Annotated in this window: 97 protein-coding genes, 2 tRNA genes and 1 pseudogene (2 of these 100 cut by a window edge); 53 read left to right on the top strand and 47 right to left on the bottom strand. The window is 71.7% G+C overall.

The genetic code is table 11. The features are described 5' to 3' along the window. The 11 genes from QMO56_RS02350 to QMO56_RS02300 form a co-directional block, all read left to right on the top strand. Positions 1–180: the final stretch of a thiamine pyrophosphate-dependent enzyme gene (locus QMO56_RS02350; RefSeq protein ID WP_283523415.1), read on the top strand. It extends 1,995 nt beyond the left edge of the window; 180 of the gene's 2,175 nt are visible here — the last part of the coding sequence; its start codon lies beyond the left edge, outside the window; the stop codon is at positions 178–180. A gap of 153 nt (positions 181–333) precedes the next feature. Continuing rightward, positions 334–1,365 (top strand): FUSC family protein, encoded by a 1,032-nt coding sequence (locus QMO56_RS02345; protein ID WP_283523414.1) that lies wholly within the window; start codon positions 334–336, stop codon positions 1,363–1,365. A gap of 124 nt (positions 1,366–1,489) precedes the next feature. After that, positions 1,490–2,446: a hypothetical protein gene (locus tag QMO56_RS02340; protein WP_283523413.1), complete on the top strand. Its 957-nt coding sequence runs from the start codon at positions 1,490–1,492 to the stop codon at positions 2,444–2,446. A 36-nt stretch (positions 2,447–2,482) separates the two neighbouring features. After that, positions 2,483–3,811: a hypothetical protein gene (locus QMO56_RS02335; protein ID WP_283523412.1), complete on the top strand. Its 1,329-nt coding sequence runs from the start codon at positions 2,483–2,485 to the stop codon at positions 3,809–3,811. 8 nt (positions 3,812–3,819) lie between these two features. After that, positions 3,820–5,643: a hypothetical protein gene (locus QMO56_RS02330; protein ID WP_283523411.1), complete on the top strand. Its 1,824-nt coding sequence runs from the start codon at positions 3,820–3,822 to the stop codon at positions 5,641–5,643. Between the two features lie 56 nt (positions 5,644–5,699). After that, the gene (locus tag QMO56_RS02325) at positions 5,700–6,983 is read left to right on the top strand and encodes a hypothetical protein (protein ID WP_283523410.1); all 1,284 of its coding nucleotides are present in this window, start codon (positions 5,700–5,702) and stop codon (positions 6,981–6,983) included. A gap of 70 nt (positions 6,984–7,053) precedes the next feature. Beyond that, complete coding sequence (locus QMO56_RS02320; RefSeq protein WP_283523409.1) at positions 7,054–8,157, top strand: hypothetical protein; 1,104 nt, start codon at positions 7,054–7,056, stop codon at positions 8,155–8,157. Positions 8,158–8,184: 27 nt separating this feature from the next. Further along, positions 8,185–9,114, top strand: coding sequence for a hypothetical protein (locus QMO56_RS02315; RefSeq protein ID WP_283523408.1), 930 nt, complete (start codon positions 8,185–8,187; stop codon positions 9,112–9,114). Then, the gene (locus QMO56_RS02310) at positions 9,111–9,905 is read left to right on the top strand and encodes a hypothetical protein (protein ID WP_283523407.1); all 795 of its coding nucleotides are present in this window, start codon (positions 9,111–9,113) and stop codon (positions 9,903–9,905) included. Before QMO56_RS02315 ends, QMO56_RS02310 begins: the two co-directional genes overlap by 4 nt. Positions 9,906–10,169: 264 nt before the next feature. Further along, entirely contained in the window at positions 10,170–11,192 is a 1,023-nt protein-coding gene (locus QMO56_RS02305; protein WP_283523406.1) for a serine protease, read from the top strand. A 258-nt stretch (positions 11,193–11,450) separates the two neighbouring features. Further along, on the top strand, positions 11,451–11,945 hold the full coding sequence (locus tag QMO56_RS02300) for a helix-turn-helix transcriptional regulator (protein WP_283523405.1): 495 nt from the start codon (positions 11,451–11,453) through the stop codon (positions 11,943–11,945). 34 nt (positions 11,946–11,979) lie between these two features. On the opposite strand, the gene QMO56_RS02295 is transcribed toward QMO56_RS02300, so the two are convergent. From QMO56_RS02295 to QMO56_RS02265, 7 genes are all read right to left on the bottom strand, one after another. After that, positions 11,980–13,623, bottom strand: coding sequence for a GMC family oxidoreductase (locus QMO56_RS02295; RefSeq protein WP_283523404.1), 1,644 nt, complete (start codon positions 13,621–13,623; stop codon positions 11,980–11,982). Beyond that, positions 13,613–14,260, bottom strand: coding sequence for a gluconate 2-dehydrogenase subunit 3 family protein (locus QMO56_RS02290; RefSeq protein ID WP_283523403.1), 648 nt, complete (start codon positions 14,258–14,260; stop codon positions 13,613–13,615). The genes QMO56_RS02295 and QMO56_RS02290 overlap by 11 nt, the downstream gene beginning before the upstream one ends. Then, entirely contained in the window at positions 14,253–15,317 is a 1,065-nt protein-coding gene (locus QMO56_RS02285; RefSeq protein ID WP_283523402.1) for a hypothetical protein, read from the bottom strand. Before QMO56_RS02285 ends, QMO56_RS02290 begins: the two co-directional genes overlap by 8 nt. Before the next feature lie 12 nt (positions 15,318–15,329). Continuing rightward, positions 15,330–16,436 carry an enolase C-terminal domain-like protein gene (locus QMO56_RS02280; RefSeq protein WP_283523401.1) on the bottom strand — a complete coding sequence of 369 codons (1,107 nt, stop codon included), beginning with the start codon at positions 16,434–16,436 and terminating at the stop codon, positions 15,330–15,332. 2 nt (positions 16,437–16,438) lie between these two features. Next, complete coding sequence (locus QMO56_RS02275; protein WP_283523400.1) at positions 16,439–18,232, bottom strand: thiamine pyrophosphate-requiring protein; 1,794 nt, start codon at positions 18,230–18,232, stop codon at positions 16,439–16,441. Between the two features lie 228 nt (positions 18,233–18,460). Continuing rightward, positions 18,461–20,095, bottom strand: coding sequence for a hydantoinase B/oxoprolinase family protein (locus tag QMO56_RS02270; RefSeq protein WP_283523399.1), 1,635 nt, complete (start codon positions 20,093–20,095; stop codon positions 18,461–18,463). After that, positions 20,092–22,158 carry a hydantoinase/oxoprolinase family protein gene (locus QMO56_RS02265; protein ID WP_283523398.1) on the bottom strand — a complete coding sequence of 689 codons (2,067 nt, stop codon included), beginning with the start codon at positions 22,156–22,158 and terminating at the stop codon, positions 20,092–20,094. The genes QMO56_RS02270 and QMO56_RS02265 overlap by 4 nt, the downstream gene beginning before the upstream one ends. A 425-nt stretch (positions 22,159–22,583) precedes the next feature. Here QMO56_RS02265 and QMO56_RS02260 point away from each other — a divergent pair. Then, a pseudogene (locus tag QMO56_RS02260) lies at positions 22,584–22,760 on the top strand (carboxymuconolactone decarboxylase family protein); the annotation flags it as partial. 261 nt (positions 22,761–23,021) lie between these two features. Continuing rightward, positions 23,022–23,942, top strand: coding sequence for a nitronate monooxygenase family protein (locus QMO56_RS02255; RefSeq protein ID WP_283523397.1), 921 nt, complete (start codon positions 23,022–23,024; stop codon positions 23,940–23,942). A 13-nt stretch (positions 23,943–23,955) separates the two neighbouring features. On the opposite strand, the gene QMO56_RS02250 is transcribed toward QMO56_RS02255, so the two are convergent. Beyond that, a complete protein-coding gene (locus QMO56_RS02250; protein WP_283523396.1) occupies positions 23,956–24,396 on the bottom strand; it encodes a MarR family winged helix-turn-helix transcriptional regulator in 441 nt (146 codons plus the stop codon). A 181-nt stretch (positions 24,397–24,577) separates the two neighbouring features. On the opposite strand from QMO56_RS02250, the gene QMO56_RS02245 reads away from it, so the two are divergent. Next, on the top strand, positions 24,578–24,892 hold the full coding sequence (locus tag QMO56_RS02245) for a hypothetical protein (RefSeq protein ID WP_283523395.1): 315 nt from the start codon (positions 24,578–24,580) through the stop codon (positions 24,890–24,892). Between the two features lie 121 nt (positions 24,893–25,013). Here the strand turns inward: QMO56_RS02245 and QMO56_RS02240 are convergent, their stop codons facing one another. Continuing rightward, a complete protein-coding gene (locus QMO56_RS02240; RefSeq protein WP_283523394.1) occupies positions 25,014–25,940 on the bottom strand; it encodes a LysR family transcriptional regulator in 927 nt (308 codons plus the stop codon). Between the two features lie 137 nt (positions 25,941–26,077). Between QMO56_RS02240 and QMO56_RS02235 the strand changes: the two genes are divergently transcribed. The 6 genes from QMO56_RS02235 (at position 26,078) to QMO56_RS02210 (ending at position 32,936) form a co-directional block, all read left to right on the top strand. Beyond that, on the top strand, positions 26,078–27,193 hold the full coding sequence (locus tag QMO56_RS02235; RefSeq protein WP_283523393.1) for a mandelate racemase/muconate lactonizing enzyme family protein: 1,116 nt from the start codon (positions 26,078–26,080) through the stop codon (positions 27,191–27,193). Beyond that, positions 27,190–28,269, top strand: a complete 1,080-nt coding sequence (locus QMO56_RS02230) for a mandelate racemase/muconate lactonizing enzyme family protein (protein ID WP_283523392.1) — start codon at positions 27,190–27,192, stop codon at positions 28,267–28,269. Before QMO56_RS02235 ends, QMO56_RS02230 begins: the two co-directional genes overlap by 4 nt. Before the next feature lie 66 nt (positions 28,270–28,335). Next, positions 28,336–29,529: an ABC transporter substrate-binding protein gene (locus QMO56_RS02225; protein ID WP_283523391.1), complete on the top strand. Its 1,194-nt coding sequence runs from the start codon at positions 28,336–28,338 to the stop codon at positions 29,527–29,529. Between the two features lie 15 nt (positions 29,530–29,544). After that, positions 29,545–30,402 (top strand): branched-chain amino acid ABC transporter permease, encoded by an 858-nt coding sequence (locus QMO56_RS02220; RefSeq protein WP_283523390.1) that lies wholly within the window; start codon positions 29,545–29,547, stop codon positions 30,400–30,402. Between the two features lies 1 nt (position 30,403). Beyond that, positions 30,404–32,218 carry a branched-chain amino acid ABC transporter ATP-binding protein/permease gene (locus QMO56_RS02215; RefSeq protein ID WP_283523389.1) on the top strand — a complete coding sequence of 605 codons (1,815 nt, stop codon included), beginning with the start codon at positions 30,404–30,406 and terminating at the stop codon, positions 32,216–32,218. Then, entirely contained in the window at positions 32,199–32,936 is a 738-nt protein-coding gene (locus tag QMO56_RS02210) for an ABC transporter ATP-binding protein (RefSeq protein ID WP_283523388.1), read from the top strand. Before QMO56_RS02215 ends, QMO56_RS02210 begins: the two co-directional genes overlap by 20 nt. A 114-nt stretch (positions 32,937–33,050) precedes the next feature. Here QMO56_RS02210 and QMO56_RS02205 read toward each other — a convergent pair whose 3' ends face one another. After that, positions 33,051–34,226 carry a serine hydrolase gene (locus QMO56_RS02205; RefSeq protein WP_283523387.1) on the bottom strand — a complete coding sequence of 392 codons (1,176 nt, stop codon included), beginning with the start codon at positions 34,224–34,226 and terminating at the stop codon, positions 33,051–33,053. A 231-nt stretch (positions 34,227–34,457) separates the two neighbouring features. Between QMO56_RS02205 and QMO56_RS02200 the strand changes: the two genes are divergently transcribed. Together QMO56_RS02200 and QMO56_RS02195 are read left to right on the top strand one after the other, a co-directional pair. Further along, complete coding sequence (locus QMO56_RS02200) at positions 34,458–35,204, top strand: aspartate/glutamate racemase family protein (RefSeq protein ID WP_283523386.1); 747 nt, start codon at positions 34,458–34,460, stop codon at positions 35,202–35,204. A gap of 25 nt (positions 35,205–35,229) precedes the next feature. After that, entirely contained in the window at positions 35,230–36,567 is a 1,338-nt protein-coding gene (locus QMO56_RS02195; RefSeq protein ID WP_283523385.1) for an LLM class flavin-dependent oxidoreductase, read from the top strand. Positions 36,568–36,618: 51 nt separating this feature from the next. On the opposite strand, the gene QMO56_RS02190 is transcribed toward QMO56_RS02195, so the two are convergent. From QMO56_RS02190 to glgA, 4 genes are all read right to left on the bottom strand, one after another. Next, a complete protein-coding gene (locus tag QMO56_RS02190) occupies positions 36,619–37,944 on the bottom strand; it encodes an aspartate aminotransferase family protein (protein WP_283523384.1) in 1,326 nt (441 codons plus the stop codon). Positions 37,945–38,126: 182 nt separating this feature from the next. After that, positions 38,127–39,821, bottom strand: coding sequence for an alpha-glucan family phosphorylase (gene glgP / locus QMO56_RS02185; protein ID WP_283523383.1), 1,695 nt, complete (start codon positions 39,819–39,821; stop codon positions 38,127–38,129). A 12-nt stretch (positions 39,822–39,833) separates the two neighbouring features. Next, complete coding sequence (locus tag QMO56_RS02180) at positions 39,834–41,891, bottom strand: glycogen-debranching protein (RefSeq protein ID WP_283523382.1); 2,058 nt, start codon at positions 41,889–41,891, stop codon at positions 39,834–39,836. A 119-nt stretch (positions 41,892–42,010) separates the two neighbouring features. After that, a complete protein-coding gene (gene glgA, locus QMO56_RS02175; protein WP_408906493.1) occupies positions 42,011–43,540 on the bottom strand; it encodes a glycogen synthase GlgA in 1,530 nt (509 codons plus the stop codon). A gap of 388 nt (positions 43,541–43,928) precedes the next feature. Here glgA and QMO56_RS02170 point away from each other — a divergent pair, with 388 nt between their 5' ends. Further along, entirely contained in the window at positions 43,929–45,527 is a 1,599-nt protein-coding gene (locus QMO56_RS02170) for an ABC transporter substrate-binding protein (RefSeq protein WP_283523380.1), read from the top strand. Next, complete coding sequence (locus QMO56_RS02165; protein ID WP_283523379.1) at positions 45,527–47,227, top strand: gamma-glutamyltransferase family protein; 1,701 nt, start codon at positions 45,527–45,529, stop codon at positions 47,225–47,227. The genes QMO56_RS02170 and QMO56_RS02165 overlap by 1 nt, the downstream gene beginning before the upstream one ends. Positions 47,228–47,374: 147 nt before the next feature. Here the strand turns inward: QMO56_RS02165 and QMO56_RS02160 are convergent, their stop codons facing one another. From QMO56_RS02160 to QMO56_RS02150, 3 genes are read right to left on the bottom strand one after another with little or no spacing between them, the layout of a single operon-like run. Further along, positions 47,375–49,642 carry a xanthine dehydrogenase family protein molybdopterin-binding subunit gene (locus tag QMO56_RS02160; RefSeq protein ID WP_283523378.1) on the bottom strand — a complete coding sequence of 756 codons (2,268 nt, stop codon included), beginning with the start codon at positions 49,640–49,642 and terminating at the stop codon, positions 47,375–47,377. A gap of 1 nt (position 49,643) precedes the next feature. Beyond that, positions 49,644–50,660 carry a xanthine dehydrogenase family protein subunit M gene (locus tag QMO56_RS02155; RefSeq protein ID WP_283523377.1) on the bottom strand — a complete coding sequence of 339 codons (1,017 nt, stop codon included), beginning with the start codon at positions 50,658–50,660 and terminating at the stop codon, positions 49,644–49,646. Positions 50,661–50,663: 3 nt separating this feature from the next. Next, entirely contained in the window at positions 50,664–51,209 is a 546-nt protein-coding gene (locus tag QMO56_RS02150) for a (2Fe-2S)-binding protein (protein ID WP_349362334.1), read from the bottom strand. 328 nt (positions 51,210–51,537) lie between these two features. Between QMO56_RS02150 and QMO56_RS02145 the strand changes: the two genes are divergently transcribed. Next, positions 51,538–53,148 (top strand): ABC transporter substrate-binding protein, encoded by a 1,611-nt coding sequence (locus QMO56_RS02145; RefSeq protein ID WP_283523376.1) that lies wholly within the window; start codon positions 51,538–51,540, stop codon positions 53,146–53,148. Positions 53,149–53,173: 25 nt separating this feature from the next. Next, positions 53,174–53,926, top strand: coding sequence for a glycerophosphodiester phosphodiesterase family protein (locus QMO56_RS02140; RefSeq protein ID WP_283523375.1), 753 nt, complete (start codon positions 53,174–53,176; stop codon positions 53,924–53,926). Positions 53,927–53,998: 72 nt separating this feature from the next. Here QMO56_RS02140 and QMO56_RS02135 read toward each other — a convergent pair whose 3' ends face one another. The 7 genes from QMO56_RS02135 to selD form a co-directional block, all read right to left on the bottom strand. Then, positions 53,999–54,925: a hypothetical protein gene (locus QMO56_RS02135; protein WP_283523374.1), complete on the bottom strand. Its 927-nt coding sequence runs from the start codon at positions 54,923–54,925 to the stop codon at positions 53,999–54,001. 327 nt (positions 54,926–55,252) lie between these two features. Continuing rightward, positions 55,253–55,816 carry a hypothetical protein gene (locus QMO56_RS02130; protein ID WP_283523373.1) on the bottom strand — a complete coding sequence of 188 codons (564 nt, stop codon included), beginning with the start codon at positions 55,814–55,816 and terminating at the stop codon, positions 55,253–55,255. Between the two features lie 140 nt (positions 55,817–55,956). After that, positions 55,957–56,976, bottom strand: coding sequence for a hypothetical protein (locus QMO56_RS02125; protein WP_283523372.1), 1,020 nt, complete (start codon positions 56,974–56,976; stop codon positions 55,957–55,959). Positions 56,977–57,003: 27 nt separating this feature from the next. Next, positions 57,004–57,333 (bottom strand): hypothetical protein, encoded by a 330-nt coding sequence (locus QMO56_RS02120; RefSeq protein WP_283523371.1) that lies wholly within the window; start codon positions 57,331–57,333, stop codon positions 57,004–57,006. Positions 57,334–57,519: 186 nt separating this feature from the next. After that, complete coding sequence (locus QMO56_RS02115; RefSeq protein WP_283523370.1) at positions 57,520–57,894, bottom strand: hypothetical protein; 375 nt, start codon at positions 57,892–57,894, stop codon at positions 57,520–57,522. An 843-nt stretch (positions 57,895–58,737) separates the two neighbouring features. Further along, entirely contained in the window at positions 58,738–59,490 is a 753-nt protein-coding gene (locus tag QMO56_RS02110; protein WP_283523369.1) for a hypothetical protein, read from the bottom strand. Between the two features lie 257 nt (positions 59,491–59,747). After that, positions 59,748–60,794 (bottom strand): selenide, water dikinase SelD, encoded by a 1,047-nt coding sequence (gene selD, locus QMO56_RS02105; protein WP_283523368.1) that lies wholly within the window; start codon positions 60,792–60,794, stop codon positions 59,748–59,750. Between the two features lie 159 nt (positions 60,795–60,953). Between selD and selA the strand changes: the two genes are divergently transcribed. The 3 genes from selA to QMO56_RS02090 all read left to right on the top strand — a co-directional run bounded on the left by selA (position 60,954) and on the right by QMO56_RS02090 (position 64,374). After that, positions 60,954–62,360: an L-seryl-tRNA(Sec) selenium transferase gene (gene selA / locus QMO56_RS02100; protein WP_283523367.1), complete on the top strand. Its 1,407-nt coding sequence runs from the start codon at positions 60,954–60,956 to the stop codon at positions 62,358–62,360. Further along, positions 62,357–64,240 (top strand): selenocysteine-specific translation elongation factor, encoded by a 1,884-nt coding sequence (selB, locus tag QMO56_RS02095; RefSeq protein ID WP_283523366.1) that lies wholly within the window; start codon positions 62,357–62,359, stop codon positions 64,238–64,240. Before selA ends, selB begins: the two co-directional genes overlap by 4 nt. Positions 64,241–64,281: 41 nt before the next feature. Next, a tRNA-Sec gene (locus tag QMO56_RS02090) sits at positions 64,282–64,374 on the top strand. Between the two features lie 152 nt (positions 64,375–64,526). Here the strand turns inward: QMO56_RS02090 and nrfD are convergent. From nrfD to QMO56_RS02075, 3 genes are read right to left on the bottom strand one after another with little or no spacing between them, the layout of a single operon-like run. Then, positions 64,527–65,573: an NrfD/PsrC family molybdoenzyme membrane anchor subunit gene (nrfD, locus tag QMO56_RS02085; RefSeq protein ID WP_283523365.1), complete on the bottom strand. Its 1,047-nt coding sequence runs from the start codon at positions 65,571–65,573 to the stop codon at positions 64,527–64,529. Positions 65,574–65,584: 11 nt separating this feature from the next. Then, on the bottom strand, positions 65,585–66,481 hold the full coding sequence (locus tag QMO56_RS02080; protein WP_283523364.1) for a 4Fe-4S dicluster domain-containing protein: 897 nt from the start codon (positions 66,479–66,481) through the stop codon (positions 65,585–65,587). An 11-nt stretch (positions 66,482–66,492) separates the two neighbouring features. After that, positions 66,493–66,855 carry a hypothetical protein gene (locus QMO56_RS02075; protein WP_283523363.1) on the bottom strand — a complete coding sequence of 121 codons (363 nt, stop codon included), beginning with the start codon at positions 66,853–66,855 and terminating at the stop codon, positions 66,493–66,495. 174 nt (positions 66,856–67,029) lie between these two features. On the opposite strand from QMO56_RS02075, the gene QMO56_RS02070 reads away from it, so the two are divergent. Together QMO56_RS02070 and QMO56_RS02065 are read left to right on the top strand one after the other, a co-directional pair. After that, on the top strand, positions 67,030–67,950 hold the full coding sequence (locus tag QMO56_RS02070) for an NAD(P)-dependent oxidoreductase (protein WP_283523362.1): 921 nt from the start codon (positions 67,030–67,032) through the stop codon (positions 67,948–67,950). A 43-nt stretch (positions 67,951–67,993) separates the two neighbouring features. After that, positions 67,994–68,079 (top strand) — tRNA-Leu (locus tag QMO56_RS02065). Between the two features lie 355 nt (positions 68,080–68,434). Here the strand turns inward: QMO56_RS02065 and QMO56_RS02060 are convergent. The 11 genes from QMO56_RS02060 to ddpX form a co-directional block, all read right to left on the bottom strand. Beyond that, on the bottom strand, positions 68,435–69,721 hold the full coding sequence (locus QMO56_RS02060) for an aldehyde dehydrogenase family protein (protein ID WP_283523361.1): 1,287 nt from the start codon (positions 69,719–69,721) through the stop codon (positions 68,435–68,437). Positions 69,722–69,878: 157 nt separating this feature from the next. Continuing rightward, on the bottom strand, positions 69,879–71,534 hold the full coding sequence (locus tag QMO56_RS02055; RefSeq protein WP_283523360.1) for a squalene/phytoene synthase family protein: 1,656 nt from the start codon (positions 71,532–71,534) through the stop codon (positions 69,879–69,881). Next, a complete protein-coding gene (locus QMO56_RS02050; RefSeq protein WP_283523359.1) occupies positions 71,531–72,649 on the bottom strand; it encodes a glycosyltransferase family 2 protein in 1,119 nt (372 codons plus the stop codon). Before QMO56_RS02050 ends, QMO56_RS02055 begins: the two co-directional genes overlap by 4 nt. Positions 72,650–72,680: 31 nt before the next feature. Continuing rightward, positions 72,681–73,463 (bottom strand): lysophospholipid acyltransferase family protein, encoded by a 783-nt coding sequence (locus tag QMO56_RS02045; protein ID WP_283523358.1) that lies wholly within the window; start codon positions 73,461–73,463, stop codon positions 72,681–72,683. A gap of 133 nt (positions 73,464–73,596) precedes the next feature. Further along, positions 73,597–75,195 carry an NAD(P)/FAD-dependent oxidoreductase gene (locus QMO56_RS02040; protein WP_283523357.1) on the bottom strand — a complete coding sequence of 533 codons (1,599 nt, stop codon included), beginning with the start codon at positions 75,193–75,195 and terminating at the stop codon, positions 73,597–73,599. Next, positions 75,192–76,787 (bottom strand): phytoene desaturase family protein, encoded by a 1,596-nt coding sequence (gene crtI, locus QMO56_RS02035; protein ID WP_283523356.1) that lies wholly within the window; start codon positions 76,785–76,787, stop codon positions 75,192–75,194. Before crtI ends, QMO56_RS02040 begins: the two co-directional genes overlap by 4 nt. Positions 76,788–76,894: 107 nt before the next feature. After that, on the bottom strand, positions 76,895–77,914 hold the full coding sequence (gene galE, locus QMO56_RS02030) for a UDP-glucose 4-epimerase GalE (RefSeq protein ID WP_283523446.1): 1,020 nt from the start codon (positions 77,912–77,914) through the stop codon (positions 76,895–76,897). Positions 77,915–78,145: 231 nt separating this feature from the next. Further along, a complete protein-coding gene (locus QMO56_RS02025; protein ID WP_283523355.1) occupies positions 78,146–78,952 on the bottom strand; it encodes an exodeoxyribonuclease III in 807 nt (268 codons plus the stop codon). Between the two features lie 238 nt (positions 78,953–79,190). Then, complete coding sequence (locus tag QMO56_RS02020) at positions 79,191–79,994, bottom strand: gamma-glutamyl-gamma-aminobutyrate hydrolase family protein (RefSeq protein ID WP_283523354.1); 804 nt, start codon at positions 79,992–79,994, stop codon at positions 79,191–79,193. Positions 79,995–80,066: 72 nt separating this feature from the next. Next, positions 80,067–80,687 carry an outer membrane lipoprotein carrier protein LolA gene (locus QMO56_RS02015; RefSeq protein ID WP_283523353.1) on the bottom strand — a complete coding sequence of 207 codons (621 nt, stop codon included), beginning with the start codon at positions 80,685–80,687 and terminating at the stop codon, positions 80,067–80,069. Positions 80,688–80,861: 174 nt separating this feature from the next. Continuing rightward, positions 80,862–81,410, bottom strand: a complete 549-nt coding sequence (gene ddpX / locus QMO56_RS02010; RefSeq protein ID WP_283523352.1) for a D-alanyl-D-alanine dipeptidase — start codon at positions 81,408–81,410, stop codon at positions 80,862–80,864. A 63-nt stretch (positions 81,411–81,473) separates the two neighbouring features. On the opposite strand from ddpX, the gene tsaB reads away from it, so the two are divergent. Together tsaB and QMO56_RS02000 are read left to right on the top strand one after the other, a co-directional pair. Further along, a complete protein-coding gene (gene tsaB / locus QMO56_RS02005) occupies positions 81,474–82,139 on the top strand; it encodes a tRNA (adenosine(37)-N6)-threonylcarbamoyltransferase complex dimerization subunit type 1 TsaB (protein WP_283523351.1) in 666 nt (221 codons plus the stop codon). Then, positions 82,132–82,569, top strand: coding sequence for a GNAT family N-acetyltransferase (locus tag QMO56_RS02000; RefSeq protein ID WP_283523350.1), 438 nt, complete (start codon positions 82,132–82,134; stop codon positions 82,567–82,569). The genes tsaB and QMO56_RS02000 overlap by 8 nt, the downstream gene beginning before the upstream one ends. Here QMO56_RS02000 and QMO56_RS01995 read toward each other — a convergent pair. Further along, positions 82,544–82,735, bottom strand: a complete 192-nt coding sequence (locus tag QMO56_RS01995; protein WP_349362333.1) for a sulfurtransferase TusA family protein — start codon at positions 82,733–82,735, stop codon at positions 82,544–82,546. The two genes, QMO56_RS02000 and QMO56_RS01995, sit on opposite strands and share 26 nt — an antisense overlap. Before the next feature lie 199 nt (positions 82,736–82,934). On the opposite strand from QMO56_RS01995, the gene QMO56_RS01990 reads away from it, so the two are divergent. The 4 genes from QMO56_RS01990 to QMO56_RS01975 all read left to right on the top strand — a co-directional run bounded on the left by QMO56_RS01990 (position 82,935) and on the right by QMO56_RS01975 (position 85,901). Next, positions 82,935–83,381 carry a MucR family transcriptional regulator gene (locus QMO56_RS01990; RefSeq protein ID WP_283523348.1) on the top strand — a complete coding sequence of 149 codons (447 nt, stop codon included), beginning with the start codon at positions 82,935–82,937 and terminating at the stop codon, positions 83,379–83,381. 214 nt (positions 83,382–83,595) lie between these two features. Further along, positions 83,596–84,114 carry a Fur family transcriptional regulator gene (locus tag QMO56_RS01985; protein WP_283523347.1) on the top strand — a complete coding sequence of 173 codons (519 nt, stop codon included), beginning with the start codon at positions 83,596–83,598 and terminating at the stop codon, positions 84,112–84,114. After that, a complete protein-coding gene (locus QMO56_RS01980; RefSeq protein ID WP_283523346.1) occupies positions 84,111–84,920 on the top strand; it encodes a GNAT family N-acetyltransferase in 810 nt (269 codons plus the stop codon). Before QMO56_RS01985 ends, QMO56_RS01980 begins: the two co-directional genes overlap by 4 nt. A gap of 75 nt (positions 84,921–84,995) precedes the next feature. Next, entirely contained in the window at positions 84,996–85,901 is a 906-nt protein-coding gene (locus QMO56_RS01975) for a 1-acyl-sn-glycerol-3-phosphate acyltransferase (protein ID WP_283523345.1), read from the top strand. 79 nt (positions 85,902–85,980) lie between these two features. Here the strand turns inward: QMO56_RS01975 and QMO56_RS01970 are convergent, their stop codons facing one another. The 6 genes from QMO56_RS01970 to miaB all read right to left on the bottom strand — a co-directional run bounded on the left by QMO56_RS01970 (position 85,981) and on the right by miaB (position 92,332). Beyond that, positions 85,981–86,430 carry a helix-turn-helix domain-containing protein gene (locus tag QMO56_RS01970; protein ID WP_283523344.1) on the bottom strand — a complete coding sequence of 150 codons (450 nt, stop codon included), beginning with the start codon at positions 86,428–86,430 and terminating at the stop codon, positions 85,981–85,983. 156 nt (positions 86,431–86,586) lie between these two features. Then, complete coding sequence (gene lnt / locus QMO56_RS01965) at positions 86,587–88,122, bottom strand: apolipoprotein N-acyltransferase (protein ID WP_283523343.1); 1,536 nt, start codon at positions 88,120–88,122, stop codon at positions 86,587–86,589. Between the two features lie 235 nt (positions 88,123–88,357). Further along, positions 88,358–89,272 (bottom strand): hemolysin family protein, encoded by a 915-nt coding sequence (locus tag QMO56_RS01960; RefSeq protein ID WP_283523342.1) that lies wholly within the window; start codon positions 89,270–89,272, stop codon positions 88,358–88,360. Continuing rightward, positions 89,269–89,808 (bottom strand): rRNA maturation RNase YbeY, encoded by a 540-nt coding sequence (gene ybeY, locus QMO56_RS01955; protein WP_283523341.1) that lies wholly within the window; start codon positions 89,806–89,808, stop codon positions 89,269–89,271. The genes QMO56_RS01960 and ybeY overlap by 4 nt, the downstream gene beginning before the upstream one ends. Then, positions 89,808–90,875, bottom strand: a complete 1,068-nt coding sequence (locus QMO56_RS01950) for a PhoH family protein (protein WP_283523445.1) — start codon at positions 90,873–90,875, stop codon at positions 89,808–89,810. The genes ybeY and QMO56_RS01950 overlap by 1 nt, the downstream gene beginning before the upstream one ends. Positions 90,876–90,931: 56 nt before the next feature. After that, positions 90,932–92,332, bottom strand: coding sequence for a tRNA (N6-isopentenyl adenosine(37)-C2)-methylthiotransferase MiaB (miaB, locus tag QMO56_RS01945; protein WP_283523340.1), 1,401 nt, complete (start codon positions 92,330–92,332; stop codon positions 90,932–90,934). Between the two features lie 429 nt (positions 92,333–92,761). Between miaB and hemW the strand changes: the two genes are divergently transcribed. From hemW to QMO56_RS01925, 4 genes are all read left to right on the top strand, one after another. Then, the gene (gene hemW / locus QMO56_RS01940; protein WP_283523339.1) at positions 92,762–93,931 is read left to right on the top strand and encodes a radical SAM family heme chaperone HemW; all 1,170 of its coding nucleotides are present in this window, start codon (positions 92,762–92,764) and stop codon (positions 93,929–93,931) included. A 183-nt stretch (positions 93,932–94,114) separates the two neighbouring features. Then, positions 94,115–95,374, top strand: coding sequence for a putative DNA modification/repair radical SAM protein (locus QMO56_RS01935; protein ID WP_283523338.1), 1,260 nt, complete (start codon positions 94,115–94,117; stop codon positions 95,372–95,374). Continuing rightward, positions 95,367–96,191 carry a TIGR03915 family putative DNA repair protein gene (locus tag QMO56_RS01930; RefSeq protein WP_283523337.1) on the top strand — a complete coding sequence of 275 codons (825 nt, stop codon included), beginning with the start codon at positions 95,367–95,369 and terminating at the stop codon, positions 96,189–96,191. Before QMO56_RS01935 ends, QMO56_RS01930 begins: the two co-directional genes overlap by 8 nt. Before the next feature lie 22 nt (positions 96,192–96,213). Continuing rightward, positions 96,214–96,774, top strand: a complete 561-nt coding sequence (locus QMO56_RS01925; RefSeq protein ID WP_283523336.1) for a DinB family protein — start codon at positions 96,214–96,216, stop codon at positions 96,772–96,774. Between the two features lie 149 nt (positions 96,775–96,923). Here the strand turns inward: QMO56_RS01925 and QMO56_RS01920 are convergent, their stop codons facing one another. Continuing rightward, on the bottom strand, positions 96,924–98,309 hold the full coding sequence (locus tag QMO56_RS01920) for an ATP-binding protein (RefSeq protein WP_283523335.1): 1,386 nt from the start codon (positions 98,307–98,309) through the stop codon (positions 96,924–96,926). 40 nt (positions 98,310–98,349) lie between these two features. After that, the gene (locus tag QMO56_RS01915) at positions 98,350–99,528 is read right to left on the bottom strand and encodes a penicillin-binding protein activator (RefSeq protein ID WP_283523334.1); all 1,179 of its coding nucleotides are present in this window, start codon (positions 99,526–99,528) and stop codon (positions 98,350–98,352) included. A 29-nt stretch (positions 99,529–99,557) separates the two neighbouring features. Between QMO56_RS01915 and rsmI the strand changes: the two genes are divergently transcribed. From rsmI to QMO56_RS01855, 12 genes are all read left to right on the top strand, one after another. Further along, the gene (rsmI, locus tag QMO56_RS01910; RefSeq protein ID WP_283523333.1) at positions 99,558–100,478 is read left to right on the top strand and encodes a 16S rRNA (cytidine(1402)-2'-O)-methyltransferase; all 921 of its coding nucleotides are present in this window, start codon (positions 99,558–99,560) and stop codon (positions 100,476–100,478) included. 89 nt (positions 100,479–100,567) lie between these two features. After that, on the top strand, positions 100,568–101,686 hold the full coding sequence (locus tag QMO56_RS01905; protein ID WP_283523332.1) for a hypothetical protein: 1,119 nt from the start codon (positions 100,568–100,570) through the stop codon (positions 101,684–101,686). Between the two features lie 85 nt (positions 101,687–101,771). Then, positions 101,772–102,563 carry a 3'(2'),5'-bisphosphate nucleotidase CysQ gene (gene cysQ / locus QMO56_RS01900; protein WP_283523331.1) on the top strand — a complete coding sequence of 264 codons (792 nt, stop codon included), beginning with the start codon at positions 101,772–101,774 and terminating at the stop codon, positions 102,561–102,563. Continuing rightward, positions 102,560–103,534: an L-threonylcarbamoyladenylate synthase gene (locus tag QMO56_RS01895; protein ID WP_283523330.1), complete on the top strand. Its 975-nt coding sequence runs from the start codon at positions 102,560–102,562 to the stop codon at positions 103,532–103,534. The genes cysQ and QMO56_RS01895 overlap by 4 nt, the downstream gene beginning before the upstream one ends. Positions 103,535–103,597: 63 nt before the next feature. Further along, positions 103,598–104,731 (top strand): hypothetical protein, encoded by a 1,134-nt coding sequence (locus QMO56_RS01890; RefSeq protein WP_283523329.1) that lies wholly within the window; start codon positions 103,598–103,600, stop codon positions 104,729–104,731. 78 nt (positions 104,732–104,809) lie between these two features. Beyond that, positions 104,810–105,493 carry a serine protease gene (locus tag QMO56_RS01885; RefSeq protein ID WP_283523328.1) on the top strand — a complete coding sequence of 228 codons (684 nt, stop codon included), beginning with the start codon at positions 104,810–104,812 and terminating at the stop codon, positions 105,491–105,493. A gap of 246 nt (positions 105,494–105,739) precedes the next feature. Continuing rightward, a complete protein-coding gene (gene lptF / locus QMO56_RS01880; protein WP_283523327.1) occupies positions 105,740–106,876 on the top strand; it encodes an LPS export ABC transporter permease LptF in 1,137 nt (378 codons plus the stop codon). Between the two features lie 4 nt (positions 106,877–106,880). Next, positions 106,881–107,993 (top strand): LPS export ABC transporter permease LptG, encoded by a 1,113-nt coding sequence (lptG, locus tag QMO56_RS01875; protein WP_283523326.1) that lies wholly within the window; start codon positions 106,881–106,883, stop codon positions 107,991–107,993. Positions 107,994–108,053: 60 nt separating this feature from the next. Beyond that, positions 108,054–110,399 (top strand): LPS-assembly protein LptD, encoded by a 2,346-nt coding sequence (locus tag QMO56_RS01870; protein WP_283523325.1) that lies wholly within the window; start codon positions 108,054–108,056, stop codon positions 110,397–110,399. 68 nt (positions 110,400–110,467) lie between these two features. Then, positions 110,468–111,808, top strand: a complete 1,341-nt coding sequence (locus tag QMO56_RS01865) for a peptidylprolyl isomerase (RefSeq protein ID WP_283523324.1) — start codon at positions 110,468–110,470, stop codon at positions 111,806–111,808. Positions 111,809–111,815: 7 nt separating this feature from the next. Then, positions 111,816–112,643, top strand: a complete 828-nt coding sequence (gene rsmA / locus QMO56_RS01860) for a 16S rRNA (adenine(1518)-N(6)/adenine(1519)-N(6))-dimethyltransferase RsmA (protein WP_283523444.1) — start codon at positions 111,816–111,818, stop codon at positions 112,641–112,643. Between the two features lie 237 nt (positions 112,644–112,880). Beyond that, positions 112,881–113,147, top strand: partial view of a leucyl aminopeptidase gene (locus tag QMO56_RS01855; protein WP_283523323.1) — the beginning only. Its footprint extends 1,236 nt past the window's final position; only the first 267 of its 1,503 coding nucleotides appear in the window; the start codon lies at positions 112,881–112,883; the stop codon falls past the right edge of the window.

The following is a 113,147-nucleotide window of genomic DNA, read 5'->3' as shown; positions in this document are numbered from 1 at the left end:
GGCGCCTGGCTGGCCGACGAGATCCAGCGCCGCCTGTTCGACTGGCTCGATCAGCCCGTGCAGCGCGTCACCGGCGGCGAGGCCTCGCCCAGCATTTCCAAGGTGCTGGAGCGTGCGGCCTTCGCAGGCACCGAGGAGGTCGCCGAGGCACTCGACCGGCTGCTGCTGCACGCAGCCTGAGGGCTGGCGAGGTCTGGGGGATTCCTTCCCCAGACCTCCATCTTCCCTCTGCGAGTCCTGCGCGGCCCGCAGGGCTCCCGCGCAGCCCCGCAACGTCGGATGGCCGGGGCGGTTGAGCCTGCCATGGTGCTGCCCGGACTGAAATCCCTCCGCATGCCTGCCGGCTCCGGCCTTTGGCAGGCCATTCGCTTCGCCGTCCAGACCGTGGCGGCGGTTCTGGTCTCCTATGGTCTCGCCACCGTGCTGGCCCTGCCCGATGTCTCCTGGGCGATCTTTTCGGCGCTGTTCGTCATCCAGAGCAGCATCGGCGGAACCGTGAGCGCGGCGGCGGACCGCATGGCCGGTGCCCTGCTGGGCGCGGTGATGGCGCTGGCCTGCATCTTTGTGATCGGCATCGGGGAGTGGCGGACGGTGCTCGCCCTGGTGGCGGGCGTCGGCGCCATGGCGCTGGTCGCGGGCGCCCGGCCGCAGTTCAGCTATGGGCTGGTGACGGTGGCTATCCTGATCCTGGCGCCGGGTACGCAGGTGGTGGAGGATGCACTCCTCAAGGTCGCGGCCATCGCCCTGGGCTCGGCCGCCGGCGCCCTGGCCAGCGTGCTGGTGCTGCCCCGGCGGGCGCATCTGGCCGCCGAGCAGCATCTGGCGCGCGCGGTGGCGGGCTGCGGGGCGCTGCTCTCCGCCTGCATGGCGAAGATGCTGGCCCGCGACGCGCCCGACCTGCGGGCGGTGCACGCCAGCATCTCGGACGAGCTGACCCTCGCGGGCAAGATGTCGCGGCAGAGCCGGCTGCGGCTGCGGCTGGGCTCGGAGCAGCGCCGGCCTTCCGAGCTTCTCCGGCAGGTCGAGCGGCTCTGGTACACGCTGGCGCTGGTGGACCGCCTCAGCGGCGAGCCCCTGCCGGAGCAGGCGCGCCGCCTCCTGGCGGAACCGGTCCGTGACGCCGCGCGGGAGGCCGAGGACTTCCTGCGCAAGACGGGCGACGCATTGGCGCGGATGCAGCCGCCACCGCCAGCCGATCGTTTTCACGACCGCATCTGCGCGATCGCCGCGGCCATGGACCGGCTGCACAGGGAGGGCGGGCTGACGCGGCAGGAGGCGGAGCGCACCTTCGGGCTCTCCTTCGCCTGGGAGCAGGTCAGCCATAGCGTGAACGAGCTGCTGGCGCTGCTGCCGGAGCAGCCATAAGGCATTTGCCTTACGATGTTTGGCTGACTCCCGCGCCGCGCAGCCTGCGGCCTACCGTCGCCCTGCCGAGCCGTCGTCCGTGCTGCGAACGCCGGCGGCGATGACCATCGACGGGAGTGTGAAGATGGCGACCCCCGAGCAAGACGCCCTGCAGGACCTCGCCTACATCGAATCCGAGGGCGCCGCCGACATGGCGGGCGACTTCGCCGATGAGATGGGCGAGGGCGAGGAGGATTACGAATCCTTCGGCGCCGAGGACGAGTTCGACCCCTTCGGCGAGAGCGAGGACGGCGCGGACGGCTACATGGCCGATGCCTTCGGCGAAAGCGAGGACCAGCCGCTCGGCTACGAGGACGGGCTGGAGGCGGAGGAGGCCGAGGAGGTCATCACCCGCATGCTGGGCCAGACGCTGGGCGCCGAGAGCGAGGATGAGTTCTTCAAGGGCCTCGGCAAGTTCCTCAACAAGGCGAAGAGCGTGGTCGGCAAGGTGGCGCGCGGCGCGGCGCCGATCCTGCGGCTGATCCCGCACCCCGCGGCGCAGGGCGCGGCGGCGGTGGCCAATGTGCTGGGCAAGCTGCGGGCCGAGGGTGCCTCCACGGGCGAGGCGCTGGAGGCCGTTGCCGAGCTGGCGGCGCGCGGCGCGCCGGGCGCGGTGCCGATCGTCGCCGGCCTGGCGGCGCGCGAGGTGCTCAAGGGCGCCGCACCGCGGCTGCCGCTGGCGCAGCGGCAGCAGGCCGCCAGGACGCTCACCCGCGCCGCCACCACGCTGATGCGCGCGGGCGGTCCTTCCGCCACCCGCGCCCTGCCCAAGCTGGTTGCCAGCGTCAAGCGTACGGCTCCGGCCAATGGCACGCCGCCGGCGGCGCGGCCCAAGGTGGTCGCCCGCGCGGCAGCACGGCTGGCGCAGAACCCGCAGGCGCTGCAGCGGCTCTCCGCCCCTTCGCCGCGCGCGCGGGAACTGCTCGGCGGTGTCCGCATGCTGGCCGGCGGCCTCGGCGGCGGCTGGGGCGGGATGGGCGGCCGGCGGCGGCGCCGGATCCGCATTCCCGGTCCGGCAACCATCACCATCAGCATGGGCTAGGCAGGACGGCCGGGCGCCGCCGAGCGGAGACGGGCGATGGACGGAGTGATTCCCTCCGGCGGACGGGGCGGCGATGCGGCCGGACCGGTCGCGCGCTTCTTCGCCGCCAAGCGGCGCGGCCTGACCAGCCGCGCCCGGCGTCTCGTGTCGCTGACCCCGCTCTCGGTCGGGCTGCGCGCCGACGAGATGGCCTACGCGCCCTCCGCCGCGCATTTCGAGGCCGCCAACAAGCGGTTGCGTGCGATCGACCGCACCGTGCTCGCCCGCCTGCGCAGCCTGGCCGCCCTGCCGCCTGCGGCGCCGGACGAGGACCGGCTGCTGGCCATGGCCATGGTGGAGCGCGAGGTGGACCGGGCACGACGCGCCTTCGGCCTGTTCTTCGAGGTCTTTGCCCAGCGCGGCACCGCCTTCGCACGTCCGCTGGCGGCGCATGACGCCATCGCGCGCGACTGCTACGCCGCCGTCACCGCCGCCGCGCCGCGCATCTTCCACGGTACGCTTCTGCCGCCGCTCACCTATCTGGAGCACGGCTACTCGCCGGCGACCATGCGGCGCGGCGTCACCCTCAGCCGGCTGCTCGGCGAGACCAACCCGTTCCCGCTGATCCGCATTCCCTTCGACCGCGACCGGCCCTGGCAGGCCGTGTTCCTGCACGAGGTCGCGCACAACCTGCAGGCCGATCTCGGCCTGTGGGTGGAGAACCAGAACGCCGTTGTCGCGCGGCTGACCGAGATGCGAATGCCGCCGCAGGTGATCACCGTCTATGGGCGCTGGCAGAAGGAGATCTTCGCCGATCTCGCGGCGCTGCTGCTGGCCGGGCCCGCCGCCGCCGCCGGGATGGCCGAGTTCCTCGCCCACCCTTCGGACCGGGTGATGACCTACCGCCCCGGCGGGGCGCACCCGACCAACTACTTTCGCGTCCCCATCATGACGGAGATGCTCCGCCGCATGGGTTTCGGCGCGGAGGCAGCCGAGCTGAAGGGGGTGTGGCAGCGCCTCTACGACACGCGGCGCGGCCAGCGCATCCCGGCGGAGCTGCTGGCGGCGGCGCGGCGGGCCATCCCGGCCGTGGTGGACGAGATCGCCTTCCAGCCGCGCCGCGCCCTGGCCGAGCGCGCGCTCGCTTCCATCATGCCCTTCCGCGCGGCCGACCAGGCGGCGATCCGCCGTGGCGGGATGCTGCTGGCGCGCGGGCGGATGCCGCGCGACCTGCCGCCGCGCTTCCTGGTCGGGGCCTGCCGCTACGCGCTTGAGGCCGGGATGGCACCCAACGAGCTGGGGCGCGCCATGCTCGAGCGCCTGACGCCGCCGCCGGGCGCCGCCACGCCGGCCGCCGCCCCACCCCTCCAGTCTGACGCCGCATGAGGCCCCGCATGTCCGACGCTCCGTTCCTGCGCTCCGCGCCCCGTTCCAGCACCGCCATGCGCGCCGATGCCGCCCTGCGCGGCCGCAGCGACGTCGCGGTGCTCGCCGACAACATCATCCGCCAGCGCCTGCGCATCGGCGATCCGCGCGATCCCGCCGAGGTGGCGCGCGGGCTGCGGCGGCTCTTCCCCGAGGATGCCCGGCGGCTGGACGCCGAGGCCGCCGGCCTGCCCGGCCTGCCGCTCGGCGGCCCGCTGCCGGCGCTGCGCCCGGCCGAGGCGCTGGCGACCAGCGCCGAGATGGAGCGCGCCACCGTCGCGGTCGAGCGCGACCTCCAGGCGCTCGGCGCGGACCACCGCCTGCAGAGCATCGCGGAGGAACTGCGCGGCTGGACGCAGGCCATCCTCGGCATCATCGCCGATGGCCGCGCCGCCGCCGCCCTGGCGCTCGACCCGCGTGCGCGGGACCGTGTCTTCGGCGCCCGCCGCCAGCTCGGCGACTATGCGCGCATGGCGCGGCTCATCGGCGCGCTGTCGCTTTCCACCGGCTCCTCCTACCGGCGCCTGGCGCTGAACCTCGACGCCGTGGCGGCGCTGCTGCTGGTGCTGGCGGGCGAGACGCTGGCCGGGCAGAATCTGGGTGGCGCCCGTTTCCTTCCCTCGGTGCCGGCGAGCGAGCTGCAGGCGCGGCGGGATGCCGTGCTGGCCGGGCTGCGCGGGCTCACGGGCGTGACGGAGGAAGCGGCCTCCGGCGACAACTGGCCCTGGGGCCTGCATGCGCTGCGCGAGCTGCTGCGGCTGCTGGAAGGCAGCGGCCATCTCGATCTGCGCGCGCTGCTGGACGAGGCCACGCTGGGTCGCGCGATGGACGAGCTGGTCGAGCGCGCCGCGCGCACCGACGGCGCCGGGCTGCGCGCGCTGGGCGCGACGGCCGACCTCGCGGTGCACCGGCTGCACCGGCTGCTGAACCTGGTGGGCGACCGGGTGCAGCCGCCTTCGCCGGCGCTGACCTTCTTCCTGAAGGCGCTGCAGCTCTTCCTGGATGCCTTCGCGGCCAGCCGCAGCGGCTATCGCCTGCTCTTCATCGGCCGGCCGCCGATCGCGCTCTACGGCATGAACGGCATTGGCGGCCCGGATGACGGGACGCGGCGGCTGATGGCGCTGGTCCCGCTGCGCGGGCAGCTCGCCGAGCTGGCGGACTGCTTCCTGGGTTGCGACGGCTGCGCCGACGACGCGCTGTGCCAGATCCTGCTGGACAAGGTGCTCTACGACACCGACCGCGCCATCGATCTCTACACCCTGGGTTCCGACACGGACGGCGCCGGCGAGCCGGAATGGCGCGCCGCGGCCTATGGCGCGGTGGCGCAGGCCTTCCTCTCGCCGTTCATCCGGCCCAACGCCACGCCGCCCGATCCGCGGCCGGCCGACTGCGCGACCCGCAGCTGCTTCCCCCGCTCGCCCAGCCTGACCACGACGCTGGCGGGCATCCGGGACACGCTGTGGGAGGGCAAGCTGACGACCGGCGCCGTCCAGAACCAGGCTCCCCCTGCTCCCACGCAAAAGGACGTGGCGATCATGTCGCAGGAGCTTTGCCTGCAGAGCCTGTCGGAGGGCCGCATCGAATCGCTGGTGACGACGCTGGCGCCGGGCTGCCTGCCCGCCGGCCGGGTGGCCGAGGCGCTGCAGGCGCTGGTGCAGGACGCCATCAGCCGCATCGATCCGCTCGCCCTGCGCCGGGCGCCGGATTGCGGGGAGGCCGACATCGTCCCGCCGCCGCCGCCGGCGAGTTCGCTGGAGCCGTTCTTCCGTCTCGGGAAGTACCTCCCGCCCTGAGCGGCCTGCGGCCGGTGTCTCCCTCTCACGCAGCGTGAAACCCAAGGAGCGCAGCGATGCAAAAGTTCACTCCCCAGGCCGAGCAGATCGCCGCCCGCATCGAGCCTTTCGTCGCCGGCCTGCTCGCCGCGCTGATGCGCGGCTTCGGGAACGCCGCCTTCATGGCGCAGCAATCCTCCGGCACGCCGGCGATGCGGCACTACCTCCATGTGCCGCCCGGGAAGCGGGAGGAGTTCAGGCGCGCATGGCAGGCCATGGAGGTGGCGGAAAAGGACATCCGGGGCGGCTATGGCGTGACGAAGCAGCATGTCACGCAGTTCCTCGCGCCGCTCCGCAGCGAGGACGCCGGCAACCTTGCCGGCCCACTGGCGAATGCCGGGGCGCGGGACTGGAACTGCCAAAGCCTGGCCCTGGAAAGGGGCCGCCTGCGGGCCTGCGTGGCGAAGCTGCATCTCCAGGCCAATGCCTATGCGGTGGCGGTGGAGAGCGCCCTGGCCTGCGTGGCCATCGCCACGGAATGCGAGGCGGAGGACGCCTTCTGCGAGGAGGAGACATGGCCCGCGCCGGGTTCTGTCACCGCCGACCGGCCAGGGGGCGTGGGAAATGCCGTGCTCTGGAGCCCGGCGCCACGCGAGAGGCGCCTCCCGCGCGAAGCGATGGCGCGGGCCTGCGGCCAGCTTGCGGCGGGCCTGCGCGAGCCGGTCGCCGGGAACGTGGAGCGTGCCGCGCGGGACGCTGTCGGCGAGCGGAGTGAAAGTCTGTGGCTGGCCTATCAGGCGAGCGCCTCCGCGGCGAGGGGCCGGCAGGGTGAGAAGGGCGCACAGGCCGACAAGGCCGCGCCGCCGGCCGACCGCGCCACCATTGCCACCGTGATTGATACCTTTGCGGAGCATCTCGGGCAAAGGATGGCCGGACTGGCCCGCGAGGCGGTGGAGCGGGCCTATGGCGATGCCGCCTGCCAGCGGATGCTGCAGGAGGCGCTGCGGGCCGATGCCGGCGGCGGGGCCGCGCAGGATGCCATCGCGCGAGCCCTGGAAGCCTTCGTGCTCCACGCCGCCCTGCCCATGGCGGAGGAGATCGCCGGCGCGGCGGCCGATGCCGTGGCGACGCTGCCGCACGGCATCGGGCCAGGCGCCACCGCCAATCTCGGCCCGGAGACGATCAGCCAGGTCTTCCAGGGCGCGGCGGCGGAGGAACTGGCGCGCGGCCTGCGCACCTCGCTGCACGCCGCGGCGGTCGTCGCCGTCGCGGAGCGGGCGCCGGAACTCTGCGCCGGACTCGGCGCGCAGCTGGCGGCGGCGCTGGATGGGCAGGCAGGCGGAGCGGCCGTGGCACGGTGAGCCGGCACGGCGTGGGCGAAGGTCGCCGGAAGCGGCCCGCCGCAGGCGCGAGAAGCGGAGATTGCGAGAGATGGCCTACGACACACGGGATACGATCCGGAGCTTCTGGCAGCGCTTCGCGGCGGAGGAGCTCGAAGGCCTGGACCCGGCGCAGCGGGAGCGCGTCGCGCGCGAGTTCGAGGCCCGGCTGAGCGGGCTGACGGGCGCCGCGGCCGGCAACGCGCAGGGCGCCTTCTCCGACCTGGTCGGCCTCAGCCCGAACGGCCCGCCCGGCTTCGGCGCCATCGACTGGCCAGAGGTGGAGGCGGATTTCGATGCCTCCATCGTGCAGGGCCAGCTGCATGCGGTGGCGGAGCTCTACTTCGTCTGCCAGTACGACCGCATGGGCGCCTTCCGCGTCATCGACATCCTGCGCAGGATGTTCCACGAGGGGCGGATGAAGGTGCATCGCGGCCCTGGCGCGCGCGGGCTCTACCTGCTCGACAAGTGGCGCCCGCTCCGCTACGGGCCGGCCGAGCGCATGGCCGCCTACCGGCGCGTCTTCAACTACGGGCGTGGGCCGCGGCCGCCAGGCGCCATCGTCAACCTCAACTTCCATTTCCAGCTTGTCGCGCTGATGACCGCGCTGGCGCAGTATTTCCGCGATCTGACGATCAGCGAGGTGATCAAGACCGGCGCAACCCTCGACCAGCGGCCCTTCGGCACGCTGGCCGTCGTGCAGCGCATCGGCACCGACCTGCGCTACGCGCTCGACCGATCGAGCTACGGCAACGTGGTGGCGCTGGCGCTGGAGGCCAGCGCGCATCTGAAGCAGCTGCTGGAGATCCTCGACGCGCCCGACATCAAGAAGGCCTTCGACGCCAACAACAAGTGGCAGGTCTGGGAGGAGGTGCTGAACCGGCATTTCGGCGGCGCGCGCGAGCTGTCGCAGCGCGCCAAGATGGCCGAGGCCGGGCGCTACGTCCTGTACTGGATCGCCGACACGCCGCTCGACACCGCCACCAGCCCGGCCGAATTCCAGGCCTCGGCGCAGCGTGCGGCGGCCGAGGCGGAGGCCTGGCTGGCCGCCTACCGCATGACGGAGGAGGGCCGCCGCTTCCCCGGCGTCAGCGAGACGCTGCGCTGGGCCGTCGGCCTGCCGCGGCGCGACGCCCGCATGGCGCCCTCGCTCTGAGGCCGGGGCAGGAGGAGGGCCGGCGTCATGCGTGGGACAGCCTGGCGGGCGCGGGACCTGCTGGCGGCCGAGGAAGCCTCCTGGGCAATGCCGCCCGGGCTTGCCTGCGTGGTGGATGTCAGCCTCTCGCTCGCGCCGGGCGGCCTGCACTGGGCCATGGCACTGGCCGAGAACGTGCCCACCTGGCTGCCGCAGGGGCACTGGACGCTGGTGGAAGGCGTGGACACCTACCGCGCCCATCCACGCGTGCGGCGGCGGCTCGGCGGCGCGACGGGGCAGGCGGGCGCCGCCGCCTTCACCCGCGCCGCCAATGAGTGGCGGCACGCCCGCGACACGCTGAACCTGGAAGGCGCCTGCAACTTCTACTGGATTCTCGGCAGCTGGTCCGGCTCGGTGACGCCGAAGGAGAACGACCCGCTGTTGATCGCCCGGCATGACGCCCTGGCCTCCGGCCTCGACGCGCTGGCGGGGCTGGAACCGGGGGCGGAGGCGCTGAGTGGACGGCGCAACCTGCTCGACCTCGCCGCCATCGCCGCGCGCGGCGGCCCCGGCGGCCGGCCGCCACGCCCCGACATCCTGGCCGACTGCGCGCGCGATGCGCTGGCCCTGGCGGCGGCGCTCAACGGCCCGCGGCCAATGCTGCTGGTGGCGATGCGGAAGGAGGAGGCGCAGCCCTGGCTCGTCGATCGCCTTGAGCGCGCGCATGTGCCCTGCGCCCGGCTGGAGGATGGGCCCTGGCGCGAGGCGATGCGGCGGCGGCTGCACCCGCTGCTGCTCGCCTCGGGCCTGGCGGTGCCGATCGCCGGCGGCCTGCTGCGGCTGGCCGCCATGGCGGTGGCGGCGCCGCGCGCCCGCTGCACCCGGGCCGAGGGCATGCTGGACTGGAATGCCGGCACGGCAGCGACGGCCAAGGCCAGTTGGGAGAATGCCTGCGCCATCTGGTGGGAGGTCCCATGAGCGAGATCCGTGAAGCCTGGCCCGCTGCCAACCCTCGGCGCTGCGGCTGCGGCGGCACCTGCCTGCGCTGCGCCTCCGGCCGGACGCCCCCCGACCGGGCGGCGATCGACCGGCTGGCGCGGCGCAGCCTCAGTGCCGCGCTGGCCCATGCGCAGCACGGCCGCTTCGAGGGGGAGGCGGCCGCGCCCGAGGCGGGCACGCCGGCGGGGACGCTCCGCTTTCCCGCGGCGCACTGGGGCGGCTGGAAGGGCGCCATGCGGCTGGAGGAGGTGCTGCGCCTGCCGCGCGCCGGCGCCAGCACCTTCACGCGCGCCGGGGCGCGCGGCACCTTCGCGGCGCCACGCCTGCTCTACCGTGTCTGGAAGGAGCATTCCCGGGAGCCGCTCTATATCGGCATGGCCTTCCAGAGCACCATCGCCGAGCGCCTCGCCGACCATCTGCGCGATGCCATCCCGAAGCTGGCCGGCGCCACCCGCGCACATGTCCCGCACCGTGGCGGCCATGCGCTGGATGCCGCCGCGCGCCGGCGCGTCGAAGCGTGGCGGAAGGGCTTCTCGCCCGCGGTGTTCAAGGCCAGCCGCAGCGAATCCGAGCGGCTGCGGCTGCTGCTGGTGCGCGAGGAGGCGAATGGCGAGCTGGGGAAGGTGAAGGTCGCCTGGGGGGTGGTGACGCCTGCCGGGGGCACGCAGCTCGACGTGAAGACGCTCCACATCTTCGAACTGGCGCTCTGGGTGCAGGAGCGCCCACGCAGCTACCGCGCCGACCAGCGCGCCTTCGAGGATGCGCCATGAGACGGCGCCGGCCCCCAGAGCACGCTCCCGCCGCTTCCCGGCGGGGGCCGCAGCGGAGGTGACCCCATGAGACGGTTCCGCGGCTTTCCCCTCCGGCGCCCTGGCCTGGCGCGGCCGCACTGGGGCGTGCCAAGGGGGGGCGTCTGGCCCCTTCCGCCGCGGCCCGCCCCATCGCGCTGGCGCTCCTGGCGCGGGCCGCGCTTCCTTCCCGGGGGAGGCTGGGGTGTGGCGGCCCTTTGGCCACCAGGGTGGTGGGATCCTGACATGCCGGACGACGAATGGTTTCCGGCGCCTTCCGGCTGCACCACGCCGCCGGGCAACGCGCCGGCCGGCCCGGGCTGGGGCGGGGTGCCGCCCGGCCACCTCGACATCCCCCTCTGGGATGACGGCCTGCGCGAGGCGGAGGCCGGAAATGCGGGCGGGTTCGCCGAGGGACCCTTTGCCGGGCTGGAGGATGGCGGGGAGGCCGGCCCCTGGGCGGAGGCGCCGGACTGGGGCGGCGAGCCGGAGGATGAGGAGGCGGATCTCTCGGTCATCGGTCCGGCCGATGCGCGGGTGCAGGAGATCGAGACCACGCGTTTCCCGTGGAACACGATGGTGCATCTCTGCCGCGATTTCGGCGACGGCAACTGCGCCGGCTGCAGTGGCGTGCTGATCGGGCCGCGCCGCGTGCTCACCGCCGCGCACTGCGTCTGGAGCCTGAAGCGGCGCACCGCGCCAAGGCGCATCCTGGTGCTGCCGGGCCGCCGCGACCGCGACACGCTGCCCTATGGCAGCATCGAGGCGCGCCGCTACTGGGTGCCGCGCGGCTTCATCGCGGGGCCGGAGCGCAGCGGCTGGGACTGGGCGATCATCGACCTGCCGCACCCTTTCCCCGGCCTCCACCGCTTCCTGCCGGTGCGGCCCCTCTCCGATGCGGCGCTGCGGCGTCTGGCTGTCCAGGGGCGCGTGACGGTGGCGGGCTATCCTTCCGACCGGCCGGTCGGCACCCTCTGGCGGCATTCCGAGCGCCTGGTGCGCTTCACGCCGCGCCGGCTGTTCCATACCATCGACACCTGCGCCGGGCACAGCGGCAGCCCGATCATCGCGCGGCTGGGCGATGCGGCGGCGATCATCGGTGTGCACACCGCCGGTGTGCTGGACGCCGAAGGGCGCTCGCATGGCTGCGAGCGCGGCTCGATCCTGGCACCGCCGGGCAGCGTCAACAGCGGCGTGCGCGCCACGCCAGCCATGCTCGACGCCCTCGACGGGCGCGCGGTCCCGGCGGCGATGGTGCGGCTCCCGTGAGCGTGTTTCAACGGGCGCGCGCCTGCCGGGGGTGGAGCGCTCAAAAGGGTTGCGGCCGCCCGGCATATTGTGTCGGAATGGCAATGAAAAGGGGTTGTCCCACAGCCTTTCCGTGGGACCCCTGCGATGCGCGGCAACCGCGCCGGCCGGCTTTCCCCTTTGGCCTGCCCGGTTCCGGAATGGCTGCCGCATTTCCTCGGCCGCCCTCTCGACTTCCCCCTGGGCCGGCGCTGCGCCGGCTTTCGGAGGACATCGCCGATGACGATGCTTGAACCATCCCGCCCGGGTGAGCGCGGCGGACAGCCGCTCGGTGCTCCCGCGGCGCAGGGCAGGCCCCTCGGGCTCGGGCCGGATGGCATGGCCAGCCGGCTCGCAGCGGCCTTCTTCCTGCTGGATGGCCATCACGTCGCGATCGTGCCGCGCGGGGTGATGTCCTTGCCGGAGGCCGCGGTGCTGGGCAGCCTGGTGCTGGAGGGGCGCTCCTATGCCCTCGTCGAGCTGCGCGGCGCACCGGTGCCGGACATGCTCGACCTGCTCTCGCCTCGCGAGCTGGAAGTGGCCCTGCTGGTGGCGGAAGGGCGCGATGCCAAGGCCATCGCGCGGCGCCTGCGCATCAGCTTCTACACGGTGCGGGTGCATCTCGGGCGCATCTACGGCAAGCTCGGATTGCACAAGCAGACCGAGCTGACGGCCTGCGTGGCCGCCCGCTACGGCGCATTGTGGGGCCGGCAGGGCGGCGGTGCCGAGGAATGAGGCCGGAGAAAGAAAATTCCCGCGGACTTCCTTCCTACAATGCGCCGCTCGCCGCCATCTGCCTGATGCGGTCTCCGGTGCGGCAGGCGATTGCCTGGATGGTCAACGACGGATTCACCCCGCCCACGGTGGGAAACACGGAGCCGTCGCAGATCCACAGGTTGCGGATGTCCCAACTCCGGCAATCGGCATCCACGACGCTGCTGCGCGGGTCGTCGCCCATGCGCGCGCCGCCGTTGAGGTGGCAGGTGTCATCCTCCTGGCGCCAGATATCCTTGGCACCGGCTGCCTGCAGCGCCTTCTCCATGAAGCCGAGCGAATGGGCGATCAGCGCCTTGTCGTTGTCGCACCAGGAATAGCTGACGCGCGGGATGGGCAGGCCGTACTGGTCCTTGTCCTCTGCCAGCGTCACGCCATTGCGCTCCTGCGGCATCATCTCGCCGACGATCTTGAGGCCGACCTGGTGGTTGTAATCCTGCATCTCGCTCATCAGCGGCTCGCCCCAGAGACCATGGGCGTTGAGCTGCGTATTGGCCCAGAGCTGCGGCAGCGGGCCCTGGCTCATGTAGCAGTAGCCGCCGAAGAAGTCCTTGTCGTCGTCGTAGTTCCAGTGCTCGGTGATGGCGAGGGAGGGCGGCGCCTTGTAGGAGCGCACCTCCGCCTCCGTCTTGCCCCAGGCGGCCTGGTTCGCCTGCACCGTCAGGTACTTGCCGACCAGCCCGGAACTGTTGGCGAGGCCGTCCGGGTAGCGCGCATTGGCGGAGTTCAGCAGCAGGCGCGGTGTCTCGATCGCGTAGCCGGCGACGACGACGTTGCGCGCCTTCTGGAAGCGCCAGCGGCCTTCGCGATGGTAATGCACGCCGGTGGCGAGCCCGTCCGGCCCGGTTTCCACGCGCCCGACCATGGCAAGGTCGCGGATTTCCGCGCCGGCGGCGATGGCGCGCGGAATCCAGGTGACCAGCGCGCTCTGCTTGGCATTGGTGGAGCAGCCGGTGACGCAGAAGCCACGGTACACGCAGGGATGCGCCAGGCCACGCGGCGCGGAGAGCGTGGCGATCGGCGTTTCCGTCCAGGAGATGCCCATCGCCTCGCAGCCCCGGGCGAGCGCCATGGCGGCGGCGTTCAGCGGATGCGCGCGATAGGGATAGCGCGGCCGCGGCGGGCCCCAGGGATAGGTGATGGGACCGGCGATCTTCAGGGCGTCCTCGACCTCGCGGTAGTAGTGCCACATCTCCCGCCAGTCGAGCGGCCAGTCGAAACCGTAGCCCAGCATCGTGCGGGACTTGAACCATTCCGGCCGGAAGCGCAGCGAGACCATGGCGAAGTGCACGGTGCTGCCGCCCACCGCCTTGCCGCTGTTGTTGCTGCCGAGCTGCAGCGGGTTCTCGCCCGTGCTGATGCGGTCGTCGGTCCAGTAGAGCTTGCTCTGCTCCGCCTCGTCGGAGGCGAAATCCTCCAGCGGGCGCCAGTAGGGTCCGGCGTCCAGGGCGACGACGGAGAAGCCGTGCTCGGCCAGTTTGCAGGCGAGGGTGCCGCCGCCGGCGCCGCTGCCGACGATGACGAAATCAACCTCATCGTCGTCACTGTGCTGCCGCATCGGGACCCATGCGCCGGGGCGGAACACGTCGGGCGCGCGGCCGTCCTTCGCGCGCGGCGTGAAGCGCGGATCATCCGACATGGCGGTTCTTCCGGCGCGCGGCCTCGGCGCCACCGCCCCTGGCCTCGGCGGCTTCCCAGGGGTCGCGCTCGTCATGGCCGAGGCGCACATAGCCGCGCGGGCTGGCCGGGCCGCCGAAGCCGATCTCGCTCCAGGCGGTCGGGTGCGCGTAGTAGGCGAAGACGACATCCTTCGCCATGCGCTGCTTGAAGAAGGTCTCGCTGGGCATGCCGCCCCAGGCCGGCCCGTTCAGCGCGCCCTTCTCCATCTGCTGCAGCACTGCGTCCTGCCGCGGGCCGGCGAGGCGGAGGAACTCGGCGCCGTGGCCTGCGCGGGCTTCGGCGTCGAGCGCGGTCAGGCCGCGGCGCCAGGCCTCCCGCTCGCGCGGCATGCCATCGCCGCGGAAGCCGTCCTCATGCCCCTTGTGCAGCTTGTCGTCGATCAGCGCCGCCACCGGGATGGGGGGGCGGCCGCGGGGCTGCGGCACCAGACGGTCGGCGATGGCGGTGACGGTGGCCATCTCATGCGCGGTGAAGAAGCGCGGGTCGCGCGAGACCGCCAGGCGCGCGTCGATCACCTGGCGCGTCTTCTCGTTCCAGGAGGGCGTGTGGCGCTTGCGCAGCACGTCATAGCCGGGATAGCGGCTGGGATCAGGCATCGGGCTCATCCTCCAGCAGGTCGAGGGCGGCAAGGCCGGCGAGGGCCAAGCCGGTGAAGGAGGGCGGCGCTGGCAGGGGCGGGCCGTTCAGCAGGTTCTGGCTCCAGTTGCGCCAGCCGCCCATGTTCCGCTGCACGCCGTAGGCGTGGAAACCGACGCCGGCGAAGCCGAGCAGGGCGGTGAGGCGCAGCCACCAGCGGGTGATCCAGCGGTTGCGCCGCGCCGGGGCCAGCGCCGTGTTGAGCAGCAGCGCCGAGGCGGCGGGCGGCATGGTGACGGGCAGGAACATCGCCGGGTTGTGGTAGGCGCCGCGGAAATGCAGCAGCCCGGCCTCGCCCACCGTGCCGAGGATGCCCGCGCCGCTCATCGCCGCCAGCATGCGGCCGGCGGGCAGGCCGAAGATGCGCGGCGCCATGCCGGGGCGGTCGTCGCGGACATGCTCGGCTGCGCTGCCCATCAGCCCGGCGAGTGAGATCGCCATCGGAGCGCCGAGTGGCGCGCCGTAGAACAGGTTCTGCCAGGCGAAGCCGCCCGGGCGGCGCATGATGTTGTAGAGATGGAAGCCTGTGCCAAGGATTCCGGTGACGGCGGCGGCGGCGTAGATGGCGCTGCGGAAGGGATGCCGGCCCGAGTGCCGGTCGCCCTTGCCGTGCAGGCTGGCGGCGAGGCTGAGCGCTGAGACGCCGAGCGGCGTGTACATCGCCGGGTTGCGGAAGGAGCCGCGGTAATGCTCCAGGGCGCTGTCCAGCAGCACCGATCCCGCCAGCAGGCCGGCCGAGCGGTTCAGCCGCCGCGCCGCCCGCACCCGCGCGGCACGGCCGATGGCGGGGGAGGGGGGAATGCCGAGCCAGCGCTGCAGGGGGCCGCGCGGCGTGTCGCCCAGCCTCGGCGCGTGCAGCCGCTTTACCTGCCGGGCGACGGGCGGCGGCAGGGCGAGGATATCGAGCAGCCTTTGCCGGACCGGCGGGGCGGCGCGGCCGCGCCCGAGCAGCGCCGCGCCAAGGACTCCCACAGCGAGGGAGCCAAGCAGCCCCATCCCTGCTTGCTTCGTCGTCATCGCTGCGTCTCCTCAGGCCGCATAGCGCTCCGCATCCTGCCGCCGGAAGGCGATGCCGAGGCCAGGCCGGGACAGGTCGGGGCGGATCATGCCCTCCTGCGCGACGGGCGCGCCGTCGAACAGCATCTGCTCGATGCGGACATGGTCGTGGAACCATTCGAGATGGCGGAAATGCGGCGCCGCGCAGGCCGCGTGCAGATGGAGCGTCGGCGCGCAGTGGCCGGAGAGATCGACGTGGTGCGCGTCGCAGAGCACCGCCGCGCGCAGGAAGCCGGTGATGCCGCCGCAGCGCGAGGCATCGGCCTGCTGCACGTCCACCGCGCCGGCATTCAGCATCCGGCGGAAGTAGTCGATCTCGTAGCCATATTCCCCGGCGACGATCTCCAGCGTGGCGGGGGCGCGCTGGCGCAGCAGCCGCAGCCCCTCCAGATCGTCGGAGGAGACCGGCTCCTCGTACCACAGCACGCCGAAGTCGCGCGCCAGGATGTCGGCGGTGGCCAGCGCCTGCTTCGTGCTGAGCGCGCCGTTGCTGTCCACGAAGAGGCCATGGTCGCCGATCGCCTTTCGGGCCACGGCGAGGCGGTGCGGGTCCTGCCCGGGATGGGTGCTGATCTTCATTTTCACCCACTGGCAGCCGTCGCGCTCCACCCAGCCGGCGAGCTGGTCGCGCAGCTGCGCGTCGGAATAGGTGGTGAAGCCGCCGCTGCCATAGATCGGCACCGCTTCCCGCGCACGGCCCAGCAGCAGGGCCAGCGGCAGGCCGAGAAGCCTGGCCTTCAGGTCCCAGAGCGCCGCGTCCATCGCCGAGATGGCGGTGGCGGCGAGCCCCTGGCGGCCGACATTGCGCACCCGGCGCTGCATCGCCTGCCAGGCGGCCGGGATATCGAGCGCATCCTGGCCCTTCACCACCTCGGCCAGCATGCCGCGGATCAGCGGTGCGGCCGCGGCGTCGGTGTAGGTGTAGCCCAGCCCCATGCACCCGCCGCCATCCACCTCCACCACGATCAGCGTGGTGGAAGTCCACTGCATGGTCCCGTCCGCCTCGGGGGAGTCGGTCGGGATGACATAGGCCTGCGCACGGACCGCCTGCACCGGCGCAGTGCTTCCCGTGCCCGGCATGGTCAGTGGCTCTTGCCCGGCAGCACGCCGCTCAGCACCTCACGGGCCGTGTTGACCAGCACGCTGCCTTCCTCGGGATCCGGGCTGAGCAGGGTGGAGGCGAACTTCTTCATCTGCTGCAGGGTGATGTGCGGCGGCAGCGGCGGCACGTTGGGGTCGGCCTTCACCTCGAGCACCACCGGCCGGTCGGCGGCGAAGGCTTCCTCCCAGGCGCCGGCGAGGCGGTCGGGATCGTCCACATAGATGCCGCGCAGACCGATCAACTCGGCGAAGCGGTGGTAGGGCACGTCGGGGATGCTCTGCGAGCCCAGGAACTTCGGGTCGCCGGCCATCACACGCTGCTCCCAGGTCACCTGGTTCAGATCGCGGTTGTTGAGCACCAGCACGACGAGGCGCGGATCGCGCCACTTCTGCCAGTACTTCGAGACGGTGATCAGCTCGGCCATGCCGTTCATCTGCATCGCGCCATCGCCGCAGATCGCCAGCACCGGCCGGTCGGGATGGGCGAACTTGGCGCCGATCGCATAGGGCATGCCGGAGCCCATGGTGGCGAGCCCGCCGGAGAGCGAGGCCATCATGCCGCGCCGCAGCTTCACGTCCCGCGCGTACCAGTTGGTGTGCGAGCCGCTGTCACCGGTGATGATGCAGCGCTCGGGCAGGCGCGGCGAGAGCTCCCAGAAGATGCGCTGCGGGTTCACCGGCTCGGCGGCGTGCATGGCGCGCGCCTCCAGCGTCTCCCACCAGCTGGAGATGTTCTTCTCGATCCGTTCGCGCCAGGAGCGGTCCGCCTTCGGCTTCAGCAGCGGCAGCAGCGCCTCCAGCGTGGTGCGGCTGTCGCCCTCCAGCGCCACCTCCATCGGGTAGCGCAGGCTCAGCATGGCGGGCGAGAGGTCGATCTGCACGCCGCGCGCCTGGCCTTCCTTCGGCAGGAACTCGGAATAGGGGAAGCCGCTGCCGACCATCAGCAGCGTGTCGCACTCCATCATCATGTCCCAGCTCGGCTTGGTTCCGAGCAGGCCGATGGAGCCGGTGACGAAGGAGAGGTCGTCCGGCACCGCCGCCTTGCCGAGCAGCGCCTTGGCCACGCCGGCTCCGAGCCGGTCCGCCACGGCGATGACCTCATCGGTCGCCTGCAGCGCACCGGCGCCGACCAGCATGGCGACCTTCTTGCCGGCGTTGAGCACCTCCGCCGCCTGCTGCAACTGCTGCTGTGTGGGGATGACGGCAGGCCGCGAATAGCCGATGCCGGAATGAATGGTTCCGTGCTTGTGCGGCGGTGTCTCGACCGCAGAGAGCTCCTGCAGGTCGTTCGGCATGATGATGCAGGTGACCTTGCGCTCCGCCATGGCAATGCGCATCGCGCGGTCGATCAGGTGGCGCACCTGCCCGGGGACGGAGGCCTGCTGCACGAAGGCGCCGGCGACGTCCTTGAACAGGTTCTGCAGGTCCACTTCCTGCTGATAGTGGCCGCCGAGCGCGGTGCGCGCCTGCTGCCCGACGATGGCCAGCACCGGCATGTGGTCGAGCCGCGCGTCATAGAGGCCATTCAGCAGGTGGATGGCGCCGGGGCCGGAGGTGGCAAGGCAGACGCCCACCTCGCCGGTGAACTTGGCATGCGCGCCCGCCATGAACGCGGCCATTTCCTCGTGGCGGGCCTGCACGAATTCGACCTTGTCCTGGGCGCGGTCCAGCGCGCCGATCAGCCCGTTGATGCCGTCCCCCGGATACCCGAAGACGCGGCGCACCCCCCAGTCATGGAGCCGCTGCCAGAAAAAGTCGCTGACGGTCTCGGCCATTCCTCATCCTCCTGCTCAGCCGTTGCCGACGGCTGGATTCTCTCCGCTTCTGCAGACCGAACGCGAGGAGGACGCAGCTGTTTCGGGGGATTGCGGCTTTTTCAGGTCAGGATGTCGGAGCGGCGGCGCCACCATCGAGGGCGCCGTCGCGGAGGCAGGGCATGGAGGAATGAATTTCCAAAAGCCCCTTTCGTTTTCTGCAATTTTCGTGAGGCCTGGCTTTGCGCGTCACCCGGGAACGTAGCGCAGCCGGCGGTCCATGGCTTGAAGCGCCGCCGGCCTGTCCTGCGGAAGGCCATAGCCGCCACCGCCGGATGTCTCCAGCCGGATGATATCGCCGCGCTTCAGGCGGAGGTTGTTCACCTTGGAGCCCAGCGCCTGCCGCGCGCCATCACGGATCAGCCAAAGATGGCCCAGCGCGCCGGGTTCGCCGCCTTCCAGCCCATAGGGCGCGTGGCGGAAGCGCTCGCCATTGGCGGTGAAGACCGCTTCCGGGCAGTCGATGCGCCACTCGCGGAACAGGCCGAGCCCGCCACGTTGCCGCCCGGCACCGCCGGAGCCGTCCAGCAGGCCATAGCCGGTCAGCGTGAGCGGCAGTTCGCTCTCGATCATCTCCGCGGGAATGTTGGAGTTGTTGTGCATGCCGTAGGTGTAGGCGCTGAGCCCGTCGGCGTCGGCATGGGCGCCCGTGCCGCCGACCTCGATCTCCACCAGCACGCCGCGCTCACCAGCCTCGCCGATCGTCTGGAAGGAGCAGACATAGGAGACGCCGTAATAGGCCGCCGGTACGCGCCCTGGCACCGCCTGGTGCAGCGCACCGAGCAGCGTCGTGGCCAGCCGATGCCCCACCGCGATGCGGTTGGCCACCGGCGCGGGGTGCCGCGCATGCACGATGCTGCCCTCCGGCGCGATCACCGTGATCGGCCGGTAGCAGCCGGCATTCGGCGGAATCTCCTGGTCGGCAATGGCCATGATCGCGTAGGACACCGCGGAGCCGGAGGAGGCGAGGGTGGCGTTCACCGGCCCCAGCGCCTGGGGACCGCAGCCGGAGAGATCCACCTCCATCTCCTCGCCGCGCACGGTAACGGCGGCATGGACGCGGATCGGCGCATCGGTGATGCCGTCATCGTCCAGGAAGTCCTCGAAGGCGTAGCGGCCATCCGGGATGCGGCCGATCATCGCCCGCATGGCGCGCTCGGAACCGTCGAGGATGCGCGCGCAGGCCTCGACCAGCTTCTCCGCGCCCACGCGCTCCGCGAGCCGGCGGATATTGGCCTCGCCCACAGCCAGCGAGGCGAGCTGCGCCTGCAGGTCGCCCCAGAGCATGTCGGGGCGGCGGACATTCTGCTTCATCATCGCCAGCAGATCGGTGTTCAGCGCGCCGCCGCGCACCAGCTTCAGCGGCGGGATGCGCAGACCTTCCTGGAAGATCTCGGTGGCCGTCGCGGCATAGCTGCCCGCCGCCATGCCGCCCATGTCGAGATGGTGGCAGAGCGTGCCAACGATCGCCACCCGCGTGCCCGCCACGAAGACCGGGCGGAAGGCCAGGATGTCCGGGATGTGCTGGCCGCCGCAATACGGGTCGTTGGTGATGACGACATCGCCTTCCTGCCACTGGTCGAGCGGCAGGTGCTCGCGCACCACGGTCAGCAACCCGGTGCTCATCGAGTTCAGGTGCTGCGGGATGCGGGCGGATTGCGCGACATTGTAGCCGTCACGGTCGAAGATGGCGGTGGAATAGTCCAGCAGTTCGCGCACCACGGTGGAGCGGCTGGTGCGCCAGACCGTCACGTCCATCTCCGCCGCGGCGGCGCCAAGGGCGTTGCGCAGGATCTCCAGTTCGACGGGGCCGAGCGTGCTCATGCCGCGGTTCCTTCGGCGATGCGTTGCGCCACCAGCGTGCCCTCCGCGCCGGGCGCGCAGCGCCAGCCCTCGGCGAGGTAGATGGTGGTGTATTCCTCCTCGATCAGCGCCGGGCCCTGCACCGGGCCGCCAAGCTGCTCCCGCTGATATACCGGCACCTCGCGCCAGGCCCCCTTCAGCCAGACTCCGCGCGGCTCGGGCGCGCGGTCGGCCCCAGCGCCGGCCGTGCGGTGCACCATGGCGCGTGGCAGCCGGCCGGTGGCGGTGACGCGCAGCGCCACCAGCTCCACCGGCGCCTCGCGGTTGGCATAGGAGAAGCGTTGCGCGTGCAACGCATGGAAGGCTTCCAGCAGCGCCGGCAGCTCCATCCCTTCGGGCCAGGGCACCACAAGCTCGAAGGCCTGTCCGCGATAGCGCAGGTCGGCGGAGACGCCGAGATGGCGCTCGGCCTCCGGGACGCCGTCGGCGGCGAGCAGCGCGTCGCCCTGGGCGCGCAGTTCCGCCAGCGCCCCGGTGACGTGCGGCAGGCTTTCCGTGCTCGCGGGCAGGACGCGGCTGCGGGCGAGGTCGTGCACGATGTCCGAGTGAAGGATGCCGAAGGCGGAGAAGGTGCTGGCATCGGCGGGGAAGATCACTTCCGGCACGCCCAGCTCCTCCGCCACCGGAATGGCGTGCAGCCCACCCGCGCCGCCGAAGGAGAGCAGGCTGAACGCGCGCGGGTCGAGCCCCTTCTCGAACAGGCTGAGCCGCGCTGCGGCGGCGAGGCTGGTGTCGGTGACGGCGAGGATGCCCTCGGCCGCGGCGGCGCTCTCCAGCCCCAGCTTCGTCCCGATGCGCTCGCCGATGGCGGCTTCCGCGGCGGCGCGGTCCAGCGCCATGGCGCCGCCGAGGAAAAAGCGCGGATCGAGCCGGCCGAGCGCCAGGTTGGCATCGGTGACGGCGGGCTCCACGCCGCCGCGCCCGTAGCAGACCGGGCCGGGGCGCGAGCCGGCGCTGCGCGGGCCGACCCGTAGCCGCCCCGCCGCGTCCACCATGGCGATCGAGCCGCCGCCGGAGCCGATGGTGCGGATCTCGATCATCGGCAGCCGCACCGGCAGGAGGTCGATCTCGCCCTGCGTCATCTGCGTCACGGCGCCCTCGCGCACCACGCAGATGTCGAAGCTGGTGCCGCCCATATCGACGCCGAGCAGGTTCGGACGGCCGAGCGCCTGGGCCATGCGCAGCGTCGCCAGGGCACCGCCCGAGGGGCCGGAGAGCAGCAGGCGCGCCGGCTGCCGCGCCGCCATCTCGGGGCTGCACACGCCGCCATTGGACTGCACCAGCAACAGCCGCGCCGCGAGCCCCGCCTCGGCCATGCGCGCCCGCAGCCGGTCGAGATAGGCGCCCACGACCGGCATCAGGAGCGCGTTCAGAACGGTGGTGGAGCTTCGTTCGTATTCACGGATCTCCGGGCTGATCTCGGAGGAGAGGCAGACCGGAAGCGCCGGCCGCGCGGCCTGGATCGCCTCCGCCAGCGCCTGCTCGTGTGCGGCGTTGACATGCGCGTTCAGCAGGCAGATGGCCACCACCTGCGCGCCGAGCGCATCGATCCGCGCCAGCATCGGCGCCACCTGGCCAAGGTCGAGCGGCATTTCCGCGCTGCCATCGGCGCGCATCCGCTCGGCCACGCCGAGCCGGCAGTCGCGCGCGATCAGCGGAGGCTCATGGCGTGGCTTCAGGCCGTAGATGTCGCGCCGTGTGTGGCGGCCGATCTCCAGCACGTCCTCGAAACCGGCGGTGGTGAGCAGCACGCCTTGCGGCAGGCGGCGCTCCAGCACGGCATTGGTGGCGATCGTGGTGCCATGGAGCAGAAGGCGGATGTCGGAAAGCGTGAAGCGGAAGCGTGTGGCGGCGTCACGCAGCCCTGTCATCAGCCCGATGGAAGGGTCTTCCGGTGTCGTCGGTGTCTTGAGGCTGTGCAGGGCGCCGCTGCGTTCGTCCAGGATCTGCAGATCGGTAAAGGTGCCGCCGATATCGATGCCGATGCGGATATGCGGGGCAGGGGAAGCAGCTGGATCGGGCACCGGACCTCCGGAGGCATGAGGGCAAGAAGGCTGGGGGAAGGAATTCCCCCAGACCCCCATCTTTCCTCTTCGAGTTTGCCGCGCGGGCGAAGGAGGCGGCAAAAAAGAAGAGGGGGGCGGGAGAATTCCTCTCCCGAGCTTTTTCCATGCAAGCAACGGGCCGCCAAGCTGAAACAGCGCCTGGCCGCGCATCATCGTAAGTCGATTGACCGACAAGCCCGGCAAACGCATCCCTTCCGGCGCCCGGGGAAGGAGAGCAGGCCCTGGCGGAGAACGGGATGTGCGCATGCGGGCTGGAGGCGCGGCATGCGATACCGGGCGCGGAGCATGTGGATGCAAGCCTGGCGAAGGCGCACGAATTCATGATGGCGTTCCAGCGGATCACCACGGAGTGATGCTGGGACCATGGCCGGAACCGGCCAGGGCTGGGCCGCCGCACGCGAAGCCCGCTCAAGCTGGCGAGGCTGAGGGCGCTGGGGCCTGCGCCGGAGATCAAGCTGCGTGTGCGCGGCGCGCTGAACAACGGCATCAGCCTTGAGGAGATCAAGGAGGCGCTGCTGCACGCCACGGTCTGTTGCGGCATTCCGGCGAGGCTGGAGACATCCAAGGTGGCGCGCGGGGCGGAGGCGGCGATCACCATCCTGCCGGCCAAGCCAGCAGGTGGCGGCTGTCGCCGCGGATCCGCGGCGCTCTCCAGGCGCAGGGGTGATCGAGATGTCCTCCGGCCAGCCGGGGTGACGCGGGCACTGGCGGAGTGCGGCTGCATGATGGCGGACTGCCCGGTCGCGCGGGCGGCCGCGCCGTGCTTGGCTGCACCCGGAAGCGGCCGTCCTGGCCGCCCCGCCTGTGGAGGAAACGACACCATGCCACTGCCCGCCTTGCTTCAGGACCGACTGGCGCTGCCTGCCGTCGCGGCGCCGATGTTCCTGGTCTCCGGCCCCGACCTGGTGGTGGAGACCTGCCGCGCCGGGGTCGTCGGCACCTTCCCCAGCCTGAACCAGCGCAGCAGCGAGGGCTATGCGGCCTGGCTGGAGGAGATCGCCGCGCGGCTGGCCGAAAGGCCGGGCGCCGCGCCCTTCGGCGTCAACCTGATCGTCCACCGCAGCAACAAGCGGCTGGAGCCGGACCTGACGGCCACGGTGGCGCATCGCGTGCCGCTGGTCATCACCTCGCTCGGCGCGGTGAAGGAGGTGGTGCAGGCCGTGCATGGCTATGGCGGGCTGGTGTTCCACGACGTCATCAACATGCGCCATGCCGCCAAGGCCATCGAGGCGGGGGTGGACGGGCTGATCGCCGTCTGCAACGGCGCCGGCGGCCATGCCGGCACGCTGAACCCCTTCGCCTTTCTCACCGAGCTGCGCGAGGCCTTCGATGGCACGCTGCTGCTGGGCGGCGCGATCAACACCGGCCGGCAGGTCGCCGCGGCGCGGCTGATGGGAGCGGATCTCGCCTATATCGGCACGCGCTTCGTCGCCACGCGGGAGAGCCTGGCGGCCCCCGAGTACCGCCGCATGATCCTGGAGGCCCGGGCGAAGGACGTGATCTACACGGCCGCCATCAGCGGGGTGAAGGGCAACTTCCTGCGCGCCAGCATCGCCGCCGCCGGGCTCGACCCGGAGGCGCTGGACGAGGCGGCGGCACTGAACGTCTCGGACCACGAGAGCCGGCCATGGAAGAACATCTGGTCGGCCGGGCAGGGGGTGGGAGGCATCAGCGAGATTCCCGGCGCGGCCGAACTCTGCGCCCGGCTTGCCGCCGAGTACCGCGCGGTGGCGCCGGCCTGAGCGCGGGCGGCCTTCAGCGCTGGCCCTGCAGCAGCCGGTCGCGCAGCCGGATGACGCTTTCGCGCAGCGCCTTCGCCTCCTCGGTATTGCCGCCGAAGGCCTGCTCCAGCCAGCCGGGCGTGTGACGGACCTTCTCCCGCAAGGCGCGCCCCTCCTCGGTGAGGCGGACGCGCACCTGCCGCTCATCGGCAGCGTCGCGGACGCGGCGGAGATAGCCGGCGGTTTCCAGGCGCTTCAGCAGCGGCGTGAGGGTGCTGCTCTCCAGGAACAGCCGCTCACCGATGCTGCCGACCGTCTGGTCGTCCTGCATCCACAGCACGACCATGACCAGATACTGCGGATAGGTGAGCCCGAGCGCATCCAGTTGCGGCTTGTTGGCGCGCTGGATCGCGTGCGCCGTGGAGTGGATGGCGAAGCAGAGGAAGTCGTCCAGGTCGAGGCGGGGTTCGGGCATGGTGGCTCCTGCGTGTCGCATCCGGGGCGGGGCAGCATGTTGTGCCGCGCGATATAGGCGCGGGCGCCTGATCTGCATGGCTGCCATGCGGACTATAATATCGCACGCGACTTAATAGCGATCTACATGAAGGCCACACCGGACGCCCCTCAGGCGCCGAACTCCTCAAAGGACCTTCACAATGACCCGCTTCCCCACCTTCCTGGCCGCCGCCGCCCTGCTGGGCCTCTCCGGCGCCAGTGCCCTGGCCGCCCCACTGACGGTCACCAACCAGGGCGAGAACTTCGCCGTCACCTATGCCGATGACTACACCGGCAACATCCTGGGCGGTGGCCTGGTGCAGGTCGAGGGCCGCGGCCGCAACCTGCAGATCATCTATGACGATGCGCGCTTCGCCCGGCGCCCGGCCGGCTTCCCTGTGTTCCTCGGCGGCTCCGAGGGCGACGTGGCCTATCTCCCCACCCCGACCGCCAGCGGCCTGCTGGCCGCCCGTTGAGCCGGGCCGGCAGGCCCAGGCCGGCACGTCACGGCGCTTAGCGGTCCCCCCCCCCCGGCGGGTCCCCCGGGCGGTCCCCCCCCCCCCCGGGCGGTCCCTCGGGGGCAGCTCCCGGGGTGGCCTATCCCTTGCCCTCGCCCGGGCCACCCGGCGCATCCTGCCGCCCCATGGCCAGGCGCCGCATGGTGGCCAGCAGCAACTGCGCGGGCCGGGAGAGGCGCCGCTGCCGCGGCACCAGCGCCAGGGCGTTCACCGGCACGGCCGGGCGTAGCGGCAGGCATACCACGCCATGCTCGCGCGGCTCGCTGAGCAGGAAAGGGTCGATCACCGTGACGCCCGCGCCCGCGCGCACCATGGCGCAGGCAACGGAGGACTGGTTCACCTCGATGGCGATGCGGCGCTTCACCCCGGCCGCCTGGAAGCAGCCCTCGATCAGTTCGCCCAAGGGATGGATGCGGCTGAAGGAGATCAGCGGATACGCGGCGAGGTCGGCCGGGGTGACGTGCGGCCGGCCGGCCAGCGGATGGTCCGGCGCCACCACCGCCACCAGCGTCCCGCCATAGAGCGGCAGCAGCCGCGCATCGGCATGGCCGATCGGCGCCAGAACCAGGCCGAAATCCACCCGCTCCTGCGTCACCATCTCCGTCACGCCGAGGATGTCCAGGCTGTCGATGGCGATCTGGATGCCCGGCCGGCTGCGCAGCAGGCGCGCCACCGCGTGCGGCAGCAGGCTTTCGGTCAGCGCCGGCGTCACCGCCACATGCACCGAGCCGACACTGATGTCGCGCATCTCCTCGACGAGGCGATTGATGCGCTCGACGCCTTCGAAGACGCGCTCGAGGTCGGTCAGCAGGGCGCCGGTTTCGGCGGTGGGCTGCAGCCGGCCCTGCTGCCGGCGGAACAGCGGGAAGCCGGCCTGCGCCGCGCATTCGCGCAGCATCATGCTGACGGCGGGCTGCGAGATGCCGAGCGCCGTGGCGGCCATGGTGACCGAACCGTGGCGGCTGACCGCCCGGACCACCTCCAGCTGACGGAAGCTGAATGCCATAAGCTGACCTTATACTGTTTTAAGCAGCACACAATTGAAGTTATCCGACCCACAGCCTAGCCTCCCTCCGGAGAGCGGTGCCGCAAGTCCCCACAAGCCGGAAGCAACCGGAACGGGTGCCGCCGGGAGGACAGCGCTTGCAGATCACCGCCATCGAGACCGCGGTCGTGTCTTTGCCCTTCACCATGGGCGGACCGCATTCCAGCTTTGCCGGGCAGGTCTGGGACCATCTCGACATCCTGCTCGTGCGCGTCGAGACCGAGGACGGGCTGGTGGGCTGGGGCGAGGCCTTCGGCCATGTCGCCATCCCCGCCACGCGTGCCGCCATCGACACCGTGCTGGCGCCGCTGCTGCTCGGGCGCGACGCCACCGATATCGAGGGGCTGTGGCGCAAGATCCCGCATGCGGTGCACCTGCTCGGGCGCAACGGCCCCTTCGTCTATGGCTTCTCGGGCATCGAGATCGCGCTCTGGGACCTCGCCGGCAAGCGCGCCGGCCAGCCGCTTTACCGCCTGCTCGGCGGACGCGATCCCGGCCCGATGCCGGCCTATGCCAGCCTGTTGAACTATGGCGACCCGGCGCTGGTGGCGCGCAACTGCGCCGAGGCGGCGGCGCGCGGCTACCGCTCCCTCAAGCTGCACGAGACCACGGTCGAGGCGGTCCAGGCGGCCGCCCGCGCGGCACCTGGCGCCGAGATCATGCTGGACGTCAACTGCGCCTGGTCCCCGGTCGAGGCGCGGGCGATGGCGCGCGCGCTGGCGGGGGAGGGGCTGCGCTGGCTGGAGGAGCCGGTCTGGCCGCCGGAGGACACCACCGGCCTCGCCAGCCTGCGCGCGATCGGCATCCCGCTCTCGGCCGGCGAGAATGTCGCCGGGCTGCACGGCTTCCGGCGGCTGATCGAGGCCGGCGCCATCGACATCGCCCAGCCCAGCGTCACCAAGATCGGCGGCGTCAGTGAGATGGTCCGCACCATCCACCTCTGCCAGGCGGCGGGGATCGAGGTGGCGCCGCACAGCCCTTATTTCGGCCCCGGCCTGATCGCGACCATGCACATCGCCGCCGCCCTGCTGGAGAAGCCGCTGATCGAGCTGCTCTGGCTCGACATGGAGGCCAATCCCTTCGACCCCTGGGTGCGGGCCGAGGGCGGCATGGTCCGCCTGCCGCCCGGAGCCGGCCTGGGCTGCGACCCCGCCCCCGAAATCCTGGCCCGCTACGGCCGGGGTGCGCCGAACCGGCAGGAGTTCAAGGCATGAAGGTCGAAAGCCTCTCCACCCGCGTCGTCCACCTGCCGCTCGACCCGCCGATCGGCAGCGCCCTCGGCCAGATCGGCGGCTTCGGCTGCGTGCTGGTGACGCTGCGCACCACCGACGGTATCACCGGCGAGAACATCGTCTTCACCCTGAACAACCGCCGCACCGCCGTGCTGCGGCAGATGGTGGAGGAGCTGGGCGAGCTGGCCGTCGGCCAGGATGCCGGCCATATCGGCCGCTTCTGGGCGCGCGCCTGGAAGGACAACAACTTCCTCGGCCACAAGGGGGTGCCCGTCATGGGCATCTCCGCCATCGACGGCGCGCTCTGGGATGCGCTGGGCAAGGCGGCGAAGATGCCGCTCTACCGCATGCTCGGCGGCGCGCAGGACCGGGTGCCGGCCTATCACAGCGGCGGGCTCTGGCTCTCGCGCTCGACTTCCGAGCTGGTGGCGGAGGCGGAGAACTTCGCCGCCCAGGGCTTCACCGCAATGAAGATGCGCCTCGGCCTCGGCGCGGCGGAGGACCTGGCGCGCGTCGCCGCCGTGCGCCGCGCCATCGGGCCGAAGATCCGCCTGATGGCCGACGCCAACCAGGGCCTGACCGAGAACGAGGCCATCCGCCTCGGCCGCGGGCTGGAGGAGCACGATCTCACCTGGTTCGAGGAGCCGCTGCCGGCCTGGGACATCGAGGGGCTGGCGCGCGTCGCCGCCGCGCTCGACACGCCGATCGCCAGCGGCGAGACGGAATACACGCGGTACGGCTTCCGCCAGATGATCGGCCTGCGCGCCGCGGACATCCTGATGCCCGACCTGCAGCGGGTCGGCGGCGTCAGCGAGTTCATGCGCGTGGGCCATCTCGCCGAGAGCCACGACATTCCCGTCTCCAGCCATCTCTTCCCGGAGACCAGCCTCTCGCTGCTCGGCGCGCTGAGCAACGCGATCTTCCTCGAATACATGCCCTGGTTCTCGCGCCTCTATCGCGAGCGGCTGGAGTTCGTGGATGGCTGCGCCGTGCTGCCCGAGCGGCCCGGCTGGGGCTTCACCTTCGACGAGGACGCGATCGCGCATCTCGACCGCTGAGGCGGCGTCAGCCCGCGCCAAGACGGGCCACCTGCTGCACACGACGCCATAACGGAGGAACCATCCATGACCCTGACCCGCCGCCATCTCGGCCAGCTCGGCCTCGGCGCTGCCGCCGGCCTTCCGCTCGGCCTCGCCCGCCCGGCGCTGGCGCAGAACGAGCCCATCCGCATCGGCTGGCTGGCCGCCATGACCGGGCCCAGCTCGGCGCCGGCGGTCGGCTTCAACCGCGGCGTCGAGTTCGCCGCCGCCGCCCTCAATGCCGAGGGCGGGGTGAAGGGGCGCAAGATCGACATCGTCACCCGCGACACCCAGGGCGACCCGACCAAGTGCGTCAACGCGACGCAGGAGATGATCAGCCAGGTCAAGACGCACGCCGTCTGGGGGCCGACCAACTCCGGCGAATCCCTGGCGGTGACGGCGATCATGGCGCGCGCCAAGATGCCGAACATCCATCCCTGCGTGGTGGACAGCCTGATCGACGAGAAGCGCTACCCCAACGCCTTCCGCCTGGCGCCCTCGAACACGCAGTGGGACGACGCGGTGCGCGGCTACTGCCTCAACGTGCTGAAGGCGAAGAAGGTGGCCGTGATCGGCGACACCACGGGCTACGGCGTCACCGCCGCCAAGGCCTCCGCCGCCGGCTTCCGCAAGGACGGCGCCGAGGTCGTCTACGAGGCCAATATCGACTCCACCCAGCCCGACATGACGCCGGACATGCTGCGCGCGCGCAACGCCGGCGCCGAGGCCATCGTGGTCTGGAGCGTCTCCACCGGCATGGACGCGCGGCTGTTCAACACCCGCGCCAGCATGGGCTGGGACGTGCCCTTCGTCGGCCACCCCTCGATGGCCTCGGGCGAGATCGCCGGCCTGCTCACCAAGCCGGAGAACTGGAAGAAGGTCTATGCCATCGGCTATCGCAGCTGCAGCTATGACGGGCAGGGCAAGCTGCCCGCGCACAGCCAGGAACTGGTGGACCGGCTGAAGGGCAAGGTCTCCCTCGACGACACGCTGCTCTGGTGGGTGGCCGGCGGCTATGACGCGGTGCAGCTCGTTGCCGAGGCGGTGAAGGCGACCGGCTCCTCCGCCAGCGCCGACATCATCGGCCACTGGAACTCGCTGAAGCAGTATCCCGGCTATTTCGGCACCTACACCTACTCGCCGACCGAGCACAACGGCTACCCGACCGAGGATGTGGTGATGTCCGAGGCCAGCTCGGCGCGCAACGGCACCTTTGCCCTCGCGCCGGGCTACGGCTGAGGCGGGCGCGGCACCATGCTGGCCTCCATCATCGCAACGGGCCTGGCGATGGGCGCGGTCTACGCGCTCATCGGCATCACCTACAACACCATGTTCGCCACCTCGCGGGTGATGAGCTTCACCGCCGGGCAGCTCGGCATGCTCGGCGGCGTGCTCGGCTCGCTCTTCATGCTGCGATGGGGGCTGCCGCTGGTCGTCGCTCTGCCGCTGACGCTGCTGGCCGCCGCGCTGGTCGGCGTCGTCACCGAGTTCGTCGCGGTGCGGCCGGTACTGAAGAGCCTGGAGCAGCACCTGTATGTGCTGACCACCCTCGCCGTGGCGCTGATCATCCAGCAGATCACCGCCATTGAATGGGGCACCGAGCCGGCGCCCTTCCCGCGCCTGCTGGAGCTCGGGGAGGGCGTCTGGCACGAGAAGTACTGGCTGCCCGTGCTGGCCTGTGCCGTCACCATCGGCGGGCTGGAATACCTCTACCGCCGCACGCTGCTCGGCCATGCCTTCATCGCCGTGGCGGAGGACAACTACGCCGCCCGTGCGCTGGGCCTGCCGGAGCGCAACCTGCGCATCGGCAGCTACGCGCTTGCCGGGGCGATCGGCGCGCTGGCCGGCTTCTCCGGCGGACAGTTGCTGCTCGCCTTCTTCGCCAACGGGCCGCTGCTGAACTTCTACGGCTTCATCCCCGTGGCGCTGGGCGGGCTCGGCAACAACCGCGGCGCCGTCATCGGCGGGCTGGCGCTGGGACTGTTCCAGCAGGCGGCCAACTTCACCGTCGGCGGCATCTTCTCCTCGGTCGCCGTCTTCACCCTGTTCATCATCGTGCTGCTGGCAGCGCCGCAGGGCCTGTTCGGCGCCGCCGCCAGCCGGAGGGTCTGACATGGCCAGCGCAGAACACGGCGCCGCCGCCATGCCCGGCGCCGCCCCCGCCGCCCGGCGGAAGCCGGCGCTGCCGGGCGCCTTGCTGCCCTTCCTCATGCTGCTGGCGCTCGCCATCGCCCTGCCGCTGGCGGGCAACGACTACTGGGCGCTGATCGCGACGCGGGCAGCCATCTACTGGGTGCTGGTGGCCGGACTGAACCTGATCGTCGGCTTCGCCGGACAGCTCGCCATCGGCTATGTCGCGCTGCTGACGCTCGGCGCCTACACCACCAGCGTGCTCGTCTCCGGCAACGTGCTGCCGGAGATGTCGCCTTTCCTGGCGCTGGCCTGCGCCGCCGTGGTGGGGGCGGTGGCGGGGCTGGTGGTCGGCCTGCCGGCGCTCAGGCTGCGCACCTTCTACTTCGCCATGACGACGCTCGGCTTCGCCACCATCGTCACCCAGGTCGCGCTGGCCTGGCAGGACGTGACAGGCGGCGGCATCGGCATTCCCGGCCCCTATTTCCCCGCGCCCTTCGACAATGCCTGGGGCCTCTACTATCTCTGCCTCGGCTTCGCCGTGGTCGCCACCATCCTGGCCGGCAATGTCGGGCGCAGCCGCTTCGGCCGCGCGCTGATCGCCATCCGCGACGCCGAGGTGGCGGCCGAGGCGGCGGGCATCGCCAAGCCCGCGCTGCTGGCCTGCGTCTTTCTCTTCGCGGGCGCCATGGCGGCGGTGGCGGGCGGCCTCTTCGCCGGGCTGCAGACCTACATCACGCCCGAGGCCTTCACCTTCGAGCTGTCGCTGCTGTTCTTCATCGCCGTGCTGATCGGCGGCCGCGGCTCGGTGCTGGGGCCGATGCTGGGCACGCTGCTGCTGACGCTCCTGCCGGAGATCGCGGCGCCGCTCGCCGCCTGGTCCACGCTGCTCTACGCGGCGATGCTGCTGGCCATCGTGCTGGCCATTCCCGGTGGCATCGCGGCGCTGATCGACCTGGGCCGCCGGCGCCGCCTGCCGGCGGACCGCACCATCCTGCCGCGTCCCGCTGCGCTCGGTGCCCTGCTGGGCCAGCGCCCGCCGGCACCCCCCATGCAGCTGCGCGGCATCGCGCTGCAGTTCGGCGGCCTGCGCGCCATCGACGGACTCGACCTGGTGCTGCGCCCGGGCGAGGTGCACGGGCTGATCGGCCCCAACGGCAGCGGCAAGACGACGACGCTGAACGTCATCTCCGGCTACTACCGGCCGCAGCAGGGCAGCCTGGCGCTCGGCGGCGAGCCGATGGCGCTCGGCCGGCCGGAGAGCCGCGCGGGGCAGGGCATCGCCCGCACCTTCCAGACGCCGCGCATCATCGGCGAGGCGACGGTGCTGCAGAACGTCATGATCGGCGGCACCGTCTCCGGCCGCGCCAGCTTCGCCGAGGCGATGCTGTGGCTGCCACGCCAGTCGGCCGACGAGGCGCGGCTGGAGGCCGATGCGCGTCTTGCCCTGCAATCGGTCGGCCTGGAGGCGCTGGCCGACTATCGTGCCGACCGCCTGCAGCACAGCGAGTTGCGCTTCGTCGAGATCGCCCGCGCGCTGATGCTGCGTCCGGCCTATCTGCTGCTCGACGAGCCGGCGGCGGGGCTTTCCGCCGAGGAGATCCGCCGCCTTGGCCAACTCATCCGCGAGATCAGCGCGCATGGCACGGGCGTGCTGCTGGTGGAGCACCATGCCGACCTGATCTTCGAGATCTGCGGCCATGTCACCGTGCTCAATCTCGGCCGCGTGCTGGCCGAGGGCAAGCCGGCCGAGGTCCGCGCGCATAAGGAGGTGATCAGTGCCTATCTCGGAGCCTGAGGCGCTTCTTTCGATTCAGGACCTGCACGCCGGGCATGGCCGCATCCGCGTCCTGCACGGCGTGGACCTGATGGTGCGCGCCGGCGAGGTGGTGGCGCTGCTGGGGCCGAACGGCGCCGGCAAGACCACGCTGCTCTCGGCCATTTCCGGCCTGTTGCCGCGCGAATCCGGCAGCCTCCACTTCGGCGGGCGCGACCTGACCGGCGCCGGCCCGCGCGAGACGGCGGCGGCGGGGCTGGTGCATGTCATCGAGGGGCACCGCGTCTTCACGCAGGTCACGGTGCTGGACAACCTGCTGCTCGCCGGATACGGCCTGCCGCGTGCCGAGCGGCAGGCGCGCGTCGAGGAGGCGCTGGAATTCTTCCCCGAGATTGCCGCCAAGCGGCACGAGCGCGGGGGCGCGCTGAGCGGTGGCCAACAGCAGATGCTCGCGGTGGCGCAGGGGCTGGTTCGGCGCCCGAAGCTGCTGATGCTGGACGAGCCCTCGGCCGGCCTCTCGCCGGTCCTGGTGGACCGGGTGCTCTCCGTTGTCTCGGCGTTGCGTGGGCGCGGTGTCTCGGTGCTGCTGGTCGAGCAGCTGATCGAAAAGGCGCTGGCCGTCTCCGACCGCGTCTATGCGCTGGTGCAGGGCAAGGTGGCGCTGGCTGCGCCGACCGGTACGGAAGGCCTGGCGCAGAAGCTGGAAGCCGCCTATTTCGGCATGGAGCCGGCGAAGTAGAAAAGATCGGAGGAATGAATTCCCCCGAACCCCCTTCTTCTTTTTGTCAGTTTTGGCGCCCGCTGCCCGCCCGCACAGGAAACCCGAAGAAAAAAGAAGGGGGTCTGGGGGAATTCATTCCCCCAGCCTTTCGTAGAGCGCCCGTTCGAAGCCTTCCAGCACGCCCAGTGCCGCGGGATCAGCAAAGGGGTGGAACTGCATCATGACGATGGCGGCGAGCTGCCGCGTCGGGTCCACCCAGCCGTAGCAGTTCGTCAGCCCCGCCCATCCGAAGCTGCCGGCATGCCGCCGGCCCGGCACATCCGCCTCATTGACCAGGAAGGCCAGGCTCCAGCGCAGCGGCGTGCCGGGAAAGAGGTTCACGTCGCAGGTGAGGGCAGGCATGGCGCTGCGCATCGGCGTGACCGGCAGCGCGCCGATCTGGTTCCGCGCCACCAGCGCCATGCTGCCGGGCGAGAGGATGCGGGCCTCGCCGAGCGTGCCGCCGGCCAGCAGCATCCGCAGGAAGGTGAGGTAGTCCGGCGCGGTCGCATACATCGCCCCGCCGCCGCGATGGAACTCGGGCGGCGCGGCCGTCGGGTTGGGGGGCTGCGCGGCCCATCCGCCCCTCTCCTCGCGCCGATGCAGCGCCGCCAGCCGCGCCTGCCGCTCCGGCGGCAGCAGGAAGCCGCTGTCCCGCATCCCCAGCGGGCCGAGGATGTGCCGCTGGACATAGTCCTCCAGCCCCAGCCCGCTGGCGGCCTCCACCGCCAGCCCGGCCCAATCCGTGCCGATGCTGTAGTTCCAGCGCGCGCCGGGATCGAAGAGCAGCGGCGCCAGCAAGGCCGATTTGCGGGCCGTGCGGGTGGAGGGATGCCCCGTCACCTCCTGGTAGCGCAGGATCTCCGGGTTCCACATGTCGTAGCCGAAGCCGGCGGTGTGGGTCAGCAGGTGCCGCAGCGTCACCGGCCGGGCGGGCGGCCGCAGGCGGGGCGCGCCATCGGCATCGAAGCCCTCCAGCACCTGTAGCCGGCCCAGCTCGGGCAGCAGCTCCGCAAGCGGCGCCTCCAGCGAGAGGGCGCCCCGCTCGACCAGTTGCAGCGCCGCGATGGACGTCACCGCCTTGGTCAGCGAGGCGATGCGGAACACCGTATCCTCCCGCATCGGCAGCCCGGCCGGGAGGTCGCGCAGGCCCGCGGCGCCCTGGTAGAGGAGGCCCTGCGGCCTGGCCGCCATCGCCACCACGCCCGGCACCCGGCCCTCCCCGGTGGCAGCGCGCAACACCGCATCGCACCGCGCGGCAAGGCTCATGGCGTCTTCTCTCCTTCACGCATCGCCGCCAGGATGAACCCTGGGGCCGTTCCGGACATCCTATCCTGCTGCCCTGAGGCTTGGCGACGGCGACAGGCCGGTCCCTTCCCGCCGCGGCGGGGGGGGGCTGGCGTTCCGTCGCCGCGCCATGCCACGCTGCCGGAAACCCCCCGGGGAGGCCGGGCGTCCGCAGCGGTGGAGGGTCATGCCTGTCCCCGCAGGAGAGGATCGATGAGTGAACCCCGCATTCGCCTCGGCATCCTGACGCCGTCCTCCAACACCGTGCTGGAGCCGCTGACGCAGGCGATGCTCGCCGTGCTGCCCGGGACCTCCGCGCATTTCGCGCGCTTCCGCGTCACCGAGATCGCGCTCTCGCCCGCCGCGCTGGCGCAGTTCGACGACAGCGCCATCCTGCGCGCGGCGGAACTGCTGGCCGATGCGCGGGTGGATGTGATCGGCTGGAGCGGCACCTCCGGCGGCTGGCTCGGCTTCGAGGCCGATGCGCGGCTCTGCCGCCGCATCACGGAGGCCACCGGCATTCCTGCGACCACCTCGATGCTGGCGCTGAATGAAATCCTGGCCAGCACCGGCGTGACGCGCATGGGCCTGGTGACGCCCTACCGTGGCGACCTGCAGGCGAAGATCATCGCCAACTATGCAGGGATCGGCGTGGACTGCGTGGCGGAGCGGCATCTCGGGCTGCAGGAGAACTTCGCCTTCGCGGCGGTGGAGGAGGCAAGGGTGGAGCGCATGGTGCGGGAGGTGGCCGCCGCGGGGCCGCAGGCGGTCGCCGTGGTCTGCACCAACCTGCGCGGCGCCCTGCGCGTGCCGCTGCTGGAGGCGGAACTGGGCCTGCCGGTCTATGACAGCATCGCCACCGTGCTGTGGAAGGCGCTGCACCTCGCGGGCGCAGGGATGGCGCCGATGGCGCGCTGGGGCTCGATCTTCGCCCTGCCGGCGCAGGCGGCGCGCGACTGAATACCGTCGAGGAGAGGAGACCGAAATGACGGAGAAGCGGAGGATGGCGCTCGCCATCCTGGTGGGCGCCACGGGCTCGCACATCGCCTCCTGGCTCCACCCGGAGACCCGGGCGGACGCCTCCACCAGCATCGAATGGCACCGCGAGACGGCGCAACTCGCCGAGCGCGGCCTGTTCGACCTCTTCTTCATCGCCGACACGCCGGCGGCGCGGACCAGCAACCTGGCGGGCTTCAGCCGCATGCCGCTCTACATGAACGTGCTGGAGCCGCTGACGCTGCTCTCCGCCCTCGCCGGCGCAACGCGCCATATCGGCCTCGGCGGCACCGCCAGCACCAGCTTCAGCGAGCCCTACAACATCGCCCGGCAATTCGCCTCGCTCGACCACATCAGCCATGGGCGCGCCGCCTGGAACGTCGTCACCTCCGCCAACGACTTCGCCGCGCGCAACTTCGGTTTGGACCGCCTGCCGCCGCATGCCGAGCGCTACGAGCGGGCGCGCGAGTTCGTCCAGGTCGTGCAGGCACTGTGGGACAGCTGGGAGGACGGCGCCTTCCTGCGCGACCGCAGTTCCGGCCTGTTCTTCGACCCCGCCAAGCAGCACCCGGTGCAGCACGAGGGCAGGCATTTCCGCGTCCGCGGCGCGCTGAACATCGAGCGCACGCCGCAGGGGCAGCCGGTGATCATCCAGGCCGGCGCCTCCGAGGCAGGCAAGGAGCTGGCGGCGGAGACGGCGGAGGTGGTGTTCTCCTCCGAGGGCACCCTGGAAGGCAGCCGGGCCTTCTACCACGACCTCAAGGGGCGCATGGCGAAGTACGGACGCCAGCCGGAGGACCTCAGGGTGCTGGCCGGCATGCCGTTGCTGATCGCCGACAGCGCGCAGGAGGCCGAGGACCTGCACCAGACGCTGCAGCACCTCATCCACCCCGATGTCGGCCGCATGTATCTCGGCATGGACCTGGAGACCGACCTCTCCGACCTGCCGCTCGACGAGCCGATCCCGGAGGACCGCATCCCGAAATCCGCCAATTTCCACAAGGCTTTCTTCGACCATATCGTGCATCTGATCCGGGCTGAAGGGCTGACGCTGCGCCAGCTCTACCTGCGCTACGAGCGCGGCCGGCAGACGCTGCGCGGCACGCCCGTGCAGGTGGCGGACCGGCTGGAGGAATGGTTCACCGGCGGCGCCTGCGACGGCTTCATGCTGACCTTCAGCCTGTTGCCGGGCGGGCTTGCCGCCTTCGTCGGGAAGGTGGTCCCGGAATTGCAACGGCGCGGGCTGATGCGCAGGGGCTATGAGGGAAGCACCCTGAGGGAGCATCTCGGCCTCCGCCGGCCGCCCAACCGCCACGCCGCCGCTTAGGGCAAACCCCCGCCGAGGTGGCCGCGGCCACCCCGGGCCCCGTGGTCCGCCTCAGCGCAGCGCAGCCTCCACGCTGTCGCCAAGGCGTTCGACAATGCTGTCGATCTCCGCCGGCGTGACGTTGTAGGGCGGCGCCACGATCAGGTGCTCGCCGCGCTTCCCGTCAATCGTGCCGGAGCAGGGATAGGCAGCGATGCCATGCGCCAGCCCGGCATCCTTGAGGCGCGTCGCGAGGCCCCGCGCCGGGTCGAAGGGCCGCTTGCTCGCGCGGTCCTCGACAAACTCCAGCGCGCGGAACAGGCCCCGCCCGCGGATGTCGCCGACATGCGCGTGGTTGCCGAAGCGCTCGATCAGCCCCGCCTCCAGCCGCGCGCCCATGGCGCGGACATTGGCGAGCAGGTTCTCCTCGGCGATGATGCGCTGGACTTCGAGCGCGGCCGCGCAGGCGAGGGGATGTGCCTGATAGGTGTGGCCATGCACGAAGCCGCCGCTGCCGGCCTCCAGCGCCGCCATCACCCGGCGGGAGACCAGCAGCGCGCCGATCGGCTGATAGCCGCCGCCCAGTCCCTTCGCCACCGCCTGAAGGTCGGGCACGATGCCCTCCTGCTCCCAGGCATGGGTGGTGCCGCTGCGGCCCATGCCGCTCATCACCTCGTCGAGGATCAGCAATGCGCCATGCCGGTCGCAGACCTCGCGAACGGCTTTGAAATAGCCGGGCAGGGCGGTGACGCAGCCCGTGGCGGCGCCGACGATGGTCTCGGCACAGAAGGCGATCACCTTGTCCGGCCCGATGCGCTGGAACTCCGCTTCCAGCTCGGCGGCGAGCCGCGCGACATACTCCGCGTCGCTCTCACCGTCGCCCTGCTCGCGATAGGCGAAGCAGGGCGAAACGCGGCTGAAGCTCTGTGACAGCACGGGCTCGTAGATGCCGCGGCGGGCGGGATGGCCGCTGGCGGCGAGCGCGCCGAGGGTGTTGCCGTGATAGCCCTGGCGCCGGGAGATGAAATGCGTCCGCTGCGGCTGGCCCAGCTCGATGAAATACTGCCGCGCCATTTTCAGCGCGCTTTCCATCGCCTCGGAGCCGGAGGAGACGAAGAAGGCGCGGGTCAGCCCGCCTGGCTCGTGGCCCAGCAACTGGTCTGCCAGGGCCTCGGCGGGTGCCGAGGTGAAGAAGCCGGTGTGGATGTAGCTGACCTGCCGCGCCTGCGCCGCGATCGCCTCGATGACACGGCGGTTGCCGTGCCCGAGGCAGGCGACCGCGGCCCCACCGGCGGCGTCGATGATCTGCCGTCCGTCGGCCAGGGTCAGCATGATGCCTTCGCCGCGGACCGCGACCTCCGGCTCGGCGCGCACGGTGCGGTGCAGGACGTGGGACATCGGGTTTCCTCCGCACGGCAGGGGACAACAGGCCGCCATTGAACGATGGCCGCTCCGGCTTGGCCATCCCTGGCGTCGCAGAATCATTCCGCCGGTGAATTCCGGGGGAGGGGAGCGCTGAACGGACAGGAAAAAGAAGGAAGGCGGGGGAATTCCTTTCCCCGACCTCCCTCCGGGGCCGTTCAGCGCAGATAGGCTTCCGTCGCGTAGCGCCGCATCATGCGCTGGCTGTTGAAGCGCGAGCCGGAGCGGGAGATGACCTGCTTCATCAGCGCGATCCAGCCCGCGCGGTCGTGGTGCCAGAGGGGCAGGACGGTGCTCCAGAGCTTGTCGTAAAGCTCCCCGGCGTGCTGCGAGGGCGCGCCGCCGTCGCTGCCGATGGCCCAGCCATTCGCACCTTCCTCACAGGCCTCCGCCCACCAGCCATCCAGCACGCTGAGATGCGGCACGCCGTTCAGGGCCGCCTTCATGCCGCTGGTGCCGGAGGCTTCCATCGGCGGCAGCGGCGTGTTCAGCCAGATATCGGCGCCGGCCACCATCTTCTTCGCCAGCCCCATCTCATAGTTCGGCACGAAAACGACGGGCAACGTGCCGGCCAGCTCCCTGGCATGCGCGTGCACCTCGCGGATCAATGTCTTGCCGCCTTCGTCGCGCGGGTGTGCCTTGCCGGCCATCAGCACCTGGAAAGGGAATTCCCTGGCGATCCTGCGCAGCTGGGCGAGGTCGGAGAACAGCAGGTCGGCGCGCTTATAGCCCGTCATCCGCCGCGCGAAGACGATCAGCGGCAGGGCGGGGTCGAGCGCCGTGCCGCAGCGCTGCCGCACCTCCTCGAGCAATTCGCCCTTGGCCTGCATATGCGCGGTCCATACCGCCTCGTCCGGCAGGTGGTCGGCGCCGCGCAGCGTGCCGGGGTCATGCGCCCATTCCGGCGCCACCTGCTGGAACAGCGCAGCGAAGGCCGGGTGCGTCCAGGTCGGCACATGCACGCCGTTGGTCACGGCATGGATGTGGTAGCCCGGGAACATGCGCTGCGCCGTTTCGGCATGGCGCGCGGCGACGCCGTTGACCCAGCCGCTGAGGTTCAGGGCGAGGCGCGTCATGTTCAGCTCCTCCGCGCCGGCCAGCTGCCTCAGCTGCCCGATCTCGAAGAAGTCGCCCATCATCCGGTGCACCAGATCGTAGGAGAAGCGGTCATGTCCCGCCTCCACCGGCGTGTGCGTGGTGAACACGCAGCGCTCCCGCACCGGTTCCGCGTCGTAGCGCAGCGCGGTGGAGAGGGGCTCGTCCCTGCCCAGCGGATGCCGCCGCAGCAGCGAGAGGGGCAGCAGCGCCGCATGGCCCTCGTTGAGATGCCAGGTGGTGATCTCGAAGCCCAGCGCGCGCAGGATGCGCTCGCCGCCGATGCCGAGCACGATCTCCTGCTTGAGGCGCAGGTCCTCGCCATCGCCGTAGAGCCGGTCGGTGATGCTGCGGTCGGCCGGGTCGTTCACCTCCAGGTTTGTATCGAGCAGGATGACCGGCGCACAGCCGCCATGCGGGCACTCATGCCGGTAGAGCCAGGGCAGGATCCAGACCGGCCGCCCATCGATGCGCACCGCCACCGCCGCGTCCAGCGGCTCCGCGTGGTCGGCGGGATTCCAGGGGTCGGCGCTTTCCTGCTGGCTGCCATCGGGCGCGATGCTCTGCCGCAGATAGCCCTGCCGGCTGATCAGCGTGACAAAGACCATCGGCAGTTCCAGATCCGCGCAGGAGCGCACCGTGTCGCCCGCCAGCACGCCAAGGCCGCCCGAATAGGTCGGGATTCCCGGCTCCAGCGCGATTTCCATGGAGAGGTAGGCGATGCAGGTGTGCGGCAGAAAGCGGTCGAGGGACGTCACGGGCGGCCTCCGTCAGCGGGATACCAGGACGAGTAAAGACCTTGGCGGCAGGCGCAGGCTATCGCCGGCTTGCGGCTCGGCACCTGGGTCGGTCACATCATCGGGAGGCGCCGCAGCGGTGTCGATGGCGATGCGCCAGGCGCCGGCCGGCGGGGAGGGCAGGCGGAACGTCACGCTCCGACTCCGGCTGGCATTGAACAGCAGGCACAGCGCCCCTGGCGCGGCGCCGCCTTCCGCGATCCTGCAGCCCAGGAGATTCTCCGCGCCCCCCCAGTCCGGCGGACCGCCTTCCGGGCCGAACCAGGCGATTTCGTCCGCCGTGTAGAAGCGCTCGGCCGAGAGGACGGGATGTGCGCGCCGGAAGCCGGCGAGGCCGCGCACGAAGCGGATCAGGTCCGCATGGCGGCGTGCCTCGGCCCAGTCGTACCAGGAGATCGTGTTGTCCTGGCACCAGGCATTGGTGTTGCCCTGCTGCGTGCGGCGGAACTCGTCGCCGCCGAGCAGCATGGGCACGCCGCGCGAGAGCATCAGGGTGGCGAGCATGTTGCGCACCTGCCGCGCCCGCACGGCCTCGGTCCCCGGGTCCGCGGCCGGTCCCTCATGGCCGTTGTTCTCGCCCCAGGCCTCCAGCGGAGGGGCCGCCGCCTCGCCATTCGCCTCATTGTGGGGGCGTGCATAGCTGACGAGGTCGTTCAGCGTGGGGCCGTCATGGCAGGTGACGAAGTTGATGCTGCGCAGCGGCCCCGCGCCGTGGCCGCCATAGAGATCCTCGCTGCCGCAGAGCCGCGTGGCGAAGGCGCCGGTCATGCCCGGATCTCCGCGCCAGAAGCGGCGGACATCGTCGCGGTAGCGGGCGTTCCACTCCGCCCAGCGGTCGCCCGGGAAGCGCCCCAGCTCAAAGGCGCCGGCCATGTCCCAGGCCTCGGCGATTAGCTTGGTGCCACGCAGCACCGGGTCCTCGGCGATCTGCTCCAGCAGCGGCGGGTTGGCCAGCAGGCGCCCGTCCTCGCCGCGCCCGAGCACGGCGGCCAGGTCGAAACGGAAGCCGTCCACATGCATCTCCGTCACCCAGTGGCGCAGGCAGTCCACCAGCAGGGAGCGGACGACCGGGTGGTTGCAGTTCAACGTGTTGCGGCAGCCCGTGTAGTCGGCATAGCCGCCATCCGGCCGCAGCAGGTAGTAGATGGCATTGTCGAGGCCCCGGAAGGAGAAGGTCGGGCCGCTCTCGCCACCCTCGGCGGTGTGGTTGAAGACCACGTCCAGGATCACCTCGATCCCGGCGCGGTGCAGCGCCCGCACCATGGTCCTGAACTCGTTGACCGCGGCGCCCGGCCCGGCGCTCGCATAGGCAATGCGTGGCGCAAAGAGCGCGACCGGGTCATAGCCCCAGTAGTCGGGGCGCGGCGGCCCGCCCGCCGGACCGGCGGGCGTCAGTTCCGGCGCCTCCTGCACCGGCATCAGCTCCACGGCGGTGACGCCGAGCGCCTGGAGATAGGGAATCATCTCCGCCACGCCGAGGAAGCGCCCCGCATGCAGCACGCCGGAGGAGGGATGCAGGGTGAAGCCGCGCACATGCGTCTCGTAGATGACCGTGTCGCGCCAGGCATGCCGGGGCGGCGCGTCGCCCTCCCAGTCGAAGCGGCGGTCGGCGAGCAGGCAGCGCGCCTCGCCGGGGCGGGGGCGGCCGGTGAGGGCGGTGGCGTAGGGGTCGAGCAGCAGGGCGCGCGGATCGAAGCGGTGCCCTTCCTCCGGCGCCCAGGGGCCTTCGGCCCGCAGCGCATAGGCGCAGCCCTGCAGCGCGCCGGCGATCCGCAGGTGCCAGACATCCCCTGTCCGGTGCAGGACGGGATCGAGCGGAATGGTGCGCAGCACCGCGCCCTGCGGATCGAACAGGACGACCGAGAGCCGCGTCGCGTGGCGGCTGACCACGGCGATGTTGTAGCCGTCGCTGGTCTCGGAGGCGCCGAGCGGCAGCGGCGCGCCGGGCGCTATCGCGAGGTCGTCCGGCAGCGGCGCGCCCGGCCCGCGCCGCCTCCTGCGGCAAGACCCTGCCGCTGCAGTCGGCTCCATGCGACTTTCCTTCAGCCTTGCAGCGGATCGCCCGCCCCCTGGTCAGGAAGCCACGTTCCGCGCGCGGGCGACCTGATCCAGGTCAGCCGCGCGGCGGCGCGCCCGGTCGGGCCGCCCGGTCAGGCCGCCCGGACCAGGCCGGAGCGCCGCATCAGCCGCTTCGGGCGGGGCTGCGGTTTTGAGGATGGCTCTGAGCCGTCCAGCAGAAGGCTGTAGAGTTCCCGGTAATGCTCGGCCGAGCGGCCCCAGCTGAAGGCGCGGGCCATCGCCCGCCCTCGCATCCGCAGCAGCTCGGCGGGGCGGGAGAACACCTCGAAGGCACGCCGGCAGGCACCGAGCAGCCCCTCCACGCTGGCCTCCTCGAACAGCAGGCCGGTGCCGCCATCCTCGATGGTGTCCACCAGTCCGCCCGTGGCATGCGCGATCGGCAGGGTGCCGCAATGCTGCGCCTGCAACTGGGTCAGCCCGCAGGGTTCGAAGCGGGAGGGCATCAGCAGGAAGTCGCTGCCGGCGATGATCCGGTGCGCCATCGGCTCGTTGAAGCCGACCAGCAGGCCGATCTGGTCGCGGTGGGCGCGGGAGACGCGGTGCAGCAGCTGCTCGACCGCGGGCTGCCCCATGCCGAGGATGGCGATCTGCCCGCCCATGCGGACGATCTCCGGCGCCGCTTCCGCCACCAGGTCCAGCCCCTTCTGGTGAACGAGGCGCGAGACGATGGCGAAAAGCGGCCCCTCGGAATGCTCCAGGCAGAGGCTGGTGCGCACCAGCTCGGCCAGCTTCCGCTTGCCGAGCTGGTCCTCGGCCTGGAAGTGGTAGGGCAGGTAGGGGTCGCGCGCCGGATCCCAGCTCTCGTCGATGCCGTTGACGATGCCGGAGAGGCGACCCTGCTCGGCCAGCCCGGCGAGCAGTCCGTGCAGGCCGCCGCCGAATTCCGGGGTGGTGATCTCCCGCGCATAGGTCCGGCTGACGGCGCAGACATGGCTGGCATAGAACAGCCCGGCCTTCAGGAAGGCGATATTGCCGTAGAACTCCACCCCCTCCATGGCGAAGGCGCTCTCCGGGATGCCGAGCGCGGCGCGGCGGCCGGCGGGGAAGACGCCCTGATGCGCCACGTTGTGCGCCGTCAGCAGGCTCGGCACGGTGGCGCCGTCCCAGTGCAGGTAGGCGGGGGCGAGGCTGCCAGGCCAGTCGTTCACATGCAGCAGGTCGGGCACCCAGCCCAGCCCGCCGATGCCGCGCGCCATGTCCGCCGCGGCCAGCGAGAGGCGGCCGAAGCGCAGGTCCTGGTCCGGCCATTCCTCGCCACCGGGCGCGCAGTAGGGATTGCCCGGCCGGTCATAGAGCGCGGGCGCGATGAGCAGGTAGAGGATCAGCCCATCCTCCAGCCGCACCCGGCCGATGCTGCAGGGAGGGATTTCCGCCCGCCCGGGCAACTCGCCGACCACTTCCACGCCGGAGGTGCGCGCCAGCACGTCCGGATAGGCCGGCATCACCACGCGGATATCGACGCCTTGCCTGATCAGGGCGCGGGGCAGGGCTGCGGAGACATCCCCGAGCCCCCCTGCCTTGGCGAGCCCCGCGAACTCGCTGGTGACGAAGAGCACCCTCATGGATGTCCGTTTCTCCGACAGCGGCGCGGGACAAGCCACCGGCGGCCCCGGCAGGGCCGCCGATCACTCAACCCGCGCCCAAGAAGCCTGAATTCCCAAGCCTGAAGCGATGACTGTGAGCGACGCCATGATCCACATCAAGCTGAAGCGACTTCACCTCCCCGGCAGATTTCACGCGCCGGAAGCGTGAACGCTGCTGAAGCACCCGGAGAGTGGGCGGGGGAGGAAGCGCGGCGCCGAGGGCTCGCAGGGCGTGCCAGGCGCCGCCCCGCGGACTTGCGCCGTCGCCTGAATCTGCTTGGATGCCTGTGCAACATCTTCGCGGCGCACCGCCTGCTCCGCCTGGCCTCGCCGCGAAGGCCCGCAGCGATGCGCCACGGCCGTGCAGGACCGGCGGCTCCGCCCAGGCAGCAGAGGAGCACCCGCCTTGCGCAGAGCCCGGCTTTCCCGACTTCCGGCCCGCCTCGCCCTTCTCGGCCTCGCGCTCGGCCTCGCCGCCCCGGCCCAGGCGCAGCAACTCACCGTCGGCGTGCAGGCGCCCTTCGGCATCGACCCGCATTTTCTCTTCGTCGGGCCGAACATGGCGGCGGCGCGTCATCTCTATGACAGCCTGATCAACCGCGACCCGGAAAGCCGGATGGTGCCAGGCATCGTCGAGGCCTGGCGGGCGGTGGACGAGACCACCTGGGAGCTGAAACTGCGCCGTGGCGTCACCTTCCATGACGGCAGCCCCTTCACCGCCGAGGACGTCGCCTTCACCCTGGCGCGCGTGCCGAAGGTGCCGAACAACCCCGGCCCCTATACCTCCAACCTGCGCACCCTCCGGGACGTGCAGGTGGTGGACCCCTACACGGTGCGGCTGACCACCGACCGACCGAACCCGACGCTGATGGGGCAGCTCACCAACATCTTCGTCGTCTCCAGGCGGGCCGCGGAGAATGCCAGCACGGCCGACTTCACCTCCGGCAAGGCGGCGATCGGCACCGGCCCCTTCCGGCTGGAGAATTTCCGCGGCGCCGAGGGCATGTCGCTCACCCGCAACGAGGCCTTCTGGGGCGAGAAGGCGGCCTATGGGCATGTCAGCCTGCGCGTCATCGGCAATGACGCCGCGCGCATCGCGGCGCTGCTCGCCGGCGACGTGGACCTGATCGAGGACGTCGCCCCCGCCGATGCGGCGCGGCTGGAGCGCGAGGGGCAGGTGCGCGTCTTCAAGCGCAACTCCGACCGCATCATGTTCCTGATCCCGCAGGTCGGCGCGGAGACGCTGCCGCTGCTGACCGACGCCCAGGGGCAGCCGCTGAAGGAGAACCCGCTGCGCGATGTGCGGGTGCGGCGGGCGCTCTCCCTGGCGATGGACCGCCAGGCCCTGGCCGAGCGCGCCATGGACGGGCAGGCGATTCCCACCGGCCAGATGGTGCCCGAGCAGTTCGCCGGTCATGACCCGGATTTCCCGGCGCCGCGCGCCGACCCCGACGCGGCGCGGCGCCTGCTCGCCGAGGCCGGCTACCCCGACGGCTTCGGCCTGACGGTCGGCTGCACCAACAACCGCTTCGTCAACGACGCACGGGTCTGCCAGGTGGTGGGGCAGATGCTCGCCCGGCTGGGGCTGCAGGCCAAGGTGGAGACGCAGCCGAGCAGCATCTTCTTCCCGCGCACCGTCTACGGCAAGAACGACCTGCCGCTGATGCTCTATGGCCTCTCGCTCTCCTCCTCGCGCGATCCGAGCTACATCCTCTCGACCTCGGTCCACACGCGAAACGTCGCGCAGGCCTTCGGCCAGGGCAATCGCGGCGCCTTCAGCGACCCGGAGATGGACCGGATCATCGATGCCGCCATCATCCGCATGGACGATGGCCGGGAGGCGGCGCTGCGCAGCGCCATGCGCGCCGCCATCGAGCGCTTCCCCATCATCCCGCTCTACAACCAGGTGACGATCGCCGCCGGGCAGAAGAGCGTCGAGTACACCCCCCGCATGGACGAACAGATGGTCGCCTATTACGCCCACCCCGCGCAGGCCGCCCGCTGATGGCGACGCGCCCCCTCATCGCCGGTGCCCGGCACGCCGTCAGCGCCGGGCACTATCTCGCCGCCAGCGCCGGCTTCGCCATCCTGGAGGCCGGCGGCAACGCCATCGACGCCGGGGTCGCCGCCGGGCTGGTGCTCGGCGTGGTGCAGCCGGACATCGTCAATATCGGTGGCGTGGCGCCGATCCTGATCCGCCGCGCCGACGGCACGATGGAGAGCATCGCCGGCCTCGGTCACTGGCCGCGCGCCCTGCCGGCGGATCTCTTCATGCGCGAACATGGCGGGCGTATGCCGCAGGGCGTGCTGCGCACCGTGGTGCCGGCCGCGCCGGATGCCTGGATCACCGCGCTGGAGCGGCATGGCCGGCTCGGCTTCGCCCAGGTGGCGGAGCCCGCCATCCGCTGCGCCGAGGAGGGCTTCCGCGTCTACAAGCTGCTGGCCGACAGCATCGCCGAGCATGTGAAGGACTATGCGCGCTGGCCGAGCAACGCCGCCATCTTTCTGCCGGGCGGCGCGCCGCCGCCGGAGGGGGCGCTGTTCCGCCAGGCCGACCTCGCCGCCATGCTGCGCCACATGGCCGATGAGGACCGGCGCGCGGCGGCGGCGAAGGGCCGGCTCGCCGGGCTGGCCGCCGCGCACCACGCCTTCTACCGCGGCGACATCGCCCGGACGATCGTGAACTTCATCCAGTCCGAGGGCGGCTATCTCTCGGCGGAGGACATGGCCGGCTTCCACTCCCGCCTGGAGCCGGTCGTCACCCGCGGCTGGCGTGGCCATCAGGTGACCACCTGCGGCCCCTGGTGCCAGGGCCCGGCGCTGCTGGAGGCGCTGCTGCTGATGGAGCGCGCCGGCTTCCACGGCATGGCCCACAACAGCCCGGACTACCTGCACCTGATGGCCGAGTGCCTGAAGGCGGCGATGGCCGACCGCGAATACCACTTCGCCGACCCCGCCTTCGCCGAGGTGCCGATCGACGCCCTGCTGGGCGAGGCCCATCTCGCCGCCCGCCTCGCCGGCATGGACCCGGCGCGGGCGCATCCCGGCATGCCGGAGCCGCTGCTCGGGGCAGGGACCGAACTGCCCCCTCCCAGCACGCGCCCGATGCCGGCCATCGAGCCCGACACCTCCTACGTCGCCGTGGTGGATGCCGAGGGCAACGCCTTCTCCGCCACGCCCTCGGACGGCACCTACAACGGCCCGGTTATTCCCGGCCTCGGCATCATCGCCTCCGGCCGTGGCACGCAGTCGCGGCCCGACCCCGCGCATCCCTGCGGCGTCGGGCCAGGGCGGCGGCCTCGGCTGACGCCCAACCCGGCCATGGTGGTGCTGCGCGATGGCGGCGTCATGCCCCTGGGCACGCCGGGCGGCGACGTGCAGATCCAGGCCATGCTCCAGGTGCTGCTCAACCACCTGCATTTCGGCATGGACCTGCAGGAGGCGATCGAGGCGCCGCGCGTCGCCTCCTACTCCTTCCCATCCTCCTTCGCGCCCTATGACTACTTCCCGGCGCGGCTGGCGGTGGAGGGCCGCATCGATCCCGTGACGCGGGACGCCCTGCGGGCGCGCGGGCACGAGGTGAAGGACTGGCCGGACTGGACCTGGCTGGCCGGCAGCGTGGAGGCGGTGCGCAGCGACCCCGCCACCGGGCTGCGGCTGGCGGGCGCCGATCCGCGCCGGCCGGCCTACGCCGTGGCCCTCTGAGCCGCCTGTGAAAGGCTGGGGGAAGGAATTCCCCCAGACCCCCATCTTTCTTCTTCGGGTTTCCCGCTCGGCCGGAAAGCGCGGCGCCAAACTGACAAAAAGAAGATGGGGGCCCGGGGGAATTCCTTCCCCCGGACTTGTTCCTGCCTACAGCAGGTGCTCCGGCCGGATCGGCAATTGCCGCAGCCGCCGCCCGGTGGCGTGGTGCACGGCATTCGCGATCGCCGCGTTGGTGCCGACGCAGCCCAGCTCGCCGACCCCCTTGATGCCGAGCGGGTTCACCAGCCTGTCCTCCTCCGGCACCATGATGACTTCGACCGAGGGCACGTCGGCATTCACCGGGATGAGGTATTCCGCGATGTTGTCGTTGACGTAGCGCGCGTTGCGCCGGTCGATCTCGGTGGCCTCCAGCAGGGCCGAGCCGATACCCCAGATCATCCCGCCCATCAGCTGGCTGTGCGCGGTGCGCGGATTGATGATCCGCCCCGCCGCGAAGGCGCCGGTGATGCGCGGCACACGCACCTCGCCGGTGCGGGCGTTCACGCGCACCTCGACGAACTGCGCGCCGAAGCCGTACTGGATGCGGTCGGGAAGCTGCGCGCCGCCGGTGGTCTGCGGCATGCCCTGCCGCAGCTTGTCAGGCGCGTCCGGCGGGTTGCCGTGCGGGATGTGCTCGGCATAGGCCTCGACCGGGCCGGTGCGCCCGAGAAGCGCCTCCAGCGGCTCTGCCGCACCGCTTTCCCCGCATAGCGCGCCCTTCTCGAAGCGCAGCCGCGCCGGGTCCTGGCCGGCGAGCGGTCCCGCATTGGCCGTCACCGCCGCATGGGTGAGGCGGTCGCGCAGTTCGCGGCAGGCCATGGCCACGGCATTGCAGATGCTCGCGGTGTGGCTGGAGCCGGCCGCCAGGCCCGCCGCCGGCAAGGTGCTGTCGCCGAGATGCACCTCCACCTGCTCCGGCTCCAGGCCGAGCTGGTCGGCCGCGGTCATGGCCAGCACCGTCCAGGCGCCGGTGCCGATCTCGTGCGCGGCGATGTCCAGCCGCACGCTCCGCGCCGAAAGCGTGACGCGCGCGCAGGCGGCGCTGATCTTGGCGGGATAGAAGGAAGCGGCGCAGCCCCAGCCGATGCGCCAGTCGCCCTCGCGCATGCTGCCCGGACGCCTGTCGCGGCGGGACCAGCCAAAAGCCTCGGCGGCGGCATCGAAGCAGGGCATCAGGCTGCGGCTGGTATAGGGCAGGCCCCTGATGGGCTCCTTCCGCGTGTCGTTGATCCGCCGCAGCTCGACCGGGTCCATGTCGAGCGCGATGGCCAGCTCGTCCATCGCGCTTTCCAGGCCGAAGCCGTAGGGCAGGTCAGGGGGCGCGCGCATGAAGCCCGGCGTGTTGCGGTCGGCATGCACGACGTTCACCCGCGTCCAGACATTCGGGCAGGCATAGATGCGCGCGGTCGTCTCCGTGCCCTGCACGTTGTAGTTCGAGGGGCGCGAGGTGACCTCCCAGCCCTCGTGCAGCAGCGCCTGCAGCCTGCCGTCGCGCCCGGCGGCGAGGCGCAGGCGCTGCCGCGTCTCGGCGCGGTAGGTGGCGATGGTGAAGCCTTGGCTGCGGCTGGCCACCAGCTTCACCGGGCGGCCGAGCCGGCGGGCGGCGACCGCGATCCAGGCGGTGCGCGCCGTGGCGCCGCCCTTCGAGCCGAAGGCGCCACCGACCAGCGGCGAGATCACCCGCACCTTTGCGGGCTCGATGTCGAGCTGCTTTGCCACCGTGTTCGCCAGCCCCTGCACGAACTGGCTGGGTTCCAGGATGGTGAGCCGGTCGTCCTCCCAGAAGCAGGTGGTGGTGAACAGTTCGATCGGGTTGTGGTGCTGGGTCGGCGTGCCGTAGGAGGCGTCCACCCGTACCGCTCCGGCGATGAAGGCGGCCTCCGCATCGCCCACCCTGGGGTCCTCGTGCCCCTCCAGGGTTTCCTCCAGCACCTGTACCTGCGCGCCCGGGCTGCCGAAGCTGGCGGCGGGCGCCTCGCCGGCATAGTCCACGCGCACCTTGTGCGCCGCCTCGCGCGCCGCCTCGAAGCTTTCCGCCACCACCACCGCGATGATCTGGCCGCTGTGCCAGATGCGGTCCGACTGCAGCGTGGTGGTGCTGCCGCCGCCCCCTTTGGTGGGCGGGATGGGCTTGGACTCGCCGGCGGCGTTCTCGTTCGTCAGGATGTCCAGCACACCCGGCACCGCCCGCGCCGCCTCCAGATGCCAGCCCAGGATACGCCCCCGGGCGATGCCGCTGGTGACGAGGAAGGCATGCGCGGCGTCTGGCACCGGGATGTCGGAGGGGTAGCGCGCCACGCCTGTCACCTTGGCGCGCGCTTCCTGCCGCACCGTGTCACGGCCGATGACGCCGCTCGGAGTGATCACCTCGGACATGTCAGAGCTCCATCGCCGCCGCCTGCAGCAGGGCGCGCACCAGGGTGCGGCGGCCCAGCTCGGGCTTGAAGGCGTTGTCATCATGGGTCACGGCGCCGGTGAAGGCGGCCTCGGCGGCGTTGATGGCGCAGTCCTCGGTCAGCGCCTGGCCCTGCAGGATGATCTCCGCCTCATGCGCCCGCCAGGGCGCGGCGGCGACGCCACCAAGGCCGATCCGCGCCTCGCGCACCACCCCGTCCCGCAGGTCCAGTGCCACGGCGGCGGAGGCCAGGGCGAAGGCGTAGGACTCCCGGTCGCGCACCTTGAGGTAGAGCGAGCGCCGTGCCCAGGGCAGGGTGGGCAGGCGGAAGCCGGTGATCAGCTCGCCCGGCCGCAGCGTGGTCTCGGCCTCGGGCGTGTCGCCGGGCAGGCGGTGCAGCTCGGCGAAGGGGAAACGGCGCGGCCCCTCCGGGGACAGCGTCTCCACCTCGGCATCCAGCGCGATCAGCGCCTGGGCGAAGTCGCCGGGATAGCTGGCGATGCAGTGCTCGCTCACGCCGAGCACCGCGAGCAGCCGCGTCACGCCCCCGATCGCCGAGCAGCCTGAGCCGGGCTCGCGCTTGTTGCAGGGGGAGGCGGTGTCGCGGAAATAGTGGCAGCGGGTCCGCTGCAGCACGTTGCCGCCGAGCGTCGCCATATTACGGAGCTGGGCGCTGGCCGCCTGCTGCAGCGCCTCCGCGATGACGGGATAGTCCCGCCGCACCGCCGGATGCTCCGCCGCCTGCGCCATGCTGGCCACGGCGCTGAGCCAGAGCCCGCCCTCCTGCTCGCGGATCACCGGCTGCGCGCTGGCCTCCGGGCGGATGTCCAGCACGCGCTTCGGGCGCATCACGTCGATCTTCATCAGATCCAGCAGGGTGGTGCCGCCGGCGAGGTACTGCGTGTCCGGGCGCACGCACTGCCCCGCTTCCTCCGGCATCGTGCCGTCGGCCAGGGCGGCGCCGAGCTCCGCGGCGCGTTCATAGGCGAAGGAGCGCATCGCTCAGCCTCCTTCCATCTGCGGCCGCGCCTGGTTGATGGCGGCGACGATCTTCGGGTAGGCCGCGCAGCGGCAGAGATTGCCGCTCATGTATTCGCGGATCTCGGCATCACTGTTGGCATGCCCCTCCTGCACGCAGGCGACGGCGGAGACGATCTGCCCCGGCGTGCAGTAGCCGCACTGGAAGGCGTCCTGGTCGATGAAGGCCTGCTGCATCGGATGCAGCGCGCCATCGGCGCCGGCCAGCCCCTCGATGGTGGTGATCTCGCGCCCCGCGGCCGAGACGGCGAGGGTCAGGCAGGACAGTTCGCGCCGGCCGTCCACCAGCACCGTGCAGGCGCCGCACTGGCCCTGGTCGCAGCCCTTCTTGGCGCCGGTCAGCCCCAGCGCCTCGCGCAGCGCGTCAAGCAACGCGACGCGAGGGTCGAGGTCCAGGCGGTGCATGCGGCCGTTCACCCGCAGTGCGAGGGCGCGACGGGCCGGCCCGGTGGCCGCACCGGCGGGCTTCTCGGGGGGGCGGATGTCGACGGGATCAGGGGAATGCGCCATGGCGGGCTCCGCAGGGGCAGGAATGGAGGAGGAACACCGTGCCCGGCCCGTGCCGCTTCCGCAGGGACCAGCCGGCGATGCGCGATGCGTCCGGCGGGAGGGCCGGCGCATGGCGGCAGGGAGGCAGAGCGGAGGCATGGGCAGGCGAGGGATCTCCGCTGCGCCGGAAGAACGCCGCGCCGCGAAAGCCGGTTGCGCCGCGGCCGCTGCCGGCCTCCGGGAAAGCAACTGGCCCGGGGCTGCGATGAAAGCTTCGCCGAACCGTCATCGCGATGTCACGGGCGGCGGCCTAGAGCGGCGCCCTGTCCCGTCCGAGGAGCGCCCCGCGATGCGTCGCCGTCCCTTCCTGCTTGCCGCCGGTGCCGCCGCCCTCGGCCTGCCCCGCTTCGCCATCGCGCAGGCCGACCAGCGCCCCGCCATCACGGTCGCCGTGCAGAAGCTCGCCAACTCCAACACGCTGGAGCCGCTGCGCGAGTCCTCCAATGTCGGCACCCGGCTGATGGCCAGCTACGCCGAGACGCTGATGACGCAGGACTGGCTGGGCGACCTCACGCTGAAGCCCGCGCTCGCCACCGCCTGGCGCCGGCGCGATGACCGCAGCCTGGAGGTCACCCTGCGCGAGGGCGTGCGCTTCCAGGACGGCCGGACCATGACGGCCGAGGACGTCGCCTTCTCCTTCGGCCCCGCGCGCATGGGCGACGGGGCGCCGCAGGTGGCGCGCGACCTGTTCGGCAGCGTGCCCGGCCGCACCCAGGGCAAGGCGCCGCCGCCGGAGAGCGCTGCCATCGCCCGCCGCGCCTTCCCCGGCCTGGCCCGCGTCGAGGTGACGGGGCCGCACAGCCTGGTGCTGGTGCATGACCGGCCGACGCCGGCCATCGAGGGGCGTTTCGCGCAGAATGCCGGGATGGTTTCCTCTCCGGCCGCCTTCGAGGCGGCGGCGAGCTGGCTCGACTGGGCGCGCAAGCCGGTCAGCACCGGTCCCTACCGCATCGTCGAGTTCCGTCCGGACCAGTCGCTCACCCTGGCCGCGCATGACGACTACTGGGGCGGCCGGCCGCCGCTGCGCGAGATCCGCTTCGTCGAGGTGCCGGAGGTCTCGGCACGCATCAACATGCTGCTCTCCGGCGAGGCCGACTTCGCCTGCGACATCCCGCCCGACCAGATCGGCGAGGTGGAGCGCAGCCCGCGCCACGAGGTGGTGGGCGGCCTCATCATGAACCTGCGGCTCAGCGTCTTCGACAAGACCAACCCGGCGCTGGCCGATGCGCGGGTGCGCCGCGCGCTGACCCACAGCGTGGACCGGCAGGCCATCGTGGAGGCGCTCTGGGGTGGCCGCACCCGCATCCCGCGCGGCGAGCAGTTCCCTTTCTACGGCGACATGTACCAGGCCGACTGGGAAGTGCCGCGCTTCGACCCCGCCGAGGCGCGTCGCCTGCTGAAGGAGGCCGGCTACAAGGGCGAGCCGATCCCCTACCGCCTGCTCGGCAACTACTACACCGGCCAAGTGGCGACCGGGCAGATCCTGGTCGAGGGCTGGCGGCAGGTCGGGCTGAACGTGCAGATCGAGATGCGTGAGAACTTCCCGCAGGTGCTCTCGAAGCAGGGGATGCGCGGCATCTGGGACTGGTCGAACAGCGCCGGCTTCAACGACCCGATCTCCTCCATCACCCGCGCGCATGGTCCGACCGGGCAGCAATGGCAGGTGGGCGCCTGGCAGAACGAGGAGTTCGGCCGGCTCTCCGACTTCCTGGAGGGCTCGGTGGACCAGGAGGCGCGGCGCCGCGCCTTCCGCCGCATGCTGGAGATCGCCGAGCGCGAGGATCCCGCCTACACCGTGCTGCACCAGACCGTGAACTTCACCGCCAAGCGGCGTGACCTGCCCTGGCGTCCGGGCCAATCCTTCGCCATGGATTTCCGTCGCGCCAATTGGCGCGCCTGAGATGCCGCGAGAACCGGAGGACCTGATGCCGCAGCCCCGCACCCGCATCGCCGCGCATCGCGGCGGCGCCATCCTCTGGCCGGAGAACAGCCCGACGGCCTTCCGCAACGCCGCCCGGCTGGCGGTGGAGCAGGTCGAGCTGGACGCGCATCTCTCGGCCGACGGCGCCGTGGTGGTGATTCACGACGCAACGCTGGACCGTACCACGGAGGCGAGCGGCCCGGTGCGGGCGCAGAGCCTGGCGGCGCTGCGCGGCACCCGCCTCAAGGGCACCGGCGGCGAGGCGGTGCCGACGCTGGCCGAGGTCGCCGCCATCTTCCGCGAGACGCCGATCGGTCTGCGCCTGGAGCTGAAGCGCGACGCTCAGGGCAACCCCTATCCCGACCTGCTGCCGCGCGTCACCGCCGTGCTGGAGGAGGCCGGCATACGGGCGCGCACCACCATCACCAGCTTCGCCGCGCCGCTGGCAGGGGAGGCGGCGCGGCACGGCGGCTTCGCCGATGCCATCTGGCTGGTGTCGCTGGGCTGCTGGCGCGATCTCGGCGCGGCGGGTGTGCAGGCGGCAGCGCGGGCCTGGGACCTGCCAGCCGTGGGGCTGCATCAGAGCGTCTGCGAGGCCGGCGCGCTGCGGGCGCTGCGCGAGGCGGGCCTCGCGGTGGGCGCCTGGGCGGTGAACGAGGCCGAGGCCATGCGGCGGATGCTGGCGCTCGGCGTGGATGTCTTCACCACCGACGACCCGCTCACCGCCCTGGCGCTGCGCGCCGGCGAGGCCGCCTGAGCCTGCCCGAGCGGGCAGGATCGAAGGAGGGCGGCTGCCGCGCCCTCCTCCCGTCCTGCCGCCGGCTCGGCATCAGCCGATGAGGATCTGCGAGGTCGCGAGCGCGTAGTTCGCCGTGAAGGCGCCGGCATGGTCGTTGCCAGCCGCGTCGGCCGTGGCCTGGGCCTGCGCCAGGGCATCGGCATCGGCGGATGTCGAACCGTGGTCGTTGCGCGCGTAGATGGAGACGTTGGCCTCGGCGAAGGCCTCCGCGAGCGCGATTGCCGCCGCGTCGCCCTGCGGCGCGACGGCGCAGGCATCGGCCGTGGCCTTGGAGTCCGCATAGGCATAGCCATGGACCGTGCCGGTGTTGTCCGGCGAATAGATGTAGACATCGGCATCGGCATCGGCGACGGCATGGGCCACGGCAACGGCGTCGCCCTTCCTGGCGAAGGCGTCTGCATCGGCATTGGCGCCTGCGCGGCTGGTGGCGCTGGCGGAGATGCAGCCACCATTCTCGGGCGCGTAGATATAGACGTCCTCGCCCTGCGCGTGGATGGAGCCCTGGTTGTCCGCCGCGAAGATATAGACGTCGTCCTTGGCGGTGACGTTGATGGTCTTGGTGTTGTGGGCGGCGAAGACGAAGGCGTCATCGCCGACATGAAGGACGAGGTCCTTCTGGCCACCGGAGAACCGGAACAACTCCTTGGCGAAGAGCTCGATCTTGTGGATGTCGCTGCTGAAGCTGACGATGAGGGAGCGGGCCATGTCGGCCAGGATGCCGGCCCGGCCCTCGCCGCTGCCCTGTGCGGCGTCGAAGGAGAAGACATCCTGCGTTCCGTGGGCATTCGGACGGTGCAGGATGGTGTCGGCGAGGTGGCTGACGGCCAGACCATCGGCGGGGAAAGGGGCGTTGTGCAGGAAGTTGTCGATCTTGGAGCGGTCGTTCTGATCGTAATAGTTGAATTTGCCTGAACCAAAGAAATTTGGGAGATTTTGAAAGGAAAGAAGACTGGCCATCGGATTCCTCGTCTTGTATCAAGAAAAAGAACCGTATGGGATGCTATGTCGTCCCAAAAAGTAAACTTCTCGTTCTTCGATGAGAACGTCCTGCAGCGCGCAGGGGCCGGCGCGGACCTGCGGTGCGGGGAAGGGCCTCGGGGGGTCGGGCGGTGGCGAAGGTGGGAGGCTGGGAGATTCAATTCCCTCAGAGCGGGGCGGAGCCGGGAGGGGAGACCTCTGCCGGCTCCGGCCGTCCTGAAAACCGTCAGAGATGGGCGGCGTGCCTCGCGAGAACTGCACGGGCGCTGCCGGAATGCGGAAGGACTGCGCCGCCCTCAGTCTTTGTCACAGGAACAGGCAGGCATGCTGCGCCAGCAGCATTGCCGGAAGCAGATCCGCCTGGTCCAGGCCTAAGTCCGAAACATGCAGGGTGATGGTCGCACCGTCGGGAAGCTGCACCATCGCGCCGCCGGGATCGCTGTCCAGGCTCACCGACGGCGCGCCCAGGATCACCAGGCGATCGGTCTGGGGGTCGAAGCCACGGATCGTGTCGTTGCCATCGCCCATCCGGTAGATGAACAGGTCGGGGCCGGGACCGCCATGCAGCGCATCGGCGCCCACGCCGCCTTCGATGGTGTTGTCGTCAGGGCCTGCATAGATGACATCGTCACCGGGGGTTGCGCCAGGGACCCTGACGCCGTCCAGCCCGGCGAGCGGGTCCTGCCCGGACCGCCCTCCGATGACGCTGATGTGGCTGAAGGTGCCATCTCCGTAGGTGAAGGCGTAGGATTGCACGGACCAGACGGCGGACTGCACCGCATCGTCCGAAGCCAGGAAGGTTTCAGGCGCGCCGCTGCTCGGGCTCGAGGACGATGAGCTGGCTTCATTCGAGCTGCTGACAGAGATCATTGTCTTCCTCCATGGGAAAGATTCGTCTCCACATCGCTAGAGCGGATCCCGTTCCGATGGCATCATCGGAACGGGTGAAGATGCTCGTCAAAACAAACGGCTGGAGCATTTTCCGTGAGCCAGAGCGAACGGAAAATGCTCTAGCGGGCATCGTAGGCGGCGGTGAGCATCGGCTGCGGCTCTTTCGCCTCGTCGCGGGAGGCGGTCATGCGGGCTGCCGTGCATTCCGCGTAGAGCCGCTGCACGGCTGTTGACGCAGCCTCGCAATTCGCGGGATTCGACCTGATGCTGCCCAGGACGGGCCGGGAGGGCCGGGAAGCATCTGCGGGAGCTGTCTGCCTGGAGGGGGCTTCGCGCCTCTCTTCCGGCGCGGCTTCCGGCCTCCGTGTCACCTGCGCCTGGCCTGGCTGGCTGCCGGCCCTGGCCTTGCGGGCCTCAGAGGGGCGGCGGGGGCTGTTCCCGGCCGTGCGGCCGCCGATGCATTCCGGATACAGGCTGATGTCGAGGCCTGGCGTGAGGCAGAAAGCCGGCGCATCCGGGGCCGCTTCGGAACGGAGCCGCGGGTCGCCGTTAACGTGCGGCGCGCGCATCGGCGGTCCGGAGGTGGCCGGCGGCAGGGCGGTCGGCGGCAGCTGCGTGCCCGCGACACCGACCCCGTCTCCGACATAGTTCCCCGACTGGCCGGCGCCGGCGGGGAAGTTGCTGGGCAGGACGGTGGGCCGGCCGCCATCGGAGATGCAGGGCCGCCCAACGCGGACAAAGGCCTCGCGGATGGTGGGGATGGTGCACAGGACTTCCCTGGCGGCGGCCTCATCCCGCAACCCCGACACCAGAACCGCGGCATTGTTACGAGTCTGACATTCCTGATCGATGTTGCTGAAGGCGCCGCCGATCCCGAACAGCGGGGTCGTGGCGCCGAGGGAAACACCGGTCGCGCAGGGATTCAGGCCGTAGATGTTTCCCAGCCCCAGGGATGGAGCCTGGTGCGGCGCCTTCGGAATGCCCTCGTTGATGACCCGCTGGGTGGAAGTCGAGTTCTCGTAGTACTCCTGCCGGAGATTCTGGTTGATCGTCTGGGTATTGGCGTCCTGCGCCAATACGGGTGAGGAAGCGAGGGCGGCAATTGCCGCCCCCACCCCCATGAAGGCTGACGCCTTCATGCTCCGGCCTGCCACGAGGGTCAGACCTTAGCGCACGGTGGCCCAGGAGCCGCCGCTCGTGCTGCTGCCGGCGCTGAAGCCGCCGAAACCAGCAAAGCCGCTGGAGCTGGAACCGCTTGTGGTCCCCGTGCTGGAGTAATTGCCGAGCCAGCCGGAGGTGGCGGTGCTTCCCGTGCTGGTGCCCGCGCTGGACTGGGCGCCGACGATCAGCCCGGCGCCGGAAACCGAACTGCCGGCGCCCGCGCTGGAACTGGCCGAGGCAGCCGGCCCGTAGTGATTATAGCCGCCGGCCATGGCGCTACCGCCGAACAGGCCAAGACCGGCCAGAGCGACACCAGCGAGAAGAAGCTTGTGCATGATCATTTCCCCTTCTGAACTCCACAGCGGGACAGGCCCGCTGCAGCCTCCGATCACCCCGGGAAATCCCGGGATGTTTTAGTCGAGGGCTTGCGCCCCCCGTGTGGTGTCCCTGCATCTTCGTGCTTCGGAAGCGCCACACGCCTCGTGGGCGCCCTGCGGCTGGCGCCGCGGGCACCGAACTCGTCAGGGCAGGCTGGGGCCGGTGACCTTGAAGGTGTACTGGCCGCCATAGGCCGTGGTGAGCGTCGCCGTCGGGCTCGACACGACGCTGCTGCCCACGTTGAAGGAGCCGCCACCCAGGGCCATGCCGATGGAGCGGCTCAGCACCATCGTGCCCGAGCCGGACAGGCTGCCGAAGGGATTGCTGACATTGGTGTTTCCGGAGAAGCCTCCGGAGACGGAGGTGGCGATGCCCATCTGCCCGGGCTTGCCCATGTTGACCTGGGTGGTGCTCACGAACTCGCCGCTGGAGTAGGTGACGCTCGTGCCCGCGCTCTGCGCAAGGGCGGGGCCCGCGGCGGCGAGGCCGAGGGCACAGGTGAACAGGAACCGACGCATGGAGAGCCTCCGATCTGTCGGGGTGCTGGATTTTCTGGAAGCAGGCGTGGAGAGACTGCATCTCCTTGGGATGCGCGCGGCTTGACGCCGGCTCCACCCAAGTCACGCCCAAAGCGTTTCGTTATGGGAACGTTTTGGGCGTGATCTGCCGCTACTCCGGTGGCGAATGGCTCCGGGCCTTCATCGGCTTTCCTCCTCCCTTTTGACGTTTTGTCTCTTCGCCGGAGCTGCCGTTCAGGCGCCCCATTCATGGCGGCGTCGTCCGCGGTGCCGGCGTGGCGCTTTGTCTTTTTCTGTTCTTGTCAGAAACATATTGGCGGTATCGGGGGAGGTCAACAAGAAACCGCTGAATCCTAAGTAAGCCTGGGGTTTTTATTGGAGGTAGCCCTGTTTTGTGTTTGCAGGATATCTGGGGATGCTGAATGCAATCCGCGATCCATGCGGCTGCGGGGACTCGTCATGTGAGTTGAAATAGAAAAAGAAACCCAACCGTTCGGATATATTTCTTTGGCAACTAAGTATAAATCATGTTTCTGGAGCATTCTCCTCAGACGAATTTCTGAAAAATAAATGATTTAGAAGATAGTAAATGAGACGGTCTCGGCTGCCATCGAAGACCGCGTCCGCTCCCCTTCCTGCCCCGAACCGGCGGCGATGCGGCTCGCAGGGCAGGAGGGACCGGGTGCCGGGTGGTTTCGTGCTCCGCGGAAGCGGAACGGCTGCGCCTTCTGCCCCTCATTGCTTCCCGCCGTGCCGGCCTCGCCGCACAGGCCGCGGTATGCGGGCGCCCGGACCCTGTGCGGGAGGATGAGGTGCGCGCCAGGCAGGGTCAGCAGGCAGGGATCAGGCAGAGGCCCCGGGGCGGAGGCGCCGCCGCAGGAGGCGCGCTTGCGCAGCCGCCGCATCGTGCCGCGGCGCAACGTCGTTCAGCACCACACCCTCCACGGCGAGGGAGCGCTCTGCAAGCCGGCGGAGCGCCGCTTGAACGACGCGCCGCGGTGTCGTCGCCCGACGCACCACCGTGACGATCCGATCGGACATTCCGCCCAGGATCAGCGAATCCGCCGACCGCATCACCGGCGCCCCTGTCAGCAGGATGGTGTCGAAGTGCAGGCGGGCATCGTCGAGGAACTGGGCGAATTCGCCGATGCGCTCCGCATCGGGCAGGGCGCCGAAGGCCGGCCGGTCACGCACTGCCACAAGGCAGGGGCGTGCCGCCGCCCCGGCGGCGCCTGCCGGGCCGCTGCCCGATGCGCGCGCATCCAACAGCAGGACGCGCTGACCGGCGGCCAGCAGCGCCTCGGCAAGGGCCTGGCACAGGGTGGACCTGCCCTCGGACGGCACGGCCGAGGTGACCAGCACCACGCGCCCTTCAGTGCCGGCAGCAAGCAGTCCGAGGCGGCTGGCGATACCCTGGACGGCCGTGCTGAACGCCTTCTCGCAGACGGGGGTACCCATGTGGCGGGGCCGCTGTGGCAGGGTGCCGATGCAGCGCAGGCCCGTGGCTGCGGCCAGCTCTGCCGCTGTGGTGAAGCCCTGCGCACCCTGTCCGCGCAGCCCCACAGGCAACAAACCGGCCAGGCGCGTCAGCAGCATCAACGCCCGGCCCTGCCAGGCCTGTCCTGCAGCGTGGCACCTCGCCGGCCAGGAAAGGCTGTCGGAGGGTGCCTGCGGCAGGTCCGGTTCAGGGGAGGGCCAATCCACGCGCGGCATGCCTTCATGCTCATGGGCCGGCCGGTCCAGGGCGGAATACGCCCAAGCTGCAGGTCCGGTGGCATCATGCGGCCCCGGCCCGCTCCGCCAAGCTGCTCTTGTGGATTACTCCCCCTCGGCCATGCGGCCCGCCGCGGCGGTCAGGTCACCGCCACCACCGGCGGCCCGGCCTGCAGGGCGCCGACCTCTGCGGCAAGCGGATGGCCTGCCGCACGGAGCCGCGCCAGCAGGTCCGGCGCCGCCTCGGGCGCCACGGCGATGAGGAGCCCACCGCTGGTCTGCGGATCGCAGAGCATGCCCCGCTGCCAGTCCGGCAGGCCCGCCGGCAGGCGCACCGCATCGCCGTAGCTCGCCCAGTTGCGCGTCGCGGCGCCGGTGCTGAAGCCGGCGCGGGCCAGGTCCCCGGCACCCTCCAGCAGCGGCAGGGCGTCGAGCCGGAGCTGCGCACCGAGGCCGGAGCCGCGGCACATCTCCAGCGCGTGGCCGAGCAGGCCGAAGCCGGTCACGTCGGTTGCCGCGTGCACGCCCGGCAGGTCGGGCAGCGTGGCGCCCACCCGGTTGAGCTGCGTCGTGGAGTCCAGCATCACGCGATAGAGCCGCGGCTCGAGCGCGCCCTTCTTCAGCGCGGCGCTGAAGATGCCGATGCCCAGCCCTTTGGTCAGGATCAGCCGGTCCCCCGCGCGGGCGCCGCTGTTGCGCAGGAGGCGGTCGGGCCGCACCAGGCCGAGCGCCACCAGTCCGTAGATCGGCTCCGGGCTGTCGATCGAGTGACCGCCGGCCACCGGGATGCCGGCCTCGGCGCAGACTGCGGCGCCGCCGGCCAGGATGCGGCGCACCACCTCGGGCGACAGCTTGCCGAGCGGCATGCCGAGGATCGCCAGCGCCAGGATCGGCGTGCCGCCCATCGCGTAGACGTCGGAAAGCGCGTTCGTCGCGGCGATGCGGCCGAAGTCGTGCGGGTCGTCCACCACGGGCGTGAAGAAGTCGGTGGTCGCCACCAGCGCCTGCGTGTCGTTCAGGCGATAGACGGCGGCATCGTCGCCCGTCTCGGTGCCGACCAGCAGATCGGGGAAGGCGCGGGCCGCCGGCATTTCCGCCAGCAGGGACTGCAGCACCGAGGGCGCCAGCTTGCAGCCGCATCCACCGCCATGGGCGAGCGCGGTGAGGGGGGGCTCGACATCGGCCATGATTCTTGTCCTCTAGAGCAGATCCCGTTCCGATGGCATCATCGGAACGGGTGAAGATGCTCGTCAAAACAAACGGCTGGAGCGTTTTCCATGAGCCGGGGCGAACGGAAAGCGCTCTGGCGGCTCGGTGCGTGTTGGCCAGGATTACGGGACGGCAGGGTGAGCAGGGAAGCGAAGCAGGACGAGAATAAAGCTGCCACCCACGGGTTTCGCGCGCTGCCGCAGGTGCAGCGGCTGCTGGAGATGCCGGATGCGGAGCCGCTGATTCGGGCGTTCTCGCGCCCGGCGCTGACGGCGGCGCTGCGCGCCACGCTCGATCACATCCGCGCGACATTGCGCGAGGCCGCGGCGGAGATCCCCGCTCCGGAGGCGCTGCTGGAGCGCGCGGGGGCCGTGTTGCGGGCCGGGCAGCGCCCCGTGCTGCGGCGCGCCATCAATGCGACGGGCATCGTGCTGCACACCAATCTCGGCCGCGCACCGCTGGCGCCGGAGGCGGTGGAGGCGGCCGCCGAGGCGGCGCGCGGCTACTCCAATTTGGAATTCGATCTCGCGGCCGGTGCGCGCGGTTCCCGCACGCAGGGCATCGAGCCGCTGCTGCGCCAGCTCACCGGCGCCGAGGCGGGGCTCGCGGTCAACAACAACGCCGCCGCCGTGCTGCTGGCCCTGAGCGGCCTGGCGGCCGGCGGCGAGGTCATCGTCTCGCGCGGGGAGCTGGTCGAGATCGGTGGCGGCTTCCGCATCCCGGACGTCATCCGCCAGGGCGGCGCGCGGCTGGTGGAGGTCGGCAGCACCAACAGGACGCGCCTCGCCGACTACCGCGCCGCCATCACCGCCGAGACGCGCGTGCTGCTGAAGGTGCATCGCAGCAACTTCCGCATCCTCGGCTTCAGTGCGGAGACCGGTGTCGGCGAGCTGGCCGGGCTGGCGCGCGAGCACGGGCTGCTGGTGATGGAGGATCTCGGCAGCGGCACGCTGGCCGACCTGCGCCCGCTCGGCCATGCCCATGAGCCGACCGTGCCGGAATGCCTCGCGGCGGGTGCCGACCTCGTGGCCTTCAGCGGCGACAAGCTGCTCGGCGGCCCGCAGGCGGGCGTGCTGGTCGGCCGCCGTGCGGCGATCGATCCCTTGCGCCGTCACCCGCTGCTGCGCGCGGTGCGGCTGGACAAGATGACGCTCGCCGCGCTGGAGGCGACGCTGCGCCTGCACCGCGACGCACCGCAGCGCCTGCCGGTGCTGCGGATGCTCGGGCAGACGGAGGCCGAACTGCGCGCGCGGGCGGACCGGCTGGCCACCCTGCTGGAGGGGCTGGCGGAAACCAAGGTGGTGGCGAGCGAGGGCCATGCCGGCGGCGGCGCGCTGCCGGGCGAGGGGGTGGCCAGCCAGGCCGTCAGCCTTGCCGTCCCCGGCCTCCCGGCGGAGGAGCTGGCGCGGCGCCTGCGGCTGCACCAGCCGGCGGTGATCGGCCGCATCGCCGGCGGGCGGGTGCTGCTGGACATGCTCGCCGTCAGCGAGGACGAGCTGCCGGAGATCGCCGAGGCCGTCCGCCAGGCGAGAGAGCCGGCATGAACCGCCTGCTGCTCGGCGCCATCGGCCATGTGGACCACGGCAAGACCGCCCTGGTGCGCGCCCTGACCGGCATGGACACCGACCGCCTGCCCGAGGAGAAGCGGCGCGGCATCTCGATCGCGCTGGGCTTCGCGCATTTCACGCTGGGCGACGCGCCGGGCAGGGTGGTGGACATCATCGACATGCCCGGTCACGAGCGCTTCGTGCGCACCATGGTCTCCGGCGCCACCGGCATCAACGCGGTGCTGCTGGTGGTGGCGGCGAACGAGGGCATCAAGCCGCAGACCGTCGAGCATGTGGACATCGCCGCGCTGCTCGGGCTGCGTCGTGCCGTGATCGCCATCAGCAAGACCGACCTGGTCACGCCGGCGGAGGCGGAGGCCGCGGCGCGGGAGGCTGCGGCCCTTGCGGCGCGCGCCGGCTTCCAGGGGCCGCCGCCCGTGCTCACCGCCGCCACCGTCGGGGAGGGCATCGCGGCCCTGAAGGAAGCGGTCGGCGCCGTGCTGCGGGATGCCGGGCCGGCCGCGGCCGGCGGCGTGCCCTACCTGCCGATCGACCGCGCCTTCAGCATCGCCGGGCATGGCACGGTGGTGACGGGCACGCTGCGGGGAGGGCCGCTCGCGGCCGGAGACGAGATCGAGCTGGTGCCCGCCGGGCCGGAGCTGCGGGTGCGGAGCCTGCAGGTGCATGGCGCGAAGGTGACGCTGGCGCAGCCCGGCCAGCGCGTGGCGGTGAACCTGCGCGGCATCGAGGCGGCGCAGGTGCCGCGGGGTGCCGCCCTGGCGGCCCGGGGCGCGCTGCCGCCCTCCGAATGGCTGAGCGTCACGCTGCGGGCGGTGGCGGATGCGCCGCCGCTGCGCAACACTGCCCGGCTGCGCCTGCTGCTCGGCACGCAGGAGGTGGAGGCCCGCTTGCGCCTGCTGGACCGTGAGGTCCTGGAACCCGGCGAGACGTCCCTGGCGCAACTGCGCTGCGCCATGCCCGTCGCGGTGCCGGCGCGGGAGCATTTCGTGCTGCGTCTCGCCTCGCCGGCGCGGACGGTGGCGGGCGGCCGCGTCCTTGACGCGGAAACGGCGCGGCTTCGGCGCCACGCGCCGGCGGTGCTGGAGCATCTTGCGGCCCTGGCCTCCGCCGGGCCGGCAGAGGTGGTGGCGCGCGAGATCACGCAGGCCGGGGCCGCCGGCGTCGCGCTGCAGCGCCTGGCGCGTCTGGCCGGGCTGGCGCCGGCGCGGCTGGGGGAAGTCCTCCAGGAACTGCCGGTCATCGTCACCCGTGGCCGGGCCGCGGTGGCGCGTGCGGCGTTCGAGGCGCTCCTCGCGCAGTTGCCCGCGCGCCTCGCGGCGCATCCCGAGGGTCTGCCGCGCGACAAGCTGCCGGCGCTCCTGCCGGAGGCGGGGACGCCTGTGCTGGACGAGGCGGTGACGCGCCTCGTCGCGGACGGCGCGCTGCGGCAGGAGGGCGGCGCGGTGCGGGTTCCGCGCCCGGCGCAGGAGCAGGCGCGCGCGCAGCAGGAGGCCGCGCTGGCGGCGAAGCTGGCGGAAGCCTTGCGCCAGGGTGGCCTGAGCCCTCCCGATGCCAGTGTCGTGGCACCCGGACCGCAGGCGCGGCGTCTGCTGGAGAAGCTGGTGCGCGCCGGCATCCTCGTGCGCACGCATGACCGCGTGCAGAAGCGCGACGTGCTGTTCCACCGTGACGCGATCGCGGCGGCGCAGCGCATCCTGGCGCCGCGGCTGTCCCAGTCGCCCGGCCTGCTGGTGAAGGAAGCCGGTGCGGCGCTCGGCATCTCGCGCAAATACAGTGTGCCGCTGCTCGAACATCTCGATGCCATTCACTTCACGCGCCGTGTCGGCGATCACCGCGTGCTGGCGCATCCGGACTGAGCGGGTGGCGGCCCGGCGCGAGGCGTTGTAGGGAAAGGGATGGAGGCGATCGGGGTCTGGTGGCCCTCCTGGTCTTCAAAACCAGTGGCCCGTTCAGAGCGGGTGGTGGGTTCGATTCCCATCCGCCTCCGCCAGCAGAAAAAGGACTGGGGGAATGAATTCCCCCGCTCAAACCTGCAGGTTTGACCCATCTTCTTTTTGCCAGTTTGGGACCGCGCTTCCCGCCTGTGCGGGAAACCCGAAGAAAGAAGAAGGGGGTCTGGGGGAATTCATTCCCCCGGCCTTTCTACCGCCGGAACCAGCGCGAACGCCGCTTCGGCAGGTTCTGCGGCCGGGTGAAGCGGAAGCTGACATCCGGCCGGTTCGCCGATTCATCGCCCGCCGCCATGATGGAGACGCGCAGCATGGCGCTGCCGGCCAGTGTGGCGAGGCCGGCCAGGGTGGACAGCGCCGGCGAGCGCCCGCGCGCCAGCGAGGCGGTGTAGAGCCCCATCGGCAGCAGCGTGCCCAGGCCGGTTGCGCCCAGTTTCTCCAGCTTGCCCCACTCGCCTTCGAGCGCCGGCGCGACGCCGGTCTTCCGGTAGGTGTTGTGCGAGACGCAGGTGGCGGCAAGATCCGCCGCGAGGGCCAGCAGCGCCACCTTGTCCAGCGCGCGCCCCACCCGCCCGGTATCGCCCATGGACAGCGCCGCCGCGCCGGCCGCGAGGGAGGAACTGCCGAAGCGCACCGCCATGCTCTGCGGCGCGGCCGCCCAGAGCGGCGTGGAGGTCGCGGAGAGCAGGGCGGCGGTGTAGGTCGTCATGCCCGCCCCCGTCACGGCCGCGGGGATCTGGGCGGCGCGCGCGGTGCGGCGCAGGAAGGGGAGGCGCGGCAGCCAGCGCGACGCGGCCGAGGCCGCCGTGCCCAGCATCGAGAAGGCGCTGAAGCTCATCAGGATCCAGGTGCCGATGGACATCGGCGAGGTGGGCTTGGCGACGCGCAGCATGTTGTAGAAGCGCTGTGGCGTGTGGAGGTCGTAGATCAGCAGCCCCGCGCCGAGGGTCGGCGCCAGCATGGAGAGGGCGCGCCCGCGTCGCACGGTGGGTGCCGCCTCCGGGCCGCGCGTGCGGTCGGCCACGGCGCCGAGCAGCGCCGCCGCGCCCGCGAGCCCGCCGAGGAAGATGTAGCCGCCGACCACCCAGTTGTTGAAGGGCGCCGCCTTGAGCTGGGGGCGGCCGTAATAGGTCGGGCCGTCCCACTGCGCGCTCTGGCCCGGCGCCGAGGCCTGCGAGGCGCTGCGGGGCGGGGCCGGCGGGTCCTGCGGGCCAAGTTCGGTGGCGAGGCGCTCGGACATCGGGGCTCTCCTCAGTCGCGGCCGGAAAAGATGGCGAAGGCGGCGAGCGCCAGCCCGGCCACGGCGGTAAGTCCGGCGCCCAGGCTGGATGGCACGCGGTTGGCGGCGCGCGTGGGGGCGGTCGGAAGATTGTAGGTTTCCGGCCGCTCGGTCAGCAGGAAGAAGGCGTTGAGGTGGCCGAGGTCACCGGTCGCGCCCGGGCTGCCCGGCGCACCGTAGAGATAGGCATTGCCGGCGCCCAGCTCATGCAACTGCGCGACGCGCTTTTCCGCGCGTTCCTGCAACTCCTCCAGCTCGCCGAACTGGATGCTGTCGGTCGGGCAGGACTTGGCGCAGGCCGGCTCCAGGCCGCCCTTCAGCCGGTCGTAACAGAGAGTGCACTTGTGGGCCTTGCCGTCCAGCTCGCTGAGATCGACGACGCCGAAGGGGCAGGCGGGCACGCAGTAGCCGCAGCCATTGCAGATGTCCTGCTGCACCACGACGGTGTCGAACTCGGTGCGGAACAGCGCGCCGGTCGGGCAGGCTTCGAGACAGGGCGCGTTGTGGCAGTGCTTGCACACGTCGCTCATCATCAGCCAGCCGCTCTGGAAGGGCGACTGCGCGTTCTCGCGTACGCCGCAGGCGCCCGCCTGCTCGATGAAGTTCACATGCCGCCAGGAATTGGCCGAGAGCGCGCCGGTATTGTCGTAGCTATGCCCGGTGATGCCGACATTGTCGGCCGGCAGGTTGTTCCATTCCTTGCAGGCCACCTCGCAGGCCTTGCAGCCGATGCAGAGCGTGGTGTCGGTGAAGAAGCCGTAGGACTTTCCGGGCTCGATGCGCACACCCGCGGTCAGCTCGGCTTCGTTCGGGATCACCTTGTCGAGGCGGGACTGCGGCTCTTCCGAGGCGCGAGGGTGCATGTCCATGGCGGATCTCCTCAGGCAGCCGGCATGTCGGCGCGTTCCAGCGAATGCGCGACGAGGGCGATCAGGTTCCTTGCCGCCGTGTAATGCACGCGCACCCGCGCCTGCCGGTGCTGCAGCGGCGGAAGCTGCTCCGGTTCCAGAGCGGCATCGTGGCTGAGAAGAAAGAGGTGCGAGACACCGCCATCATCGGTGAGCTGGAAGCGCCCTTCCTGCACGATGGTCACGACGCCTTCCATGGTCTTCATCGCGAGCGGCCCGGAGAGTTGCATGCGCAGGAAGGAAACCTGTGCGGCGCGCGAAGTTGCATGGGGCCGGCGCTCCGGCACGAGGCGGCCGCCGGCCGGGTGTGGCAGCAGCGCCGGGAGCGTGGCCATGTCGCCTGCGGGCGGGTGATTGCGCCGCACAACCTGCTGCGGGCCGCCCTGGTGAACGCAGGTGCCGGGGCGAGCCTCAGCAGGGTGCTCGGCAGCTACTTCCCCCGCGGCGGCCCACCCTGGACGAACCGCCTCCGCCCGCTACCATGCCGGCTCGATCGGAGGAGGGAATTCATGCGCGCCAATTTCGTGGATGCCGGGGAAGCACTGGCGAAGGTGATGCAGCGGCTGCGGCGGCAGGATGACCTGCCCGTCACCGTCAATGTCCAGCCCGACGTGACGCCGGATGAGCTGCCCGGCCACCTGGCGGGGCATGGCATCGCCATCATCGACCACACGGCGCTGCCCACCGCCATCGCGAAGCGGATCCCCAGCCTGAAGCACGTCGTCTTCCTCGGCACCGGCGCGCGGTCCTACATGAATCCGGAGGAACTGGCGGCCGAATGCGGCATCCAGGTCCACATCATCAAGGGCTATGGCGACACCGCCGTGGCCGAGATGGCCTTCACCCTGATGTGGACGGCCGCCAAGGGCATCGCCCGCATGGACCGCGAGATGCGCGCCGGCAACTGGGTGCGCACCGATGGCGTGGAACTGACCGGAAAGACGGTCGGACTGCTCGGCTATGGCGGGATCGCCGGCGAGATGGCACGGCTCTGCCGCGGCGCGGGGATGAAGGTGCTGGCCTGGAACCGCTCACCGAAATCCGCCGAGGGCGTGGAGTTCGTCGCGCTGGACCGGCTGCTGGCGGAAAGCGATGTGCTCTCCGTCCACCTGCTGCTGAACGACGAGACGCGCGGCTTCCTCTCGGCCGAGCGGCTGGCGAAGATGAAGTCCTCGGCCATCCTGGTGAACACCGCGCGCGGCGCGGTGGTGGATGAGGCGGCGATGATCGCGGCGCTGCGCGAGGGGCGGCTGGCCCATGCCGCGCTGGACGTGTTCAATGTGGAGCCGCTGCCGGCGGATCACCCGCTGACGACGCTGCCGAACGTCACGCTCTCGGCGCATTCGGCCTTCCGCACGCCGGAGGCGAGCGACAACCTGATCGAGGCGGCGTTGAATCACTGCCGCCGGATCGCGGCGGAAGCCGGCTGACCCTTTTGCCCGCCCTGCCGCTGTGGCAGGAGAGGCTGGCGGCGCGGACGTGGCGAAACGGTAGACGCAGCAGACTTAAAATCTGCTTCCCCTCGGGGAGTGCGGGTTCGAAACCCGCCGTCCGCACCAGCGCCGCCCGGCCCCTGGCCGGGTGGCATGGTGCGCTGCGCGGCTGGTGGCCGCGGCCGGCTCAGTCCGCCAGATGGAAGCGGCCGAACTCCGGCATGTCACGCTCGATGACCGAGCGGGCAAACAGTCCACCCCCAACCAGGGCGGCGACAACAGTGACAAAGAGAAAAGCGGACATGGGTAAACCCCTTGATCCTTTAGGTCCGCCGCAATGCTGCGGCTGCGAAGAAGAATATAGGCAGCCAATCCTTACCTAAGTGTTGCGTTTTTCGCGGGTGCAGCACGGAAGGGCGCATGGCTTCCCTGTCATGTGCGCGGTGCAGGGCTCACTGGAATGCGAGCGGCGGGCCCTTGCTCAGCGCACCAGGCGGCGGGCCAGTTGCGTGGCCTTCCCGCTGCGTGGCGGGTCCAGCAGGCGGGAAAGCGCGAAGGGTCCGTGCCGCACCCGGGCGCGCCAGTCGCTGAAGGCGGCGAAACCCGCGAAGCCGTGGTAGCGCCCGAAGCCCGAGGCGCCGACGCCGCCGAAGGGCAGGGGGGTGAAGGCGGCGTGCTCGACGCAGCGGTCCTCCACCAGCGCGCCGGCGCGGGTCTGCGCCGCCACTCCCGCCGCCTCCGCACGGCGGGCGCCGAACAGGTAGATCGCCAGCGGGGCCGGCCGTGCCCGCACCCAGCCGATCGCTGCCGCCAGGTCCTCCACCGCCCGCACCGCAAGGGAAGGGCCGAAGATCTCGCCATCCTCCCGGTCCTCCACCAGAATGATGCCGCCGGGCAGCCGCTCGCCCCCCTCCGCCAGCGCCGCCTGCCGCGCCTGTTGCCGGGGCAGCACGGCGCTGTCCACCGGCGGGGCGCAGGCTCGGCAGGCGGCGGCGAAGGCTTCCGTGCTGTGGCCGACCAGCAGCACGGTGTCGGGCGCCACGCAGGTCTGCCCGGCATTCACCGCCTTGCCCGCCAGGATGGCCTGTGCCGCCCGCCGCAGATCCGCCCCCGGCAGCACGAGGGCCGGGCACTTACCGCCCAGCTCCAGGGTGAGCGGCGTCAGGTTCCCGGCGGCGGCCCGCATCACCGCCCGCCCGGTTTCCGTGCCGCCGGTGAAGACCAGATGGTCCCAGGGTTGCGCGGCGAAGTCGGCGGCCACGGCGGCGTCGCCGGTCACGACGCGGGCCACCGATGGGCCGAGCGCATCGCCGACCACTTCGGCCAGCAGGGCGGCGGTGCGCGGGGTGTGCTCGCTCGGCTTCAGCGCCACGCGGTTGCCGGCGGCCAGCGCCTCCGCCAGCGGCCAGAGCCCGAGCTGGATCGGGTAGTTCCAGGGCGCCATCACGCCCACCACGCCCTTCGGTACCGGTTCCATCCAGGCCAGGCTGGGCTGGAAGGGGAAGGGGGCCAGCACCGGCCGCGGGCGCGTCCACCACCACAGCCAGCGCCGTGCCCGGCGTGCCGCCTGCGCCACCAGCAGCACGTCCGCCAGCAGCGTCTCCACCGCCGAGCGGCCGCCATAGTCGGCATCCGCCGCCGCGACGAAATCCTCGGCCCGGCGGACCACGCCGCGCGCGAGCGAGGCCAACAAGGCCCGCCGCTCGCGCAGGGCGAGGCGGGTTTCCTCGGCGCGCAGGGCGGCCAGGGCGGCGGCGGGATCGCTCATGGCGCGAAAAGGCCGGGGGAAAGAATCCCCCCGGTCCAACCTGCAGGTTTGACCCCTCTTCTTCCTGTCAGCTTGGCGCTGCGCGCGTCACCCACACGGGAAACCGACAGAAAAAAGAAGGGGGCCTGGGGGAATTCATTCCCCCAGCCTTGCTTCCTCACGAGGCGCCTCGCCAGAGCAGCCGCAGCTTCTCGCTCCGGCTCAGCCGGACCCGCTGCCGGGGCGGCCGGAAGCCCTGCCGCCGCATCTTCGCCAACAGCAGCGCATAGCCCTGCAGCATGATGCGCGCGGGCTTCAGCGCGGCGTGGCAGTGCGGCGGCGGCAAGGCCTGCGCGGCCGCGAACGCCGCCTCCGCCCGCTCGGCCAGCCGTTCCGCAACCCGCGCCAGCCTTGGGTCGGTGACGAGCGCCGCCGCCGGCAGCTCCGCCAGCCCTTCCGCTGCCAGCCCTTCCGCTGCCAGCCAGTCCTGCGGCAGGTAGATACGGTTCCGGGACGCGTCCTCGTCGATGTCGCGCAGCACGTTCACGAGCTGGAAGGCATGGCCGAGCGCCAGGCCGAAGGGTTCCGCTTCCGGGGCGCCGAAGATGCGCACCGCCAGCGCTCCCACGCTGCCCGCCACCTGCCGGCAATAGGCCTCCAGCGCCGGCTCGTCGGCGATGCGGCGTGAAGGCCCGGCATCGGCCTCCATGCCGGCGATCATCGCCTCGCATTCGCTGCGCGGCAGGCTGAATTCCGCCCGCGCCCAGGCCAGCTCGCGCGAGAGGGCGCAGTCCGGCGCATCCAGCTTGCGCCGCCACGCCGCGAGGGTGCGGCGCTTCTCGGCCTCGGGCATGGTGCCGTCGGCGATATCGTCCACCGCCCGGCAGAAGGCATAGACGGCGTAGAGCGCCCGGCGACGCTCGCCCCGCAGCGCCGCCATGCCGCGCGCGAAGGAGGAGCGCGCCCGCAGCACCCGTGCCCGCACCACCGCGGCATCCGGCCCGCCGCGCCGGGGGGCGGCCAGCAGGGCGCCGGCGAAATCGGTGCGGGCCAGGGCGACGCGTCGCGCCACCGGGTCCGCCCCGCGCAGCCGCGCCAGGAGGCGACGCGCCAGATCCAGCGTCACCGCGGATTCCAGCGCCATGCGGCGGCTGCGCAGGCGGCGCGGCAGGCTGGCGGCCCGCTCCAGCAGCGCCTCGACGCGGTCCAGCGCCGTCTCCAGCAGCGGCGCGCGGGCGGCGGGATCGGCGAAGAAGCGCGCCTCGCCACCGGCCAGCGCGAGCCAGTCCTGCGGCAGATAGACGCGGTCCAGCTTGGCGCGGTCCTCGGCGGCGTCCTGCAGATGGTTCAGGATCTGCAGCGCGGTGCAGAGCGCGTCGGCCGCCACCAGGGCCTCGGCGTCCGCCTCGCCGTGCAGGCGCAGCAGCAGGCGGCCGACCGGCACGGCGGAATTGGCGCAGTAGCCTTCCAGCGCCGCCCAGTCGGCGTAGCGCGACTGCACGGCATCCTGCCGGAAGGCGATCAGCATCTGGCGCGCCTCCACCAGCCCCGCGCCGCTCTCCCGCAGCGCACGGGCGACGGCGATCGCGCTGGCGGGATCGTCCAGCGCCGCCTCCAGCCGGCCGAGCCGGGCCAGCTTCTCGGCGGAGGAAAGCGCGGGGTGGTCGGCGATGTCGTCGGCGGCGCGGACGAAGCCGTAGAAGGCCAGCACCTTGCCGCGCTGGGCGGGGGCGAGCAGCCAGGAGGCCACCGGGAAGTTCTCGGACTCGGGGCCGCGCGTCGGCGGGCCGGCCAGCACCTCGCCGGGCGGCAGGATGGGGTCCGCCGCGCTCATGCCGGGCCCCTCCGCGAGTCGCCATAGGCTCGGCCCTTCCAGGCCGGCCGGGCGCCCAGAAAGCCGCCGAGCAGCGCCGTCCACTGGATCGCCAGCGCCACCGCCACCGTGGCGGGGTGCAGCGGCACGCTCCACCAGCGCTCCCGCATCCGCCAGGTGATCGCGCCGCGCAGCCCCAGCGAGAGCAGCACCGCCAGCACCGCCGCCGGATGCGGCAGCAGCAGCCAGGGCAGCAGATGGCCGCCGCCGAGCAGCAGGGTCCAGACCGGCAGGCCGCGCGGCGTCGCCATGCCTTCGCGGGCATTCTTCACGAAGCCGGCCCAGGCCTCGCGGAAGCCGGAATACATGCGGCAGATGGCGAGCCGGCTGCCATCCACCACCTCGGTACGGAAGCCCTGTTCCCGCAGGCGACGGGCCAGGGCGAGGCCCTCGTGCAGGATGCCGGGCGCGGCCGCGTGGCCGCCGGTCCGCCGATAGGCATTGGCCTCCACCAGCATGAGCTGGCCGCAGGCGGCGGCGAGGGAGGGCTGGCGTGTCTCGGCCCGGCCACCGCCGGGCAGATAGCCCAGCATGAGGAAATTGATGGCCGGCACCGTCAGCCCTTCGCCCAGGCTGCCCAGCACCTGCTTCGGCACGCCGGTGACGAGCGCCAGCTCGTGGTCCTCGGCATGGGCGGCCATGGCGGCGGCCGCATGGGGCTGCAGCCGGACATCGGCGTCGATGAACAGCAGGTGGGTGCCGCGCGCGGCCCCGGCAAGGCGCGCGCAGGCATGCACCTTGCCTGTCCAGCCCGGCGGCAGGGGCGGGGCGGTGAGCAGGCCAAGCCGCTCGTCCTCCGCCGCCAGCGCGGCGACGATGGCGCCCGTGCCGTCGCGGCTGCCGTCATCCATCACCACCACCTCGACGGACACGTCGCGGCTGGCCAGGGCGGCGCGCAGGCAGGGCTCGATATTGGCGGCCTCGTCGCGCGCCGGGATCAGGATGGAGACCAGCGTCGGCTCGGGTGGCCTGCCGCGCGCCCGTGGCAGGCGGCGCAGGTTGTTCGTCCCCAGCGCCACAGGCAGGGTGGCCAGTGCCAGCGCTCCCCAGGGAAGGAGATCGCCCAGGAGGCTCACGGCACAGGCCTCCCGGCTTCGCCGGCCCGCCTCATTCGCGCGCCTCGTGGCGGGGATCGAAGCGGCGGCCGGCCAGCCTGGCCCGCAGATGCCGCCAGCGATCATAGATTCCGCCCATGCCTTCCTTTCCCTGCTCCACCACCCGGAACCGCGCGGGCTCCCGGCGGATGGCCTCTCCGGCGAGGCGGTCCATCACGCCGGCCAGCGCCGTGGCGAGCGCCTCGGCCCGGGCCTCGCGCGGCATGGCCTGCAACGCGGCGCCGCGCAAGGGCGGGCCGAAGGCGGCCAGCATCTCCGCCTTGCGCTCCGTCCAGAAAGGATACTCCAGCGCCAGCGGAACGAAACACGCCTGCGGCGCCAGCTCCGCCAAGCGTGTCAGGCCGGGGGCGATCGGCACCGGGCGCTCGCGGGCGTCGGCGAAGCGGCCGGGCGCGTTCATCCAGAGCATGTCGTCGTGCTCCGGCGCCAGCACCTGCCGGGCGGCGCGCAGGAAGGCCGCCGCGCCGCGCGGGCCGGACGTGTCCACCCCGAAGACGCCGAGGCGGAGCATGAAGCGGTAACGCGCCAGGGCCGCCGCCTCCATCGGGATGAACATGCGCCGGCCCGGGAACAGCCGGCGCGAGAGCAGCATGAAGGCCACGCCGTCCCACCAGGAGGGATGGTTGGCGAAGACCACCAGCGGCACCCCCTCCGGCACCTCCGGCATACCCCATTCCGCCACCCGCAGCGCCCGCATGTGGCGGCGGAAGAAGCGGCTGAACATGAAGTCGTAGAAGGCGAGGTGAGAGGGCGAATAGGCGGCGCGTGGATCCATGATGCCCTAGCTTAGCGCCTGGGGAGGGCGCCGCCCTCCCCAAACCCCTCCCGCCGGGGTGACAGTGCCACCCCGGGCCCCGCCATCCGTGAAAGGAGGGGCGGAGGGGACAAGGCGGGACTCCGGCACATCATCATTCCGCCGCCAGCGCCGCCTCCCGCTGCCCGGCCCGCTCAGCCTCGGCGCCCATGCCGCGCCCGCCGAGATCATGGTCCAGCGCGTCGGCGGCGATCCAGCCGGACATCATCACCATCGGCATGCCCGGCCCGGGATGCGCCGCCCCGCCGGCGAGGTAGAGCCCCTTCACCGCGCGCGAGCGGTTGCCCGGCTTGAAGGCGCCGGTGAAGCGCCCGTGGCTGGCGAGCCCGTAGATGGCGCCGTCCAGCACCTTGTAGCGCTCGTGGATGTCCGGCGGCGTCAGGTGCCGCTCCACCACGATGCGCTCCTCGATGTCCTCCATCCCCGCCGTGCGCTTCAGCTTGTCCAGGATGGTGCGGCGATAGGCGGGCAGCATCTTCGGCCAGTCCTGCCCGGGGCGGAGATGCGGCGTGTGCACGAGAACATAGAGCGCCTCGCCGCCCTCGGGCGCGACGGTCGGGTCGGTGGCGGCGGGGGCGGCGAGGTAGGCGGTCGGGTCCGGCGCCGGGACGCCCTTCTTGTAGATAGCGTCGAACTCCTCCTCGGCGTCCCGCGAGAAGACGAAATCGTGATGCGCCAGATGCTCGTAGCGCCGGTTCAGGCCGAGATAGAGCACCACGCCCGAGCAGGCCGGCTCGTATTTCCGGCGGCTGTACTTCCGCGCCGGGGCGCCGCCGACCAGTTCGCCATAGGTGCGGATGGCATCCATGTTCGAGACCACGGCATCGCAGGCGATGCGCTCTCCGCCGGCCTTCACCGCGCGGACGGCGCCGTTCTCGATCTCCAGCCCCGTCACCTCGACTCCGGGGCGCAGGTCGGCCCCGAGATCGGCGGCGAGCTTTGCCAGCCCCTCGGCCACCGCGCGGGTGCCGCCCTTCGGGTACCAGATGCCCTCGGCCGCCTGCATGTCGCCGATGCCGCAGAGCACGGCCGGCGCCAGATAGGGCGAGGAGCCGACATACTGCGTGTAGTGGTCGAGCATCTGCGCCAGCCGCGCATCCGGCACATGGCCGCGAATGACCTTGGCCACCGTCTGCCCCATGCGCAGCGCCAGCACGTCGCGCATGGTGTTGGGGTCGAGATTGGCGCGGAAGTTCATCGTGTCGCCGATGCCCTCCACCGGCTTCCAGAAGAAGAACTTCTCCGAGACGTCGTGCAGCTTGCGCGCCACATCCTGGAAGCGGCGGTAGCCCGCGCCGTTGCTCCCTTTCCCCCCATCGGGAGCGAAGCGGTCCATCGCCGCAGCCATCTTCGGCACGTCCTGCATCAGGTCGATCCGCGTGCCATCCTCGAAGAAGCAGCGCCATTGCGGGTCGAGCCGGATCAGCGGCAACTCGGCCTGCTGGTCGCGCCCGGCCTCGGCGAAGATGCGGCGCAGCACGCGCGGCATGGTCAGGATGGTGGGGCCCATGTCGAAGCGGAAGCCGCTGTTCGAGCCTGCGGGCCCGGCGGGAAGGTTCAGCACCGCCGCCTTGCCGCCGAGCCACGGGTTCTTGTCGAACAGCGTGACGCGATGGCCGCGCGCCGCCGCCACTGCCGCCGCGGCGAGGCCCCCGAGGCCGCCGCCGATCACCACCACATGCGACGCGCTCATGCGACCCTCTCCTTCTTCCGGCCGGGCTGGGGCGATGGGCCCAATCCGGGCAAGGCGGTTTCGATGCCCTCCAGCCCGAGGTCGCGCAGCAGCAGGTTGCTGCTGATCCGTGCGCTCTCATAGATCACCGGCAGCCCACTGCCGGGATGCGTGCCGCCGCCCACGAGGTAGAGCCCTTCCGTGCCGCCGAAGCGGTTGCCGGGGCGGAAGTTCAGCATCTGCCCCAGGTCGTGCGCCAGGTTGAAGGTGGCGCCGAAGCCGACGGCGAAGCTCTCCTGCCAGTCGGCGGGCGTCACCATGCGCTCGTAGCGGATGCGCGATTCGATGTCGGGCAGGCCGAGCTGCGCCAGCCGTCGCAGCGCCTCGGCGCGGAAGGCGGGGGCGGTGGCGCGCCAGTCGGTGGTGCCGCGCAGGTTGCCCACCGGCACCAGCAGATAGAGGCTGCTGTGCCCCTCCGGCGCCATGGAGGGGTCGGTGGCGACGGGGTTGTGCAGGTAGAAGGACGGTTCGGCGGGCAGCAGCCCGGTCTCGATCTCGCTCAGATTGCGTCGGTAGTTCTCGGCCAGCAGCACGGTGTGATGCGCGAGCTGCGGGAAGCGCCCCTCCACGCCGAGATAGAGCATGAAGGTGGAGCAGGAATAGCGCGCGCCGGCGATGCGCTTGTCCGACCAGCGGCGGCGCAGCGCATCCGGGATCAGCTTCGGCGCGGCATGGGCGAAGTCGGCGTTCATCACCACCGCGTCGGCGGGGAGGAAGCGGTCGCCCAGCTCCACCCCGACAGCGCGGCGGCCGGCGAAGGCGATGCGCTCCACCGGTGCGTTGAGGCGGATCTCGGCGCCCATCCGTTCCGCCACGCGCGCCATGGCCGCCGCCACCGCGCCGCAGCCGCCCTGCGGGTGGAACACGCCGTGCTCGTATTCGAGGAAGGAGAGGATGGTGAACAGGCTGGGGCAGCGGAACGGGCTCATTCCCAGATACTTGGTCTGGAAGGAGAAGAGCAGCCGCGTGCGCGGGTCGCGGAAGAAGCGCCGCAGTTCCCCCTCCACCGAGAGGTGCGGCCGCAGATGCGGCAGAGCCTTCAGCATGTCGGGCGCGAGGAGGTCGGCGGCGGAGGAGAAGCCGCGCTCCAGCACCGGGCGGAAGGCCTCCAGCTTGGTCCGGTTGCGGGCCATGAAGGGGCGGAGGTTGCGCGCGTCGGCCGGGTCCAGCTTGGCGATCTCGGCCTCCATCCGGCCGAGGTCCGGCGTCGCGTCCAGCACCGGGCCGGCGCCGCCGCCGAAGACCAGGCGGTACTGCGGATCAAGCCGCGTCAGCGCCACCTCCGCGCGCAGGGAGGCGCCGCAACTGGCGAAGATCTCCTCGAGGATGCGGGGATAGAGGAAGAAGGTTGGGCCGAGATCGAAGCGGTAGCCCTCGGGCGTCGCCAGGGTGCGGCTGCGGCCGCCCACCACGCCGTCCTTCTCCAGCACGGTGACGCGCAGGCCACGGGCCGCCAGCAGCATGGCGGCAGCCAGCCCCCCCGGCCCGGCGCCGATGACGATGACATGGCGCCGGGTGCGGCGAAGGGCGGGGGCGGTCAGGGGAAGGGTCATGCCGGCTCTGCGAACACCTGTCGGGTTGGTAGGACAGGTGCGGTCGCGTCGCGGCTTGCCAAGGGTGGCGGCACGCGGGGGCCGCCACTTCGTCCTTCAGGCGGCGCTCAGGCCGCCTGCGCCGCCGGGCCTTGGCGCCGGTCGCCGTAGCCGCGCGGATGCGCCTCGCGCCACGCCCAGGCGGTGCGGACGATGTCATCCAGCGCCGCATAGCGCGGGGTCCAGCCGGTCTCCCGCCGCAGCCGCTCGTTGGAGGCCACCAGCACCGCCGGGTCGCCGGCGCGGCGCGGTCCGATGCTGTGCGGCACCGGGCGCCCGGACACGCGCTCCACCGCATCGAGCACCTGGCGCACCGAGTGGCCCTGGCCATTGCCCACATTGTAGCGGACGCTCGGCCCGTCCTTCAGCCCGTCCAGCACCCGCAGATGGGCGTCGGCGAGGTCGGTCACATGCACGTAATCGCGGATGCAGGTGCCGTCGGGGGTCGGGTAGTCGGTGCCGAAGACCGTCAGCTCCGGCCCCAGGCCCAGGGCGGCGTTGATCGCCAGGGGGATCAGGTGGGTTTCGGGGCTGTGATCCTCGCCGAGGCGGCCTTGCGGGTCGGCGCCGGCGGCGTTGAAGTAGCGCAGCGCGGCCGAGCGCAGCCCGTGCACCTTGTCCGCCCATTCCAGGCCGGCCTCGGCCATGCGCTTCGATTCGCCATAGGCGGAGGTGGGGGCCAGCCGCGCCGCCTCGTCGATCGGCGTGGTTTCCGGGTTGCCGAACAGGGCGGCGGTGGAGGAGAGCACGAAACGCTTGCAGCCCGCCTTCACCGCCGCATCCGCGACGGCCAGCGTGTTGCTGAGGTTCTCGGAAAGATAGCGCAGCGGGTCCCGCATGCTCTCGCCCACCAGGGAAAGGGCGGCGAAGTGCAGCACCCCGTCGAACCGCCAGCCGGCGAAGACCTCGGACAGCGCGCGGCGGTCAGCGACATCGGCAACCACCAGTTCCACCTCCGCAGGCACGGCGCCGCGATGTCCCTGGCGCAGGTCGTCCACCACCACGACCTCATCGCCCCGCTCTTGCAAGGCGAGCACGACATGGCTGCCGACATAGCCGGCTCCGCCCGTGACCAGGAAACGCGCCATCATGGATCCCTTGTTGCTGGAAGCCCCGACAAGCAAGCCGCGGCGGCCGTGCTGCGTTGCAAAAACAATTGGAAAAGCCAGTGCCGTTGTGCACCGCGGCAGAATATACCGCGCCGGGCGCCCGCCGTAAGAAAATTCAACTCACGGGCGAAATTCAACCTTTTTGGGCTGCCCGAGACAGAAGGGAATTCTGTTCCAGGCCGGCGAAAGCCGCCCTTCAACTCCCGGCTATCAAAGCGTTATCTCTGCCATCACGGGCACATGGTCGCTGGCCTGTGTCCAACCCCGCGCTGCTTTGAGCACGTTCCAGCCGCTCAGCGCGCCCGCCAGATCCTGGCTCACCCAGATGTGGTCCAGCCGGCGGCCGCGGTTCGCGGCGGCCCAGTCCTTCGCGCGATAGGACCACCATGTGTAGAGCTTCTCCGCCGGCGGCACGAAGTGGCGGAGTGCATCGTGCCAGGCGCCGGCCTGCTGCCAGGCGTTCAGCGCCTCCACTTCCACCGGTGTGTGGGAGACCACGCCGAGCATCTGCCGGTGGCTCCAGACGTCATGCTCCAGCGGCGCGATGTTGAGATCACCCAGCATCACCGCGCGGCGGGCGCCGCCGCGCGCCCGCTCCCAGGCCGCGGCCTCCGCCACGAAGTCAAGCTTGTGGGCGAATTTCGGGTTCGCCGCGCGGTCGGGCATGTCGCCGCCGGCGGGAACGTAGAAATTGTGCAGCTCCAGCCCGCCGGGCACGTCCAGCGTCACGCCGAGGTGGCGGCAATCGCCCTTCTCGCACCAGTTTGGGTCGCCCTCCCGCACCGCGAGCGGGATACGGGAGAGGATGGCAACCCCATTATAGCCCTTCATGCCGCGCTGGGCGCGGTGCGGGAAGCCGAGGGCGGCAATGCCGTCATGGGGGAACAGGTCGTCCGGGCACTTCGTCTCCTGCAGGCAGATCACGTCGGGTGCCAGATCACGGACGAGATCCGCCAGGAGCGGCAGGCGCAGGCGGACGGAGTTGATGTTCCAGGTGACGATGCGGAGCGTGGGCATGGCGGGGAGGGATAGGACTTAACCTCGCCGGGTGCCAGAGGTTGCGCAGCCCGGAAATGGAGGCGCCCGGTCAGGGGGGTGACCGGGCGCCGGGGGGGTACATTCCTGGAGGGAATGGTCGGGATGGGCCATGGGGACTGGCCACCCATCTATCAGAATGGCATCTACGGCACAAAAAATAAGGGTTTTTCCGGGTCATTCAAAAACGTTTGAATGAAAAACCTCGTGTCCGCCTCGCTCATTCGGCCGCGAGGGGCTCGGGCAGCGTAACCCTGCCGCTGGCGCCCTGATGACGCCGCGCTGCCTCGCCGAACGCCTCGAAGAGACGGCGCGAGAGCATATCTTCGCACCAGTCATATTCCGGGTGCCATTGGACACCAAGGGCAAAATCACGGGCCTTCTCGACCCGTGCCGCCTCGATGGTGCCGTCGGGCGCCCAGGCCTCGGCGGTGAGGCGCGGGGCCAGTGTCGCCACGCCCTGGTTATGCAGCGAGTTCACCGGCACGGCGGCGGGGGACCAGCCCAGCCCTGCCCAGTGCCGCGCCAACTCGCCCTCCGGCGCCACCCGCACCGCATGCGCCTTGCCGGTGCGCACCTTCGGCAGCGCCTGGTCGGAAGGGGTGGAGTGGTCCATGCGTCCCGGAAGGTCCTGGATGCGCTGGTCGAGCGTGCCGCCAAGCGCCACGTTCAGCTCCTGGAAGCCGCGGCAGATCGCCAGCAGCGGCACCCCGGCCTCCAGCGCGCCGCGGATCAGCGGAAGGGTGGTGGCATCGCGCGCCGGGTCCTCCGGGGTCCCTTCGAGATGGGGCGGGCCGGCATAGAGGTCCGGCTGGACGTTCGAGCGGCTGCCGGTCAGCAGCAGCCCATCCAGCCGCGGCAGGATCTCCGCCGCCACCCCCTCTCCGGCTGCGGGGACGAGGATCGGCATGCCGCCGATCGGCCCGAGGACGACCTGGATGTAGTGGTCGGACACCGCATGGTTGGGCATGGCGAAGGCCCCGAAGGCCTTCATGCAGCAGGGGATGCCAATGAGGGGGCGCATGCCGGAAAGGTTGCCTTTCAAAGCGGCGCGATCAAGTCACGATTCGTGCCACTTTGTGGCGTCAGCCCTGCGTCAGCGGTTGGTCTCCTGCTCGAAGAAGCGCGGATCGTTGAAGGTGAAGAGCAGCTTGTCGAACTTCATGCCGGTCTCGATGGCGCTCAGCGTCACCCGGGTCTGCCGCCCCTGGCTGTCCACCACGATCCATTGCCGCAGCTCCAGCGGATCCTCGGCGAAGACCAGCGTCAGCCGCCCTTCGGCGGGCGCGTCGCGCCGGTGCAGGGTGACGCCGACGAAGCCGCCCATGCGATCCACCGCGAGCACCTCCAGATCCCCGCCGAAGCGGATCTGCGGCCGCAGCAGCAGGCCAAGCGGCGTGGAGCCCACGGGCACCACCGTCGGCTGCTTCAGTTCGCGGTCGTAGTAGAGGAACTGCCCGTCCGAGGCGACGAGCAGCAGCGGCTCCGGCGGTTCGTATTCGAAGCGCATCTGGCCGGGGCGGGAGATGTAGGCGGTGCCCTCCGCCGCGCCGCCATTCTGCGCGATCTGCAGGAAATGCGCGCGCATGGTGGTGATGCTGTTGAGATAGGCCTCGATCCGCTTCAGCAGCGCCGCCTGCTGCTGGCTCTGGGCGGCGGCGCCATGGGGCAGGAAGGGCAGGGCCGCGGCGGCGGCCAGCAGGGAGCGTCGGAGCATGCCGCCTATCTGGCCCTCGGCGCACCGGAAAGGAAGATCAGCCCTGGGGGAATGAATTCCCCCAGACCCCCTTCTTTTTCTGTCAGTGCCCGCGCGGGCGGACAGCGCCACGCCAAACCGGCAAAAAGAAGATGGGGGTTTGGGGGAATTCTTTCCCCCAACCTTGTCCTGGCCTTAGATCGGCCCGCCCGGCACGGCCGTGGCGGCCAGCGCCGGGAAGCTGCGCGCCTGCGGCAGCTGGTAATGCCACCATTCCAGCTTGTAATGGTCCCAGCCGGCGGCGGTCATCAGTCCGAGCAGCAGCGCCCGGTTGCGCTGATCCTCGACAGGCACGCCGGCATGGCCATGCGCCGATTCCGGCACGGTGGCGTCGAAGCCGGTGCCCATCGGCAGTTCGGCGCCGGTCGCCGCCTCGCACAGCGTCAGGTCCACCGCCGCGCCGCGCGGGTGCACGCCCCCGGCGCGCGGGTCGGCGACGAAGCGCTTGTCCTCCACGGCGTTCCACAGCGCCCATTGCGCCTCGATCGGGCGGAAGGCGTCGAAGATCTTGAGGCGCAGGCCAAGCCGGGCGGCCTGGTCGCGGGCGCGCAGCAGCCGCTCGCGCGCCTCCGGCAGCAGCAGCGCCACGGGGCGGGTGTAGATGGGAATGCCGGTCAGGTTGTCCGGCGTGGCATAGCGGAGGTCGAGGCGGAATCCGTCCGCCTCGGTGATGGGCAGCAGCATGGCGCGCATCCTGCCATCCGCGCGCGGTTCCGTCGCCGCCCGATCTGCCCTATGCAGCGTCGCATGCGGATCCTGGCATTGGATGGCGCGCTGGCGCGGGCCTCGGCGGCGGTGTGGGCGGATGGGCAGGTGCTCGCTGCCGCGGCGACGGAGGGCGCGCGCGGGCAGGCTGTCGCGCTGCCGCCCATGGTGGCGCGGGTGCTGGCGGAGGCCGGGCTCGCCGCCCCTGCGCTGGACGCGGTGGCGGCGGTGGTGGGCCCGGGCGGTTTCACCGGCCTGCGCGCGGCCCTGGCGCTGGCGCAGGGCCTGGCGCTGGCCGCCGGCCGGCCGGCCATCGGCGTGACGACGGGCGAGGCGCTGGCCGCCGCCCTGCCGCCGGCATTGCGCGCCAGCCATGCCCTCTGGTCGGTGATCGACACCCGGCGGGGCCGGGTGCTGCTGGAGCGCTTCGCGCCCGGCGCCGATGCGCCGCTCGGCCCGCCCGAGCCCTTCACCCTGGCGGAGCTGCCGGCGCCGGACGGCCCGGTGGCGCTGATGGGCGACGCTGCCGTGGAAGCGGCCGAGGCGCTTGCCGGGCGTGGGATGCCGGCGCTGCTGACCGAGAGTCGCCTGCCGGACGCCGCCGCTGTCGCCACGGTGGCGGCGCTTCGCCTGTCCGGCCGCCTGCCGCCCCGGGCCGCGCTGCCGCTCTATGTCGAGCCGCCGGCAGTTCGGCTGCCCGGTGCCTGAGTTGCGCTCCGCCGGGCCGGAGGCGGCGGCCGAGTTGGCCGCGCTGCATGGCACCGCTTTCCCGCCGGCCGAGGCCTGGGGTCCTGACGCGCTGCGCCTGATGCTGGAGATGCCCGGCGCCTTCGCCCTGCTCAGCCCGGGGGCGGGCTTCATCCTGGCGCGCGTCGCGGCGGACGAGGCGGAGGTGCTGACGCTGGCTGTCATTCCCGCCGCCCGCCGGCAGGGGGTGGGGCGGGCGCTGCTGGAGGCTGCGCGGGGCGTGGCGGAGGCGGCCGGCGCCGGGCAGATGTTCCTGGAAGTCTCCGCTGCCAATCCCGCGGCACGGGCGCTCTACGCGGCGGCGGGCTGCACGGAGGTCGGCCGCCGCCGCCACTACTATCCGGATGGCAGTGACGCGCTGGTGCTCAGCTGCCGCCCTTGCGGATCCTGATCTGCAGGCTGCCATCCGGCATTTCCTGCTGTCCCAGTACGGCATGTCCCTGTTCGGTAGCGGTGCGGGGAACATTGTGCCGGGGTTCTTCACCTCGCAGTTTCACCAGCAGAATCTGACCGTTCGCCATCCGATCCAGTGCCAAACGGGTGCGGACGAATGTCATCGGACAAGTTTCTCCTGTTATATCGAGAGTCTGGTGGAAAAGATTTTCTTCTGAAGCTGTATTTTCCATAGTTTCACCTGAACCTGAAATTTTGCGCGGATAGGATATTGCGAACCGATCGCGGTTGACGATATGCTTCTGTAAGTCAAGACGAGATGCGCGTCATGGCTGTACCGGATAGTTTTTGTGAGGCTTGGCGATGTCCGAAGAACAGGACGGGCGTGAACTTCTGGGGCTGACGGCGCAGATTGTTGCTGCCCATGTCTCAAACAATTCCGTCCCCTTGGCGGATGTGCCGACACTGATCGAGCAGGTGCATCGCACCCTCTCCGGGCTCGGCACCGCGCCCGTGGCTGCGCCTCCGCCGGTCGAGCGCCCCCAGCCCGCCGTTCCCGTGAAGAAGTCCGTCCATGACGACTATCTGGTCTGCCTGGAGGACGGCAAAAAGCTGAAGATGTTGAAGCGTCATCTCAAGACGGCCTATGACATGACGCCGGAACAGTACCGCGAGCGCTGGGGCCTGCCGGCCGACTATCCGATGGTGGCGCCGAACTACGCGCGCCATCGCTCCTCGCTGGCCAAGAAGATCGGGCTGGGCACCAAGCCGCGCCCCGCCCGCCCGCGCCGCGCCCCCGCCACCGCCTGAGCGATGGTTCCGGGCCGGATCCACGGCCCGCCTTGCCTCGCGGTGCCGATGGTGGCAAGCCAGCACCGCCAGCCTCGGGGCGCCCCGGCGCCTCCGCAGCGCGCCGGGCGGGCCGCAGGGCGTGGTATGGCGCGCTTGAGCGTCGTGTCATAATGCGTGCGGGCGGGTAGGGCCCTCCCTTCCCGCCGGCACAGGAGAGCACCCGACCACCCCCATGGACACGCGCACCGACACGCCCCGCCCCGCCACCGATGCCGCCGCGCCTGACCCGTTGCGGATCGAGCGGCTGTGCGTCGAGCGGGGCCTGAAGATGACCGGGCAGCGCCGGCTGATCGCACGCGTCCTCTCGGAGGCGGTGGACCACCCGGACGTGGAGGAACTCTACCGCCGCGCCCTGGCACTTGATGCCCGCGTCTCCATCGCCACGGTGTACCGCACGGTGCGCCTGCTCGAGGAGAAGGGCATCCTGGAGCGGCACGACTTCGGCGGCGGCCGCGCGCGCTACGAGGCCACCGACCATGGCCACCATTACCACCTGATCGACGTGGACAGCGGCAAGGTCATCGAGTTCTCCGACGAGCAGCACGAGGCGCTGGCCAAGGCGATCGCGGCCCGGCTGGGCTATGAGCTGATCGGCCATCGGCTTGAGCTGTTCGGCCGCCGCCCGGCGCCCGAATCGGACAAGGGCGGGGCGCGGCGGGCGGCGCGCCGGCGCGGAGGCGAGGCCGCATGAGCCACGATGCGGCGACCGGCTTCGGCGAGCTGCGCATCGGCAATCTCGGCGTCCGCATCGCGGCGGACGCGGCGGAGGTCGAGGCCGCGCAGGCGCTGCGCTACCGCATCTTCTACGGCGAGATGGGCGCCCATCCCGACGCCGCCACCGCCGCGGCGGAGCGCGATCACGATGCCTTCGACGCGGTGGCCGACCATCTCCTGGTGCTCGACTACGACCTCGGTGAGGGCGCCAGCGCGGTGGTCGGGACCTACCGGCTGATCCGCCGCGCGGCGGCCGAGCGCATCGGCGGCTTCTACTCGGCCTCGGAATACGATATCGGGCCGCTGCTGGCGCAGCCCGGCAACGTGCTGGAGCTCGGCCGCTCCTGCGTGGATGCGCGCTACCGCAACCGGGCGGCCATGCAGCTGCTCTGGTCCGGCATCGCCGCCTATGTCTCCAAGCATCAGATCGCGTTGATGTTCGGCTGCGCCAGCCTGCCCGGCACCGACCTGGACCGGCTGGCCGTGCCGCTGACCTATCTCCACGCGCACCACCTGGCGCCGCCGGAGCTGCGCCCGCGTGCCATTCCCGAGCGCTATGTGGCGATGGACCGGCTGGACCCCGCCACCGTGGACCCTCGCGCCGCCCTGGCGGACCTTCCCCCGCTGGTGAAGGGCTATCTGCGACTCGGCGGCTTCGTCGGCGAGGGCGCGGTCATCGACAGCCAGTTCAACACCACCGATGTCTGCGTGGTGGTGAAGACCGAACTGGTCACCGAGAAGTACAGCCGCCACTACGAGCGCAAGATCGGCGGCCGCGACTGAGCCGCGTCCGGTGTCATGCCCGAGACACGGGCCTGACATTGTTCTGGCGGTACGGGTCCGCTATCCGGCTTGGTCATGCAGGTTTCCGCCCCGATCCCGATGGATGCGCCATTGCCTTCGCGCCGCGGTTCCCCGCCCTGGCTGCGGCCCGAGGTTGACGGCGCCGGCGTGCTGCCGACCGCCGCGCCGCGCGGCAGCCGCCTGCGCGCGAGCCGGCGCCTCGCCTCGGCCCTGCTCTGGACCCTGCTCTGCATCCCCGTGCAGATGGTGCTGCTCTCCGTGCCGGGGACCGGCAAGCGGCGCTTCGCCCGCCTCTACCACGCGACGCTCTGCCGGCTGATCGGCCTGCGCGTGCAGGTGGTCGGGGAGGTGTGCCAGGAGGCGCCCGCCCTGTTCCTGTCGAACCATTCCTCCTGGCTCGACATCCTGGTGCTGGGCAGCGTGCTGGAAGCGCCCTTCGTCGCCAAGGCGGAGGTCGGCACCTGGCCGCTGATCCGCACCGTGGCGCGGCTCGGCCGCACCGTCTTCGTCAGCCGCAGCCGCGGCCGCACGGGGGAGGAGGCTGATGTGATGCGGCAGCGCCTGCGCGCCGGCGACAGCCTGATCCTCTTCCCCGAGGGAACCAGCAATGACGGCGCGCGGGTGCTGCCCTTCCGCTCATCCTTCCTCGCCGTGGCGGATGCGGCGACGGCGGTCCAGCCGATCTCGGTGGTCTATGACCGCATCGGCGGGCTGCCGGCGCGCCGGCGGGACCGCCCCCACTTCGCCTGGTACGGGGACATGGACATCGGCAGCCACTTCTGGCGCCTGGCGTGCCGCCCGGGCGGCCGCGTGACGGTGCTGCTGCACCAGCCGATGGACCCCGGCGCCTTCCGCAACCGCAAGGCCCTGACGCTGGCGGTCGAGGAGATCGTTGCCGAAGGGGCGGCGGTGCTGCGGCAGAACCGGCCTGCCGCGCCGCTGGCGCCACGGTCGCGCTGAACGAAAAAAGCCCGGATGGCGCCCGCCCGCCGGACCTCCATCGTTCTTCCCGCCGCGGCCGGCGGCGGCGGGGCCGCGGTCAGTCGGTGGGCGCGAGGCTCTTGATCAGATCGAAGACGCGCTTGCGGACGGAAGGCTCGGTGATCCGGTAATAGGCCCGCACCAGTTCGAGCGTCTCACGCTTGTGCAGCGTGTCGTCCTCGAAGCCTTCCTGGTGCTCGGCGAAGCCGTTCAGGCGGCTGCGCAGCGCGGTGTTGCCGCCCATCGCGTCCGGCATGTCGTCGAAGAAGAAGCCGATCGGCACGTCCAGCACGCGGGCCAGGTCGAACAGGCGGCTGGCGCCGATCCGGTTGACGCCGCGTTCGTACTTCTGGACCTGCTGGAAGGTGAGGCCGAGCGCCTCGCCCAGCTTCTCCTGGCTCATCCCGAGAAGGGTTCGCCGCAGCCGCACCCGGCTTCCAACGTGGACGTCGATCGGGCTTGGCCTGTGCTCCCGTTCGCTCCGCTCCACCACATCATCGCTGGGCATGCTGAAACCTCCGCCACAATGTGCAGGACCACACCCGGTTGCTCTGGGCTGCCTTGCCTTCGCGTCGGCGTTCACCCGGCTGACCTTCGCCTTGCATCCCTGCAAACGTGAGTAAGGGTGCGGCAAGAATTTGTCAACTCTTTCGAGAAATCTCAATTAAGCGACGCCGCGGCCTGACTCTGTCCTCTCTTTCGTAGGGTATCCCCAAAAAAACGCAACCAGGAGGATCAGAAGCGCCAACGACAACGCGCCAATGTTGCCGCTGCGCGCGAAGAGGGTCGGCGGCAGAGGGGCGGGTAGCGGCGCTACCACCGTGCCCATTTCGCCCAGGCCAAGCCGCGCCACCGTGCGCCCATGCGCGTCGAACACCACGGAAATGCCGGTCTGTGCCGCACGGGCGAGCGGGAGGCCTTCCTCGACCGCGCGCAGGCGGGCCGCCGCCAGGTGCTGGTAAGGCCCGGCGGAGAAGCCGAACCAGGCGTCGTTGGTGATGTTCAGCAGCCAGTCCGGCCGCTGCGCGGGCACCACCGCTCCCGGGAAAATGACCTCGTAGCAGATCAGCGGGCTGAACGGCGGCAGGCCCCCCGGCGCCAGGGAGACGGGGCCCGGCCCGGCACCGAAATCCACCCCGCCCTGCACCACGCGGATGGGGATCAGTCCCCGCAGGGGCATGTACTCGCCGAAGGGCACCAGATGCGCCTTGTCATAGACGCCCAGCAGCCGCCCCTCGGAATCCACCGCCGAGAGGCTGTTGAAGAGGTGGCTCAGGTGGCCATCCGCCCCCCACTCGGCACGCACCGAGCCGGCCAGCAGGATGCTGCCAGCGGGCAGGGTGCGGGCGGCATATTCGCGGGCGGCGGTGTCGGAGGGCAGCAGGAAGGGGCTTGCCGTCTCTGGCCAGACCGCCACCAGCCGCTGGCCGGCGGGAGCGCGGGCGGCACCCTGCTGGGTCAGTTCGAGATAGCGGCGGAAGATCGGCCAGCGCTGGTCCTCGCGCCACTTCGCCTCCTGCTGGATGTTGCCCTGCACCAGCAGCACCGAAACCGGCTGCGGCGGTGGCTCCTCGCCCGCCAGCCGCGCCGCGCCCAGCCCCGCCAGGGCCAGCAGCGCCACCGCGCCGCCCATCATGGCCCGCCGGCCCAGCCAAGGCAGGCCGGCCAGCAGCATGGTGGCCAGCGAGAGGCCATACACCCCCACCCAGGCGGCACCCTGGATCGGCAGCGCGTCGAAGGCCCAGACCGTACCCATGAGGTTCCAGGGAAAGCCGGTGAACAGCAGGCCGCGCAGCCACTCCATCACCACCCAGGCGCCAGCCAGCGCCAGCCAGCGCCGCCAGCCCGGCCGCGCCCGCCAGGCCACCGCCGCGGCCGCCGCGACATAGGCGGCCATCGGCAGCGCCAGCCCGGGCACGGCGATCGGCACCAGCCAGCCCCAGCGCCAAGGGTCGGTCAGCAGGGCATGGCTGATCCAGTAGAGCCCGACGATGTGGTGGCCCCAGCCCCAGGCGAAGCCGAGCAGCGCGGCGCGGCGCCAGCTTGCCGCCCCTTCCAGCAGGGCGAGCAGGCCGGGAATGGCCAGCAGCAGCACTGGCACGGCGTAGAGCGGCGGCATGGCCAGGGCGCCGAGCGCCCCCAGGCCGAAGGCGGCGAGCAGGGCCCGACGGCCGGCCAGGCGGGAGATCTTGGAAAGCACGCGGGGGATGACCCTGTCGCAGAAGGAAAACGGCCCGGAGGGGGTAGCTCAAAGGGGACGGCCGGGCGAGGGGGGGACAGGCGGCGCCAGAAAAAGGTCGGGGGAAGGAATTCCCCCGGTCAAACCTAGAGGTTTGGCCCATTTTCCTTTTGTCAGTTGAGGGCCGCGCAAGCCGCCGGCGGGAAACCCGAGGAAAGAAGATGGGGGCCTGGGGGAATTCCTTCCCCCAGCCTTGCTACTCCGCGGCCACCCGGCTGGGCGCCGGCCCGGTATGCGTGCCGGGCCGCCGGATGCGCAGCCGGCGGATGCGGCGCGCATCGGCATCGAGCACGCGGAACTCCAGCCCGGAGGGATGCGAGACCAGCTCCCCCTTGGCCGGCACCCGGCCGGCCAGGGTGAAGACCAGCCCGCCCACCGTGTCGATGTCCTGTTCGCGCTCGTCCTCGGTCAGCACCTCGCCGATGCGCTCCTCGAACACGTCGATCGGCGTCCGGGCATCGAGGTCGATCAGCCCGTCCGGGCGCTCGACGAATTGCGGCGGGCGGTCCTCGTCGTGTTCGTCCGAGATGTCGCCGGTGATGGTCTCGACCAGGTCCTCGATGGTCACCAGCCCGTCGATGCCGCCGTACTCGTCCACCACCAGCGCCAAGTGCATGCGCTGCTGGCGCATCTGCAGCAGCAGGTCCAGCACCGGCACCGAGGGCACCACGAAGAGCGGCTTGCGCAGCACCGCCGCCATGCTGAACGGCCCCTCGCGGCCGACGCTGGCGAAGACGTCCTTGATGTGGACCATGCCGACGATGTCGTCGAGCTGCTCGCGATAGACGGGGAAGCGGCTGTGGCCCTCGCGCTGGATGAGGCGGATGGCCTGCTCCAGGGTCAGGTCCTCGGGCATGGCGACGATATCGGCGCGCGGCACCATCACGTCGCTGGCGGTCTTGCCGCGCAGCTTGAGCACGTTGCGCAGCAGGGCGCGCTCCTGCGCGTCCAGCTCCGGGCGCGGCGGGCCTTCATGCTCGTGCGGCTCCTCCGGGTTGCGTCCCTCGACCAGCGCCTCCATCTGGTCGCGCACCGTTTCGGCCGTACGGCGCCGCATCAGGCCGTGCAGGCGCCAGAGGATGCCCTCGCGGGCCTCGCGAACGTCACTCATGTCACGCCCCGCCAGGGATTGGGCATGCCGAGCCGGCGCAGGATGCGGGCCTCGGCGCGCTCCATGCGGCGGGCCTCGCCGGCTTCCAGGTGATCATGGCCGCCCAGGTGCAGCGTGCCATGCGCCACCAGATGCGCCAGATGGGCGGCGATGCGGCGGCCGGCGCCGCGCGCCTCGCGCCGCACCACGCCGAGCGCCAGCGCGATGTCGCCGAGATGGCCGAAGCCCTCGCCGGGAAAGGAGAGCACGTTGGTCGGCTTGACCTTGCCGCGGTGCTGGCCGTTCAGGCGCTTCACCGCGCGGTCGTCGGTCAGCAGGACAGTCATGCCGCCGGCGGGGGCGCCGATCGGGGCATTGTCGAGCGGGAAGCCGTCGCTGAGCATCTCGGCCCAGGCGGCTTCGGCGGCGCGGCGCGCCAGTGCCTCGGCGCGCGGCACCGCCGCGCGCCATGCCGGGGCGTCGATGACAACGACAACCTCCGGCGTGGGATGCCCGACCGCGTCACGGCGGCCGGGCGGCAGACTTCCCGGTTCCATCACTCTCCTTCCTGCCGCACGGGAGGAGTCCCGTCACGGCGCCGTCCGCCCGCGCCGCCCATCCTGGCGGCGGGGCCCCCGGCCGATTGATCGGCACGGTTATACGCGGCGACGATGCGCGCCACCAGCGGATGCCGCACCACATCGGCCTCGGCGAAGCGCGAGACGCCGATGCCCTCCACCCCGTCGAGGATGGCGAGGGCCTCCACCAGCCCGGATTTCTGGCCGGGCGGCAGGTCGGCCTGGGTCGGGTCGCCGGTGATCACCATGCGCGTGCCATCGCCCATGCGGGTGAGGAACATCTTGATCTGCGCCGGCGTGGTGTTCTGCGCCTCGTCCAGGATCGCGTAGCAATGCGCCAGCGTCCGGCCGCGCATGAAGGCCAGCGGCGCGATCTCGATCTCGCCCGAGGTGATGCGGCGCTGCACCTGGTCGGCCGGCATCATGTCGTGCAGCGCGTCGTAGAGCGGGCGGAGATAGGGATCGACCTTCTCCTTCATGTCGCCGGGCAGGAAGCCCAGCCGCTCGCCTGCCTCGACGGCCGGGCGCGAGAGCACGATGCGGTCCACCCGCCCGGCCAGCAACAGCGCCACGCCCTGGGCCACCGCGAGATAGGTCTTGCCGGTGCCGGCGGGGCCGATGCCGAAGACCATGTCCTGCCGGGCCAGCTGGTCCATGTAGGCGGCCTGGGCGTGGCTGCGCGGCGCGATGGCGCCCTTGCGGGTGCGGATCGCCGGCAGGTCGGCCAGCGGCAGGCGTGGCTCGTCCCCGGAGGGCGCCTGCGGGACGCCTTCCGCCAGGCGGAGCGCCGCCTCCACCTCGGCCATGCCGACCGATTCGCCCCGCTCCAGCCGCATCCACAGGCTCCGCAATGCCGCCTCCGCGATGGCCGTGGCCTCGGCGGAGCCGATGATCGAGAGCCGGTTGCCCCTGCTGGCCAGCCTTATCCCCAACCGCTGCTCGATGCGGGCCAGATGGCGGTCGTGCTCGCCGAAGAGCAACGGCAGCAGCGCGTTGTCCTCGAACTGCAGCGTGACGGTCCGGGCGTCGGAGACGGTGTCAGCCATGGCCGGCCGGCTCAGGCTGCGGGCATCGGCGCGCAGCGCGATGGAGGTGGTGTTGCTCAAGCGCAGGCGAGCTCCTTCTCGTCGAGCAAGGTTGCGGAGAGAGAGTTGGGGTGCGCGGCGGTGATTCGCACCCTCACCACCTGTCCCGCGAGGCTTTCCAGGCCGATCGCATGGATGGGTTGCAGCCAGGGCGTGCGTCCGGCCACCTGGCCGGGGTGGCGCCCGGCGCCGGTCATCAGCACGTCGCACTCACGGCCGACGCAGGCGCGGTTGAAATCGTCCTGCTGGCGGCGGAGCAGGGCCTGCAGCTCCTGCAGCCGCTCGTCCTTCACCGCCTCGGCCACCTGGAAGGGCTGGCCGGCGGCGGGGGTGCCGGGGCGGGGCGAGTACTTGAAGCTGTAGGCCAGGGCGAAACCGACCTTCTCCACCAGCCGCATCGTCGCGGCATGGTCCTCGGCGGTCTCGCCGGGATGGCCCACGATGAAGTCGGAGGAGAGCGCCAGATCCGGCCGCGCCTCCCGCAGCTTGTCGGCCAGCCGGTAGAACAGCTCCGCCTTGTGGCCGCGGTTCATCGCCGCCAGCACCTTGTCCGAGCCGCTCTGCACGGGCAGGTGCAGGAAGGGCATGAGCTGCGGCACGGCGCCATGCGCGCGGATGAGGTCGTCATCCATGTCGCGCGGGTGGCTGGTGGTGTAGCGGATGCGCGCCAGCCCCTCGACCTCGGCCAGGGCGTAGAGCAGCCGCGCCAGCCCCCAGGTCGAGCCATCCGGCGCCTCGCCGTGCCAGGCGTTCACGTTCTGGCCGAGCAGGGCGATCTCCCGTGCGCCGCCTGCCACCAGCCGCTTCGCCTCGGCGATGATGGCGGCGGCCGGCCGGCTGAACTCCGCCCCGCGCGTGTAGGGCACCACGCAGAAGGAGCAGAACTTGTCGCAGCCTTCCTGGATGGTCAGGAAGGCGACCGGCCCCTGCTGCCCCCGGGCGTCCGGCAGGTGGTCGAACTTCTGCTCGACGGGGAAGTCCGTCTCGATCTGGGCGCCGGCGGCACGGCTGGCGCGGGCCACCATCTCCGGCAGGCGGTGATAGGTCTGCGGGCCGAGCACCAGGTCCACCCAGGGGGCGCGGGCGGTGATCTCGGCGCCCTCGGCCTGGGCGACGCAGCCGGCGACGGCCAGCACCATCTTCTGCCCCGCCGCTTCCTTCTCCTGCTTCAGCAGGCGCAGCCGCCCGAGGTCGGAGAACACCTTCTCCGAGGCCTTCTCGCGGATGTGGCAGGTGTTGAGGATGACCATGTCGGCCTCCTCCGGCGTCTCGGCGGGGCCATAGCCGAGCGGGGCCAGGACGTCGGCCATGCGGCCGCTGTCATAGACGTTCATCTGGCAGCCCCAGGTGCGGATGTAGAGCCGCTTGCGGGGCATGGCGGCGGCGCCGGAAGGCGCGGTCGGCGAGGCTGCGGACATGAAGGCGGAGGATCTCCAGGGCGGCGGCGATGCCGGAAGAATGGCCCGGCCGGGCGCCACAAAGGCCGCATCCGCCGGGTCCGCCCCGGATGAGGGGGGCGGCGGCGTGGATGTGCGGGGCCGGGGGCCGCCGGTCAAGCGATCTGCCCCCCGGCACCCGCAGATTCGGCGGGCGCGCCTGGGCTCCTCATGCCAGCCCAGAGTGTGGATTGCCGCTGGCCGGGTCAAGGCAAACCCACCTGGACGGAGATGACGATTTGAGAAACGCCCGCTCTGCCGCGGCCAACCCCGACAGGCGCGGCGGCTCGGCGGAGAAGGCCTGCGCCGCCCGCGCGGAGCCGCGCGCCGGCAGCGCCGCGCCCGCCGCACCCCCGCCGTGCGCCTGCCGCGCTCGACAGCGGCCCTCCTGCCCACCCATATCCCGGGCCGATGACCGAGCCGCTCGCCCTCTATGTGCACTGGCCCTTCTGCACGGCCAAATGCCCCTATTGCGACTTCAACAGCCATGTGCGCGAGCGCGTGGACGCCGCCCGCTTCGGCGCCGCGCTGCGCCGCGAACTGGCCTTCGAGGCCGCGCGGCTGGAGGCGGAAGGGCAGGGGCGGCGGAAGCTCGCCTCGATCTTCTTCGGCGGCGGGACGCCGAGCCTGATGCCGCCCGCGGTGGTGGCGGACATCATCGCCGACGCCACCCGCCTTTTCGACCCCCTGCCGGACATCGAGATCACGCTGGAGGCCAACCCCACCAGCGTCGAGGTGGCGCGGCTGGCCGAGGTTCGCGCCGCCGGGGTGAACCGCGCCAGCCTCGGCGTGCAGTCGCTCGATGCGGAGGCGCTGCGCTTCCTCGGCCGCCGGCATGACGTGCCGCAGGCCCTCGCCGCGCTGGAGGCGGCGCGGTCGCTCTTCCCGCGCCTGTCCTTCGACCTGATCTATGCCCGCCCCGGCCAGCAGGAGGCCGCCTGGCGCGCCGAGCTGCGGCAGGCCCTGGCGCTGGCCGCCGACCACCTCTCGCTCTACCAGCTCACCATCGAGCCCGGCACGCGCTTCGCCACCGAATACGCCCGCGGCGCCTTCGCCCTGCCGGACGACGAGGCCGCCGCCGCGCTCTACTTCGCCACCGGCGATGAGGCCGCCCGCTTCGGCCTGCTGCCCTACGAGGTCTCGAACTACGCGAAGCCGGGGGCCGAGAGCCGGCACAACCTCGCCTACTGGCGCTATGGCGACACCATCGGCATCGGCGCCGGGGCGCATCAGCGCCTGCTGCTGAAGGAAGGACTGGTCGCCGCCCGCCGTCATCGCGGCCCGGAGGAATGGCTGGCCCGTGTCGAGGCCGAGGGCCATGCCATCACCGGCACCGAAACCCTGGGCCCGACCGACCGTGCCCGGGAGGCCCTGCTGATGGGGCTGCGCCTCAGCGAGGGCGTCCATCCCGACCGCCTGCTGGCCCGCACCGGCGTTGCGCTTGCCGATGCGGTGGACCCGGCCATTCTCGCCGCCTGCCTGGACGAGGATTACCTGCGCTGGACGCCCGAAGGCACGCTCGCCACGACCTGGGAGGGGCGCCTGCGGCTCGACCTGTTGCTGCCCTCACTGCTGCGGTGAGGGGATAGAAAAAGCCGGGGGAAGGAATTCCCCCGGACCCCCATCTTCTTTCTGTCCGCTGGGCGATCAAAAAAACCCGAAGAGAAAAGAAGGGGGCCTGGGGGAATTCATTCCCCCAGCCTTCCTTGCCGGATGCCGGATCAAGAACATATACGGAACATAAGCACTCTCCGGACCTCAGGCATGGATCTGCGCGCCAAACTCGCCCTGCTGGCCGACGCCGCCAAGTACGATGCCTCCTGCGCCTCCTCCGGAACGGAGAAGCGGGATTCCCGCGTCGGCGGCCTCGGCAGCACGGAGGGGATGGGCATCTGCCATGCCTATGCGCCGGATGGCCGCTGCGTCTCGCTGCTGAAGGTGCTGCTGACCAATTCCTGCATCTTCGATTGCGCCTATTGCATCAACCGCAAGTCCTCCGATGTGCGGCGCGCCCGCTTTACCGTTGAGGAACTGGTGAAGCTGACGATCTCCTTCTATCGCCGCAACTACATCGAGGGGCTGTTCCTCTCCTCCGGCATCATCCGCAATTCCGACTACACGATGGAGCAGCTGATCCGCGTTGCCCGCACGCTGCGCGAGGCGCATGGCTTCCTCGGCTACATCCACCTCAAGACCATCCCCGACGCCGCGCCGGAACTGCTGGCCGAGGCGGGGCGCTGGGCCGACCGGCTCTCGATCAACATCGAGCTGCCGCAGGCGCGCAGCCTGAAGGAGCTGGCGCCGGAGAAGGACCTGGATGGCATCCACGGCGCCATGGGCGACCTCTCCGGCCATATCGCCGAGGCGAAGGAGGCCGCCCGCACCCCCACCCGCGCCGCGCCGCCACGCTTCGCGCCCGCCGGGCAGTCCACCCAGATGATCATTGGCGCCGACGACAGCGACGACCGCCACATTCTCGGCACCAGCGACGCGCTCTACAAGAAATTCGGCCTGAAGCGGGTCTATTACTCCGGCTTCTCGCCGATCCCCGACGCTTCGGCGAAGCTGCCGCCCGCGCCGCCGCCGCTGCTGCGCGAGCACCGGCTCTACCAGGCCGACTGGCTGCTGCGCTTCTACGGCTTCGGGACGCAGGAGATCCTCTCCGGCGGGGAAGGGGGCATGCTCGACCTGGAACTGGACCCCAAGCTGGCCTGGGCGCTGAAGCACCGCGCGCTCTTCCCGCTCGACCTGAACCGCGCCTCGCGCGAGGCGCTGCTGCGGGTGCCCGGGCTCGGCGCGCGCAATGTGGAGCGCATCCTGGCGGCGCGGCGGCATTCCTCCGTCCGGCTGGCCGACCTGGCGCGGCTGCGGGTGCCGCTGAAGAAAATCTCCCCCTTCATCCTGGCGCCGGACCATCGCCCGGGGCGCAGCCAGCTCGATTCCGCCGGGCTGCGGCGGCAGCTCCTGGCGCCCAGCGCCTTCGCCCAGGCCGCGAAGCCGCGACAACTGGCGCTCGATGTATAGCGTCACGCTGGACAGCCCGGCCGACTTCGCCGGCTGGCGGGAGGCCGCGCGCGGCCTGCTGGCGGCCGGCATTCCCCCGGAGGACGTCTCCTGGCACAGCCCGGCCGAGCCGCCCGGCCTTTTCGCCGGCCCCCGGCCGCCCGATGGCCTCGGCCAGGGCGCCATCCCCCCCGTGCCGCGCGACTTCCTCGACATGGCCGAGCGCGCCGCCCGGCACCGCGATGCTGAGCGTTTCGCGCTGCTCTACGGCCTGCTCTGGGATGCCCGCGACACTCCCGGCCTGCTGCGCACCCCGACCGAGCCGCGCATGGCCCGGCTGGAGGCCATGGCCCGCGCGGTGAAGCGCGATGCCCACAAGATGCACGCCTTCCTCCGCTTCCGGGAGGTTGAGACGGCGGCGGGGCCACGCTCTGTCGCCTGGTTCGAGCCGGAACACCACATCCTCGAGGCCGAGGCGGGCTTCTTCCAGCGCCGTTTCGCCGCCCTGCGCTGGTCCATCCTGACGCCGCGCCGCTGCGCCCACTGGGATGGCGCGGAACTCCGCTTCACCGCGGGTGCCCGCCGCGCCGACGCTCCCGCCGACGATGCGGCCGAGGACCTCTGGCGCACCTATTTCGCCAGCATCTTCAACCCCGCCCGCCTGAAGCCCGATGCCATGCGCGCCGAGATGCCGAAGAAGTACTGGAAGAACCTGCCCGAGGCCCGGATCATCCCCGCGCTGATGCAGGGCGCCTCCGGCCGGGTGCGCGCCATGCTCGGCCGGGATCTGGCGCCGCAACCGTTTTCCCCGGGGCCGCGGCGCCAATCCAAGGCCTGATCCACCCACCCCGGAGGGAACCATGGCGCCTTCGCTGCTGCTCGCCTTACGATCCATGGCCTACAACAATGCCTGGGCCAACCACCGCCTGCTGACCGCCTGCGCCGGCCTCACCCAGGCGGAGTTCGAGGCGCTGCGCACCGGCTTCTTCCCCTCGGTCCAGGCCACGCTGAACCACCTCCTGGTCATCGACCGCTTCTATGTGGACGCGCTGGAAGGCGGCACGCTTGGCCCCGCCGCCTGGGCGGAGCGCATCCCCTGCCCGACCGTTGCGGAGCTGCACTCCGCCCAGGCCGGAATGGACCGCCGCCTCATCGCCTGGTGCGAGGCGATGGACGAGGCCACGCCCGGCCGCATCATTGAGATCCACCGTGCCGGCCGCATCCAGCGCGAGCGCGCCGACCGGCTGCTGCTGCATCTGTTCCAGCACCAGGTCCACCATCGCGGGCAGGCGCATGCCATGCTCAGCAGCACCTCGGTCGCGCCGCCACAGCTCGATGAGTTCTACGCCGAGGGCGAGGCACCCCTGCGCGCGGGGGAGTTCGCGGAGCTCGGCTGGACGGAAGCGACGATCTGGGGATGAAAAAGTCCGGGGGAAGGAATTCCCCCGGACCCCCATCTTTTTTCTGCGGGTTTCCCAGCGCGGGCGGGAGGCGCGGCGCCAGACCGACAAAAAGAAGAAGGGTCAAACCTGTAGGTTTGACCGGGGAATTCATTCCCCCGACCTTTTCCTTATTCCGCCGGCAGCCAGACCTTGAAGGTCGCGCCCATCCCTTCCTGGCTCTCGATGAGCAACTGCCCGCGGTGGCGGTTGACGATGTGCTTGACGATCGCAAGCCCCAGCCCGGTGCCGCCCGCCTGCCGGGAGCGGCCCTTGTCCACGCGGTAGAAGCGCTCGGTCAGCCGGGGGATGTGCTCGCGGGGGATGCCGGGGCCGTCATCCGTCACGCTCAGCGTTGCGCCGGGGCGGGCGCCGGGGGTGCGCTCCACCGCCAGCTTCACCTCGCCGCCCGGGTTGCCGTGCCGCACGGCGTTCTCCAGCAGGTTGCGCAGCACCTGGGCGAGCTGCTCGGCATCCGCCGGCGCGGCGACCGCCGCCTCGTCCAGCGCCAGGGTCAGCCTGACCGAGCGGCTGGCCAGGATCGGCTCCATCGCCTCCGCCTCGCTGCGCGCCAGCTCGGCGAGCGGCACGCGGCCGGTCGGCGGCTGGTGCTCGGCCAGCTCGATGCGGGAGAGGCCGAGCAGATCGTCGATCAGCCGCCGCATCCGCTCCGACTGCTCGGCCATGATGCCGAGGAAGCGCGCGCGCGCCTCCGGGTCGTTCTCCGCCGGGCCACGCAGCGTCTCGATGAAGCCCATCAGGCTGGCCAGCGGGGTGCGCAGCTCGTGGCTGGCATTGGCCACGAAGTCGGCGCGCATCCGCTCCACCGCGCGCTCCCGCGTGCGGTCGGAGAGCTGCACGATCAGCCGCCCGCCATCCGCCAGCGGCGGATCGAGCGGGATCACCTGAACCGCCAGCTCGCGCGGCACCGGCACCGGCAGCACCAGGTCCACCGTCTGCCGCGTCCCCTCGGCCAGGGTGCGATCCACCGCCCCGGCCAGGGCGGGGTGGCGCAGCGCCGCGGCGGTGTCGCCGGCCAGCGGCCCCACCTCGGCGGCCCGCACGCCGAACAGCGCCCGCGCGGCGGCATTGGCGCGCAGCGCCGAGCGATCCGCCCCGAGCACCAGCAGCGGGTCAGGCAGGCTTTCCAGGATGGCGGCATCCGCCCGGCGCATCCGCCCGAGCAGTTCGCCACGCTCGGCGAGGCTGCGGGCGAGCCGGGCAACCCCCTCCGAGATCTCCGCCAGGGCAGGCAGCAGGGGCGGGGGCAGGGGCACCGGCCAGGCGGCCTCGCCTTCGGCGGCGCTGCGGAGCACGGCGGCCAGCAGGCCGAGGCCGCCAAGCCAGAGCCGCGCGACCGTCAGTGCCGCCGCCGCCGTGGCCGCCATGCTGAGCAGCGCCGGCACGGGCTCGGCCTGCCCGCTCAGCGCCAGCAGCGCGAAAAGCATGAACGGCACGCCGCCGATCAGCGCGGCCGATGCCAGCCAGCGGCGCAGCGCCGGCCTCTCCTGTTGCATCCACCCCTCCGCGATGGGCCTCGCCCTGCAGGACGCCGGCTCAGTAGCCGAGTTCGCCGGGCAGTTCCGCAGGGGCGACGGGAGCGGCCGGCGCACCGGGCGAGAGCGCATAGACGGCCAGCGCGCGCTGCACCCTGCCGCCCGGGTTCAGCCGCAGCGCGCCATCGGCGCCCAGCACGATCTCGCCCACCGGCATGCGCGGCATGCCGCCCGCGGCGGCCTCGCGCATGGCGCGGGCGGCGAGCGCGGCGGCGTCATAGGCGACGCCCGCGACGCGCGCCGGTTTCTCCCCGAAGGCGGCCTGGTAGCGGCTCTCGAACTGGTTGTGCGCCGCAGGATCGGGGCCGGGGAACCAGGCGCCGGCCAGCGCCGGCTGCTGCGTCAGCCCCTCGTCATAGGCCCAGACCGCGAGGCCGGCGAGGCGCAGCGGCGGCACCGCGGCGCCGGCGCCGGTCAGCCCGCCCACGAAGTCGCGCGCCCGCGCGCCACTCTCGCCCAGCAGCAGCATCTCCACGCCGGAGCCGGGGGGCGCGTCGGGCGCCGCATCGGGGGCGGGGGCGATGCGCGGCGCCATGTCGCGCGCCGCGAGCGAAGGCGCGGCGGCCGCGGGGTAGAGTTCCACCACGGGGGCGGGCAGGCCGAGATCCTGCGCCGCGCCGCGCAGCGCGGCGGCCATCTGCCGGCCCAGCGCGCCGTCCGGCGCGGCGAGGCCGAAGCGCCGCACGCCCTGGCCCTGCGCGGCGGCCACCACGCGGCGCACCTGCTGCTCGGGCGTCAGGCCCAGCGGCCAGACCTCCGGGCCCGCCTGGTTGGCATCGTTGGTGAAGGGCAGCACCGGCACGCCGGCGCTGCGGGCGGCGCCGGCCACGGCGGCCGTCTCCTGCGCCGTCAGCGGCCCGACCAGGATGCGCGCCCCCTCGGACATGGCGGCCCGGGCGGCGGCGGCGGCGCCGGCCGGGGTGCCGCCGGTGTCACGCGGCAGGAACTCGAAGCCCGGCCCGCCCTGCTCGAACAGGGCGAGCTGCGCCGCGTTCAGCAGCGGCTGGCCCAGCGCGGCGTTCGGTCCGGAGAGCGGCAGCAGCAGAGCCACCTTCTCGCGCGCCGGCTGCGGCGGCAAGGCGGGGGCGCCGGCCTGCGGGGCAGGGGGGTAGGCGGTCCCCGGGACTTGCGGCGCGCAGGCCGCGAGGCCCACAACGGCGCCGAGCAGCATGGCCGCCATCAGGCCGCGCCGGGACGAGGGGAGGGCCGATGCAGCCGCCTTTGCAGCAGGACGAGAACGGGACCACGGAAGCAGCAAATGAAACCTCCCCTCCCCCGGGCAGCAGGCCGGGGCTGACACTGGTGGCGACGCCGATCGGCAATCTCGGCGACCTCGCGCCCCGCGCCCTGGCCACGCTGCGCGCGGCCGACGCGGTGCTCTGCGAGGATACCAGGGTAACAGCCCCGCTGCTGGCGCGACATGGCGTTTCCACGAAGCTGCTGCCGCTGCACGAACACAACGAGGAGGCCGCGACCCCGCGCCTCGTGGCGCGCATGGCTGCCGGTGAACGCCTCGCCCTGGTTTCGGATGCGGGCACGCCGCTGATGAGCGATCCGGGCTACCAGCTGGTGCGCGCCGCCATCGCCGAGGGCATCGCGGTCTCCGCCGTGCCCGGGCCGAACGCGGCGGTGATGGCGCTGACCCTCTCCGGCCTGCCGCCGCATCCCTTCCTGTTCCAGGGCTTCCTGCCGCCGCGCGAGGCCGCCCGCGCCGCCGCGCTGGCGAAGCTGCGCGCCGCCGAGCGGGCCGGTCTCGCCGCCACGCTGATCTTCTACGAGGCGCCGCACCGGCTGGCGGAGACGCTGGGCACCATGGCCACGGCGCTCGGCCCGCGCCCCGCCGCGGTGGCGCGCGAGCTGACCAAGCGCTTCGAGGAAGTGCGGCGCGGCACGCTGGCGGAGCTGGCGGCGCACTACCAGGCGAGCCCGGCGCGCGGCGAGATCGTGCTGGTGGTCGGCCCGGCGGGAGAGGAGCAGCCGGAGGCCGAGGCGACGCTGGATGCGCGGCTGCGCGCCGCACTGGCGGCCGGCGAGAGCCTGCGCGACGCCGCCGCCCTGGTCGCCACCGCCACCGGCCTGCCGCGCAAGCAGGTCTATGCCCGGGCGCTGCAGCTGCGCGAGGACGAATGAAGTTGCCCCGCGCGGGGCGCTTCTCTACCTAGGCCTTGGGCAGGCGGGACGACCACCGGCCGCTGAGCAACGGGGAGAGCGGGACCGGCATGGCGGAAGCCGCGCACATCATCGACGCGCCGATCATCATCTTTGCCTTCGATCGGCCGAACTATCTGCAGCGCTTCTGCGCCTCTTTGAAAGGGCAGCAGGGCGTCGCCCTGGACGAGCGGCGCATCTATCTCCTGCAGGACGGGCCGGTCTCGCGCCGCTCCGGCGTGCGCTACGCCGAGGATGCGGCGATGGCCGAGAGCGTCACCGTCTTCCGCGCCGCCTTCCCCCAGGGGCAGGTGCTGGCCAGCGCGGAGAATCTCGGCATCGCCCTCAACATCCGCCGCGGCGAGGCGCATGCCTTCGAGGCGCTCGGCGCGGAGATCGCCTATTTCTTCGAGGACGACCTGGAACTCGGCCCCGCCTATCTGCTGATGATGGAGCGGCTGCGGGCGGCCTTCGCGCCCTTCCCCGAGGTCGGCTACTTCGCCGCCTATGGCGACCACCGCGCCACGCCGGACCCGAACCGGGTGCGCCTCGTGCCGCTTGACCACCACTGGGGCTTCGCGCTGCGGCGGGACGCCTGGCAGCGCATCCAGGACTGGCTCAGGCCCTATTTCGCCATCCTGGAGAAGACCGACTACGCCAACCGCGATCACCTGGCGGTCTACCGCTTCCTGGAGGGCCAGGAGATGGCGATCGACAAATCCTCGCAGGACGCGCTGAAGGCGGTGGCCTGCGCGCAGCTCGGCATCGCCCGGGCGATGACGGACATGTGCTTCGCCCGCTACATCGGCGAGAAGGGCGCCTCCTTCAGCGAGCGCCGCTTCCGCGAGATGGGCTATGACCGGATGGCGGCGGTGGAACGTGGCGACCTGCCGCTCGAACCGCCGAGCGTCGAGCGCGTCACCGCCATCCTGCGGCGGCAGCAGGAGCATTTCCGCCGCTTCCGGGCACAGGAGTTCGACGGCTTCCTGCAGCGCTATTCCGCCCGCCACTGGAGCCCGGACCGGCTGGCGACGCGCGAGGATATCGACCAGCTCTACCGCCTGCTGCTCGACCGCCTGCCGGAGGGCGAGCACATCTACGAGCAGTATGTCGGCCGCAGCCCGGTGCGGCAGCTGCGCAACATCATGCTGAACAGCCGCGAGTATCGCGGGCGCAACTTCCGCGAATAGGGGAGGAGCGGGCGCCGCCGGGCGGCTTTTTTGCCCGGCGATGCCCCCCCCTTGCGCGCCACCGGTGCTACAGTTCCGCCGCAGAATGACCGATTCAGACCTCCTCGACCTCGCCGCCCGGCTCGCGCAGCGCGCCGCCGCAGCCATCCTCACCGTGCGCGACGCCGGCTTCGCGGTGGAGCACAAGGACGACATGAGTCCCGTGACCGCCGCCGACCGGCTGGCCGAGGCGATCATCACCGAGGGCCTGCGCGAGGCCACGCCGGACATCCCGGTGGTGGCGGAGGAGGAGGTCTCGGGCGGCGCGCTGCTCGCGGCCACCCGGCGCTACTGGCTGGTGGACCCGCTGGACGGCACGCGCGAATTCGCCGCCGGCCGGCCCGAGTTCACCGTCAATATCGGCCTGATCGAGGAGGGGCGGCCGAAGCTCGGCGCCGTCGCCATCCCCGCCACCGGGGAGCTGTTCACCGGCATCGTCGGGGAGGGCGCCTGGAAGGAGGATGCCGGCGGCCGGCGCCCCATCCGGGCACGGCGGGTGCCGGAGGAGGGCCTCGTGGTCATGGCCAGCCGCCACTACAAGGACGACCCGCGCCTGCCGCGCTTCCTGGAGGGCAGGCGGGTGCAGCGCATCGTCAACATGGGCTCGGCGGTGAAGTTCTGCCGGCTGGCCGAGGGCACGGGCGACCTCTACCCGCGCTTCGGCCGCACCATGGAATGGGACACGGCCGCGCCCGAGGCCGTGCTGCTGGCCGCCGGCGGCCGCTGCACCGATTTCGGCGGTGCGCCGCTGGCCTATGGCAAGCCGGGCTGGGAGAACCCGCCCTTCCTCTGCCAGGGGGCGGAAAGTCCGGGGGCGGAAGGCCAGGGGGCGGAATGACGGAACGGCTGACGCCTGAACAACTGCCGCGCGCCGCCGCGCTGCTGCGGGCCGGCGGGCTGGTCGCCTTCCCGACCGAGACGGTCTATGGCCTGGGCGCCGATGCCGGCCATGCCGCGGCGGTGGCGCGCATCTACGCCGCCAAGGGCCGGCCGCGCTTCAACCCGCTGATCAGCCATTTCGCCGAGGCCGGGGCCGCCTTCGCCGAGGTGGTGGCGGATGAGCGCGCGCGCCTGCTGGCGGAGCGTTTCTGGCCGGGACCGCTGACCCTGGTGCTGCCCCGCGCGAAGGCCAGCCGTATCGACCTGCTGACCGGCGCCGGCCTGTCCTCGCTCGCCGTGCGGGTGCCGGCGCATCCGCTGGCGCGGGCGCTGCTGCGGGAGGCCGGGATACCGCTTGCCGCGCCCTCCGCCAACCGCTCCGGTTCGGTCTCCCCCACCACCGCGGCGCATGTCCTGGAGGGGCTGGACGGACGGATCGACGCCGTGCTCGACGGCGGCGCCTGCCCGGTGGGGCTGGAGAGCACGGTGCTTGACCTCACCGGCCCCATGCCGCTGCTGCTGCGCCCCGGCGGCGTGCCGGAGGAGGCGCTGGCGGCGCTGCTCGGCCCGGTCGGCCGGCCCGGCGCCGTGACGGAAGGCGAGGGCGGGCTGAAGGCGCCGGGCATGATGTCCTCGCACTACGCCCCGGGCCTGCCGCTGCGGCTCGACGCCACGGCGGTCGGGCCGCAGGAGGCGCTGCTGGCCTTCGGGCCGCCGCTGCCCGGTGCCGGTGCCATCTGGCAGCTCAGCGCGGGGCGCGACCCGGTGGAGGCGGCCGCCCGCCTCTTCGCCGGGCTGCGCTGGCTCGACGAGGAGGGGCGGCGTCTCGGCCTTTCGGGCATCGCCGCCATGCCGGTGCCGCCCCAGGGGCTGGGCGCCGCGATCAACGACCGGCTGGCCCGTGCCGCGGCGCCCCGTCCGGCGGCTTGACGCGCCGCCGCCCCGCCGGATATCGCCGCAGTTGACGAGCAGGGGGGCACCTCCGCACCGCCGATGGAACCATCGCCGCCGCCGCCGCCGCTGACGACGCCGATCGTCATCTACGCCTTCAACCGGCCGGAATACCTGGAGCGCCTGTGCCTCTCCCTGCGGGCGCAGCAGGGCGTGACGCTCGACGAGACGAAGGTGCACCTGCTGCAGGATGGCGCCGTCTCGTCCCGCTCCGCGGTGCGCTTCGCCGAGGACGCGGCAATCGCGGCCAATATCGCCGCCTTCCACCGTGTCTTCCCGGGCGGCCAGGTGCATGCCGCGCCGGAGAATCTCGGCATCGCGCTGAACCTGCAGCGTGGCGAATCCCTGGTCTTCGAGACGCTGAAGGCGGAGGTGGGCTATTTCTTCGAGGAGGATCTCGAACTCGGTCCCTTCTATCTCGCCATGCTGGAGGCGATCCGCGCGCAACTGCCGCAGCATCCCCGCCTCGGCTACTTCGCCGCCTATGGCAATCACCGCGCCCCCGGCGACCCGCAGCGGCCCGGCTTCATCCCGCTGGAGCACCATTGGGGCTTCGGCCTGACGCGGCGCTGCTGGCAGGCGATGCAGCCCTGGCTCGCCCCCTTCCGGCAGATCTGGCGGGAGAGCGACTATCAGGCGCGCCCGCATCTGCGGCTGGTCGAGGCCTATCTGGACAAGGCGGTGGCCAGCACCCAGTCCTCGCAGGACGTCGCCAAGACCATGGCCTGCGCGGATCTCGGCTTCGGTCGCGTCAACACCGATGTCTGCTATGCCCGCTACATCGGCAAGCAGGGGCAGTCCTTCAGCGCGGCGAGCTTCGCCCGGCATGGCTTCGAGGGCACCGAGGTCGCCACCGCCTTGCCGCCCGAGCCGCCGCGGCTGACCCCGGAGCTGCTCGAAGGCTTCATCCAGGCCAAGCGCGCCCATCACGCGCGGATCCGGCAGGAGCAGCTGGAGCCGCATCTCGTCGAGATGCGCAGGCGCCTGTTCAACCCGGACCGGATGGCGACACGGCAGGACATCGAGGAGATCTGGCGCGTGCTGATGGACCGCCTGCCGGACGACGAGGGCTATTACCAGCGCAATGTCGGCCAGCGCACGGTGCGGCAGATCCGCAGCAGCCTGCTGCGCGGGCGCGAGGCGCGGGCCAAGAGCTTCTTCCTCAAAGTGCCGTGAGAGGTCTGGGCGCGGCATGGCGGCCGCGCCATGCTGACGCTTCGCCCGCCGCCGCGCGGGCCTTGCAGGCGGTTTCCCATGCGCCTTGCCGCTCGCCGGCTGCCCTGCCGCCACCTCGTGACGCTGGCGCTGCTGCTCGCGGCGGGCTGCGCGGAGCCTTCGCCGCAGCGCGCCAGCCTGGCCGGGCTGCGCGCCGGGCTGGCGCCGGACTGCGTTTCGACCGGCGCGGCCGTCTATATCGGGCAGCGCCGCTTCCTCACCGCGGCGCATCTGGTGGATGGCACCCAGCCGCTGCTGCATGGCTGCGCCGGCGGCGCCGCGCCACCCTGGATCCGCCTCGGCGGCCATGACTGGCCGGCCGAGCTGATGCGCAGCGGGCAGGCCGACCTGTGGGCCGGCACCGGCACTTTCTATGTCGGCGGGCGGGACGTGGCGCTGCTGCGGGTCGCGGCCCCGCCGCCCGGCCTGCCGGCCCTGTCTCTCTGCCCCGCGGGCCCGCGCCCCGGTGCGCGGGTCCGGGTGGTGACGCCGCGCCGCGACGCCCCTGGCGAGATCACGGCGCTGGCACGGGAGGCCGACCCACTGCACGGCGGCTATGCCGAGATCTCGCTGCGGCTGGAGCCGGGCGAATCGGGCGGGGCGGTGATCGACGCGCGGCAATCCTGCCTGATGGGGCTGGTCAGCCATCGCGAGGAGACCGCGGGGCGGGAGCATACCCGCATCGTGCCCGCGCCCGTGCTGCGCGCCTTTCTGGGCGAGTAGAAGATCGGGGGAAGGAATTCCTCCGGGCAATCCTGCAGGTTTGCCCCACCTTCTTTTTGCCCGCTCGGAACTGCGCCAGCCGCCAGCGCAGGAAACACGAAGAGAAAAGAAGGGGGTCTGGGGGAATCCACTCCCCAGCCTTCCCTTCAGCCCGCCGGGGTGGCGGCCCGGCCCGGCGGGCCCTACATCCTGGGCCAGCCGGGGTTTCCCTTCCGAACCGGCCTGCCATAGGTAATTCGCGCCCGCATGACCCGCCTCGACCGCTACCTGTTCCGCCAGCTCGGCATCGCGCTGCTGGCCGTCACCGTGGGGCTGGCCGCCCTGATCTGGCTGACCCAGAGCCTGCGCTTCATCGAGCTGGTGCTGGACCGGGGCCTTTCGCTCGCCGTCTTCATCGAGCTGACCGGGCTGCTGCTGCCGAGCTTCTTCGCGGTGATCCTGCCGATCACCACCTTCATCGTGACGCTGTTCACCTATGTGCGGCTGAACGCCGACCGCGAGCTGGTGGTGATGCGCGCCACCGGCCTGTCGGACTGGCGGCTCTCCCGCCCGGCGCTGCTGCTGGCCGGCATCGCCACCGCGGCGGGCCTTGCGCTGCAGCTCTGGCTGGTGCCGGTGAGCCATGCCGCCTTCCGCACCTGGCAATACGAGATCCGCAACGAGATGGCGGCGATCCTGCTGCAGGAGGGCGTGTTCAGCAGCCTGGGCGACGAGCTGACGGTCTATGCCCGCCGCCGCAACCCGGATGGCACGCTGCGCGGCATCATGGTGCACGACACGCGCGAGCCGGGCGCGCCGGTGACCATCATGGCGGAGGAGGGGCGGCTGGTCTCCAGCGCGGACGGCCCGCGCGTGGTGCTGCTGAACGGCGTGCGCCAGCAGCTGGAGCCCGCCACCGCCACACACGGGCCGCGACTCTCGACCCTCTCCTTCGCCGAGAACAGCCTTGACCTCGCCACCACCTCCCGCTCCACCCCCGAGGTGGCGCGCAACCGCGACTCGCGCGAGCGCTACGTCTCCGAGCTGCTCCACCCCGACCCGGCGGAGAACCTGCCGGAGCGCGACATCCGCAAGTTCCGCTCCGAGGCCCATCAGCGCCTGGCCTCGCCCTTCACCGCGCTCTCCTTCGCCATGGTCGGGCTGGCCACGGCGCTGGCCAGCGGCTTCCGCCGCTACGGCGACTGGCGGCCGGCGGTGATCGGCGTCGGGCTGGTGGTGGCGCTGCTGGCGATCGGGCTTTCCGTCGGCAACCTGGCCGCGCGCGACAACCGCTTCATCCCGCTGATCTGGCTGCACGCCATCGGCCCGGCGGTGATCTCGGCCTGGGTGCTCTCGGGCAGCCCCGGCCTGCCGCGCCGCCGCCCCGGCCCAGCGGAGGGCTGAGCCTATGCCGGCCTTCTCCCCCACGCTCTCGCTCTACATCGCCCGGCGCTTCGCCGGCATGGTGCTGGCGATGATAACGGCGCTGACCGCGCTGGTCGCGCTGTTCGACTTCATCGAGCTGCTGCGCCGCGCCGCCACGCGGCCGGATGCGGGCTTCCTGCTGGTCGCCTCCATCGCCTCGCTGCGGCTGCCCTTCATGATCATGCAGATCCTGCCCTTCGCCATCCTGCTGGGCGGGATCCTCGCCTTCTGGCGCCTGTCGCGCGCCTCGGAGCTGGTGGTGGCGCGCGCCGCCGGCATCTCCGCCTGGAGCTTCCTGCTGGGGCCGGTCTTCGTCGCGGTCTGCCTGGGCGGGCTGGCCACCACGGTGCTCTCGCCGCTCTCCGCCGCCATGCTCTCGCGCGCCGAGCGGCTGGACGCCACCTACCTGCGCAACACCGCCGGCCTCAGCACGCTGGCCGGCGGGCGGCTCTGGCTGCGCCAGGCCGACACCAGCCTGGAGCCCGGCGGCGTGGCCATCATGGCGGGCGTGCCGGAGGTCGGGCCGCAGGGCTTCGTGCTGCGCGACATCTCGCTCTGGCGGCTCTCCGCCGACGACCGGCCGCTGGCGCGGGTGGAGGCGCCGCAGGGCCGCCTGGTGCCGGGCGCCTGGGTGCTGCAGGATGCCGTGACCTTCGGCGCCAATCGCCTGCCCTCGGCGCCCGAGGCGCTGCGCGTGCCGACCGTCCTGACCCCCGACCGCATCGAGGAGAGCTTCGCCAGCCCGGATACGCTCTCCTTCTGGGCGCTGCCGGACTTCATCCAGGTGCTGGAGAGCTCCGGCTTCTCGGCGGTGCGGCACCGGCTGCAGTTCCAGTCGCTGCTGTCGCTGCCGCTGCTGACGGCGGCCATGGCGCTGCTCGCGGCCGGCTTCTCGATGCGCCATGCGCGGCGCGGCGGTGTGGCGCAGATGATGGGCGCCGGCGTCGCCGCCGGCTTCCTGCTCTTCCTGCTGGACAAGGTGGTGGAGGAGTTCGGCCAGGCCGGCACCCTGCCGGTGGTGCTGGCCGCCTGGGTGCCCTCGGTGGCCGGGCTGCTGCTGGCGCTGACCCTGCTGCTCTACGTCGAGGACGGCTGACACGCGCCGCCCTGGCCAAGCCCTCTCGCCGCCGTCCGGGGAAGCGGCTATGCAGGCGGCATGGACCGAGCCATGCGCGACGCCGGAGCAAGCCCGGCTGGGAACAGGAAGGCCGGGCGGTGGCCGCGGCCATGCGGCTGGCGCACCGCGCTGCTGGGCAGCGTCGCGCTGCTTTCGGTGGTGGCGCCGGCCAGCCGGGGCGTGACGCAGCCCGCCGGGGGCGCCTCGGCGCAGCCCATCGCCGCGACGCCTCCCGCCACCCCGCCGGTCCAGCCCGCCGCGACTCCGCCCGCGCCCGGCGCCGCCGCGCCGCAGCAGGACGGCAACAACGCCCCCGTCACCTTCACCGCCGAATCGGTGGAGTACGACCGCGAGCGCAACCTGGTCACCGCCAGCGGCGCGGTGGAGGCCTGGCAGAACGAACGCATCCTGCGCGCCGACCGCTTCACCTTCGACCGCAACACCGGCATCGCCACCGCCGAGGGGCATGTCCAGCTCCTGCAGCCGGACGGGCAGGTGCTGTTCGCCGACCGCGCCGAGCTGACCGGCGACCTGCGCGACGGCGTGCTGGACGGGCTCTCCGCCCGGCTGGCGCAGAACGGGCGCCTGGTGGCCAATGGCGCCCGGCGCACCGGCGGCTCCCTCCTCGACCTCTCGCGGGTGCTCTACTCCTCCTGCGACCTCTGCGCCGAGGACCCGACCGCGCCGCCGCTCTGGGAGCTGCGCGCCCGCTACGCCACGCACGACCAGGAGGAGAAGCGGCTGCGCTACCGCGACGCCTCGCTGCTGCTGGGCGGCGTGCCGGTGCTCTACACGCCCTATCTCTCGCATCCCGACCCCTCGGCGCCGCGCGCCTCCGGCTTCCTGACGCCGACGCTCGGCACCTCGAGCTTCCTCGGCGGCTTCGTGCAGACGCCCTATTACTGGGCGATCGACCCGAGCCAGGACCTGATCCTCTCGCCCACCCTCTCCACCAAGCAGGATCCGGGGCTGGGCTGGGCCTATCGCCGCCGCTTCAACGCCGGCGAGATCTCGGCCACCGGCTCCTTCGGCCAGCGCGACGGGGCCAAGGACGAGGAGGGCTGGGGCGCGCACATCTTCAGCCGGGGCCAGTTCGCGCTCGACGAGCACTGGCGCACCGGCTTCAACTTCAACCGCGCCAGCAGCGAGGCCTATCTGCGCGCCTGGCGCTATCCCTCCCAGCGCACCCTGTCCTCCGACATCTACGCGGAAGGCTTCTGGGGCGCGGAGGGCTATGCCCGCATCGACGCGCGCGGCTACCAGGGCCTCTCCGAGGTGGACGACACCGGGCAGATCCCGCTGGTGCTGCCCAACCTGTACTCCGACTACTGGTGGGGGCGCGACCGCCTCGGCGGCTACTTCACCATGGACGCCAGCGCCTTCGCCCTCTCCCGCAGCGAGGGCACGGACACCCGCCGCCTGGCCTCCCGCCTGCGCTACGAACTGCCGCACGTGGACCGCTGGGGCGAGATCTGGACGGTCCGCATGCAGGCCGACGGCATGGGCTACTGGGCCGACGACCTCGACCTCGCGCCCAACTACGCCAGCCAGGGCTCGGTGGAGGATGCGCGCGGCAATGTCCGGCTGGGCCTGGACTGGCGCCTGCCCATGCTGCGCAGCGCCGGCGAATACGGCAGCCAGCTGATCGAGCCGCGCGTGCAGGTCGTCACCGGTCCCTCGATGGGCCGGCAGACGCTGATCCCGAATGAGGACAGCCTGGAGTTCGAGTTCACCGACGCCAACCTGTTCGAGCTGAACCGCTTCCCCGGGCGCGACCGGCAGGAAGGCGGCACGCGGGTGGACGCGGCGCTGCGCGGCGCCTGGTTCTTCCCCAATGGCGGCCAGCTCGAAGGGCTGGTCGGCCGCTCCTACCGGGCCAGCCGCGAGGAGGTCTTCGAGGAGGGCTCCGGCCTGGAGGACAAGGCCTCCGACTGGGTCGGCCGCGTGCGGCTCTCGCCGGTGCCCTGGCTCGACCTGACGGCGCGCACCCGGCTCGACAAGGACGGGCTGACCCCCCGGCTGGTCGAGACCCAGGGGCGGGTCAGCTTCGGCCGGGCCAGCGTCAGCGCCAGCTACCTCTACACCGTGCCCTCCGCCGCGCTGACCACGCAGCAGGAGCGGCGCGAGGTGAGCGGCAGCGTCAGCGGCCAGGTCACCCGCTACTGGCGGGCCGGCGCCTTCGGCCGCTACGACCTGGAGCTGAACCGCGCCGTCGCCGCCGGCGTCAGCCTCACCTATGAGGATGAGTGCCTGATCTTCGACACCCGCTTCGCCCGCACCTATGCCGATCCGACCAGCACCTCGTCCTACTACACCTCGGACACGGTCCTGCTGTTCCGGCTCTCGTTCAAGACGGTGGGCGATTTCGGCTTCCGGGCCATCTGACGAGGGGCCGCTCCACCTCGTGCAATTGGGGCTGGCGGCGCCGCGCCGCACGGCCTAGGAAACCCGCCATGCGACTCGCCCCCGCCTTCTCCCGCGCCCCGCGTCCGGTCCGGCTGGCCCATGCCCTGGCCCTCGCGCTGCCACTGACCCTGCCGCTCGCCCTGCCGGCGGCCATGGCCGCGCCCGCCCAGGCGCAGGGGCGGCCGGCGGGCGTGGACGACAGCAACCACATCGTCGCCGTGGTCAATGGCGACATCGTCACCGCCAATGAGGTGACGGAGCGCGCCCGCCTCTTCGCGCTGAATGCCGGCATGCGCGCCGTGCCCGAGGTCGTCCAGCGGCTGCGCCCGCAGGTGACGCGCCTGCTGGTGGACGAGCGGCTGCGCATGCAGGAGGTGCAGCGGCGGCGCATCCCCGTTTCGGATGCCGACATTGCCGCCGCCGTGGCCGAGATCGAGCAGCGCAACGGCATGCCGTCCGGTGGCCTGGCGGCGCAGCTCCGCGCCGCCGGCGTCGAGCCGCGCGCGCTCTACGACCAGATCCGCACGCAGATCGGCTGGTCGCGCCTGGTGCGGCAGCAGCTCGGGGCGCAGGCGCAGATCGAGCCGGCGCGGGTGGAGGAGTATCTCGCCGCCCGCAAGGCCCGCATCGGCGAGCCGGAATACCTGGTCTCCGAGATCTTCATCCCGGTGGACGATCCGACCGCCGAGGCGGAGGTGCAGCGCTTCGTGGAGGACGTCACCGGCCAGCTCCGCGCCGGCGTGCCATTCCCCGCCGCCGCCACGCAGTTCAGCCAGAGCCAGAGCGCCCTGCAGGGCGGCGATATGGGCTGGTCCCGCCCGGACGAGTTCGACCCCGCCGTGGCCGACGTGCTGAAGCGGATGCCCACAGGCGCCATCGCCAACCCGATCCGGGTGCCCGGCGGCTTCCAGATCATCGCGCTGCGCCAGAAGCGCGAGACGGGGCGGGATCTGGCCACCATGGTCACGCTGCGCCAGGCCTTCTTCCCCTTCACCAGCCCGCTGGACCCGCAGGCGCCGACGGCGCAGCAGGTGCAGGCGGTCGAGCGCGCCCGCGCGATGGAGGGCAAGTCCTGCTCCACCGTCGAGGCCGCCGCCCGCGGCTCCGACCGCCCGGCCGATCCGGGCGGGCCGCTGCGGCTGGAGACGGTGCAGCCGGCGCCGCTGCGCAACATCGTCGCCGGGCTGCCGGTCGGGCGCGCCAGCCAGCCGCTGATCACGCCCGAGGGCGTGCTGGTGATCGCCGTCTGCTCGAAGGAGACGCGCAACCTGGCCGAGCTGACGCCGGAGCAGGCGCGTGTCCAGATCCTGCGCGACCGTGTCGAACTGACCTCCCGCCAGCTGCAGCGCGACCTGCGCCGGCGCGCGCAGATCGACATGCGGAGCTGAGCCGGCCATTTCCCCGCCGCTTCCCTCGCTCGCGGAGACCATCGCGAAGCATGGCCTGGCCGCGCGCAAGGCCCTCGGCCAGCACTTCCTGCTCGATGCCACGCTCTGCGCCCGCATCGCGGCCCTCGCCGCGCCGCTGGAAGGGCGGCACGTGCTGGAGGTCGGCCCCGGCCCGGGCGGCCTGACCCGCGCCCTGCTCGACAGCCCCGCCGCCGAGGTGGTGGCGGTGGAACTGGACCGCCGCGCCATCGCCGTGCTGGAGGAACTGGCCGCCGCCTATCCGGGCCGGCTGCGCATCGTCGAGGGCGACGCGCTGAGGGCCGAGACCGAAAGCCTGCTGCCCGCGCCGCGCAAGGTGGTGGCGAACCTGCCCTACAACGTGGGCACGCCGCTGCTGATCGGCTGGCTGCGCGAGGCCGCGCTGTTCGAGAGCCTGACGCTGATGTTCCAGCAGGAGGTGGCCGAGCGCATCGTCGCCGCCCCCGATACGGAGCATTACGGCCGCCTCGCCGTGCTCTCGCAGTGGCGCTGCGCCTGCCGCATGGCGCTGCGCCTGCCGCCCGGCGCCTTCAGCCCGCCGCCCAAGGTGTGGTCCGCCATCGTCCACCTCGTGCCGCACCCGGAGGCGCCGGAGCCCGCGCTTCTCGCGGCGCTGGAGCGCGTCACCGCCGCCGCCTTCGGGCAACGGCGCAAGATGCTGCGCTCCAGCCTGAAGTCGCTCGGCGACGCCGAGGCACTGCTGGAGGAGGCCGGCATCGAAGGCACGCGGCGGGCCGAGACGCTGAGCGTCGCGGAGTTCGACCGGATGGCGCGCATCGTCCTGGCGCGCGGCTGAAGCCGAAAAGGTCGGGGGAAGGAATTCCCCCGAACCCCCATCTTCTTTTTGCCAGCTTGGTTCCGGTCTCTCGCCCGGTCAGCCTCGCGAAGCACGAACGCCTTCTTCCATCGCTGCCATCGGATGCCCGCACGCCTCCGTGCGCTGGCAGGCCGTGCCCCTGGCGCCCGTGCGACAGGGTGCTATCGTTTTCACCTTTAACGATCCTGAACGCCGGAACCGCGCACGGAACCCCACATGCCCGATATTCTTTTCGTCAAGCCGACCCTGCCCCGCGCCGGCGCGATGGTGCTGCCCCTGGCGGAGGGCTTCACGCTCTCCGGCCTCGCCAGGGAGGCGGACGAGGCAACCGGCGGCGCCATCGCGCGCGGCCTTGAGGCGGCCGGGTTCAAGGGCAAGAAGGGGCAGACCTGCACGCTCTGGGCCCCGGGGGGGCATCTTTCACGTGTCGTCGCGGTCGGCCTCGGCGCCACGCCGGATGAGCGCAGCGCCGAGGCGGCGGGG

The organism is Roseomonas sp. E05 (genome assembly GCF_030063475.1).
Classification (GTDB): Bacteria; Pseudomonadota; Alphaproteobacteria; order Acetobacterales; family Acetobacteraceae; genus Pseudoroseomonas.
This window is presented reverse-complemented; position numbering and strand designations above follow the sequence as displayed.

Coding starts and splice junctions, on each gene's coding strand:
- QMO56_RS02345 (WP_283523414.1), top strand. CDS start 334: ATGCCTGCCGGCTCCGGCCTTTGGCAGGCCATTCGCTTCGCCGTCCAG.
- QMO56_RS02340 (WP_283523413.1), top strand. CDS start 1,490: ATGGCGACCCCCGAGCAAGACGCCCTGCAGGACCTCGCCTACATCGAA.
- QMO56_RS02335 (WP_283523412.1), top strand. CDS start 2,483: ATGGACGGAGTGATTCCCTCCGGCGGACGGGGCGGCGATGCGGCCGGA.
- QMO56_RS02330 (WP_283523411.1), top strand. CDS start 3,820: ATGTCCGACGCTCCGTTCCTGCGCTCCGCGCCCCGTTCCAGCACCGCC.
- QMO56_RS02325 (WP_283523410.1), top strand. CDS start 5,700: ATGCAAAAGTTCACTCCCCAGGCCGAGCAGATCGCCGCCCGCATCGAG.
- QMO56_RS02320 (WP_283523409.1), top strand. CDS start 7,054: ATGGCCTACGACACACGGGATACGATCCGGAGCTTCTGGCAGCGCTTC.
- QMO56_RS02315 (WP_283523408.1), top strand. CDS start 8,185: ATGCGTGGGACAGCCTGGCGGGCGCGGGACCTGCTGGCGGCCGAGGAA.
- QMO56_RS02310 (WP_283523407.1), top strand. CDS start 9,111: ATGAGCGAGATCCGTGAAGCCTGGCCCGCTGCCAACCCTCGGCGCTGC.
- QMO56_RS02305 (WP_283523406.1), top strand. CDS start 10,170: ATGCCGGACGACGAATGGTTTCCGGCGCCTTCCGGCTGCACCACGCCG.
- QMO56_RS02300 (WP_283523405.1), top strand. CDS start 11,451: ATGACGATGCTTGAACCATCCCGCCCGGGTGAGCGCGGCGGACAGCCG.
- QMO56_RS02295 (WP_283523404.1), bottom strand. CDS start 13,623: ATGTCGGATGATCCGCGCTTCACGCCGCGCGCGAAGGACGGCCGCGCG.
- QMO56_RS02290 (WP_283523403.1), bottom strand. CDS start 14,260: ATGCCTGATCCCAGCCGCTATCCCGGCTATGACGTGCTGCGCAAGCGC.
- QMO56_RS02285 (WP_283523402.1), bottom strand. CDS start 15,317: ATGACGACGAAGCAAGCAGGGATGGGGCTGCTTGGCTCCCTCGCTGTG.
- QMO56_RS02280 (WP_283523401.1), bottom strand. CDS start 16,436: ATGCCGGGCACGGGAAGCACTGCGCCGGTGCAGGCGGTCCGTGCGCAG.
- QMO56_RS02275 (WP_283523400.1), bottom strand. CDS start 18,232: ATGGCCGAGACCGTCAGCGACTTTTTCTGGCAGCGGCTCCATGACTGG.
- QMO56_RS02270 (WP_283523399.1), bottom strand. CDS start 20,095: ATGAGCACGCTCGGCCCCGTCGAACTGGAGATCCTGCGCAACGCCCTT.
- QMO56_RS02255 (WP_283523397.1), top strand. CDS start 23,022: ATGCCACTGCCCGCCTTGCTTCAGGACCGACTGGCGCTGCCTGCCGTC.
- QMO56_RS02250 (WP_283523396.1), bottom strand. CDS start 24,396: ATGCCCGAACCCCGCCTCGACCTGGACGACTTCCTCTGCTTCGCCATC.
- QMO56_RS02245 (WP_283523395.1), top strand. CDS start 24,578: ATGACCCGCTTCCCCACCTTCCTGGCCGCCGCCGCCCTGCTGGGCCTC.
- QMO56_RS02240 (WP_283523394.1), bottom strand. CDS start 25,940: ATGGCATTCAGCTTCCGTCAGCTGGAGGTGGTCCGGGCGGTCAGCCGC.
- QMO56_RS02230 (WP_283523392.1), top strand. CDS start 27,190: ATGAAGGTCGAAAGCCTCTCCACCCGCGTCGTCCACCTGCCGCTCGAC.
- QMO56_RS02225 (WP_283523391.1), top strand. CDS start 28,336: ATGACCCTGACCCGCCGCCATCTCGGCCAGCTCGGCCTCGGCGCTGCC.
- QMO56_RS02220 (WP_283523390.1), top strand. CDS start 29,545: ATGCTGGCCTCCATCATCGCAACGGGCCTGGCGATGGGCGCGGTCTAC.
- QMO56_RS02215 (WP_283523389.1), top strand. CDS start 30,404: ATGGCCAGCGCAGAACACGGCGCCGCCGCCATGCCCGGCGCCGCCCCC.
- QMO56_RS02205 (WP_283523387.1), bottom strand. CDS start 34,226: ATGAGCCTTGCCGCGCGGTGCGATGCGGTGTTGCGCGCTGCCACCGGG.
- QMO56_RS02200 (WP_283523386.1), top strand. CDS start 34,458: ATGAGTGAACCCCGCATTCGCCTCGGCATCCTGACGCCGTCCTCCAAC.
- QMO56_RS02195 (WP_283523385.1), top strand. CDS start 35,230: ATGACGGAGAAGCGGAGGATGGCGCTCGCCATCCTGGTGGGCGCCACG.
- QMO56_RS02190 (WP_283523384.1), bottom strand. CDS start 37,944: ATGTCCCACGTCCTGCACCGCACCGTGCGCGCCGAGCCGGAGGTCGCG.
- QMO56_RS02180 (WP_283523382.1), bottom strand. CDS start 41,891: ATGGAGCCGACTGCAGCGGCAGGGTCTTGCCGCAGGAGGCGGCGCGGG.
- QMO56_RS02165 (WP_283523379.1), top strand. CDS start 45,527: ATGGCGACGCGCCCCCTCATCGCCGGTGCCCGGCACGCCGTCAGCGCC.
- QMO56_RS02160 (WP_283523378.1), bottom strand. CDS start 49,642: ATGTCCGAGGTGATCACTCCGAGCGGCGTCATCGGCCGTGACACGGTG.
- QMO56_RS02155 (WP_283523377.1), bottom strand. CDS start 50,660: ATGCGCTCCTTCGCCTATGAACGCGCCGCGGAGCTCGGCGCCGCCCTG.
- QMO56_RS02150 (WP_349362334.1), bottom strand. CDS start 51,209: ATGGCGCATTCCCCTGATCCCGTCGACATCCGCCCCCCCGAGAAGCCC.
- QMO56_RS02145 (WP_283523376.1), top strand. CDS start 51,538: ATGCGTCGCCGTCCCTTCCTGCTTGCCGCCGGTGCCGCCGCCCTCGGC.
- QMO56_RS02140 (WP_283523375.1), top strand. CDS start 53,174: ATGCCGCAGCCCCGCACCCGCATCGCCGCGCATCGCGGCGGCGCCATC.
- QMO56_RS02135 (WP_283523374.1), bottom strand. CDS start 54,925: ATGGCCAGTCTTCTTTCCTTTCAAAATCTCCCAAATTTCTTTGGTTCA.
- QMO56_RS02130 (WP_283523373.1), bottom strand. CDS start 55,816: ATGATCTCTGTCAGCAGCTCGAATGAAGCCAGCTCATCGTCCTCGAGC.
- QMO56_RS02125 (WP_283523372.1), bottom strand. CDS start 56,976: ATGAAGGCGTCAGCCTTCATGGGGGTGGGGGCGGCAATTGCCGCCCTC.
- QMO56_RS02120 (WP_283523371.1), bottom strand. CDS start 57,333: ATGCACAAGCTTCTTCTCGCTGGTGTCGCTCTGGCCGGTCTTGGCCTG.
- QMO56_RS02115 (WP_283523370.1), bottom strand. CDS start 57,894: ATGCGTCGGTTCCTGTTCACCTGTGCCCTCGGCCTCGCCGCCGCGGGC.
- QMO56_RS02110 (WP_283523369.1), bottom strand. CDS start 59,490: ATGCTGCTGACGCGCCTGGCCGGTTTGTTGCCTGTGGGGCTGCGCGGA.
- selD (WP_283523368.1), bottom strand. CDS start 60,794: ATGGCCGATGTCGAGCCCCCCCTCACCGCGCTCGCCCATGGCGGTGGA.
- selB (WP_283523366.1), top strand. CDS start 62,357: ATGAACCGCCTGCTGCTCGGCGCCATCGGCCATGTGGACCACGGCAAG.
- nrfD (WP_283523365.1), bottom strand. CDS start 65,573: ATGTCCGAGCGCCTCGCCACCGAACTTGGCCCGCAGGACCCGCCGGCC.
- QMO56_RS02080 (WP_283523364.1), bottom strand. CDS start 66,481: ATGGACATGCACCCTCGCGCCTCGGAAGAGCCGCAGTCCCGCCTCGAC.
- QMO56_RS02075 (WP_283523363.1), bottom strand. CDS start 66,855: ATGGCCACGCTCCCGGCGCTGCTGCCACACCCGGCCGGCGGCCGCCTC.
- QMO56_RS02070 (WP_283523362.1), top strand. CDS start 67,030: ATGCGCGCCAATTTCGTGGATGCCGGGGAAGCACTGGCGAAGGTGATG.
- QMO56_RS02060 (WP_283523361.1), bottom strand. CDS start 69,721: ATGAGCGATCCCGCCGCCGCCCTGGCCGCCCTGCGCGCCGAGGAAACC.
- QMO56_RS02055 (WP_283523360.1), bottom strand. CDS start 71,534: ATGAGCGCGGCGGACCCCATCCTGCCGCCCGGCGAGGTGCTGGCCGGC.
- QMO56_RS02045 (WP_283523358.1), bottom strand. CDS start 73,463: ATGGATCCACGCGCCGCCTATTCGCCCTCTCACCTCGCCTTCTACGAC.
- QMO56_RS02040 (WP_283523357.1), bottom strand. CDS start 75,195: ATGAGCGCGTCGCATGTGGTGGTGATCGGCGGCGGCCTCGGGGGCCTC.
- crtI (WP_283523356.1), bottom strand. CDS start 76,787: ATGACCCTTCCCCTGACCGCCCCCGCCCTTCGCCGCACCCGGCGCCAT.
- galE (WP_283523446.1), bottom strand. CDS start 77,914: ATGGCGCGTTTCCTGGTCACGGGCGGAGCCGGCTATGTCGGCAGCCAT.
- QMO56_RS02025 (WP_283523355.1), bottom strand. CDS start 78,952: ATGCCCACGCTCCGCATCGTCACCTGGAACATCAACTCCGTCCGCCTG.
- QMO56_RS02020 (WP_283523354.1), bottom strand. CDS start 79,994: ATGCGCCCCCTCATTGGCATCCCCTGCTGCATGAAGGCCTTCGGGGCC.
- QMO56_RS02015 (WP_283523353.1), bottom strand. CDS start 80,687: ATGCTCCGACGCTCCCTGCTGGCCGCCGCCGCGGCCCTGCCCTTCCTG.
- ddpX (WP_283523352.1), bottom strand. CDS start 81,410: ATGCTGCTGCCCATCACCGAGGCGGACGGATTCCGCCTCGACCTCCGC.
- tsaB (WP_283523351.1), top strand. CDS start 81,474: ATGCGGATCCTGGCATTGGATGGCGCGCTGGCGCGGGCCTCGGCGGCG.
- QMO56_RS01995 (WP_349362333.1), bottom strand. CDS start 82,735: ATGACATTCGTCCGCACCCGTTTGGCACTGGATCGGATGGCGAACGGT.
- QMO56_RS01990 (WP_283523348.1), top strand. CDS start 82,935: ATGTCCGAAGAACAGGACGGGCGTGAACTTCTGGGGCTGACGGCGCAG.
- QMO56_RS01985 (WP_283523347.1), top strand. CDS start 83,596: ATGGACACGCGCACCGACACGCCCCGCCCCGCCACCGATGCCGCCGCG.
- QMO56_RS01980 (WP_283523346.1), top strand. CDS start 84,111: ATGAGCCACGATGCGGCGACCGGCTTCGGCGAGCTGCGCATCGGCAAT.
- QMO56_RS01975 (WP_283523345.1), top strand. CDS start 84,996: ATGCAGGTTTCCGCCCCGATCCCGATGGATGCGCCATTGCCTTCGCGC.
- QMO56_RS01970 (WP_283523344.1), bottom strand. CDS start 86,430: ATGCCCAGCGATGATGTGGTGGAGCGGAGCGAACGGGAGCACAGGCCA.
- QMO56_RS01960 (WP_283523342.1), bottom strand. CDS start 89,272: ATGAGTGACGTTCGCGAGGCCCGCGAGGGCATCCTCTGGCGCCTGCAC.
- ybeY (WP_283523341.1), bottom strand. CDS start 89,808: ATGGAACCGGGAAGTCTGCCGCCCGGCCGCCGTGACGCGGTCGGGCAT.
- QMO56_RS01950 (WP_283523445.1), bottom strand. CDS start 90,875: ATGGCTGACACCGTCTCCGACGCCCGGACCGTCACGCTGCAGTTCGAG.
- miaB (WP_283523340.1), bottom strand. CDS start 92,332: ATGTCCGCAGCCTCGCCGACCGCGCCTTCCGGCGCCGCCGCCATGCCC.
- hemW (WP_283523339.1), top strand. CDS start 92,762: ATGACCGAGCCGCTCGCCCTCTATGTGCACTGGCCCTTCTGCACGGCC.
- QMO56_RS01935 (WP_283523338.1), top strand. CDS start 94,115: ATGGATCTGCGCGCCAAACTCGCCCTGCTGGCCGACGCCGCCAAGTAC.
- QMO56_RS01930 (WP_283523337.1), top strand. CDS start 95,367: ATGTATAGCGTCACGCTGGACAGCCCGGCCGACTTCGCCGGCTGGCGG.
- QMO56_RS01925 (WP_283523336.1), top strand. CDS start 96,214: ATGGCGCCTTCGCTGCTGCTCGCCTTACGATCCATGGCCTACAACAAT.
- QMO56_RS01920 (WP_283523335.1), bottom strand. CDS start 98,309: ATGCAACAGGAGAGGCCGGCGCTGCGCCGCTGGCTGGCATCGGCCGCG.
- QMO56_RS01915 (WP_283523334.1), bottom strand. CDS start 99,528: ATGGCGGCCATGCTGCTCGGCGCCGTTGTGGGCCTCGCGGCCTGCGCG.
- rsmI (WP_283523333.1), top strand. CDS start 99,558: ATGCAGCCGCCTTTGCAGCAGGACGAGAACGGGACCACGGAAGCAGCA.
- QMO56_RS01905 (WP_283523332.1), top strand. CDS start 100,568: ATGGCGGAAGCCGCGCACATCATCGACGCGCCGATCATCATCTTTGCC.
- cysQ (WP_283523331.1), top strand. CDS start 101,772: ATGACCGATTCAGACCTCCTCGACCTCGCCGCCCGGCTCGCGCAGCGC.
- QMO56_RS01895 (WP_283523330.1), top strand. CDS start 102,560: ATGACGGAACGGCTGACGCCTGAACAACTGCCGCGCGCCGCCGCGCTG.
- QMO56_RS01890 (WP_283523329.1), top strand. CDS start 103,598: ATGGAACCATCGCCGCCGCCGCCGCCGCTGACGACGCCGATCGTCATC.
- QMO56_RS01885 (WP_283523328.1), top strand. CDS start 104,810: ATGCGCCTTGCCGCTCGCCGGCTGCCCTGCCGCCACCTCGTGACGCTG.
- lptF (WP_283523327.1), top strand. CDS start 105,740: ATGACCCGCCTCGACCGCTACCTGTTCCGCCAGCTCGGCATCGCGCTG.
- lptG (WP_283523326.1), top strand. CDS start 106,881: ATGCCGGCCTTCTCCCCCACGCTCTCGCTCTACATCGCCCGGCGCTTC.
- QMO56_RS01870 (WP_283523325.1), top strand. CDS start 108,054: ATGGACCGAGCCATGCGCGACGCCGGAGCAAGCCCGGCTGGGAACAGG.
- QMO56_RS01865 (WP_283523324.1), top strand. CDS start 110,468: ATGCGACTCGCCCCCGCCTTCTCCCGCGCCCCGCGTCCGGTCCGGCTG.